General features: G+C 70.4%; 109 protein-coding genes, 4 tRNA genes, 1 other RNA gene and 5 pseudogenes (2 of these 119 running past the window's edge). 55 read left to right on the forward strand and 64 right to left on the reverse strand.

Translation table 11 applies throughout. From position 1 onward, the window contains the following. The 6 genes from topA to bldG all read right to left on the reverse strand — a co-directional run. On the reverse strand, window positions 1-305 hold the start of the coding sequence (gene topA, locus IE096_RS26485) for a type I DNA topoisomerase (RefSeq protein ID WP_189455890.1). The gene continues 2557 nt to the left of window position 1, outside the view; the window shows 305 of its 2862 coding nt (coding positions 1-305); it begins with the start codon at window positions 303-305; the stop codon falls past the left edge of the window. 374 nt (window positions 306-679) lie between these two features. After that, window positions 680-2206 (reverse strand): DUF7059 domain-containing protein, encoded by a 1527-nt coding sequence (locus tag IE096_RS26490; RefSeq protein ID WP_189455891.1) that lies wholly within the window; start codon window positions 2204-2206, stop codon window positions 680-682. Window positions 2207-2297: 91 nt separating this feature from the next. Then, window positions 2298-2879, reverse strand: a complete 582-nt coding sequence (locus tag IE096_RS26495) for a small secreted protein (RefSeq protein ID WP_189455892.1) — start codon at window positions 2877-2879, stop codon at window positions 2298-2300. Between the two features lie 184 nt (window positions 2880-3063). Then, window positions 3064-5454, reverse strand: coding sequence for a sodium-translocating pyrophosphatase (locus IE096_RS26500; RefSeq protein ID WP_189455893.1), 2391 nt, complete (start codon window positions 5452-5454; stop codon window positions 3064-3066). 465 nt (window positions 5455-5919) lie between these two features. Further along, window positions 5920-6405 (reverse strand): ATP-binding protein, encoded by a 486-nt coding sequence (locus IE096_RS26505; RefSeq protein ID WP_189455894.1) that lies wholly within the window; start codon window positions 6403-6405, stop codon window positions 5920-5922. Between the two features lie 202 nt (window positions 6406-6607). Next, window positions 6608-6949, reverse strand: a complete 342-nt coding sequence (gene bldG, locus IE096_RS26510) for an anti-sigma factor antagonist BldG (protein WP_030367299.1) — start codon at window positions 6947-6949, stop codon at window positions 6608-6610. A 54-nt stretch (window positions 6950-7003) separates the two neighbouring features. Between bldG and sftH the strand changes: the two genes are divergently transcribed. Then, on the forward strand, window positions 7004-9559 hold the full coding sequence (gene sftH / locus IE096_RS26515) for a DEAD/DEAH box helicase (protein WP_189455897.1): 2556 nt from the start codon (window positions 7004-7006) through the stop codon (window positions 9557-9559). A 74-nt stretch (window positions 9560-9633) separates the two neighbouring features. Here the strand turns inward: sftH and IE096_RS26520 are convergent, their stop codons facing one another. From IE096_RS26520 to IE096_RS26545, 6 genes and pseudogenes are all read right to left on the reverse strand, one after another. Then, window positions 9634-9990, reverse strand: coding sequence for an Rv3654c family TadE-like protein (locus IE096_RS26520; protein WP_189455899.1), 357 nt, complete (start codon window positions 9988-9990; stop codon window positions 9634-9636). After that, complete coding sequence (locus IE096_RS26525; RefSeq protein ID WP_189455901.1) at window positions 9968-10336, reverse strand: TadE family type IV pilus minor pilin; 369 nt, start codon at window positions 10334-10336, stop codon at window positions 9968-9970. Before IE096_RS26525 ends, IE096_RS26520 begins: the two co-directional genes overlap by 23 nt. Beyond that, the gene (locus IE096_RS26530) at window positions 10323-10538 is read right to left on the reverse strand and encodes a DUF4244 domain-containing protein (protein WP_373298207.1); all 216 of its coding nucleotides are present in this window, start codon (window positions 10536-10538) and stop codon (window positions 10323-10325) included. The genes IE096_RS26525 and IE096_RS26530 overlap by 14 nt, the downstream gene beginning before the upstream one ends. Before the next feature lie 132 nt (window positions 10539-10670). Next, window positions 10671-11255 (reverse strand): type II secretion system F family protein, encoded by a 585-nt coding sequence (locus tag IE096_RS26535; RefSeq protein WP_308430380.1) that lies wholly within the window; start codon window positions 11253-11255, stop codon window positions 10671-10673. Between the two features lie 239 nt (window positions 11256-11494). Further along, window positions 11495-12448, reverse strand: coding sequence for a type II secretion system F family protein (locus tag IE096_RS26540; RefSeq protein ID WP_189455903.1), 954 nt, complete (start codon window positions 12446-12448; stop codon window positions 11495-11497). Further along, window positions 12445-12882 (reverse strand): annotated as a pseudogene (locus IE096_RS26545) (ATPase, T2SS/T4P/T4SS family); the annotation flags it as partial. The gene IE096_RS26540 and the pseudogene IE096_RS26545, both read right to left, overlap by 4 nt. A gap of 387 nt (window positions 12883-13269) precedes the next feature. On the opposite strand from IE096_RS26545, the pseudogene IE096_RS32190 reads away from it, so the two are divergent. Further along, window positions 13270-13956 (forward strand): annotated as a pseudogene (locus IE096_RS32190) (serine/threonine-protein kinase); the annotation flags it as partial. Between the two features lie 12 nt (window positions 13957-13968). Here IE096_RS32190 and IE096_RS31640 read toward each other — a convergent pair. Further along, on the reverse strand, window positions 13969-14268 hold the full coding sequence (locus tag IE096_RS31640) for a hypothetical protein (protein WP_229820631.1): 300 nt from the start codon (window positions 14266-14268) through the stop codon (window positions 13969-13971). Between IE096_RS31640 and IE096_RS32195 the strand changes: the two genes are divergently transcribed. After that, on the forward strand, window positions 14161-15453 hold the full coding sequence (locus IE096_RS32195; protein WP_373298211.1) for a tetratricopeptide repeat protein: 1293 nt from the start codon (window positions 14161-14163) through the stop codon (window positions 15451-15453). The genes IE096_RS31640 and IE096_RS32195 overlap by 108 nt on opposite strands. On the opposite strand, the gene IE096_RS26555 is transcribed toward IE096_RS32195, so the two are convergent. From IE096_RS26555 to IE096_RS26565, 3 genes are all read right to left on the reverse strand, one after another. After that, window positions 15409-15690, reverse strand: a complete 282-nt coding sequence (locus tag IE096_RS26555) for a hypothetical protein (RefSeq protein WP_189455907.1) — start codon at window positions 15688-15690, stop codon at window positions 15409-15411. The two genes, IE096_RS32195 and IE096_RS26555, sit on opposite strands and share 45 nt — an antisense overlap. Window positions 15691-15960: 270 nt before the next feature. Then, the gene (locus IE096_RS26560) at window positions 15961-16179 is read right to left on the reverse strand and encodes a DUF397 domain-containing protein (protein WP_189455909.1); all 219 of its coding nucleotides are present in this window, start codon (window positions 16177-16179) and stop codon (window positions 15961-15963) included. After that, window positions 16176-17051: a helix-turn-helix domain-containing protein gene (locus IE096_RS26565; RefSeq protein WP_189455910.1), complete on the reverse strand. Its 876-nt coding sequence runs from the start codon at window positions 17049-17051 to the stop codon at window positions 16176-16178. The genes IE096_RS26560 and IE096_RS26565 overlap by 4 nt, the downstream gene beginning before the upstream one ends. A gap of 200 nt (window positions 17052-17251) precedes the next feature. Here IE096_RS26565 and IE096_RS26570 point away from each other — a divergent pair, with 200 nt between their 5' ends. From IE096_RS26570 to IE096_RS26600, 7 genes are all read left to right on the forward strand, one after another. Further along, entirely contained in the window at window positions 17252-17725 is a 474-nt protein-coding gene (locus IE096_RS26570) for an ATP-binding protein (RefSeq protein WP_189455911.1), read from the forward strand. Beyond that, window positions 17718-18047 (forward strand): hypothetical protein, encoded by a 330-nt coding sequence (locus tag IE096_RS26575; RefSeq protein ID WP_189455913.1) that lies wholly within the window; start codon window positions 17718-17720, stop codon window positions 18045-18047. The genes IE096_RS26570 and IE096_RS26575 overlap by 8 nt, the downstream gene beginning before the upstream one ends. A gap of 145 nt (window positions 18048-18192) precedes the next feature. Further along, window positions 18193-18372, forward strand: coding sequence for a lasso RiPP family leader peptide-containing protein (locus IE096_RS26580; protein ID WP_189455915.1), 180 nt, complete (start codon window positions 18193-18195; stop codon window positions 18370-18372). Then, a complete protein-coding gene (locus IE096_RS26585; protein ID WP_189455916.1) occupies window positions 18369-20189 on the forward strand; it encodes an asparagine synthase-related protein in 1821 nt (606 codons plus the stop codon). Before IE096_RS26580 ends, IE096_RS26585 begins: the two co-directional genes overlap by 4 nt. 21 nt (window positions 20190-20210) lie before the next feature. Continuing rightward, entirely contained in the window at window positions 20211-20468 is a 258-nt protein-coding gene (locus IE096_RS26590; RefSeq protein ID WP_189455918.1) for a PqqD family peptide modification chaperone, read from the forward strand. After that, window positions 20465-20902, forward strand: a complete 438-nt coding sequence (locus IE096_RS26595; protein WP_189455920.1) for a lasso peptide biosynthesis B2 protein — start codon at window positions 20465-20467, stop codon at window positions 20900-20902. Before IE096_RS26590 ends, IE096_RS26595 begins: the two co-directional genes overlap by 4 nt. Then, complete coding sequence (locus IE096_RS26600) at window positions 20899-22050, forward strand: protein-L-isoaspartate O-methyltransferase family protein (RefSeq protein ID WP_189455922.1); 1152 nt, start codon at window positions 20899-20901, stop codon at window positions 22048-22050. Before IE096_RS26595 ends, IE096_RS26600 begins: the two co-directional genes overlap by 4 nt. Window positions 22051-22241: 191 nt before the next feature. On the opposite strand, the gene IE096_RS26605 is transcribed toward IE096_RS26600, so the two are convergent. From IE096_RS26605 to ssd, 6 genes and pseudogenes are all read right to left on the reverse strand, one after another. Continuing rightward, complete coding sequence (locus IE096_RS26605) at window positions 22242-22640, reverse strand: hypothetical protein (RefSeq protein ID WP_189455924.1); 399 nt, start codon at window positions 22638-22640, stop codon at window positions 22242-22244. Beyond that, window positions 22640-25012 carry a hypothetical protein gene (locus IE096_RS26610; protein WP_189455926.1) on the reverse strand — a complete coding sequence of 791 codons (2373 nt, stop codon included), beginning with the start codon at window positions 25010-25012 and terminating at the stop codon, window positions 22640-22642. The genes IE096_RS26605 and IE096_RS26610 overlap by 1 nt, the downstream gene beginning before the upstream one ends. After that, window positions 25009-26985, reverse strand: coding sequence for a hypothetical protein (locus tag IE096_RS26615; RefSeq protein WP_189455927.1), 1977 nt, complete (start codon window positions 26983-26985; stop codon window positions 25009-25011). Before IE096_RS26615 ends, IE096_RS26610 begins: the two co-directional genes overlap by 4 nt. Further along, window positions 26985-28442 carry a site-specific integrase gene (locus IE096_RS26620; protein WP_229820632.1) on the reverse strand — a complete coding sequence of 486 codons (1458 nt, stop codon included), beginning with the start codon at window positions 28440-28442 and terminating at the stop codon, window positions 26985-26987. The genes IE096_RS26615 and IE096_RS26620 overlap by 1 nt, the downstream gene beginning before the upstream one ends. A gap of 98 nt (window positions 28443-28540) precedes the next feature. After that, window positions 28541-29263: pseudogene (locus IE096_RS26625) on the reverse strand (TadA family conjugal transfer-associated ATPase); the annotation flags it as partial. Next, window positions 29260-30369 (reverse strand): septum site-determining protein Ssd, encoded by a 1110-nt coding sequence (gene ssd, locus IE096_RS26630; protein ID WP_189455932.1) that lies wholly within the window; start codon window positions 30367-30369, stop codon window positions 29260-29262. The gene ssd and the pseudogene IE096_RS26625, both read right to left, overlap by 4 nt. A 450-nt stretch (window positions 30370-30819) precedes the next feature. Here ssd and IE096_RS26635 point away from each other — a divergent pair, with 450 nt between their 5' ends. Further along, window positions 30820-31662, forward strand: a complete 843-nt coding sequence (locus IE096_RS26635; RefSeq protein WP_189455934.1) for an HAD family hydrolase — start codon at window positions 30820-30822, stop codon at window positions 31660-31662. A 359-nt stretch (window positions 31663-32021) separates the two neighbouring features. Here IE096_RS26635 and IE096_RS26640 read toward each other — a convergent pair whose 3' ends face one another. Beyond that, the gene (locus IE096_RS26640) at window positions 32022-32843 is read right to left on the reverse strand and encodes a Fic family protein (RefSeq protein WP_189455936.1); all 822 of its coding nucleotides are present in this window, start codon (window positions 32841-32843) and stop codon (window positions 32022-32024) included. A gap of 101 nt (window positions 32844-32944) precedes the next feature. Here IE096_RS26640 and IE096_RS26645 point away from each other — a divergent pair, with 101 nt between their 5' ends. After that, window positions 32945-33937, forward strand: a complete 993-nt coding sequence (locus tag IE096_RS26645; RefSeq protein WP_189455939.1) for an ATP-binding protein — start codon at window positions 32945-32947, stop codon at window positions 33935-33937. Here the strand turns inward: IE096_RS26645 and IE096_RS26650 are convergent. Further along, window positions 33918-35138 (reverse strand): polysaccharide deacetylase family protein, encoded by a 1221-nt coding sequence (locus IE096_RS26650; protein ID WP_189455941.1) that lies wholly within the window; start codon window positions 35136-35138, stop codon window positions 33918-33920. The two genes, IE096_RS26645 and IE096_RS26650, sit on opposite strands and share 20 nt — an antisense overlap. Before the next feature lie 296 nt (window positions 35139-35434). Here IE096_RS26650 and IE096_RS26655 point away from each other — a divergent pair, with 296 nt between their 5' ends. The 6 genes from IE096_RS26655 to IE096_RS26680 all read left to right on the forward strand — a co-directional run bounded on the left by IE096_RS26655 (window position 35435) and on the right by IE096_RS26680 (window position 43133). Then, the gene (locus tag IE096_RS26655; RefSeq protein ID WP_189455943.1) at window positions 35435-37417 is read left to right on the forward strand and encodes a carbonic anhydrase; all 1983 of its coding nucleotides are present in this window, start codon (window positions 35435-35437) and stop codon (window positions 37415-37417) included. Window positions 37418-37679: 262 nt separating this feature from the next. Then, a complete protein-coding gene (gene acs / locus IE096_RS26660) occupies window positions 37680-39647 on the forward strand; it encodes an acetate--CoA ligase (protein WP_189455945.1) in 1968 nt (655 codons plus the stop codon). Between the two features lie 220 nt (window positions 39648-39867). Then, window positions 39868-41265, forward strand: coding sequence for a Na+/H+ antiporter NhaA (nhaA, locus tag IE096_RS26665; RefSeq protein ID WP_229820633.1), 1398 nt, complete (start codon window positions 39868-39870; stop codon window positions 41263-41265). Window positions 41266-41366: 101 nt separating this feature from the next. Next, entirely contained in the window at window positions 41367-41825 is a 459-nt protein-coding gene (locus IE096_RS26670; protein ID WP_189455949.1) for a phage holin family protein, read from the forward strand. After that, window positions 41822-42817 carry an alpha/beta fold hydrolase gene (locus tag IE096_RS26675; protein ID WP_189455951.1) on the forward strand — a complete coding sequence of 332 codons (996 nt, stop codon included), beginning with the start codon at window positions 41822-41824 and terminating at the stop codon, window positions 42815-42817. Before IE096_RS26670 ends, IE096_RS26675 begins: the two co-directional genes overlap by 4 nt. Before the next feature lie 97 nt (window positions 42818-42914). Then, a complete protein-coding gene (locus IE096_RS26680) occupies window positions 42915-43133 on the forward strand; it encodes a hypothetical protein (RefSeq protein ID WP_189455953.1) in 219 nt (72 codons plus the stop codon). A 165-nt stretch (window positions 43134-43298) separates the two neighbouring features. On the opposite strand, the gene IE096_RS26685 is transcribed toward IE096_RS26680, so the two are convergent. From IE096_RS26685 to nth, 3 genes are all read right to left on the reverse strand, one after another. Further along, complete coding sequence (locus IE096_RS26685; protein ID WP_189455955.1) at window positions 43299-44498, reverse strand: MarP family serine protease; 1200 nt, start codon at window positions 44496-44498, stop codon at window positions 43299-43301. 93 nt (window positions 44499-44591) lie between these two features. Continuing rightward, window positions 44592-45308 (reverse strand): NUDIX hydrolase, encoded by a 717-nt coding sequence (locus tag IE096_RS26690; RefSeq protein ID WP_229820652.1) that lies wholly within the window; start codon window positions 45306-45308, stop codon window positions 44592-44594. Between the two features lie 83 nt (window positions 45309-45391). Next, window positions 45392-46273 carry an endonuclease III gene (gene nth, locus IE096_RS26695; RefSeq protein WP_373298208.1) on the reverse strand — a complete coding sequence of 294 codons (882 nt, stop codon included), beginning with the start codon at window positions 46271-46273 and terminating at the stop codon, window positions 45392-45394. 250 nt (window positions 46274-46523) lie between these two features. Here nth and IE096_RS26700 point away from each other — a divergent pair, with 250 nt between their 5' ends. After that, window positions 46524-47198 (forward strand): Crp/Fnr family transcriptional regulator, encoded by a 675-nt coding sequence (locus IE096_RS26700; RefSeq protein ID WP_004939715.1) that lies wholly within the window; start codon window positions 46524-46526, stop codon window positions 47196-47198. A 98-nt stretch (window positions 47199-47296) separates the two neighbouring features. Here IE096_RS26700 and IE096_RS26705 read toward each other — a convergent pair whose 3' ends face one another. The 4 genes from IE096_RS26705 to sp36 form a co-directional block, all read right to left on the reverse strand. After that, the gene (locus IE096_RS26705; RefSeq protein ID WP_189455960.1) at window positions 47297-48127 is read right to left on the reverse strand and encodes an MBL fold metallo-hydrolase; all 831 of its coding nucleotides are present in this window, start codon (window positions 48125-48127) and stop codon (window positions 47297-47299) included. Next, window positions 48124-49029, reverse strand: a complete 906-nt coding sequence (locus IE096_RS26710) for an NUDIX hydrolase (protein ID WP_189455962.1) — start codon at window positions 49027-49029, stop codon at window positions 48124-48126. Before IE096_RS26710 ends, IE096_RS26705 begins: the two co-directional genes overlap by 4 nt. A 98-nt stretch (window positions 49030-49127) precedes the next feature. Further along, the gene (locus IE096_RS26715) at window positions 49128-49592 is read right to left on the reverse strand and encodes a RidA family protein (RefSeq protein WP_126915247.1); all 465 of its coding nucleotides are present in this window, start codon (window positions 49590-49592) and stop codon (window positions 49128-49130) included. Then, the gene (gene sp36, locus IE096_RS26720; protein WP_126915246.1) at window positions 49589-49750 is read right to left on the reverse strand and encodes a Sp36 family protein; all 162 of its coding nucleotides are present in this window, start codon (window positions 49748-49750) and stop codon (window positions 49589-49591) included. The genes IE096_RS26715 and sp36 overlap by 4 nt, the downstream gene beginning before the upstream one ends. Window positions 49751-49847: 97 nt before the next feature. On the opposite strand from sp36, the gene bagA reads away from it, so the two are divergent. Together bagA and bagB are read left to right on the forward strand one after the other, a co-directional pair. After that, window positions 49848-50870 (forward strand): ATPase BagA, encoded by a 1023-nt coding sequence (gene bagA / locus IE096_RS26725; RefSeq protein WP_189455964.1) that lies wholly within the window; start codon window positions 49848-49850, stop codon window positions 50868-50870. Then, window positions 50867-52582, forward strand: coding sequence for an ATPase BagB (gene bagB, locus IE096_RS26730; RefSeq protein ID WP_229820634.1), 1716 nt, complete (start codon window positions 50867-50869; stop codon window positions 52580-52582). Before bagA ends, bagB begins: the two co-directional genes overlap by 4 nt. Window positions 52583-52795: 213 nt before the next feature. Here the strand turns inward: bagB and IE096_RS26735 are convergent, their stop codons facing one another. Then, a complete protein-coding gene (locus tag IE096_RS26735) occupies window positions 52796-53131 on the reverse strand; it encodes a WhiB family transcriptional regulator (protein WP_189455966.1) in 336 nt (111 codons plus the stop codon). Between the two features lie 385 nt (window positions 53132-53516). Between IE096_RS26735 and IE096_RS26740 the strand changes: the two genes are divergently transcribed. Next, complete coding sequence (locus IE096_RS26740; RefSeq protein WP_189455968.1) at window positions 53517-55856, forward strand: transglycosylase domain-containing protein; 2340 nt, start codon at window positions 53517-53519, stop codon at window positions 55854-55856. Between the two features lie 104 nt (window positions 55857-55960). Here IE096_RS26740 and IE096_RS26745 read toward each other — a convergent pair whose 3' ends face one another. After that, window positions 55961-56425, reverse strand: coding sequence for a GatB/YqeY domain-containing protein (locus tag IE096_RS26745; RefSeq protein WP_189455970.1), 465 nt, complete (start codon window positions 56423-56425; stop codon window positions 55961-55963). 310 nt (window positions 56426-56735) lie between these two features. Between IE096_RS26745 and IE096_RS26750 the strand changes: the two genes are divergently transcribed. From IE096_RS26750 to IE096_RS26760, 3 genes are all read left to right on the forward strand, one after another. Then, window positions 56736-57662: a metallophosphoesterase gene (locus IE096_RS26750; RefSeq protein WP_189455972.1), complete on the forward strand. Its 927-nt coding sequence runs from the start codon at window positions 56736-56738 to the stop codon at window positions 57660-57662. Window positions 57663-57699: 37 nt separating this feature from the next. Next, window positions 57700-58485, forward strand: coding sequence for a Pr6Pr family membrane protein (locus IE096_RS26755; RefSeq protein WP_189455974.1), 786 nt, complete (start codon window positions 57700-57702; stop codon window positions 58483-58485). A gap of 46 nt (window positions 58486-58531) precedes the next feature. Continuing rightward, window positions 58532-58605: transfer RNA gene (locus IE096_RS26760), tRNA-Pro, on the forward strand. A gap of 274 nt (window positions 58606-58879) precedes the next feature. On the opposite strand, the pseudogene IE096_RS26765 reads toward IE096_RS26760, so the two are convergent. The 8 genes and pseudogenes from IE096_RS26765 to IE096_RS26800 all read right to left on the reverse strand — a co-directional run bounded on the left by IE096_RS26765 (window position 58880) and on the right by IE096_RS26800 (window position 64740). Then, a pseudogene (locus IE096_RS26765) lies at window positions 58880-60381 on the reverse strand (LacI family DNA-binding transcriptional regulator). A gap of 12 nt (window positions 60382-60393) precedes the next feature. Beyond that, window positions 60394-60897 (reverse strand): helix-turn-helix domain-containing protein, encoded by a 504-nt coding sequence (locus tag IE096_RS26770; protein WP_308430382.1) that lies wholly within the window; start codon window positions 60895-60897, stop codon window positions 60394-60396. Continuing rightward, on the reverse strand, window positions 60873-61238 hold the full coding sequence (locus IE096_RS26775; protein ID WP_189455978.1) for a hypothetical protein: 366 nt from the start codon (window positions 61236-61238) through the stop codon (window positions 60873-60875). The genes IE096_RS26770 and IE096_RS26775 overlap by 25 nt, the downstream gene beginning before the upstream one ends. 54 nt (window positions 61239-61292) lie before the next feature. After that, the gene (locus IE096_RS26780) at window positions 61293-61538 is read right to left on the reverse strand and encodes a hypothetical protein (protein WP_189455980.1); all 246 of its coding nucleotides are present in this window, start codon (window positions 61536-61538) and stop codon (window positions 61293-61295) included. Between the two features lie 74 nt (window positions 61539-61612). Then, complete coding sequence (locus IE096_RS26785) at window positions 61613-61807, reverse strand: hypothetical protein (protein WP_189455982.1); 195 nt, start codon at window positions 61805-61807, stop codon at window positions 61613-61615. A gap of 22 nt (window positions 61808-61829) precedes the next feature. After that, a complete protein-coding gene (locus IE096_RS26790) occupies window positions 61830-62060 on the reverse strand; it encodes a hypothetical protein (RefSeq protein ID WP_189455984.1) in 231 nt (76 codons plus the stop codon). A 162-nt stretch (window positions 62061-62222) separates the two neighbouring features. Further along, entirely contained in the window at window positions 62223-64328 is a 2106-nt protein-coding gene (locus IE096_RS26795; RefSeq protein ID WP_189456169.1) for an FtsK/SpoIIIE domain-containing protein, read from the reverse strand. A gap of 37 nt (window positions 64329-64365) precedes the next feature. Further along, on the reverse strand, window positions 64366-64740 hold the full coding sequence (locus IE096_RS26800) for a hypothetical protein (RefSeq protein WP_189455986.1): 375 nt from the start codon (window positions 64738-64740) through the stop codon (window positions 64366-64368). A gap of 358 nt (window positions 64741-65098) precedes the next feature. Between IE096_RS26800 and IE096_RS26805 the strand changes: the two genes are divergently transcribed. Both IE096_RS26805 and IE096_RS26810 read left to right on the forward strand, forming a co-directional pair. After that, complete coding sequence (locus IE096_RS26805; RefSeq protein ID WP_189455989.1) at window positions 65099-65887, forward strand: GntR family transcriptional regulator; 789 nt, start codon at window positions 65099-65101, stop codon at window positions 65885-65887. A 5-nt stretch (window positions 65888-65892) separates the two neighbouring features. After that, complete coding sequence (locus IE096_RS26810; RefSeq protein WP_189455991.1) at window positions 65893-66657, forward strand: glycosyltransferase family 2 protein; 765 nt, start codon at window positions 65893-65895, stop codon at window positions 66655-66657. On the opposite strand, the gene IE096_RS26815 is transcribed toward IE096_RS26810, so the two are convergent. After that, window positions 66647-67405, reverse strand: a complete 759-nt coding sequence (locus tag IE096_RS26815; RefSeq protein WP_189455993.1) for a GntR family transcriptional regulator — start codon at window positions 67403-67405, stop codon at window positions 66647-66649. The two genes, IE096_RS26810 and IE096_RS26815, sit on opposite strands and share 11 nt — an antisense overlap. 514 nt (window positions 67406-67919) lie before the next feature. Here IE096_RS26815 and IE096_RS26820 point away from each other — a divergent pair. Next, window positions 67920-68090 (forward strand): hypothetical protein, encoded by a 171-nt coding sequence (locus IE096_RS26820; RefSeq protein ID WP_189455996.1) that lies wholly within the window; start codon window positions 67920-67922, stop codon window positions 68088-68090. Beyond that, on the forward strand, window positions 68090-69163 hold the full coding sequence (locus IE096_RS26825; RefSeq protein WP_189455998.1) for a GntR family transcriptional regulator: 1074 nt from the start codon (window positions 68090-68092) through the stop codon (window positions 69161-69163). The genes IE096_RS26820 and IE096_RS26825 overlap by 1 nt, the downstream gene beginning before the upstream one ends. Window positions 69164-69424: 261 nt before the next feature. Here IE096_RS26825 and IE096_RS26830 read toward each other — a convergent pair whose 3' ends face one another. Beyond that, on the reverse strand, window positions 69425-70348 hold the full coding sequence (locus tag IE096_RS26830; protein WP_189456000.1) for an FkbM family methyltransferase: 924 nt from the start codon (window positions 70346-70348) through the stop codon (window positions 69425-69427). A 1670-nt stretch (window positions 70349-72018) separates the two neighbouring features. Between IE096_RS26830 and IE096_RS26840 the strand changes: the two genes are divergently transcribed. From IE096_RS26840 to IE096_RS26850, 3 genes are all read left to right on the forward strand, one after another. Further along, window positions 72019-72774 (forward strand): DUF6551 family protein, encoded by a 756-nt coding sequence (locus IE096_RS26840; RefSeq protein WP_308430383.1) that lies wholly within the window; start codon window positions 72019-72021, stop codon window positions 72772-72774. A gap of 196 nt (window positions 72775-72970) precedes the next feature. After that, a tRNA-Leu gene (locus tag IE096_RS26845) sits at window positions 72971-73053 on the forward strand. 488 nt (window positions 73054-73541) lie between these two features. Next, entirely contained in the window at window positions 73542-75452 is a 1911-nt protein-coding gene (locus IE096_RS26850; RefSeq protein WP_373298212.1) for a S9 family peptidase, read from the forward strand. On the opposite strand, the pseudogene IE096_RS26855 reads toward IE096_RS26850, so the two are convergent. The 10 genes and pseudogenes from IE096_RS26855 to IE096_RS26900 form a co-directional block, all read right to left on the reverse strand. After that, window positions 75442-76218 (reverse strand): annotated as a pseudogene (locus IE096_RS26855) (SURF1 family protein); the annotation flags it as partial. The gene IE096_RS26850 and the pseudogene IE096_RS26855 overlap by 11 nt on opposite strands. A gap of 57 nt (window positions 76219-76275) precedes the next feature. Next, entirely contained in the window at window positions 76276-77487 is a 1212-nt protein-coding gene (locus IE096_RS26860; RefSeq protein ID WP_189456006.1) for a hypothetical protein, read from the reverse strand. Next, window positions 77484-78200 carry a SigE family RNA polymerase sigma factor gene (locus IE096_RS26865; protein WP_229820636.1) on the reverse strand — a complete coding sequence of 239 codons (717 nt, stop codon included), beginning with the start codon at window positions 78198-78200 and terminating at the stop codon, window positions 77484-77486. The genes IE096_RS26860 and IE096_RS26865 overlap by 4 nt, the downstream gene beginning before the upstream one ends. A 405-nt stretch (window positions 78201-78605) precedes the next feature. Continuing rightward, window positions 78606-79754 carry an aspartate-semialdehyde dehydrogenase gene (locus tag IE096_RS26870; RefSeq protein ID WP_189456011.1) on the reverse strand — a complete coding sequence of 383 codons (1149 nt, stop codon included), beginning with the start codon at window positions 79752-79754 and terminating at the stop codon, window positions 78606-78608. After that, window positions 79751-81022 (reverse strand): aspartate kinase, encoded by a 1272-nt coding sequence (locus IE096_RS26875; RefSeq protein ID WP_189456013.1) that lies wholly within the window; start codon window positions 81020-81022, stop codon window positions 79751-79753. Before IE096_RS26875 ends, IE096_RS26870 begins: the two co-directional genes overlap by 4 nt. A 126-nt stretch (window positions 81023-81148) precedes the next feature. Beyond that, window positions 81149-81526, reverse strand: a complete 378-nt coding sequence (locus IE096_RS26880; protein WP_229820637.1) for a hypothetical protein — start codon at window positions 81524-81526, stop codon at window positions 81149-81151. Further along, window positions 81523-81726 carry a plasmid partition protein ParG gene (locus tag IE096_RS26885; RefSeq protein WP_189456014.1) on the reverse strand — a complete coding sequence of 68 codons (204 nt, stop codon included), beginning with the start codon at window positions 81724-81726 and terminating at the stop codon, window positions 81523-81525. Before IE096_RS26885 ends, IE096_RS26880 begins: the two co-directional genes overlap by 4 nt. A 44-nt stretch (window positions 81727-81770) precedes the next feature. Further along, on the reverse strand, window positions 81771-82592 hold the full coding sequence (locus tag IE096_RS26890; protein WP_189456016.1) for a hypothetical protein: 822 nt from the start codon (window positions 82590-82592) through the stop codon (window positions 81771-81773). A 238-nt stretch (window positions 82593-82830) separates the two neighbouring features. Then, window positions 82831-83100, reverse strand: coding sequence for a DUF397 domain-containing protein (locus tag IE096_RS26895; RefSeq protein ID WP_229820638.1), 270 nt, complete (start codon window positions 83098-83100; stop codon window positions 82831-82833). Continuing rightward, entirely contained in the window at window positions 83097-83918 is an 822-nt protein-coding gene (locus tag IE096_RS26900; RefSeq protein WP_189456018.1) for a helix-turn-helix domain-containing protein, read from the reverse strand. Before IE096_RS26900 ends, IE096_RS26895 begins: the two co-directional genes overlap by 4 nt. An 89-nt stretch (window positions 83919-84007) precedes the next feature. On the opposite strand from IE096_RS26900, the gene IE096_RS26905 reads away from it, so the two are divergent. The 3 genes from IE096_RS26905 to IE096_RS26915 all read left to right on the forward strand — a co-directional run bounded on the left by IE096_RS26905 (window position 84008) and on the right by IE096_RS26915 (window position 86525). Then, window positions 84008-84451, forward strand: a complete 444-nt coding sequence (locus IE096_RS26905) for a hypothetical protein (RefSeq protein WP_229820639.1) — start codon at window positions 84008-84010, stop codon at window positions 84449-84451. A 194-nt stretch (window positions 84452-84645) separates the two neighbouring features. Then, window positions 84646-85518, forward strand: a complete 873-nt coding sequence (locus IE096_RS26910) for a calcium-binding protein (protein ID WP_189456021.1) — start codon at window positions 84646-84648, stop codon at window positions 85516-85518. A gap of 5 nt (window positions 85519-85523) precedes the next feature. Next, window positions 85524-86525 (forward strand): calcium-binding protein, encoded by a 1002-nt coding sequence (locus IE096_RS26915; protein ID WP_189456022.1) that lies wholly within the window; start codon window positions 85524-85526, stop codon window positions 86523-86525. 64 nt (window positions 86526-86589) lie between these two features. Here the strand turns inward: IE096_RS26915 and IE096_RS26920 are convergent, their stop codons facing one another. The 5 genes from IE096_RS26920 to ffs all read right to left on the reverse strand — a co-directional run bounded on the left by IE096_RS26920 (window position 86590) and on the right by ffs (window position 91209). Further along, window positions 86590-87264 carry a DUF5063 domain-containing protein gene (locus IE096_RS26920; protein WP_189456024.1) on the reverse strand — a complete coding sequence of 225 codons (675 nt, stop codon included), beginning with the start codon at window positions 87262-87264 and terminating at the stop codon, window positions 86590-86592. Then, a complete protein-coding gene (gene recR / locus IE096_RS26925) occupies window positions 87257-87856 on the reverse strand; it encodes a recombination mediator RecR (protein WP_126915205.1) in 600 nt (199 codons plus the stop codon). Before recR ends, IE096_RS26920 begins: the two co-directional genes overlap by 8 nt. 76 nt (window positions 87857-87932) lie before the next feature. Next, window positions 87933-88247, reverse strand: coding sequence for a YbaB/EbfC family nucleoid-associated protein (locus IE096_RS26930; RefSeq protein ID WP_373298213.1), 315 nt, complete (start codon window positions 88245-88247; stop codon window positions 87933-87935). A 275-nt stretch (window positions 88248-88522) separates the two neighbouring features. Then, entirely contained in the window at window positions 88523-91006 is a 2484-nt protein-coding gene (locus IE096_RS26935; protein WP_189456026.1) for a DNA polymerase III subunit gamma and tau, read from the reverse strand. A 108-nt stretch (window positions 91007-91114) separates the two neighbouring features. Beyond that, window positions 91115-91209, reverse strand: an RNA gene (gene ffs, locus IE096_RS26940) — signal recognition particle sRNA small type. 122 nt (window positions 91210-91331) lie between these two features. On the opposite strand from ffs, the gene IE096_RS26945 reads away from it, so the two are divergent. From IE096_RS26945 to IE096_RS26980, 8 genes are all read left to right on the forward strand, one after another. Next, window positions 91332-91419: transfer RNA gene (locus IE096_RS26945), tRNA-Ser, on the forward strand. A gap of 497 nt (window positions 91420-91916) precedes the next feature. Then, complete coding sequence (locus IE096_RS26950; RefSeq protein ID WP_229820640.1) at window positions 91917-93371, forward strand: MFS transporter; 1455 nt, start codon at window positions 91917-91919, stop codon at window positions 93369-93371. A gap of 76 nt (window positions 93372-93447) precedes the next feature. Then, complete coding sequence (locus tag IE096_RS26955; protein WP_189456029.1) at window positions 93448-94053, forward strand: response regulator transcription factor; 606 nt, start codon at window positions 93448-93450, stop codon at window positions 94051-94053. 185 nt (window positions 94054-94238) lie between these two features. Next, window positions 94239-94487 (forward strand): 50S ribosomal protein L28, encoded by a 249-nt coding sequence (rpmB, locus tag IE096_RS26960; protein WP_373298214.1) that lies wholly within the window; start codon window positions 94239-94241, stop codon window positions 94485-94487. 59 nt (window positions 94488-94546) lie between these two features. Next, window positions 94547-95011 carry a hypothetical protein gene (locus tag IE096_RS26965; RefSeq protein WP_189456031.1) on the forward strand — a complete coding sequence of 155 codons (465 nt, stop codon included), beginning with the start codon at window positions 94547-94549 and terminating at the stop codon, window positions 95009-95011. A 149-nt stretch (window positions 95012-95160) separates the two neighbouring features. Continuing rightward, window positions 95161-96606 carry an MFS transporter gene (locus IE096_RS26970; protein ID WP_229820641.1) on the forward strand — a complete coding sequence of 482 codons (1446 nt, stop codon included), beginning with the start codon at window positions 95161-95163 and terminating at the stop codon, window positions 96604-96606. A gap of 381 nt (window positions 96607-96987) precedes the next feature. Then, window positions 96988-97158 (forward strand): 50S ribosomal protein L32, encoded by a 171-nt coding sequence (gene rpmF, locus IE096_RS26975; protein WP_189456035.1) that lies wholly within the window; start codon window positions 96988-96990, stop codon window positions 97156-97158. A 5-nt stretch (window positions 97159-97163) separates the two neighbouring features. After that, window positions 97164-98306 (forward strand): GTP-binding protein, encoded by a 1143-nt coding sequence (locus tag IE096_RS26980; RefSeq protein WP_189456037.1) that lies wholly within the window; start codon window positions 97164-97166, stop codon window positions 98304-98306. Between the two features lie 153 nt (window positions 98307-98459). Here the strand turns inward: IE096_RS26980 and IE096_RS32020 are convergent, their stop codons facing one another. Then, window positions 98460-99137, reverse strand: coding sequence for a transcriptional repressor (locus IE096_RS32020; protein WP_308430384.1), 678 nt, complete (start codon window positions 99135-99137; stop codon window positions 98460-98462). A gap of 38 nt (window positions 99138-99175) precedes the next feature. Between IE096_RS32020 and IE096_RS26990 the strand changes: the two genes are divergently transcribed. The 3 genes from IE096_RS26990 (at window position 99176) to IE096_RS27000 (ending at window position 102629) form a co-directional block, all read left to right on the forward strand. Beyond that, window positions 99176-99415, forward strand: a complete 240-nt coding sequence (locus tag IE096_RS26990; RefSeq protein WP_189456039.1) for a heavy-metal-associated domain-containing protein — start codon at window positions 99176-99178, stop codon at window positions 99413-99415. A gap of 101 nt (window positions 99416-99516) precedes the next feature. Next, complete coding sequence (locus tag IE096_RS26995; RefSeq protein WP_189456040.1) at window positions 99517-101787, forward strand: heavy metal translocating P-type ATPase; 2271 nt, start codon at window positions 99517-99519, stop codon at window positions 101785-101787. Between the two features lie 158 nt (window positions 101788-101945). Then, a complete protein-coding gene (locus IE096_RS27000; protein ID WP_189456043.1) occupies window positions 101946-102629 on the forward strand; it encodes a DUF899 family protein in 684 nt (227 codons plus the stop codon). Here the strand turns inward: IE096_RS27000 and IE096_RS27005 are convergent. The 3 genes from IE096_RS27005 to IE096_RS27015 all read right to left on the reverse strand — a co-directional run bounded on the left by IE096_RS27005 (window position 102556) and on the right by IE096_RS27015 (window position 104588). Then, window positions 102556-103059, reverse strand: a complete 504-nt coding sequence (locus IE096_RS27005; protein WP_189456045.1) for a hypothetical protein — start codon at window positions 103057-103059, stop codon at window positions 102556-102558. The two genes, IE096_RS27000 and IE096_RS27005, sit on opposite strands and share 74 nt — an antisense overlap. Before the next feature lie 150 nt (window positions 103060-103209). Continuing rightward, on the reverse strand, window positions 103210-104142 hold the full coding sequence (locus tag IE096_RS27010) for a M48 family metalloprotease (RefSeq protein ID WP_189456047.1): 933 nt from the start codon (window positions 104140-104142) through the stop codon (window positions 103210-103212). Beyond that, complete coding sequence (locus tag IE096_RS27015; RefSeq protein WP_189456049.1) at window positions 104139-104588, reverse strand: BlaI/MecI/CopY family transcriptional regulator; 450 nt, start codon at window positions 104586-104588, stop codon at window positions 104139-104141. The genes IE096_RS27010 and IE096_RS27015 overlap by 4 nt, the downstream gene beginning before the upstream one ends. Before the next feature lie 226 nt (window positions 104589-104814). Here IE096_RS27015 and IE096_RS27020 point away from each other — a divergent pair, with 226 nt between their 5' ends. The 5 genes from IE096_RS27020 (at window position 104815) to IE096_RS27040 (ending at window position 108215) form a co-directional block, all read left to right on the forward strand. Beyond that, entirely contained in the window at window positions 104815-105903 is a 1089-nt protein-coding gene (locus IE096_RS27020) for a PP2C family protein-serine/threonine phosphatase (protein WP_189456051.1), read from the forward strand. Between the two features lie 91 nt (window positions 105904-105994). Continuing rightward, a complete protein-coding gene (locus IE096_RS27025) occupies window positions 105995-106600 on the forward strand; it encodes an HhH-GPD-type base excision DNA repair protein (protein WP_189456052.1) in 606 nt (201 codons plus the stop codon). 68 nt (window positions 106601-106668) lie between these two features. Next, window positions 106669-106872 carry a DUF5988 family protein gene (locus tag IE096_RS27030; protein ID WP_189456054.1) on the forward strand — a complete coding sequence of 68 codons (204 nt, stop codon included), beginning with the start codon at window positions 106669-106671 and terminating at the stop codon, window positions 106870-106872. Between the two features lie 200 nt (window positions 106873-107072). Continuing rightward, on the forward strand, window positions 107073-107369 hold the full coding sequence (locus tag IE096_RS27035; protein WP_004929488.1) for a type II toxin-antitoxin system VapB family antitoxin: 297 nt from the start codon (window positions 107073-107075) through the stop codon (window positions 107367-107369). Window positions 107370-107492: 123 nt separating this feature from the next. Beyond that, window positions 107493-108215 carry a LytR C-terminal domain-containing protein gene (locus IE096_RS27040; protein ID WP_189456056.1) on the forward strand — a complete coding sequence of 241 codons (723 nt, stop codon included), beginning with the start codon at window positions 107493-107495 and terminating at the stop codon, window positions 108213-108215. A 136-nt stretch (window positions 108216-108351) separates the two neighbouring features. On the opposite strand, the gene upp is transcribed toward IE096_RS27040, so the two are convergent. Continuing rightward, window positions 108352-108987, reverse strand: a complete 636-nt coding sequence (gene upp / locus IE096_RS27045; protein WP_189456058.1) for a uracil phosphoribosyltransferase — start codon at window positions 108985-108987, stop codon at window positions 108352-108354. Window positions 108988-109134: 147 nt separating this feature from the next. Here upp and IE096_RS27050 point away from each other — a divergent pair, with 147 nt between their 5' ends. The 4 genes from IE096_RS27050 (at window position 109135) to IE096_RS27065 (ending at window position 110869) form a co-directional block, all read left to right on the forward strand. Next, on the forward strand, window positions 109135-109401 hold the full coding sequence (locus IE096_RS27050; RefSeq protein ID WP_189456060.1) for a hypothetical protein: 267 nt from the start codon (window positions 109135-109137) through the stop codon (window positions 109399-109401). A gap of 234 nt (window positions 109402-109635) precedes the next feature. Beyond that, window positions 109636-110169 (forward strand): tRNA adenosine deaminase-associated protein, encoded by a 534-nt coding sequence (locus tag IE096_RS27055; RefSeq protein WP_189456062.1) that lies wholly within the window; start codon window positions 109636-109638, stop codon window positions 110167-110169. Between the two features lie 34 nt (window positions 110170-110203). Continuing rightward, the gene (gene tadA, locus IE096_RS27060) at window positions 110204-110701 is read left to right on the forward strand and encodes a tRNA adenosine(34) deaminase TadA (RefSeq protein ID WP_189456064.1); all 498 of its coding nucleotides are present in this window, start codon (window positions 110204-110206) and stop codon (window positions 110699-110701) included. 81 nt (window positions 110702-110782) lie between these two features. Further along, a tRNA-Ser gene (locus tag IE096_RS27065) sits at window positions 110783-110869 on the forward strand. Window positions 110870-110927: 58 nt separating this feature from the next. Here IE096_RS27065 and IE096_RS27070 read toward each other — a convergent pair. Continuing rightward, a protein-coding gene (locus tag IE096_RS27070; RefSeq protein ID WP_189456066.1) for an ABC transporter permease crosses the window boundary here: on the reverse strand, window positions 110928-113247 show its 3' portion. The gene runs 200 nt beyond the window's last position; only the last 2320 of its 2520 coding nucleotides appear in the window; the start codon falls outside the window, past its right edge; its stop codon occupies window positions 110928-110930.

Here is a 113247-nt window from a genome sequence, read left to right on the forward strand (position 1 = left end):
AGGAAGAGCTCGTCGGACTCGGCCAGCAGGCCCTTGAGCTTCTTGACCTGATCCTTCTTGTCGGCGTTGACGACGTAGATCGGCTGGAAGTCCTTGTCCACGTTGACGCCGAGCCGGGCCCAGGGCTCACCCTTGTACTTCGCCGGGACCTCGGCGGCCCCGTTCGGGAGGTCACGGATGTGCCCGACGCTCGCCTCGACGACGTATCCGGGGCCGAGGTAGCCCTTGATCGTCTTCGCCTTGGCAGGCGACTCGACGATGACGAGTCGGCGGCCGCCCTGTGCGGTCTCGCTGGTCGGGGACAACTTCGCTCTTCTTCCGGTCGACACTCGGTGTGGGCGTTTCGGTGTGGGCGTTGCGTGACGCTGCGGAGTGTGACGGTACATCCCGCCCCCGTGTCAAACGGAAAAAGCCCGCAACGCCACTCGAACGGTAACCCGACAAGCGTCCTGTCTGCCGCCCGGACCGTCACACCACTGCCGGGAAGGCCCCATCCGCCCCACGACCGCCGCCCGCCGCACCGGCCGGGCCCGGTGGCCGGGACGGGTGGCAAAAACATGACGCGAACACGACCCCTCCGTCCGGCCTTCCCATGAGTCGGACGATGGCTTCCGCCGCCCCGGGCGACGGCCTCGGCGAGGCCGTCGCCCGGGGTGCGGCGAGGAGTCGGCGGAGCCCGTCAGTCGCCCGCCGGCGAGAGAAAGCCCTGCTCGACGAGGGTGCGGATGGCCTCCGGGGTCCGGTCGCGGAGCAGTACCGGGTCCTCCCCGACGAGCTGGGCGATGGCGTCGAGGATCCGGCCCGCCGGGAGCGTGCCGTCGCACACGCCCGCGAAGCCGGCCCCGACCGTGTCCACCTTGGTGGCCCGGCGCATCCCCCGGTTCTGCCGCAGCACGACGTGCTCGGGGTCCTCCGCGCCCGGCAGCCCGACCTGTTCCTGGACGACCTCCTCGGCCAGCGTGAAGCGGGCGGCGAGCAGCGCCGCGTCGTCATGCGTCCGGAGGAAGTCCTGTCGCTCGAAATGAGCCGTTACGGCCGGGCCGAGCGGCTGCTCGACCGGGTGGGACCACTCCTCCGCGATCACCGACGGGCGGTCGCTGCCCGTTTTGCGCAACGTGATCCAGCCAAATCCGACGCCCTTGGTCTTCCGGGCCTCGAACTCCGCCAGCCACGCGTCGTAGCGAGCCGCGTACTCCTCCGGCGTGGTGCGGTGGTCACCGGCGTCCCGCAGCCACAGCTCGGCGTACTGGGCGACGTCCTGGACGTCGCGCTGGACGATCCACGCGTCGCAGCCGCGCGGCACCCAGGAGGACAGCCGCTCGCGCCAGTCCTCGCCCTCGACGTGCTGCCAGTTGGCCAGCAACTGGCAGTAACCCCCGTCGTTGAGCCGGTCGGCCGACCGCTGGACGAGCGTGCGGCACAGGTCGTCGCCGCTCATGCCGCCGTCGCGGTAGGTCAGCCGGGCGCCGGGCGAGATCACGAACGGCGGGTTGGAGACGATCAGGTCGAAGGTCTCCCGCTCGACCGGCTCGAAGAGCGAACCCCGGCGCAGATCGGCCTCCGGCGCGCCGGAGAGCGCGAGGGTGAGCCGCGTGATGTGGAGCGCGCGCGGGTTGAGGTCCGTGGCCGTGACCCTGGTCGCGTGCTGGGCGGCGTGCAGCGCCTGGATGCCGGAGCCGGTGCCGAGGTCGAGGGCGCTCTCCACGGGCGTCCGGACGGTGATCCCGGCGAGCGTGGTGGAGGCGCCGCCGACGCCGAGGACGAGCTCCGAGCGGTCCACCCCGGCCGGGCCGCCGCCTCCGGCGATCCCGCCGGCGCCGCCGACGGCGCAGCCGAGGTCGGAGACGATCCACCAGTCCTGGCCGTCGGGCCCGCCGTACGGGCGGACGTCGACGGTGGCCCGTACCTCGTCGCCGTCCCGGACGAGCCAGCCGTCGGCGAGGCAGTCGGCCACGGGCAGCGCGGCGGCGGCGCGGTCGTGGGCGACGGGGCGCTGGAGCAGGAACAGCCGGATCAGCGTCTCGAGCGGGCCGTCGCCGCGCGTGGCGCGCAGGGCGGGAACGGTCTCGCTGCGGGCGAGGGCGGCGTAGGCGGGGGCACCGAGCAGGTCGAGGAGGCCGTCGGCGGTGAAGGCGGCGGCCAGCAGGGATTCGCGCAGGCGTGCGGTGCGCGTCGGGTCGGCGTCGGGAAGGCGGGGCGTACTCACGGGACCATTGTCGGGGGCGGCACCGGGGAACGACGAAGGCCCGGCGCGCCGTACGGGCGCACCGGGGCCGACCGCGCTCCGCGGAGCCGGGTTATGCCTTCTTGGTCTGCGTGGGGGAGCCCACCGGCTTCTGGCAGCCCGGGGTCTTCGTCATCGACTTGCCGACGTCGCCGGACTGGAGCTTCTTGAGCGCGTCGTCGCTGCGGCCGCTGAGCTTGGCGATGTCCCCGGCGATGCTCTTGAGGCCGTCGCTGAACTTGGACTTGTCGCCCGTGTCCAGCCCGTCCACCCGCTTCTTCAGCTCGGCGTACGCGGTGGAGAGGTCGTTGAGCGCCTTGACGGCGTTCTTCTCGCTGCTCTCGCCGTCCTTGACGGGCGGTGCGCCCGCGTTCTGGACGGACGTCGCGAGCGCCTTGTACGCGTCCGCGTTGGCCTGGAAGGCGGCGGAGTCGATCTGCTGGATCTTCTTCGAGTCCTCCTCGTTCAGGACGGACGCGATGGAGGCGTTGGCGTCGGTGATCTTCTTCACCTGAGGCTGCATCTGGTCGCAGACCCTCTTGGCCCAGTCGTCCAGCTTCTTCTTGTTGCCGCTGTCGTCGCCACCACCGCAGCCCGTCAGCGCCAGGACGAGTGCCGCCCCACCGGACAGTGCAGCCACAAGCTTCTTGTTCACCGGAATGGTCCCTTCGATGGCTCTCGGCCCGGGAACTTACACGTCCGCGCGGAAGGGACCGGGAGCCGAGCACACCGTATGTACCCTTTTAAAGCCGTTTGCACCAAGCTTGGCGTGGCGTTCGCCGCACCTCGGCGAGGGTACGGACGGTGTGCTCCGCTCATTTCCGTCCGGAGGAACTACGTCAGGACACCACCGCCGGGTCCGCCGGCGACACCGTCCGCTCCGCGCCGTCGCCCCCGTCCACGGCGACACCCCGCCGCTTGGAGAGGTAGACCGCGCCCACGATGACGACAACGGCCAGCACCGCCACGGCGATTCTCAGCCCCCTGTTGGCGTCGGCGCCGTAACTGAACTTCACCACCGCCGGCGCGATGAGCAGCGCCACCAGATTCATCACCTTCAGCAGCGGGTTGATCGCGGGACCGGCGGTGTCCTTGAAGGGATCGCCCACCGTGTCGCCGATGACCGTCGCCGCGTGCGCCTCGCTGCCCTTGCCGCCGTGGTGCCCGTCCTCGACGAGCTTCTTGGCGTTGTCCCAGGCGCCACCGGAGTTGGCGAGGAAGACGGCCATCAGGGTCCCGGTGCCGATGGCCCCGGCCAGGTACGAGCCGAGCGCCCCGACGCCCAGCGAGAAGCCGACGGCGATGGGGGCCAGCACCGCGAGCAGACCGGGGGTGGCCAGCTCGCGCAGCGCGTCCTTGGTGCAGATGTCCACCACGCGCCCGTACTCGGGCTTCTCGCTGTAGTCCATGATCCCGGGGTGCTCGCGGAACTGCCGCCGCACCTCGTAGACCACCGCGCCCGCCGACCGCGACACCGCGTTGATCGCGAGCCCCGAGAAGAGGAAGACGACGGCCGCGCCGAGGACCAGCCCGACCAGGTTGTTGGGCTGCGAGATGTCCAGGCTCAGGCCCAGCTCACCCGCCTTGGCGTGGACGTCCGACACGGCCGTCGCGATCGCGTCGCGGTACGAGCCGAACAGCGCGGACGCGGCGAGGACGGCCGTCGCGATCGCGATGCCCTTGGTGATCGCCTTGGTGGTGTTGCCCACGGCGTCGAGGTCGGTGAGCACCCGCGCGCCCGCGCCCTCGACGTCACCGGACATCTCGGCGATGCCCTGGGCGTTGTCGGAGACCGGCCCGAAGGTGTCCATCGCCACGATGACGCCGACGGTCGTGAGCAGCCCGGTGCCCGCGAGGGCCACCGCGAACAGCGCCAGCATGATCGAGGTGCCGCCGAGCAGGAACGCCCCGTACACCCCGAGCGCGATCAGCACGGCCGAGTAGACGGCCGACTCCAGGCCGACCGAGATCCCCGCGAGGACGACGGTCGCCGGGCCGGTCAGGGACGTCTTTCCGATGTCCCGCACGGGACGCCGGCCGGTCTCGGTGAAGTAGCCCGTGAGCTGCTGGATCAGGGCCGCGAGGACGATGCCGATGGCCACGGCCACCAGGGCGAGGACGCGCGGGTCGCCGCCGTGGCCCCGGATGGCGGCGTCGCCGACGCCCTTCAAGTCCGCGTAGCTGGACGGCAGATAGGCGAACACGGCCACCGCCACCAGCACCAGCGAGATGACGGCCGAGATGAAGAACCCCCGGTTGATAGCGGTCATCCCGCTCCGGTCGCTGCGGCGCGGCGCCACCGCGAAGATGCCGATCATCGCGGTGACCACACCGATGGCGGGCACGAGCAGTGGGAAGGCCAGTCCCGAGTCGCCGAAGGCGGCCTTGCCGAGGATCAGCGCGGCGACGAGCGTCACGGCGTACGACTCGAAGAGGTCGGCCGCCATGCCCGCGCAGTCGCCGACGTTGTCGCCCACGTTGTCGGCGATGGTGGCCGCGTTGCGGGGATCGTCCTCGGGGATGCCCTGCTCGACCTTGCCGACCAGGTCGGCGCCCACGTCGGCGGCCTTGGTGAAGATGCCGCCGCCGACCCTCATGAACATGGCCAGCAGCGCCGCGCCGAAGCCGAAGCCCTCCAGCACCTTGGGCGCGTCGGCCGCGTAGACCAGCACCACACAGGACGCGCCCAGCAGGCCGAGCCCGACCGTGCACATGCCGACGACGCCGCCCGTGCGGAAAGCGATCTTCATCGCCTTGTGGGCGACGGCCGTCAGGTCCTTCTCCGGCTCGCCCTCCGCGGGGGTCGCCTCCCGCGCCGCGGCCGCCACCCGCACATTGCTGCGCACCGCGAGCCACATGCCGATGTAGCCGGTGGCCGCCGAGAACCCGGCACCGACCAGGAAGAACAGCGAACGGCCCATGCGCTGCGACCAGTTGTCGGCCGGCAGCAGCATCAGCAGGAAGAACACGATCACGGCGAAGACGCCGAGGGTGCGCAACTGCCGGGCGAGATACGCGTTCGCGCCCTCCTGCACCGCCGCGGCGATTCTCTTCATGCTGTCGGTACCCTCACCGGCCGCCAGCACCTGACGCACCAGCACCACGGCCACCACGAGCGCCGCGGCCGCCACCACCGCGATCACCGTGACGAGGTTGCGATCGCCGTCGGTGAGCTCGACCGCGAGTCGTTGAGTGAAGTCCACCTGTTCAGGGGTGAAATGCCCCGCCATTCGTCCTCCTTAGACGTTTGGCACATGGGCGCGCGGCCGGTCCGTGGCACGAGGAATGGGAACAGCCGCCACGCTCAGGCGTCCTGAGCTCAAGATGGACGGATTGTAGGGAGCATGGCGAGATCAAAACAGAGCGCGGCAAACGGAATGAGACTTCTCGCGAAAGCCGTCCGCGCGGCGGAATGGTGAAGATCGCGAATTGATCGTCCGGCCTTCGGGGGATCTCCCGGAGAATCGATCATTCACGAGGAGAAACGATCATTCATTGATCGACCGGTGACGACACGACAGCGCGCGAGGGCACCGAAAGGGCCATGGACCGGGAAACCACGAGGCCACGGGCGAGGAGCCATGGGGCCATGAGCGGAGCACCATGACGTCATGGACGGGGCTCCCGGCCCTGTCGGCGACGCACGGTTACGACAGGCGCCAGGCCCCGCACTACAGCGGAAGGCGGCCGCCCGGCTACGGCGTGACGGCCGACGGTGTCGTCGGCCAGCTCATCCGGATCAGGCCGCCCGTCTCGCTCGCCGTCACCTCGACGTCGTCGACCAGGCCGCTGATCACGGCGAGCCCCATGTCGTCCTCGCTCTCCTCCGGCGTCGCGGGGACGGAAGCGGAGGGCGCCGGGGAACCGGCGGGGGCCACATGGGCGGCGGAACCGGACGCGGCGGCGGCCGTCGCGGCCATGACACCGGGGTGAGGAGCGTCGTCGGCGACCTCGATGGAGAACTTCTTCTCGTCCTCCGTCAGCATCACCTTCACCGGGCCGGCGATCTCATGGCTGCGGTGGAGGCTCACGGCACGCGAGCACGCCTCACCGACGGCCAGCCGGACCTCGTCCAGCACGGCCTCGTCGACCCCCGCCCGGCGCGCCACCGCGGCCGCCACGAGCCTGGCCGTGCGGACGTGCTCGGGAAGGGCGCTGAAGAGCAGTTCGACGGTGGCCATGCCATCCCCCTCGGTGGTACGTGCCCTCGTCCCCACTGCCGGAACACAGGGCGAACTCGCGGAGGGGCCGGACCCGTGAGCCCGTCACCCCCGGCGCGGCTATGTGGCTGTGCGGCCGTACGCGTGCGGCGCCGCAGCCGTGCGTCGGGCGGGCGGCAGCCATCCGGCGCCGGCCGACCGCCACCCGGCCGTCGGGCGACCGTCAGTCGGTCGCCTGTACCGCGTCCTCGACCGAGGTGTGGATCGGGAACACCTTGGTCAGGCCGGTGATACGGAAAATCTTCAGGATGCGCTCCTGGTTGCAGACGAGCCGCAGCGAACCCTCATGGGCGCGCACGCGCTTCAGCCCGCCGACCAGGACGCCGAGCCCGGTGGAGTCGAGGAAGTCGACGCCCTCCATGTCGACGACGAGGTGATAGCTGCCGTCGTTGACAAGCTCGACCAGCTGCTCACGCAGCTTGGGCGCGGTGTACACATCAATCTCGCCACCGACCCGGACAACCGTACGGTCGCCTACGGTCTCGGTCGACAGGGACAGGTCCACGGATCCTCCAGCACCTTGCATCGAGCGGTCGCCCCCCATGGATCGGCAGCCGCGATGGCATTCAATCACTTACCGGCAGGCGCGCACGACGCCTTGGCGCCATTGTCCGTCAAGCCGGTGACACACTCGGTGTCGATGGCCAACGATCAACTCCCGCCGGAGGCGGGCGTGCACCCCGCTCCCCGGACAGTCCTCGACCGACTCGCCGCCGGGCCGGGCCGGGCCGCACGCATCACTCATACGGAGCACTTGCCCCCTCGTCCCGGACGTCATGCCCCCTGGCCGGAGAAGATCCGGCCGGAAGTGATCGACGCCATCCGGGCCGCCGGAATCGAACGCCCCTGGGCCCATCAGGCGCGCGTCGCCGAGCACGCGCTGCGCGGCGAGTCGGCCGTGGTGGCCACCGGCACCGCCTCGGGCAAGTCCCTCGCCTACCTCGCCCCCGTCCTCAGCGCCCTGCTGGACGGCTCCGAGGCCCCCAACGGGCGAGGCGCGACCGCCCTCTACCTCGCCCCCACCAAGGCCCTCGCCGCCGACCAGCGCCGCGCCGTACGCGCCCTCGCCGAACCCCTGGGCAAGGGCGTCCGGCCCGCCGTATACGACGGCGACACCCCCTTCGAGGAACGCGAGTGGGTGCGCCAGTACGCCAATTACGCGCTGACCAACCCGGACATGCTCCACCGCTCGATCCTGCCCGCCCACCCCCGATGGGCCTCCTTCCTGCGCGCCCTGCGCTATGTCGTCATCGACGAGTGCCACGCCTACCGGGGCGTCTTCGGCTCCCACGTCGCCCAGGTGCTCCGCCGGCTGCGCCGCCTGTGCGCCCGCTACGGCTCCGACCCCGTCTTCCTCCTCGCCTCCGCCACGGCCTCCGAGCCCGGCACCGCCGCGAGCCGACTCACCGGCCTGCCCGTCGCGGAGGTCACCGAGGACGGCTCCCCGCGCGGCGAACTGGTCTTCGCCCTCTGGGAGCCCCCGCTCACCGAGCTCCACGGCGAGCGCGGCGCCCCCGTCCGCCGCACCGCCACCGCCGAGACCGCCGACCTCCTCACCGACCTCACCGTCCAGGGCGTGCGCACCGTCGCCTTCGTCCGCTCCCGGCGCGGCGCCGAACTGGTCGCCCTCATCGCCCAGGAGCGGCTGGCCGCCGTCGACCGTTCCCTCCCTTCCCGCGTCGCCGCCTACCGCGGCGGCTACCTCCCCGAGGAGCGCCGCGCCCTCGAGCACTCCCTCCACACCGGCGAACTGCTCGGCCTCGCCGCCACCTCCGCCCTGGAACTGGGCGTCGACGTCGCCGGCCTCGACGCCGTCCTCCTCTCCGGCTACCCCGGCACCCGCGCCTCCCTCTGGCAGCAGGCCGGCCGCGCCGGCCGCACCCGGCGGGGCGCGCTCGCCGTCCTGATCGCCCGCGACGACCCGCTGGACACCTATCTCGTCCACCACCCCGAGGCCCTCTTCCAGCAGCCCGTGGAATCCACCGTCCTCGACCCGGACAACCCCTACGTCCTCGCGCCCCACCTGTGCGCGGCCGCCGAGGAGCTGCCCCTCACCGAGCCCGACCTGTCGCTCTTCGGGCCTGAGGCCATGGTCGTGATCTCCCAGCTGGAGGCCCGCAAGCTGCTCCGCCGCCGGGGCACCGCCTGGCACTGGACCCGCCGCGAGCGCGCCGCCGACCTCACCGACATCCGGGGCGGGGGCGGCCGCCCCGTCCAGATCGTCGAGGAGGGCACGGGACGGCTGCTGGGCACCGTCGACCGGTCCGCCGCCTACACCACCGTCCACGAAGGCGCCGTCCACCTCCACCAGGGCCGCAGCTACCTCGTGCGCCACCTCGACATGGAGGACTCCGTCGCCCTGGTCGAACAGGCCGACCCGCCCTACTCCACGACGGCCCGCGACACCACGACCGTCTCCATCCTGGAGACCACCACCGAGGTCCCCTGGGGGGACGCGCGGCTGTGCTTCGGCTCCGTCGAGGTCACCAACCAGGTCGTCTCCTTCCTCCGTCGCAGACTCATCACCGGCGAGGTCATGGGCGAGACCAAACTCGACCTGCCGCCCCGCACCCTGCGCACCCGCGCCGTGTGGTGGACCGTCACCGAGGACCAGCTCGACGACGCCCGGGTCTCCCCCGAGGCCCTCGGCGGCGCCCTCCACGCCGCCGAACACGCTTCCATCGGCATGCTCCCTCTCTTCGCCACGTGCGACCGCTGGGACATCGGGGGCGTCTCCGTCCCCCTCCACCCCGACACCCTCCTGCCGACCGTCTTCGTCTACGACGGCCACCCCGGCGGCGCCGGCTTCGCCGAGCGCGCCTTCCACACCGCCGCCCGCTGGCTCGGCGCCACCCGCGAGGCGATCGCCGCCTGCGAGTGCGCCACCGGCTGCCCGTCCTGCATCCAGTCCCCCAAATGCGGCAACGGCAACGACCCCCTGGACAAGAAAGCCGCCATCCGCCTCCTCACCCGCCTCCTCTCCGCCGCCCCGACCGACCCGGACGGCCAGGACGACCCGGATGGCCCAGACGGTCGGGACAGCCAGGACGGCCTGCAGGACCCGCGCGATCCGACCGGCCCGCACGGCCCGAGCGATCCGGCGGACACGGGCTGAGCCGCGGAGCGGACTGAGCGGCGGAGCGGGTCGTTCGCCGCGTCCGGGCTGCGGGCGTCACGGCCGGCGATGCCTCACGGGGCGTACGCCGCCTCCGGCGGCCCCGCGCGGGCCCGTACCCTCAGCGCGTACGGGCCGGCCCGTGCCTCCGCCGCCACCTCCGCGAACTCGCCCTCCACCCCGCAGCGCACCACCCTCGCGCCCTGGGCCGAGGCGACCTTCCGGGCGAGGCCGCACGCCACGGCCTCCCCCTGGAGGGCGTGGTCGGCGGCGGCGAGCGCCGCCAGATCCGCCGCGCCGCCCGCTCGATGACGGGCCATCACCACCTGCCCCATGGCCAGCAGCGCCGCGAAGATGACGCAGGACGCCATCGCGACGGCCGCCACCCACACCGAGGCCAGACCCGCGTCATCCCACCGTCTCCTCCGCAAGGGCCACCGCCTCCCCACTCAGCCGTACCGCCAGCGGCCCCGGCCCGGCGGCCCTGGCCTCGACCCGCACCCGGACCAGATCGCCCTCCCGTGTCAGCCCGATGCGGGCCCCGGGCGGAGCAGCGGACCGGGCCGCGGCGACGGCCGCCGGAGGCGGATCCTGCCGGGCCGCCGCCCGCGCCCCCGCCCGGGCCGCGTCCACGCACTGGATCTGCGCGGACGCGGCCATCAACCCCCAGAGCAGGGCCAGGGCGAAGAGCATGAGCACCGGCAGCGCGACCGCGGCCTCGGCCGTCACATAGCCGCCATCGGAGCGTGCTCCGGACGTCCCGTCAGAACGTCGCATGGAGCGCCTTCACGATCAGTTGCTGAAGGGCCGCGCTGACGGGCCCGCTGGTGACCACCTTGTACAGAACAGCCGCCAGCGCACACGCCGCGAGCGTGCCCACCGCGTACTCCGCCGTCGTCATCCCGGCCTCACCGGCACCCGTCACCCGGGCCCGGCGCGCCGCCCACCACGACGTGACCTTCATCGCCGCCACTGCCATGACCGATTCCCCCATCTCCTGTAATGCTGATGTGTGATGCGCGTGTGATGTGTGATGTGTGTGATGCATGCGGTGCACGGCCTCATCCGTCGCACCGTCACTTTCGTTTTCCACTCCTGCGACGGGCCTCGTTCAGCTCCCGCGCATGAGCCCCTCGGCCAGCCCGACCACGACCGGCACCACCCCGACCGTCAGGAACGCGGGCAGGAAGCAGAGCCCCAGCGGTGCCGTCGCCTGGACCCCCGCGCGTCGGGCCCTCATCGCCGCCGTGCGCCCCTGGGCCGCGCGCAGCCGTGCCGCCAGCCGTGCCATGGGCTCCACCGCCGGAACTCCGGTGGCCTGGGCCCGTTCCAGGCAGCCTGCCAGCGGGGCGGCCCCGGGCAGGCCGCCCAGCCGCCCCCAGGCGGTGCCCGGATCACCGCCGAGCCGTACTTCCGCCGCCGCTTGGGCCAGCCGGGCCCCGACCGGGCCGCCCAGCGAGCCCCCGACCGCCTCGGCGGCCTCCCTGGGCCCGGCACCGGCGGCCAGACACGCGGCCAGCAGATCGGCCGCCAAGGGCAACTGCCGTCCCACTTCCTCGGCCCGCACCTCTCCCTCGGCGCCCTCGGCCTTCCGCCGCCATCGCCAGACGCCCCAGGCCGCGGCGGCTCCCGCCACGCACCCGGTGACGCCCGCGACCAGCCAGACGAGAACAAGCCCGGCGATCCCCACCGCCACGGCCGCTCGCCCATCCAGGCCACGCACCGCGCGCCGCGCCCGTCTTGGCGGCCTTCCCTCGCTTCCTGCCGTCTCACCTCCCGCCATCTCGACTCCCGCGCGGCCATGGCTCCCGAGCAGGGAGACCAGCCGGCCGCGCGTTGAGCGTCTTCCACGCGCACCGCTCCCCAGCGCCGCCACGCACACCGTCGCGATCGCGGCCAGCGCCACCGCCCACAGGCTGTGGACAACACCCCCGTTCACCTCTCCCGCTCCCTCCCGTTCGTCCCGTTCGTCTTCCCCGGCCCTTCCGCGACCCGGACGATCCGCCGGGTCCACGCGATCCCCGCGCCCTCCAGCAGTCCGCCGAGGACCAGGCACCCGAGCCCGGTCGGGGTGTGCAGCAACACCCGCAGCGGCTCGGCCCCCAGCGCGGCCCCCATCAGCAACGCGAGGACGGGAAGCAGCGCCAGCATCACGGCGGTGGACCGGGTGCCCGCCAACTGCGCGCGCAGGTCCTCCCGCTGGTCCCGCTCGGCGCCCAGAGCCGCCGCGACCCGTTCCAGGCCCGCGGCCAGACCGGCACCGCCGTCGACCGCGACCCGCCAGCAGGCGGCCACCCCCTGGAGCCCCTCGGCGCCCGGCCGGCGCCCCGCCTTGCGCAGCGCGTCCGGTACGTCCCCGCCGAACCTGGCCGCCGCCGGCACGGCGGGCCATCCCGGGCCCAGCCCCACGTCCCTCAGCCCGGACACCGCCGCACCGGGCTGACGCCCCGCCCTGAGCTCGCCCGCGACGGTGCCGCACATGTCGATCACGGCGGACTCCCGGAGCTCCCGCTCACGCTGCCGCTCCCGTGCCGCCAGCCACCGCCGTACAAGCGGCACGGCCAGCGCGCCCGCGATCAACGGCAGCACCGACTTGCCCAGCGCCGCCACCGCGCCGCCGACCGGCAGGCAGAGCAACTCGCGTCTCCCCCGCGCCGCCCGCCGCAAGCGCCCGGCCCACTCGCCGATCCGGCCGGGCACGGCGGAGCCCTGCCCACGACCGGCCGGCCCACCTCCGGCCGTCCCGCCTCCGGCCAGCAGCAGCCGGGCCCGCCGCACACCCGGCCCAGGCCGGGCCCGCAGCGCGGCGACGGCGCAGAGCGACAGGACGAAGAGCACCAGCGCGGCGCATCCGGAGGAAACCTGCGCCCCGGACGGCCACCCGCTCATGGCGCACTCCCGGCGCGCCCGCACAGCCCGGCCAGCCGGTCCCAGCCCCGCGCCCGCTCGAAGCCGTCCTCGCCCCACACCGCCGCCGGTACGGTCGTCACCAGACCGGCGGAATCCCGTTCGAGCACATGGACTTCCGCGACCCTTCTGCGGCCGCCGTGGTCGCGGACCATATGGATCACCACCGACAGGGCGGCCGCGAGCTGGCTGTGCAGCGCCGCCCGGTCCAGCCCGGCTGTCGAGCCCAACGCCTCCAACCGGGCGGGTACATCGCTGGCGGCGTTGGCGTGGACCGTGCCACAGCCTCCTTCGTGTCCCGTATTGAGAGCGGCCAGAAGGTCGGTGACCTCGGGGCCGCGCACCTCGCCGACGACCAGCCGGTCCGGGCGCATCCGTAGCGCCTGGCGCACCAGATCCCGCAAGGTGACGAGGCCGGTGTTAGGAACAGTTCGGCTGTCTCAGTGGCTGCACTGTCTCAGCTGGACACCACCACAGAGCGCATGCACGTCTCCTGATCCAGCAGCCAACCGTCTCAGCTGGTTTGTCAGTTCTTTACGAACTGGCCGGAGAATCCTCGCCGACCTCGACCACTGAGCATCCCCGTCAAGTGACAGGCTTCCGAGCTCTCGTGGGGTCAGCTTGGAGCTCTGACTTCTGGCGGTGGAGCCCTGGGAAGACCACTCGACACTCAGTATCATTGAGTAATCACGATGCCACTGCGAGTGATCATGGCGTCGGCGCGTCACGAACAGGGGGGAAGCATGCGGGGGACCATGCTCGCGGAACGCTATCGGCTGGAGGGACCGCTGGGGTCCGGAGGCATGGGCGAGGTATGGCAAGCACACGACTGCCTGTTGAGCAGGTCCGTTGCGGTAAAACTCCTGCGTCATTCTGTTAGCAGCGATCAGTTGATGTCTCGGTTTGAACGAGAGGCGCGCCTCGCCGCACAACTATCGAGTCACGCACACATCGTTTCTGTCTATGACTACGGGTACTACCACGGCCCCGATTACAACCGTCTGCCATTCATTGTTATGGAGCTGGTCAACGGAGACCCGCTATGTCGGTACGTAATCCAAGCGCCAAGGTTGCCCATACTTGAGGTCGCAGACTGGTGCGCTCAAGTTTCGGATGCCCTCTCAGCTGCCCATGCTGCTGGAATTATCCACAGGGACATCAAGCCCGGAAATATAGTTGCGACACGTACGCATTCCGGGGAAACCGTTATCAAAGTACTCGACTTTGGAATTGCCACCTATGCCCACCCTGACCGGACCCGCATTACGGACCCTGGCCATATAATCGGCTCACCTGCTTACATGGCACCCGAGCAGGCCAAGGGAAATGGAGTCCCCGACGAAAGGACGGACTTGTATGCTCTAGGTTGCGTACTTTACGCATTGCTCACAGGACGGCCTCCCTTTGATCACCGCGATCCAACGGCACTGCTTTGGGCTCATCGCCATGAAATCCCCACCGCACCCAGCCATTACCGAGAGGACGTTCCCCCACTCTTGGAGTCATTCACGCTCCGTTTGCTCGCCAAGGATCCCGACAAACGACCACAGCAAGCGATTGAAGTCCGAGACTTCTTTCAAGGAATGCGGACGTCGCAACTCGGAGCGCTCTCTGGTAACGCTGCGGCACTGGCCAGGCGTGCGGAACAGGCGGCCGCTTGCGCCAGCGAAGGGGATCATCTCGAGGCTGCACGCTTGTACGGTGAGGTTGCCGAGAGCCGTGCCCGGGTTTTGGGGGCAGATCACCCCGACACTTTGACAAGTCGCTTCTTTCAGGCCGACTCCCTTGATGACGCCGGCCAACACGCCGAGGCAGCGCGCCTATTCGCTGCGGTAGCCAAGGATGCGGCCTGGGTTTTCGGAACTGACCACCCTGACACTCTTCGCAGTCGGCTATCCCACGCCTACTCGCTGGGTGCGACCGGGGAATACGCTGAGGCGGCGCGCTTGGCTAAACACCTTATCACCGACTACCGCCGAGTATTGGGTCCTGAGCACCCTGACACCCTGAATTGCCGAGTCGTGCACTTTGCCTGCCTTGACGACGCCGGGCATCACGCAGAGGCTGCGAGTCTAGGTGCTGAGACGGTTGCCGATTTCACCAGGACACTGGGAGAGGACCATCCCTTGACCCTGAGCTGCCGCAATGCTCATGCGTGCTGCGTGGCCCAAGCGGGTGAGCATCTTGAGGCTGCGCGCTTGTATGGTGAGATTGCTGAGAGCCGTGCGCGGGTTTTGGGGGCAGACCATCCCGATACTTTGAGCAGTCGCTTTTCTCAGGCTGACTCCCTGGATGATGCTGGTGAACACGCTGCGGCGGCAGTCCTAATTTGCGATGTAGTCGATGCCCGATCTCGGATACTTGGCGTAGACCATCCCGATACCCTTGAGGCTAAATTCCTGCACGCCTACTGCCTTGGGCAGTCAGGTGACTGGGATAAGGCTGCGAATACAACAGCCGAGGTGGCCAAAGATCGTATTCGCCTCCTGGGTGCGGACCACCCGCTCACCCTCATTACTCGAAGCCACCATGCACTGTGCCTGAACCATGCAGGTGAACACGTGAAAGCTGCGAAGATATACGCAGAGGTGGCAAAGGCTTACCGCCTGATGCAGGGGGGCGACGCCCCGGACACCTTCGAGGCGCGCATAAATCAAGTGGACTGCCTTATTGATGCCGAAAAAGGCACTGAAGCCTCCCGCTTGTGCTGCAGTCTCGAAGATGACTGCCGCCGAACTTTTGGCCCCGATCACCCCACGACATTGAAGGTGCGGTTTCTTCAAGGAATTTGCCTGGGGATCTCTCTCGAGCTCACAAAGGCGAAACGACATCTGACAGAGGTGGCTGACGACTACACCCGAGCACTTGGGCCTGACCACCCCGACAGCATAACTGCACGGGAAGCTGCCGAATATGCTAGTTCACATACCATGCTTGACGTTTCACTTGTCGCTTTTAGTAAGCTCTTCGGGCGGCCAGGAACTTAGCCAGGCGGCACAACTTTTTGGGGTGTCGCTAGCAATGTCGTCATAGTCGATGTACAGAGGGATGTCCGACCATGATTCGCAGCATTTATCTGCGTGGTCGAGTTCGCGCTGCACTCGGTCGAGGTGGCTTTGCAGGTGCTTGCGGATGTCGAGCGCGAGCTGGCCTTCCATGACCCTACGGAGGGTCTCATCAGCAAATCTGGGTGGGGCGACGGCGGCGTTTGGGTCGATGATCACCGCCGGAAGGTACACAGTGCCACTGACAGCCTGGTGTCACCCCTGCATAGTCCCCGGGATCAAAAGGTCCCCCCGCATACTTCCGCTCCGCAAGGCAAGCCGAGGTGAGGCCAAGGAAGGCGAGGCGGGTGGTTTTCCTGAAACGTACCGGGACTCTTATTAAGGGAAAACGCCCAGCCACGGCGTTTCCTTAGAGATGACGCGCAGTCAGGCAGCAGCACCCCGCTCCTTTCCGTGAGGCCGGGAACGGGGCTGATTCTGAGGATGAAGCTACAGCTCTCCGCTCACCGTTCCGGAACGGAATGCATTCCACTCTTCGGCAGTGAAGCGGAGAGGCTCGAGGCGGGTGTTCTTGGAGTCGCGGACAGCGATTCCGCCGGGGAGGTCGGTGACTTCTACACAGTTGCCTTCGCCTGCGCTGGCGGAGGACTTGCGCCAGATAGCGGCGGAGAGGTCGTGCGCGTACAGCTCCGCCTTGGGTCCGTTCACTTTGGGCTGCCTTCTTCGATGCGTTTGATCAGTGCCAACGAGTCGTCCACCGGCAGGGCGGCGGCGACGATCCGTTCGAAGGCGCCGGCGAAGACGCGGACGTCCTCGCTGCCCTCGACGTAGGAGTTGCCCCGGAGGTTCTCCACGAGGACGACGTCCGGCATGGGGCCGGGGAAGTTGACCACGGTGAAGCCTCCGGCGACGCCTGGGTGCGGGGTGGCGCCCAGGGGCATGATCTGGAGGGTGACGTTGGGCAGCTCGGCCACGTCGAGCAGGCGGCGGAGTTGTTCGCGCATGGTGGCCGGGCGGACGGCGAACCGCTGGTGCAGGACCGCTTCGGAGATCACGGCCCACACGTTCAGGGGCCCGGTGCCGTCAGGGCGGGAGAGGACGGCTTGGCGGGCCATGCGGACCTCGGCGAGGGCGGCGACTTCTTCCGGGGTGCGGGTGACGGCGGAGGCCGCGATCATCTCGCGGGCGTACGCGGCGCTTTGCAGCAGGCCGGGCACGAGGGTCGGCGACCACTCGCAGACGCGCTCGGCGTCGGACTCGAGCGAGAGGTAGTCCGCGTAGGCGGGGGCGACTACACCGCTGTAGGTCTGCCACCAGCCCTTCTTGCTGGCGTCGCGGGCCAGGTTCTCCAGCGCGGTGAACACCTCGGGGTTCGTCACACCGTACGCCTTGAGCAGGTCGGTGACCTCGGCCGGGCGGATGCCGGCGGCCGCGTTCTCGACCTTCGACATCTTCGGCGCCTTCCAGCCCACGGCCGCGGCCGCACCATCCAAGGTCAGCCCGGCGTCGTTGCGGAGCTTGCGCAGGGCTGAGCCGAGTCGGCGGCGCCGGATCGTCGGTACCACGGGGCTGTTGGGCATATTCGCAGTGTTTCACCACCGCCGGGAGAGCGGGAGCCCCTTCTTCAGATCATCCGAACGAGTTAGGTGGAAAGCTTGCGACCTGTGGGCGGTTGGGTCCATCCTCTTCGGAAAGGCCGCCCGGGTCTGTCAACTAGCTTTCACCGGCGGGCACTTGCGTCGATCTTGCGTGGGCGGAAGCCTGTGCGGATGGAGGGGCCATGGTCACCATGGCGGACGAGAGGGCACCGGCGATCCCGGGCTTTTACCTCACCGAGAGGCCCGGCGGATTCGCGGTCCACATGCACTCCTCCGCCGAGCACTTACGCCGCGTCCGGCGCATGACGGGCCAGGTGCTGTGCAAGGCCGGAGTCACCGACGAGGTCACCGAGAACGCTCAGCTGGTGACCAGCGAGCTGATCGGCAACGCCGTGGCCTGCTGCGGGCCCTTCGTGCCCCTGGTCGTCGAAGTCCTCGCGGAGGTGGTCGCGGTCTCGGTGAAGGTCCACGACCCCGACGGCGAGCACCTGCCCGACCGGGCTGCGGCCGCCCCGCTGGACGACCCGACGGCGGAGTCCGGCCGGGGGCTGCCCCTGCTCGACCTGCTCGCCCCGGGCTGGCACACCGTCATCACGCCGGTCGGCAAGCAGATCCGCTGCCGCGTGCCCTATAGAAGAGGTGGAGTCCGTGCCTGAGCAGGACGCCGACGAGCTACCGTTCGACGTGCGCTTCGACGCCGACTCGGGCGAGGTCGTAGTGATGATCACCTACGGGAACCCGCCCCGGCAGACGATGCGCCGCAAGACGTACGCCTCGCAGGAGGCCCTGGCCGTCGCGATCGCCGAGCACAACCACGAAGCGTTCCTCCAGGCCCGGCTAGCCAACGTGCTGGCCTCCGCCGCGATCAATCACCTCGGAACGGACCCCGGGCGGCTCCAGAGGGCCGTCCGCGCACTGTCCGACCCGACGAACACGGTGCCGGTCGGCTCGATCCTGCGAGGCGAGCGGCAGCCGTGACCCCAAGCTCCTGCCCCGCCGGTGACATCCCTCTGGGGGCCCGGCCGGGCAGGTCGCACCACCCTGCACCATCCGCCAGGCCAGCCGGCCGGGCGGTCACCGCGGCCGGACAACGACGTCCGGCACCGGCAGAAGGGAAGTGCCCATGAGCAAGGTGACCAGCGGCGAGACGGAGACGGGCTCGCCCGCATACGAGGCGCCGAAGGTGATGGCGGTGGGCTCGTTCGCCGCCGACACCCTCGGGGACGTCAGCGTCGGCCAGAGCGACGACTCCGACGCGGGCCAGTACTACGCGCCCCTGTTCGCCCCGACCAGCCGCTCGTGACCGAGGCGGCCGGTACGTTCAGGCCGCCGTGGTTCTGTGTTCTGCCCGATGACGACGCCGCCGGGCCTCTGGCCCGGCGGCTCGCCCGGCAGGACGCGGCCCGCACCCTCCAGCACAGCTCGGGACGCCCGTGGCTGATCGCGTTCGGGTGGGGGAAGAGGCTGCGAACGGTCGCGGCCGGTCCGCTGAAGGCGGTGCTGATCGGGTCCTGCCCAGTCAGCACCGCCCGGCTGCGGGTCCTGGCCGACAGGGCGGCCCAGACCGGCGATGAGGAGGAGCTGGCCGCGCTGCCGGGCAGCTACTACCTGGTCACCTCCCGCAGGGGCGTCCGTAGCGCACGTGGGGACGTTGCGGGCCTGAACCGGCTGTACTACGCGAGCGTGGACGGCGTGCGGATGATCTCCAGCAGCCCCCGGCATCTGGCCCACGAGGTGGGCAAGGGAGTGGACGAACGCTGGGTGGCCTTGCGGCTGTTCGCCCCGCACGCGCCCGCCCCGCTGCTGTTCAGCCGCAGCCCGTACGAGGGCGTCACGCCGGTGCCTCCGGGCCACCAAGCAACCCTGACCACGACCGGCGGACTGGCCGTCACCCGCTACTGGACTCCGCCCACGGCCGCCCTCCCGCTGGAGATGGCGACGGAACGGCTGCGGGACGTACTGGCCAAGGCCGTCGCCAGCCGGACGGCATCGCCACCGGTGGCCAGCGTGCAGTTGTCCGGCGGACTGGACTCGGCGGCGCTGGCGGCCCTGGCCGCGCGGGCCCGCCCGGCGTCCACCACGGTTCTCATCACGGTGGGCTCGCGGGCGGCGGACAACCCCGACGAGCGGTGGGCCCGCCGCACGGCAGCCCTGCTGGACGGCGTGGACCACCTGGTCCTCGACCCCGGCACCTACCCACGGATCTTCCAGGGCTTGGAAACCTCGCAGTTCGCGCTGGACGAGCCCGCCTCGTTCGCCGCCTCGGCGGCCCGCTTCCGCCACACCCTGCGGGTGCTGGCCGAGCACGGCAGCGGGGCCCACCTCAACGGCCAGGGCGGCGACGAGACCCTCCTCGCCCCCTTGTCCTACCTGCCCCAGGCCGCCGGCCGCAGCCCGTACCGCGCGTGGTGGCACCTGCGCGGCCACGCAGCCCTCAACCGCACCAGCAGCCTGAGCCTCGCGCGGGCCGCCGCCACAGCCGGTACCTACCGGCAGTGGCTTATCCGGGCCGCCGACCGGCTCACCCTCCCGGCCAGCCCGGCCGCCGCCCTGGCCGGGTGGGAGGCCCCTCCCCGCCTCCCACCCTGGACCGTGCCCGAGGTCGTCCGCGACCTGCGGCACGAGCTGCTGGCCGTCGCGGAGACGGCCGAGCCGGTCTCGGACGACATCGCGACGCACGGGACGGTGATGCGGATCCGCTCGGTCGCCCGCCGCGCGAGCCTGTACCGGGACGCGATGGAAGCGGCCGGAGTCCCCGGCCACTTCCCCTACCTGGACCGGGCGGTCATCGAGACGGCCCTGGTGACGTTGCCGGAGGAGCGGACCGACCCGTGGGCGCCCAAGCCCCTGCTGACAGCGGCCGTCGCCCCGCTGGCCCCACCGGGCCTACTCGAGAGGCGGGACAAGGGCCACTACAACCACGAGATCCACACCGGCCTCGCCGCCCACCACCGTGAGCTCACCGAGCTCTTCACCGGCTCGGCCCTGGGCAAGGCCGGGCTGATCGACGAAGGGGCCCTCCGCCAGGCCCTGGCCGAGGCCGCCACCCGCCGCATCCCGCCCGCGTTCATCACCGAGACGGTCGCCGTGGAGCTGTGGCTTCGCAGTGCCCGCCCCTGACCCGCCAGGAGGCCGATCGCCATGCCCTTCCGCCTCGCCCGTGGCGTCGAGCGAATCGACGCCGACGGCTCGCCGATGCTCTTCAACACCCGCACCGGCGGCTACTTCGCCCTCAACGACTCCGCAGCCACCGCCTTGGACGCGCTCGTCGGACACGGCGAACAGGAGGCCGCCACCGCCCTCGTCGACACCTACGGCATCACCACGGACCGGGCGGCGGCCGACATCCGCGACCTGACCGCCACCCTGACCGGCCACCGGCTGCTGGAGTCGCGATGAGCACGGTCATCGCCCTGCCCGAACGCGTCCACCTCACCCGCACAGAGCAGGCCGCCGGACACCTCGCCGTCACCGCCGCCCATCTGATCGCCGCCGCCCTCGGCTCCCGCCCAGCCCGGCTCAAGCATCTGCTGGCCGTGATCGCCCGCCGGGCCGCCCCCGCCACCGCCGAGCAGGCCGCGCGGGCGAGGGACGTGGTGACGACGGTCAGCCCCCGCTGCGGCAGCGGCTACGGCTGCCTGCCCCGCTCCATAGCCACCGCCCTGCTCTGCCGCCTCGCCGGCACCTGGCCCACCTGGAAGAGCGGCGTGCGCTTCCCGCCCCTGACCTCCCACGCCTGGGTCGAAGCCGACGGCGAGCCCGTCGGCGAAGACCCGCACTTCATCGCCACGTTCACCACGACCCTGACCGTCGAACCCGAAGGAGCCTCGTGACCGACCAAACCACCAGCCCGTCCCTGACCGCCCGCATGGCCACCTACGCCGCCGCCCTGCGCGAGCGCGGAGCGATCCGCACCAGCACGGTCGAGCGGGCCTTCGCCACCGTCCCCCGGCACCTGTTCCTGCCCGGCGGCTACTACACCAGCGGCCGCTTCGTCCCCGTCCCCGCCGACCCCGGCGACGACCTGCTCGACCGCATCTACTCCGACACTGCCCTGATGACCCACGTCCCCACGAGCGACGACGCGGCCGGACGCTACAGCTCCACCTCACAGCCCCGCGTCATCGCCGCCATGCTCGAAGCACTCCAACTGGCCCCTGGGATGAAGATCTTGGAGATCGGCGCCGGCACGGGCTACAACGCGTCCCTGATCGCCGCCATCACCGGTGCCGAGGTCGTCACCATTGACGTCTCCGAGGTCATCGTCACCGAGGTGGCCAAGGCCACCGAGCGGGCCGGGGAGAAGAACGTCACCGCCCTGACCGCTGACGGCTACCTCGGCCACCCCGCCAAGGGCCCCTACGACCGGATCGTGGTCACCTGCGGCGTCACCGGCATCTCCCCGCACTGGCTCGACCAGCTCGCCGACGACGGGCAGATCGTCGTCCCCGTCGCCCACGGCGGCTTCCACCCCACCCTCGCCGTCACCCGCGACGGCACCCGCCTGATCGGCCGTGGGGTGGTGTCGAGCGACTTCATGTCCGCTGCGGGACCCCTCTACGCGTGGCCCGACGGGCAGACCTCGGCCCTGACCGAACCGCTTCCGCCGCAGCCGCTGATCACGTGGGAGAACGTCGGCCCCGTCCTGGACGGCGACGCCTACTACGACCTGTGGTTCCACCTCGGCACCCGCACCGGCCGCACCACCCGCGCCTACATCGACGGCCTTGACCCCGCCCAGGGCATGGCCTGCCTCCACGAGCCAGGCCGCGGGACCGCCTGGATCCAGCGGACCGGCCACCTGCACCACGTCGGCGACCAGGCCGTTGCCGACGACCTGAAGGCCCTGGTGCACAGCTGGGTGGAACAGGGCCAGCCGGGCATCGCTGACCACTACGCGATCCTCGAACGCGCCAGCGACAACGAGACGGTCTTCTACCCGGTCGAGTGGCATCTGCGCGAGGACTACCAGCAGCACTAACCGACACGGCGAGAGGGGGTACCGGCCTGGGCCGGTGCCCCCTCTCGCACGCCTGGAGCCAGTCTCCCGTTACGAGGTGCCTGGCTCGCCTCAATGATCACACCCCGGCAACCGCACAGACAGCACGGCCCGTTGCCATACCCCGCCGCCATGATGAGCACAAGGACGACTGCGGCAGCGTTCGGTCACGGTCACTGACTGTCGGGCAGTACGGCCAGCCGTCGGCTGTTGCCCAGCTTCTTCTTGAGCGCGATGTTCTCGTGGTAGAGGTTCGCGGTCACGGTGGCGAGGGCGTCGAGCTTGCCCTGGACTTCAGTGACCTGGGCCTTCGCCTCCCGTAGCTGCTTGCGGAGGTCGGCGATGGTCTCGTCCCGGGTGACCTCGCCGGGGGTGCGGAGGACGGGCCGGGCGACCTTGCCGTCCCACTCGGCCAGGATGTCCTCGGCTCGGTGGACGGTCGCGTGGCTGACCTTCGCTTCGCGGGCGAGGTTCTCCTTGGTCAGGGCCCCGTCGGTGTGGAGGGGCTCGCCGGCCAGGAGCCGGGCCATGGCCTCGCGTAGTTTCGACGCGGTCGCGGCGGATACCGGCATCAGTGGTCAGCCTCCAGGGTGGCGAACTGTGCGGTGATCGACCGCACCTCGGCGAGCCGCAGCTCGAGGGACTCCCGCCGTGGCGGGGAGAGCCGTTCCCGGCTCAGGGTGTCCTGAAGGTCTCCCTCCTCGGCAATCCAGTAGGGGGCGTTCTTCAAGGTCAGGACCGAGTTGCGGCACTTGCCGGGCTGGCAGGCACCGAGCAACGGCTGCTGGCCGCGTTGCTCTGGAGGCAGCTGGTTTTGGCACTCGGCGGTGGATGCCTGCCACAGACAATGGTTGATCGTTCCGAAGTGCAGTTGGGCGAACTCGTCTCGCAGCAGGCTGACCTGCATCCGTTCGTCCGCGACCTGGGCTTGCAGGACCGGGTCGTTGTCCATCGTCGTGATGACCTTGTCCAAGCCGGCATGCAGCCGGGCGGCGCCGGGACCGACAGCGACCGGCTCGCCCTGTCGGCGAGCCTTGAGGAGCTCGACGAGCTTGCGGGCGGCGGCCAGCTCGAGCTGGTTGTCGAACTCCTTGGCCCAGTGCGCGTCCATCTTGCCGTAGCCAGCGGTGACCCGGTTGGCCAGAGCCCGGCGGGCGGCATGCTTGAGCTGGATCCCCAGCGCGATCTCCCCATCGGGCTGCTGGCCAGTGATGATCGCCATGGTCTTGCGGAACATGTGCGGCCTCACCAGCCCTGCGGGGATCGACTCCAGCCCGGTCCGGTCCACGGTGTTGTTGATGTTCTCGATGAAGAAGTCGATATCCCGGAACGCGTCGAAACCTGCCCTGCCGCGTGTCCCTTCCGGCAGGAACCCGCTGGGCGGGGCCAGGGTGGCGAAGATGTGGCTGTCGTGCCAGGAAAGCCGCTCGGCCACCGCCACGGCCTGAGCGACCGGCTCAATGATCCACCACTTCAGGCGGGGCCGGGACTCGTCGTGCTTGACCTTCCGCGAGGCGATCGCGGGGGAGCCGAAAAACTCGACCACGGAGTCCCGTTCGATCTCCTGCAGTTCACTGTCGCGCATCAGTGTCAGTGCCGCGATGAAGATGTAGCAGGCCGCTCTGACCATCCGCAGAGCCTGCTCGAGATCTCCGTCCTCGATGTAGTCGGTGCGGTCCTCGGTGATCGCCTCACGCACCCACTGCTGGCGCCGCCGGCTGCGGGCGGTGCCGCTGGTGAAGATGTTCGCCCTGGCCACCGAACCGAACATGCGGCTTTCCAGAGTCAGCCAGACCGGTTCACCGGCCGGCCCGTGGGTGCTGGTCTCCCGGCGGACCGGGATGCGGTTAGCCGGGTCGGCCAGCCATTGCTGCACCTGTTCGTCGAGGTCGTCGGGCCGCCGGTTGCGGCGGCGTGCGGGCCGGGCGATCTCGCCCAGTGCAGCCCGGCCCTCCATGGCTGTGATGGGACGCACCCGGCCGGCGTCGACCAGCCGCTGCACCATCGTTCGACGCATCTCGTGGCGGTCAGAGACCCGGCCGGCCTTGAACATGCCGCTGCTGGCCCCATCGGTCAGCCACAGGCTCAGTGTCGACCACATCACGGTGCCCGCCTGGTAGCCGCGGTAGTCCCTGGCATGGACGGGCACGAGCGAAGCGGGGTCCTGCACCCAGGCCGCGAGTTTCGCGTCCAGGTCCCGCGTGCGGTTGTTCTGGCGCCGCGACCCGGCCGCGGCCGTGACAGCTGCGGCATGCTGATCCCGGCGTTCGAGGATCTGCGGGGCCATCTCATCGATGTAGAACCAGGCAGCCCGTAGCAGCGGCCACCAGATGGCCGGGGGGATAGAAGGAGTCGACAGGTCCCTTGTGGAGGTCTTCTCGGCGACCTCCGTCGCGGATCTGCCCGGCCAGGGATCCTCGAGCAGGCCGCCGCCAGTCAGAAGCGGAGCGAAATCCAGAAGACGGCGGATGATGACGATGTCGTTGGCCAGGGTCGACGGTCCGGACGTCAGCGCGTGATAGTCGAGGTAGTCCTGCCAGTCCTCTGCTGCCCAGGCGGCCAGATCGTGCGGCATCTGGTGCCTGACCGCCCATTTAGCGATGAGGCGCATCTTGTCGCAGGTCTCCTTGACCGAGGACAGGCCCCAGTTCTCGGCCTGGAAGAACAAACCGGCGTCCCGGAGAATCTTGTGGCTGGAGTTGAGCATCCCGAAGGCGACCTCACGTGTCCGCAGGTTCCAGATCGGATCCGTGGGGAACGACGCCTGCCAGGCGCTCTTCACCCGGTTCGCCGGCCGGCGTAAGCAGTCGCCGGGCCAGTTCCGGGTCTGGCCGAAGAGCGGGATCACGACCCCGGGGATGAGGTTCCGGCGCCCGCCGAAGACGGGTGTGTTGTCGGGGATGGCCTGTGAGGCCAGGGCCTGGACGGCGGCAGCGGTCGTCATCGGTCGTACTCCGTTCGCATTCCCAGCGGCAGGTCGAGGCGGAACTTGCCTTCCTCGATCTGCCGGCGGGCTTCGGGAAGCTGTTCCGCGCACTCGGCGAATACTTCTTTCAGGGCGGCTGCCTGAACGCCCCAGGTGGCCTTCCAGACCGGCGGAGGCAGCACCTTGCGCATGTGTGCGATGTGATCGTCGAGCATCAGCAGCCGGGGCAGCTGGGAAGTGAACACCACCGCGTTGGGGCAGATCATGCACATCGCCGGCGCGACATGGCAGAGCTTGCCCTTGGGGGTGTGCGGGGAATTACGGGGATCGCGGCAGTTGACGACTCCCATGTCGAGTTCGCCCTGTTGCAGGGCCGCCCCCTGATCGACAGAGATCCCCATCTCGGCCGCCGCCTCCGGCTCCGTCAGCAGGGCCTCGGCGTCCTCGGTGACCAGCACGGGCTTGCCCGGCTTGATCTTGTTGAAGACCACGCGCTGGGCCCGGTTGACGGCCCGGCCCGCCAGAACGTGCGCGGTCGTTCCGTGCGCGTAGTGGCCCCGGAAGACCTCGATGTGGTGATCGTCGCCGGCAAGGTCGCTCAGGCTGCCGCCCAGTGCGGCGACCCGGGTGGTCTTCGAAGTCTTCCGCAGCCGCCGGATGTCGTGCGGCAGGGAAATCTTCATCGGCTCGCCCTCCAGGTCCGGATGGGTGGAGATCCAGTCGGTGAAGCGGCGCCCGGACATCCTGAACATGGCCCGCCCCGCCTGCATGCGGCGTCGGTAGTCGGTGGATTCGACTGCCGTGAACAGCCACGGTTCGGTCTCGAACGCCTCCCGGGTCATGGTGTTCACCGCGATCAGGCGCCGCAGCAGTCCCGGGACGTCCCAGTTGCCGGTGCCCGGGTAGGCGGACTCACCGGGCATCTCGCCCTCGGCCAGTGGCCGGTCACTCTCCCGCGGCCCGTCGTTGTGGTGCAGGTGCGGGCGGACCCGCTGGGCTCGCAGTTTGGTCTGCAGCACCCGCACCCCCTCGTCGCTGAACTCCAGGTCGCCCAGGGCAAGGTCGTGGACTTCTTCGGAGGTGGCGTCGCCCATGGCCAGCAGGAGCAGGACGCGAAAGGGCTGCAAGTCGAGCTCGTGGGGGAAGAGCAGTCCGCCGACCGTGGTCATCACGCCGTACTTGCCAGGGAAGCGGGCCATGTAGAGCGGATCGGACAACAGTGCCTTCAGCGGGGCGGGCCACCACTTGATGTGCGCCGGAAAATGCTCCTGCAGGGCAGGCATATCCAGGGCCCCGTGCCGGGCAGCCCAGACCAGGTTGGGCAGCGACCGCCAGCCCCCGATCCGCGGGTCCTGGCCCTCCTCCAGCAGAGCCCTGCCGACGGAGAGCCGCTTCTCCAGGGCCCGGATATCGGCTTGGGCCGCGTCCCGCAGGGCCAGACGCTCGTGATTGGCGAACTCGTCCAACGGCTCGGTCGAGCCGCCCTTGAACGTCGGCGGCCCCTCCGCTCGCCGCCGTAGCCGCTCGGGCACCTTCGCGTCCCGGACAGCCCGGTGGTGCACAAGGATCAGCAATGCCCCAGCCAGCACGTTCGGCCGGTTCGACGTCGGCTTGAAGCGGGGCAGGAGGTCTTCCTCCCACTGGTAGATGACCTCGGTGAGGTCGATGGGCCCGCCGTCGAGGCGGGCCTCGCCCGGGTCGAGGCCGACTGCTGGCAGATGCGTGTCGACAAACTGAAGAAAGCTGCGGATCGCGGACACATACGCACTGCTCGAGGTCAGGCCCGCCTTGTGGTGATAGTCCAGCCAGGCATCGGCCAGCTGTCCCGCCAGCAGCGAGCACCGGAAATCCGCCGGGTCGATCCGGTGGACCCTCCGCTGGTGCCGGTAGACGTAGACGAGTTCACGGACCGCGATCCGTCCGAGCGGGGTCGGCGGCTTGGCAGCGGCAGTGGGGCGGGGCCGGCTCTTACGTTCTCCTCGGCGCGGCATCAGGCAGCCCTCCCCGGCGCCAGGCGGGCCGCGTAGTCGGCGTAGGTGGTGTCCTGGGCATTCCAGTCGGCGATCGCCTTGGCGACCAGCAGGTTCGTCTTGCGGATGTAGCGCAGGTAACGCATGGTCGACGCCGGCTGGCGATGGCCGAGCAAACGCTGCACCGTCAGCTGCGGCGACTTGCTGATGTGGTCGGCAAGGTAGGCGGTGTGCCCGCCCAGGCGCCGAAGTTCCGCCTCTTGTTCGGCGACCAGCTCGGTCAGCAGCTGGAGCATGAAGATCGCGAACGTGTGGCGTAGATCGTGGATCTTGAATACAGGTGGCACTACGTCCTTGACCTGGCACTCCTCGCTGATCCGCAGGGCCCGCTGGTGAGCGTCCTCGAAGATTTGCTCCCAGCGCTGGTGGGAGAGCATGAGCCCGCCGCGGCCGACGAACAGGGCCATCGGCTCCAGCCCCCGGTCCCCTTCGATCACGGCGATCCGACGTGTGGCCGCATCCATGTGCTTGATCACGAAAGTCCGGCGGCGGCCGTGCAGGACCCCACTGAGCTTGCCCTGACGGGAGTTGATGTCGTCGACGACGAATAACTCGCCCCGGCGACGGTGGAGCGTGCGGGACGCAGCGTGCACGACCTTCGCCCGTTCCGTGCGGCGATAGAAGTCGATTTCCCTCAAAGTGGCGTGCTGGATCTCCACCGTGCGGGGCAGCTTGTATTTGGCGGTCTTCTCCAGGTCCACCAGTCCCGCCGAGCCGTCCCGGCGCGGCGGACCAACCTCGACGTCGAGGAGCGTGCTGAACTCCCGCAGCCGCATCCCGGTCGTCACCGCCAGCTCCGCCGCAGCGCTGTTGCGCAACGGCGCCGCACCCCGGAACGACCGATCCACTCGCTCGTCCGGCAGCAGGCCACGCAGGCCGACCTGCTTCAAGAACCGCCACTGCGAGTAGGTCAGATGCCGGACATCGAGATCGTTGACCACGGACACGGACAGCACGTCCTTGCCGTTCTTGCGCCGGTTATATGGGCGCCGGTCCAGCAGTCTCACGTCGTCGACTGCCCAGTCGTAGAAGTTGTGGATCGCGGCCCGCCGGCGCATCCACGTCGCCGCCGACACCGGCTCGTCCCTGTGCTCCATGAGCCAGTCCCGGTAGGCGACGAGCTCATCCTCCGTTGCGGACAGCAGATCCGTCGGGGGATCAAGCGCCCCGAGGAAGTCGACCAAGTCCATCAGGTCGTACGCGTAATCCTGGAGCGAACCCGCATCCAGGCGCTTAGCTAACTCGAAGAAGCAAGAGGTCAACGGCTCCAGCGGCCGCATGTCCGACCCCAGGAAGAACGGCGTGCCCTCCTTGAGCGCCCCCGGACGGGTCACGTACTCGACCCAGTCCAGATCCACACCCTCCAGAGCCACCGCGTGCCGCCGCACCTTGGCGTGCGACACGAAGAAGTACTCCACGAAGCCCCCAACCCCTGAGACAACAACGATCACTTGAACCTAACAGCGGTCTCCGGCACGTCGCTGAGACATCGAGACATCCATGAACTCTTGTCCTAACCGGTGCCCTCCTGGTTGGCGGGGCGGGTCTCCAGCCGCACCACATGCGGATGGTCCGGGCGCAGTTCGGCGGAGTCCTCGGCGAGGACGATCCGCTCGTCGGGCGCGACCAGCCCCAGCAGGGTGGACAGCAGAGTGGTCTTGCCCGAGCCCGTGCCGCCGCTGATGACGAAGGAGAGCCGGGCGTCGAGGACGGCGCGCAACAGCCGCTCCCCGCCGGGCGGCAGCGCCCGCGCCGCCACGAGCTCCGCCAGGGCGAAGGCACGCGGCCGGACGACGCGCAGCGAGAGACACGTGGAGCCGACGGCCACAGGCGGCAGGACGGCGTGCAGGCGTGTGCCGTCCGGGAGGCGGGCGTCCACCCAGGGCCGGGCGTCGTCGAGCCGGCGTCCGGCGATGGCGGCGAGGCGCTGGGCGAGGCCGCGGACCGCCGCCGCGTCGGGGAAGGTCACATCGGTGCGCTCCAGGCCCGCGCCCCGGTCGACCCAGACCCGGTCGGGGGCGGTGACCAGGACGTCGGTGACGTCGGGCGCCGCCAGCAGGGGCTCCAGAGGGCCCGTGCCCACCAGCTCGGAGCGCAATCGGGCCGCCACGCCGAGGACTTCGGCGTCGCCCAGGAGCCGTCCCTCCCGTCGCAGCGCCTCGGCGACCCGGGCGGGGGTCGGCTCCGCCCCGCTCTCCGCCAGCCGTAGCCGTACGGCGTCCAGCAACGCGAGGCTCATGCCGGCACCCCCTCGGCCTCGGGGAGCGCCCTGGCCCAGAATTCCGCGCTGAAGCGGGCCAGCGGCCCCCGCTCGACGCCGCCCGGCGGACGGCCGGCGTCGAGCGCGTCCGACAGACCGGGCTCCAGGGGAAGTTCACCCGCGAGGGGGATCCCCAGGAGGCGGGCGATCTCGTCCGCCTCCAAGCCGGAACCGAACGGACCGCGCACGACGGCCCGCAGATCCCTCAGCAGCATGCCCAGTGTCGAGGCCACCCGGTGGGCGGCGGCGACGGCCCGCAGTTCGGCGGGGACCACCAGCAGCCCCAGGTCGAGCTGTTCCAGGGCTTCGACGGCGGGCTCGTCCAGCCTGCGCGGCAGATCCACGACCACGACTCCGCCGCGCCGCCGGGCGGCGGCGAGGACGGCGCGCATCGCCTCGGGCGGGACGGCCGTGCAGTCGCCCCGGTCCCAGCTCAGGACGCGCAGGGAGTGCAGTTCGGGCAGGGCTTCCTCCAGCGCCTGTCCGGCCACTCGCCCCCGTGAGTCCGCGAAGGCGGGCCAGCGCAGCCCCTCGGCCCTCTCCCCGCCCAGCAGGACGTCGAGGCCGCCGCCCAGGGGATCGCCGTCGATGAGCATGGTGCGCCGCCCGGCGCGGGCCGCGCCCACGGCCAGGGCGCAGGCCAAGGTGCTGGCCCCCGCGCCGCCGCGGCCGCCGACGACGCCCACTGTCAGCGCCGGACGGCCCACTCCCTCGACGGCGTCGGCGATCCGGTCGACGAGCCAGCCTTCCCCTTCGGGCAGCAGGGCCACCTGTCTGGCGCCGATCGCGACGGCCCTGCGCCAGACACCGGGGTCGTCGGGATCGCGGCCGACGAGCACCACGCCCTCGCCGCGGGCGGCGGCGCCGAGTCCGGCTGCGCTGTCGTCGCCCACCAGGACCAGGGGCGCGGCGTCCCAGCCGGCTCCCCGGGCGGCCGGGCCGTGGACGACCTCGGGCACGGCGCCCGCTGCGGCGCACAGCCTCAGCAGATCGTCGAGCAGCGCCTCGTCCTCCGTGACGATCAGCGGGCGCCGCTGCTTGCCGTCCCCGGAAGCGGGCCGATCGGACGTGCTGGATCCGCTCACGGTCTCTCCCCTCTCACTCCACGCTCTCGTCTCCGCGAACGTCGCGGAACTCGCGGGGAATCACCGTGCAGCGAACCGGGAAATCGTGTGGATCTTGGTCGAAAACTGTGGACAACTCAACGGTTGTGAATATCCCGCTCACCTATACCGGTGACTTCCGGAGAGCAGCATGGCGATTACGCTGCGTAACAGGTATGAAGGGGGGAGGTCACGCGCCCGACGGGGCGGACGAGGAGGAGGGAGGCCCGATGGCGACGAGCGAAACGCATCCGGACATGCGACGACCCCCGCCGGGGGGGAGAGCGGGGGTCGTCCCCACGGCCGACTCGGGGGGGGAGGAGTCGGGCCGGGTTAGACACGGTCGCGAACGATCCGTGACTTCCATGGTGTACCCGAGAGCCTTCTCAGGCAAACCCACACGCCTCAGCTTACGCCGAATGGAGGGCCCCTATGCTCGGCGGCGTGGAAAACCACTCCTTGCCTCGGACAGCCGCGTTCTTTGATCTGGACAAGACGGTCATTGCGAAGTCGAGCACGCTCACCTTCAGCAAGTCCTTCTACCAAGGCGGCTTGATCAACAGGCGCGCCGTGTTGCGTACCGCCTATGCGCAGTTCGTCTTCCTGGCCGGCGGAGCCGACCATGACCAGATGGAGCGGATGCGTCAGTATCTCTCCGCCCTCTGCAGGGGCTGGAATGTCCAGCAGGTCCGCGAGCTCGTGGCCGAGACCCTCCACGAGCTCATCGACCCGATCATTTACGACGAGGCCGCCTCGCTCATCGAGGAACACCACACCGCCGGACGGGATGTGGTGATCGTGAGCACCTCGGGCGCCGAGGTCGTCGAGCCGATCGGCGCCCTGCTGGGCGCGGACCGGGTCGTCGCCACCCGGATGGTCGTCGAGGACGGCGCCTTCACGGGGGAAATCGAGTACTACGCCTACGGCCCCACCAAAGCCGAGGCCGTGCGCGAGCTGGCCGCCTCGGAGGGATACGACCTCAGCCGCTGCTACGCATACAGCGATTCGATCACCGACATTCCGATGCTGGAGGCGGTCGGCCACCCTCATGCCGTCAATCCCGACCGGGCGTTGCGCCGCGAAGCGGTGTCCCGCGACTGGCCGATCCTCTCCTTCAACCGGCCCGTGCGCCTGAAGCAGCGCATTTCCGCACTGTCCATGCCCTCGCGTCCGGCACTGTTCATGGCCGCAGCGATCGGCGCGGCGGCGGCCACGGCGGGGTTGATGTGGTTCGCCAATCGCCGCCGTGACCATGTCCGCCTTGCCCGCTTTTGAAGCTAAAAGCAAAAGAACAGTGGCTTACGCTTCCGCTTCTGCGGCGACAGGAGTAGAAAGGACTTAACGGCCCGCGAGACCAGGGACATCCGGGAGGACGCCCCTCACGCACCAAGGCCCCACGGACCGAGCATGAAAGCCGGGCACCCACGCGACGCCGACCCGTCGATTACGGGCCAGCCGCACCAGGTAGCGGGCGAAGTCCCCGGCCTGATGGGCGAATTTCGTGCACGCATGGTAACCCGGCGGACGTGCCAGCGGCGGTACCGGAGCAGTACGGGTACCGCCGCAACCCATGTTCGCCACAAGGGTGATGAGGCGAACCGGAGGCCGGCCACGGCCGGCCCGGAGGCCGCCGGTCAGGCGGCGCCGCGCTGAAGCGCCTCGCACACCGCCGTGCTCTCCCGCACCCCCAGCTCGACGGCACGGCCGCAGTGCGCGATCCAGGCCGCCAGGCCCTCCGGCGTCCCCGAGACATAGCCCTCGAGCGCGGCCGCATAGGCATCCCGGCCCTGCTCGGCATGGCCCACCTCGGCCGGGCAGATCGCCTTGGGGTCCAGCCCGCTGCCCACCAGCACGATGCGCTCGGCCGCCCGCGCGACCAGGCCGTTGTGCGAGCCGAACGGCCGCAGGGCGAGCAGTTCGCCATGGACCACGGCCGCCGTTACCAGCGCCGGGGCCGCACTGCCCGCGATGAGCAGGCCCGCCAGCCCCTCCAGCCGCCCCGCGACCTCGTCCGCGCCCGGCAGCGGCAGCTCGACCAGCGGCTCCACCACCGGCTCACCGGCCAGCCGGGGCCGTCCGACCGAGGCGTCGGGCCGGTCGCCACCGGCGGCCACCAGGTGCAGCCGGGCCAGGACCCGCAGCGGGGACTGGCGCCAGACGCTCAGCAGTTGGCCCGCCTCTGCGGTCAGCCGCAGCGCCGCGCCCACCGTGCGCGGCTCCCCCTCACCGCCGAAGTCGGACCGGCGGCGCACCTCTTCGAGGGCCCAGTCCGCGCCGGACAGCGCGGCCGAGCCCCGAGCGGCGCGCAGCGCCGCCTCGGCGGTGATCTCAGTGCTCCGGCGGCGCATCACCCGGTGCCCGTACACCCGGTCCACCGCCTTGCGTACGGAGTCCACGGAGTCGGCAACGCCCGGGAGCGAGCCCAGGGCGGCAAGCGGATCGGCTGTCGTACTCATGGGTAAGACACTACGCACTTCGGGTCTACACCCCCCGAAAGAGTGGTCCTCTTCACTCACGACTCTCACTTAGCGCACCCCTGCACCTACTCTTGGTGAACATGAAGATCGCTTTCGTGGGGAAGGGCGGCAGCGGCAAGACCACGCTCTCCTCCCTGTTCATCCGCCACCTCGCAGCCGACCGCGCCCCCCTCATCGCCGTGGACGCGGACATCAACCAGCACCTGGGCGCGGCGCTCGGGCTCGACGAGGTGGATACCGCCACGCTGCCCGCGATGGGGGCACGGCTTCCCTTGATCAAGGACTATCTGCGCGGCGACAACCCGCGCATCGCCTCGGCGGAGACCATGATCAAGACGACCCCGCCGGGCAACGGCTCACGGCTGCTGCGCGTCACCGAGGACAATCCGGTCTACGAGGCGTGCGCCCGTAGGGTGACGCTGGACGACGACGCGTCCGTCCGGCTGATGGTCACCGGCCCCTTCACCGATTCCGACCTGGGCGTCGCCTGCTACCACTCGAAGGTCGGCGCGGTGGAGCTGTGCCTGAACCACCTCGCGGACGGGCCGGGCGAGTACGTGGTCGTCGACATGACGGCGGGCAGCGACTCCTTCGCCTCCGGGATGTTCACCCGTTTCGACATGACCTTCCTCGTCGCCGAGCCCACTCGCAAGGGCGTGTCCGTCTACCGCCAGTACAAGGAGTACGCGCGGGACTTCGGCGTCGCGCTGAAGGTCGTGGGCAACAAGGTGCAGGGGCAGGACGACCTCGACTTCCTGCGTGCCGAGGTGGGTGAGGACCTGCTCACGACGATCGGTCACTCCGACTGGGTGCGGGCCATGGAGAAGGGCCGACCGCCCCGCTTCGAGCTGCTGGAAGAGGCCAACCGCCAGGCGCTGCGCGTCCTGCGCGAGACCGCGGACGCCTCCTACGAGCGACGCGACTGGCGGCGCTACACCCGCCAGATGGTCCACTTCCACCTCAAGAACGCGGAGAGCTGGGGCAACGCCAAGACGGGCGCCGATCTCGCCGCGCAGGTCGATCCCGCGTTCGTGCTGGACGAGGCGCTGCTGGCTACCGCGCAGCCCGTCTGACGGCGGCGCCGGGGAACCGCGCCCAGCCGTTCTTCGGCGCCTTGCCGATCTCCAGCTCGCGCAGGTCCGCGAGCAGCCGGGGGTCCTGGGCGTCCAGCCAGTCCGCCAGCTGCTTGAAGGAGACACAGCGCACGCCCTCTTTCGGGCAGACCTTTTTGATGACGCTCTCGACGGCGCGCATGTACGTGCCGCCGTTCCAGGACTCGAAGTGGTCGCCGACGAACAACGGGGCACGGTTGCCCCGGTACGCCCGCTGGAAGCCGGCCATCAGGCCGTCGCGCATCTGCCTGCCCCACACCTCCCGCCGGTCGGGGTCGCCCGCGGTCGTACCGGACTGGTTGGCGAGGAAGTTGTAGTCCATCGACAGCGTCTCGAATCCGCGGCCCGGAACGGGGATGTCCTGCAGGGGGAAGTCCCAGATGCCGCGGATCTTCCGGGGCCAGACCTGCCGTCCGCCGATGGAGCTCGCGTCGTAGCGGAAGCCCATGGCCTTGGCCGCCGGGATGAGGTTGCGCTGGCCCTCCAGGCAGGGCGCCCGCCCGCCGACCAACTCCTTGCCGTAGTCGAACGGAAGGGGTGGCTCCGACCTGAGCCCGGCGTTGGTCCGCCAGTGCCTGACGAACGACTCCGCCTGCCGGATCTCGCTCATCCACTCCTTGCTGCTCCAGGTGCCGACGCCATCGTGGGCGCCGCAGAAGTGGCCGTTGAAGTGGGTGCCGATCTCATTGCCCTCGAGCCAGGCGGCGCGCATCTGCGCCACGGTGTGCCGCACGCCTTCGACGTCGTTGAAACCGATGTCGGAGGCGCCGGCGGGGTGCCGGGGCGGATCGTAGAGCTTCCTCTTGGCGGTGGGGAGCATGTAGACGCCGCTGAGGAAGTAGGTCATGGTCGCGTGGTACTTCCTGCCGACGGCGCGGAAGTGGGAGAACAGCTTCTGCTCGTCCTCGCCCGCGCCGTCCCACGAGAAGACGACGAACTGCGGCGGCCGCTCACCGGGGTGGAGGCGGCGCGGGACGGGCTGGCCGGGCTGAGGGCCGGTCTCGGCGGTGGAGCCGTCGCCGATCAGCCGGACCGGCCGCCCGGCCGGGTGCGGGCGGGCCGGCGCCCGCCGCCCGCCGGCGGGGGCGTCGGGTGTCGCGGCCCCCGAGGCCAGCGCCAGGGCCGTCAGGCCGCCGAGCGCGATTCTCCATGCAGCAGCCATGAGCCACCTCGCCGTTCGATTCGCCTGTCCGGCGGGGCGGGCAGGCGTTCAAGCGACGCCACCATCGCATGGGGTCAAAACTGAACAAAGGAGGCAGGCATTTAAAAATACTTATTCGCTCGTTCAGGGGAAGGGTCCGGGCATTCCCTCGCCGGTCCTTTACTCTGCATTACGATCCGTTTACCGAGAGTTGATGGACGCCTGTCCGTCGCAGCCGCTCCCGCCGCTGCCCGCCGTGACCACGGCCGCGCATCCAGCGCGACCGCGCCGCCCCGACGATGAAGACGGGACCGACGATGCCCCCTCAGCAGATCCAGCAGACCCCGCCCTCCCCGGCGCTCCGCCAGGACGGTCACCGCGAGCCCAGCGGGCGGAGCCGGTCCGCCTGGTCCCGGGATCTCCCCACCTCTGCCGCCGTCACCCTGACCGCCGTTCCCCTCTCCCTGGGGATCGCCCTGGCGGCGAGCGTCCCCCTCCACGCCTGCCTGATCGCGGCGGCCGTCGCCGGAATCGCCGGAGCGGTGTTCGGCGCCGCCCCGGCCCGGGCCGGGGGCACGGCCGCCTGTCTGGTGCTGGTGACCGCCGAGCTGGTCCAGCGCCAGGGCTGGCAGGTCACCTGCGGGGTCATCGCGCTCGTCGGGCTGGCGCAACTCGCCCTCGGCGCCCCAAGAGTGGCCCGTATGGCGTCGGGGTTCAGCCCAGCGGTCGCGCGCGGGATGCTCGCCGGAGTGGGAGCGACGATCGTCCTCGGCGAGGCGCCCGTCGTCCTGGGCGCCGGTCCTCAGCCCTCCGCCCTGGCCGGGCTCCGGGCCCTGGTCGCGGAGTTGACGCGTCCACAGCCCGCCGCGCTCTGGGCCGCTGCCGTCACAGCGGTGGTGCTGGCGGCCTGGCCCCGGCTGCCCGGCGGGGCGGGGCGGCTGCTGCGGCTCGTCCCCGCTCCGTTCGCCGCGCTCGCCCTGGCCATGGGCGCGAGCCTCTCCCTGGACACCCCCCGGATCTCCTTCGCTCCCTGGGAGTCACGAGTGCTGCCCGGCCTGCCGGACGGCCCGGTGCTCGGCATCTTCGCGGCCGTCCTGACGCTCACGCTCGCCGCGAGCGCGCAGTCGCTGCGCTCCCTGCTGCCGGTGCCCGTCCAGGAGTGGCTGCGCCCTCGGGGCGCGGAGCCCTCCGGCTCCGCATGGCTCGGGTCCCACGCGGGCGCGGCGGTGTGCGCCGTCTGTGTGTTGCTGTGTGCGGGGCTGCCGACGGCGGTGCCGGAGCTGGTCCCCCTGTCCGCGGTGGCCACCCTCGCCGTCGCGGCCGGGCTGAGGGCGGCGGATCTCGCCCAGGTCAAGCAGTTGTCGCGACACAGGGAGTTCCCCATGTACGTGGCCACGCTCGGGTCGGTGCTGCTGCTGGGAGTACTTCAGGGCGCCGTGGTGGGCATGGTGATCGCCGCGCTGCTCTCCCTGCCCGGGGTCGTACGCACCCTCCGGGGCGGCAGGCCCGTCGCGGATCCCACCGGTTCCACCGCCCACCGCCCCTGGACTCCTTGGCGCCATCGCGCCCCCGCGCCCCACGCCGGCGAGGAGGCCGAGCCCTGCGAGACCGGGCGACTCCTCGGCGGGGTGAGCACCTTCCAGCGCGACACCGCCCCACTGGTCCGCGACGAGCTGGCCAGGCTCGCCCGTGAAGGACAGCGCCCCAGCCAGCTCTTCCTCACCTGCGCCGACTCCCGGCTGGTGACCAGCATGATCACCTCAAGCGGCCCCGGCGATCTGTTCACCGTGCGCAATGTCGGCAATCTGCTGCCCCCGCCCGGCGACGACGGAAGCTGCGACTCGGTCGGTGCCGCCGTGGAGTACGCCGTGGAGGTGCTCAAGGTCGGCAGCATCACCGTCTGCGGGCACTCGGGATGCGGTGCGATGCAGGCCCTGCTGGATCTGTCCGCCTCCCCCGCCGGCCTCGGCATCGTCTCCGGCCAGACGCCGCTCACCCGCTGGCTGCGGCACGGCCGGCCCAGCCTCGCCCGTATGCAGCGGATCGGCCGGCTGGGGCGCGGGGAGGTGGCGCTGGCCGACCGGCCCGTCGCGGATGACGTCGAGCGGCTGGCGCTCGTCAACATCCTGCAGCAGCTCGACCATCTGATGGCTCACGCCTGTGTCGCCCGCCGGGTGGCCGAAGGATCGCTGCAACTCCAGGGCATGTACTTCCATGTGGGCGAGGCCCAGGCCTATGTCCTGGACCGGCGTTCGCGCACCTTCACCGCCGTACGGCCCGCCGTCCTGGACGCCGTATGACCGCCCCCGCCCCTTGCGTCCACCCCGGCGCCGTCCCGCCCGGTTCAGAACCTCCGCTCAAAGCCTCGCCCGGCGCCGCCTCGCAGCGCTCCGGTCCACCGCCCCCGGCGCGCCCCGGAGGCCGCACCACCCCCTCTGACCTCGGCACATCAACTTTCCATAAGGTCTAAACCACTTTTTGTCCACACCCCTTGTCAGGGTGCGTCCCGGCCTGATGAGCTATGGCCGGGACGTAACGAGCCCCCTGGGAAAGGGAGATGTCGTGAGCAACGAAAGCCTGGCCAACCTTCTGAAGGAGGAGCGCCGCTTCGCACCGCCCGCCGGTCTGGCCGCCGAGGCCAATGTGACCGCCGAGGCGTACGAGCGGGCGAAGGCTGACCGGCTGGGCTTCTGGGCCGAGCAGGCCCGCCGCCTGAGCTGGGCGACCGAGCCGACCGAGACCCTCGACTGGTCGAATCCGCCCTTCGCCAAGTGGTTCGCCGACGGCAAGCTCAACGTGGCGTACAACTGCGTCGACCGCCATGTGGAGAACGGCCTGGGCGACCGTGTCGCGCTGCACTTCGAGGGAGAGCCCGGCGACAGCCGCTCGATCACCTACGCCGAGCTGCAGCGCGAGGTCTCCCGCGCCGCCAACGCCCTGCTGGAGCTGGGCGTCCAGGCGGGTGACCGCGTCGCCATCTACCTGCCGATGATCCCCGAAGCGGTCGTCTCGATGCTGGCCTGCGCCCGCATCGGCGCCCCGCACTCGCTGGTGTTCGGCGGCTTCTCCGCCGACGCCCTCGCCACCCGGATCAACGACGCCGACGCCCGCGTCGTCATCACCGCCGACGGCGGCTACCGGCGCGGCAAGCCCTCCGCGCTCAAGCCCGCGGTGGACGAGGCCCTCACCCGCCCCGGCACCGAGAACGTCCGCAGCGTTCTCGTCGTCCGCCGCACCGGCCAGGAGGGCATCGGCTGGACCGAGGGCCGCGACGTGTGGTGGCACGAGCTGGTCGAGCGCCAGTCCGACCAGCACACCCCCGAGGCGTTCGACGCGGAGCACCCGCTCTTCATCCTCTACACCTCCGGCACCACGGGTAAGCCCAAGGGCATCCTCCACACCACCGGTGGCTACCTCACCCAGGCGTCCTACACCCACCACGCCGTCTTCGACCTCAAGCCGGAGACCGATGTCTTCTGGTGCACCGCCGACGTCGGCTGGGTCACCGGCCACTCGTACATCGTCTACGGCCCGCTGAGCAACGGCGCCACCGAGGTGCTCTACGAGGGCACCCCCGACAGCCCGCACCAGGGCCGCTGGTGGGAGATCGTCCAGAAGTACGGCGTCACGATCCTCTACACCGCCCCCACCGCCATTCGCGCCGCCATGAAGTGGGGCGACGACATCCCCGCCAAGTTCGACCTCTCCAGCCTGCGGATCCTGGGCTCGGTCGGCGAGCCCATCAACCCCGAGGCGTGGGTCTGGTACCGCAAGCACATCGGCGCCGACACCACCCCCGTCGTCGACACCTGGTGGCAGACCGAGACCGGCACCATGATGATCAGCCCGCTGCCCGGGGTGACCGAGACCAAGCCGGGCTCGGCCCAGGTCCCGCTCCCCGGCATCTCCGCCACCGTCGTCGACGACGACGGCAACGAGGTGCCCAACGGCCACGGCGGCTACCTCGTCCTCACCGAGCCGTGGCCGTCCATGCTCCGCACCATCTGGGGCGACGACCAGCGCTACCTCGACACCTACTGGTCCCGCTTCGAGGGCCGCTACTTCGCGGGCGACGGCGCCAAGAAGGACGAGGACGGCGACATCTGGCTCCTCGGCCGCGTCGACGACGTCATGCTCGTCTCCGGCCACAACATCTCCACCACCGAGGTGGAATCCGCCCTCGTCTCCCACCCCAAGGTCGCCGAGGCCGCCGTCGTCGGCGCCACCGACCCGCAGACCACCCAGGCCATCTGCGCCTTCGTCATCCTGCGCAGCGGCGTGGACGCCGAGGCCGAGGGCCTCACCGAGGAACTGCGCGCCCACGTGGCCAAACAGCTCGGCCCGATCGCCAAGCCCAAGCGGATCCTGCCCGTGGCCGAACTGCCCAAGACCCGCTCCGGCAAGATCATGCGCCGCCTGCTCCGCGACGTGGCCGAGAACCGCACTCTCGGCGATGTGACCACCCTGACCGACTCCTCGGTCATGGACCTCATCCAGGCCAAGCTCCCCGCCACGCCCAGCGAGGACTGAGCGCGAAAAACCTCCGCGTAACCGCAGGTCAAAGCCCTGCGGGGGAAGGGCATCCGACAGCACACCGGGTGCCCTTCACTCTTTCCGGCTAAGGTAAGTACTTGTCGCGTCAATATTGCGACAAGAATCTAGGGCGCGCCGGGAAGTCTGGTCGGCAACACAGCACACGTGTATGCGGGTGTTTTCAGACCGTCAGACCGACCCCAGGAGGTCCACCACCGTGGCCGCGTCCAAGAACCAGCGTTCCGTCTTCCTCGGCAGGCTCTCGCTGCCCGAACGGAACTATCTCGCGGACGCGCTGCGCACCGAGACCGTGGGCGGCGTCCTGCTGCTCGTCGCCGCCGTCGCCGCGCTGATCTGGGCAAACACCCCGGTGCGGGAGAGCTACGAGACCGTCCGCTCCTTCCACCTCGGCCCCGGCAGCCTCGGGCTGAACCTGTCCGTCCAGCACTGGGCGGCCGACGGACTGCTCGCGGTCTTCTTCTTCGTCGCCGGCATCGAGCTCAAGCGCGAGCTCGTCGCGGGCGAACTGCGCGACCCCAAGGCGGCGATCCTGCCCGTCGTCGCGGCGCTGTGCGGCATGGCCATGCCCGCGATCGTCTACGCCCTGACCGCCTCGGCCGGGGGTGGCTCCCTGGGCGGCTGGGCCGTGCCCACCGCCACCGACATCGCCTTCGCCCTGGCCGTGCTCGCGGTCATCGGCACCGCGCTGCCGTCCGCCCTGCGCGCCTTCCTGCTCACCCTCGCCGTCGTCGACGACCTCTTCGCGATCCTCATCATCGCGGTCTTCTTCACGTCGAAGCTGAACTTCGCCGCCCTCGGCTTCGCCGTCGTGGGCCTGGCCGTCTTCTGGCTGCTGCTGCGCAAGGGCGTACGCGGCTGGTACGTCTACGTCCCGCTCGCGGTCGTCAACTGGGCGCTGATGTACAACAGCGGCGTCCACGCGACCATCGCCGGCGTCGCCATGGGCCTGATGCTCCGCTGCACCCGCCGCGACGGCGAGGAGCACTCCCCCGGCGAGCACATCGAGCACCTGGTGCGCCCGCTGTCGGCGGGGCTGGCCGTGCCGCTGTTCGCGCTGTTCTCGGCGGGCGTCGCGGTCTCCGGCGGAGCGCTGTCCGACGTCTTCTCCCGGCCCGAGACGCTGGGCGTGGTCCTCGGCCTGGTCGTCGGCAAGGCCGTCGGCGTCTTCGGCGGCACCTGGGCGGCGGCGCGTTTCACCAGGGCCGAGCTCAATCCGGACCTCAAGTGGCCCGACGTGCTGGCCGTGGCCTCCCTGGCCGGGATCGGCTTCACGGTGTCCCTGCTGATCGGCGAGCTCGCCTTCAGCGGCGACGCGGTCCTCACCGGTGAGGTCAAGGCGGCCGTGCTCGTCGGTTCGCTGATAGCCGCCGTCCTCTCCGGCACTCTCCTCAAACTGCGCGACAACAAGTACAAGAGGCTCTGCGAGGAAGAGGACCGCGACGAGGACGAGGACGGTATCCCGGACATCTACGAGCAGGACAATCCCGACTACCACCTGCGCATGGCCGCGAAGTACGAGGCCAAGGCGGCCGCGCACCGCAAGCTGGCGGAAGTGGCGGCAGGGCGCACCACCAGCGACGACGGTCCGGCATGATCTGAGAGTCTTTACATCCGCGGTGCGCTCCCCGTATGGCCCGGACCAGCCGGACCGGAGCCCCGCGGCGGACGAAGCCGATGACGATGAGGGAGCAGGCGATGAGCGCAGCCGACGACGGCGCGAACCGCAGCCTCGGACAGCTGGTGGCACAGGCCACCACCGAGCTGTCCGCGCTGGTGCACGACGAGATCGCACTGGCCAAGGCCGAACTGCGGCAGGACGCCCGGCGGCTCGGCATCGGCGGCGGCGCCATCGCCGCGGCCGGTGTCCTGGCGCTCTTCTCGCTGCCGGTCCTCAGCTTCGCGGCGGCCTACGGCATCCACAACCTCGGGCTCGGGCTCGCCTGGTCGTTCCTGATCACCGGTGGCGCGTACCTGGTGATCGCGGCGGTGCTCGGGCTGCTGGCCGTGGCCAAGTTCAAGAAGATCAAGAAGCCGGAGAAGACCATCGCCTCGGCGAAGGAGACCGCGGCCGTGCTGGGCACTGTCAAGCCGCACCCGCGTCCTCTGGCCGACACGAGCCAGACGGACGCATCTGTGACACGCTCGACCGTATGACGGTGCCCGATACCTCCGCAGCGCCCGCGTCCCCCGAACCCGGCCGGCCCGCGACGCCCGCGGCCCCGGCAGCGGCGGCCTCGCCCGCCGCGGTCGTCCGGGCGGAGGGCCCGTGGACCCACCGGGACGTCGCGGCGAACGGGGCCCGGTTCCATATCGCCGAGATGGGCGAGGGACCGCTGGTGCTGCTGTTGCACGGCTTTCCGCAGTTCTGGTGGACGTGGCGGCATCAGCTGCCGGCCCTCGCGGAGGCCGGGTTCCGTGCGGTGGCGATGGACCTGCGCGGCGTCGGCGGCAGCGACCGCACGCCCCGGGGTTACGACCCCGCGAACCTCGCCCTCGACATCACGGGGGTGGTCCGCTCCCTCGGCGAGCCGGACGCCGCCCTCGTCGGCCACGACCTGGGCGGGTATCTGGCCTGGACCGCGGCCGTGATGCGGCCCAAGCTGGTGCGCCGGCTCGTGGTCTCCTCGATGCCGCACCCGCGCCGCTGGCGGTCGGCGATGCTCGCCGATCCCCGGCAGACCGCGGCGAGCTCCCACATCTGGGGCTTCCAGCGGCCCTGGCTGCCCGAGCGGAGACTGCTCGCGGACGACGCGGCGCTGGTGGGGCGGCTGATCCGGGAGTGGTCGGGGCCCCGGCTGCCGGACGACGAGGCCGTCGAGACCTACCGCCGGGCGATGTCGATCCCCTCCACGGCGCACTGCTCGATCGAGCCGTACCGGTGGATGGTGCGGTCCATGGCCCGCCCCGACGGCATGCAGTTCAACCGCCGGATGAAGCGGCCCGTCCGGGTGCCGACGCTGCATCTGCACGGGTCCCTCGATCCGGTGATGCGGACGCGCAGCGCGGCGGGCTCCGGCGAATATGTGGAGGCCCCCTACCGCTGGCGGCTCTTCGACGGGCTGGGCCACTTCCCGCACGAGGAGGATCCGGCGGCGTTCTCGGCCGAGCTGATCGGCTGGCTGAAGGACTCCGAACCGGATCGCTGAAACACCCGTCCACCGAACGGCCACTTGCCTCCCGCATAGGCCAATTGCCGGACCCAAGGGCGATTACCGACCTTTGGGCCCGGGCAGAGCTTCCGGTATGGGCTGGACGCACGACTACCGTGACGTGACGGACGTGACCGATGTGACGCAGGAGCGCGGCGCCGACGGCGATGCCGCGCTCGTGGTCACGGAGGCACTCGAGCCGGGCAGGCACGGGCCACAGGCCGGGCCCGACCCGAGGATGGGCATTCCACGCATCATCCGCCGGCGTGCGCGCTGGATGTCGGCGAGGCTGCGGCACCCCCGCAGCCGCTAGCGGCCCCGTCACCCGAGCACCCACACGTACACAGAGAACCACCCCGGGGACCACCCGAAGCGCTGCCGGAGCGCCCCCGCGCCCTGACAACGCGCCCGACGCGCCCTCGCACGCCCCAGCACGCCCTTGCGCGCCCGTGTACCGCGCTGTGACGGCCCGGGTGGGTCAGAGGGCGCAGGACTGGGTGTTGACCCTGCCTGCCGCCGTACGGCCGTCCACGACGTCCTGGTGGACCTCGTCCGCGGTGAGCGCGTAGCCGGTGTCGGCGTCGTCGAGGGACTTGGCGAAGACCACTCCGTAGACCTCGCCGTCCGGCGTGAGCAGCGGGCCGCCGGAGTTGCCCTGCCGGACGGTGGCGTAGAGGGAGTAGACGTCGCGGCGGACGCTGCCGCGGTGGTAGATGTCGGGCCCGTTGGCCTGGACCCGGCTACGGACGCGGGCGGCGCGCACGTCGTACGAGCCGTTCTCCGGGAAGCCCGCGACGATCGCGCTCTTGCCCGTCTCCGCGTCGCCCTGGGCGAAGGACAGCTCGGGGGCCTCCAGCGAGGGCACGTCGAGGACGGCGATGTCGCGCTTCCAGTCGTAGAGGACCACGCGCGCGTCGTGGAGGCGGCCCTTGCCGCCGACCTGCACGGTGGGCTCGTCGACCCCGCCCACCACATGGGCGTTGGTCATGACCCGGTGCGGCGCGAAGACGAAGCCGGTGCCCTCCAGGACCTTGCCGCAGCTGGGCGCGTTGCCCACGACCTTGACGATGCTGCGCTGGGCCTCGGCGGCGACGGGGCCGCCCGCGAGCCCGGGGTCGGGGGCGGGCACGGAGGTGATGGGCTCGGCGGAGAACGGCGCGAAGACCTGCGGGAAGCCGTTCTGCGCGAGGACCGTGCTGAAGTCCGCGAACCAGGTGTTGGTCTGCGGGGGCACCACCCGGGCGACGCCCAGCAGCACCTTGGAGCCGCGGACCTCCCGGCCCAGCGTGGGCAGCGTCGTACCGGCGAGGGCGGAGCCGATCAGCCAGGCGACCAGCAGCATGGCGGCGACGTTGACGACGGCGCCGCCGGTGGCGTCCAGCGCGCGGGCCGGGGACCAGGTGATGTGGCGGCGCAGCTTGTTGCCGAGGTGGGTGGTGGCGGCCTGGCCCACGGAGGCGCAGAGGATGACGAGGGCGACGGCCGCGACGGCCGCGATCGTGCCCGGCTCGGCGTCGTCGGTGGCGCTGTCCCAGATCACGGGCAGCGCGTAGACGGCGGCCAGACCGCCGCCGAGGAAGCCGATCACCGAGAGCACGCCGACGACGAACCCCTGGCGGTAGCCGATGACCGCGAACCACACGGCGGCCACCAGCAGCACGATGTCCAGCACGTTCACCGAAGGATGCCTCGCATTGATGCCTCGTATGGATGTCGTCGTGGCCGACTTGATGTCGTCGTGGCCGACGGAGGGGCCACCGTCTCATGCCCGTCAGGAATGACGGTCCAGCGGGACCTCCCGATCGCGGTCCCAGGGCCGCTCCCAGCCCGCGTAGTGGAGGATCCGGTCGATCACTCCGGCCGTGAAGCCCCACACCAGGGCGGTGCCCACCTTGAAGGCGGGGCCCCGGTGACCGCTGGGGTGGACGGCCATGGCGCGGTGCGCGGGGTCGGTGAGGTGGGAGACGGGGACGGTGAAGACGTGAGCGGTCTCCAGCGGGGAGACCGGCGCGACGGGGCTGGGCTCGCGCCACCAGCCCAGGACGGGCGTGACGACGAAGCCGCTCACCGGGATGTAGAGCCGGGGCAGCACGCCGAAGACCTGCACCCCGGACGGGTCGAGCCCGGTCTCCTCCTCGGCCTCGCGCAGCGCGGCCCGCACCGGACCGTCACCGTCCGGATCGCCGTCCTCGGGGTCGAGGGCGCCGCCGGGGAACGACAGCTGCCCGGCGTGCGAGCGCAAACCACCGGCCCGCTCCAGGAGCAGCAGCTCGGGGCCCCGCGCGCCCTCGCCGAAGAGGATGAGCACGGCGGACTGCCGCCCGCCCGTCTCCGGCGGGAGGAACCGGCTGAGCTGCCGCGGCTCCACCGTGCGCGCGGCGCGCTCCACCGGCTCCAGCCACTCGGGCAGCCCCCGCGCGGTGACGGTGACCGCCGGGGCCCCCGCGATCCCGGTCTCCCCCGTGCCCGCGCCGTACGTGCTCGCCATCCGTCTCCCCCGGTGTTCGTCGGCCGCGCCCCGGTCCTGCGGGGCGCGGTCCCGTGCCATGCGGTTCTGCGGCGTGCGCTCGGTCACTCGGCTCCCAGGGGGCTCGCGGGCAGGCCCGGATAGTCCGCCGGGGGCTTGAGGCGCTGGCCCGGCCGCCCGCCCATCTCGTACTTGAGCAGCTTCTTCGCCTTCTCCGGGTCCGTCTCGCCCTCTCCGTACGACGGGCAGAGCGGGGCGATCGGACAGGCGCCGCAGGCGGGCTTGCGGGAGTGGCAGACACGGCGGCCGTGGAAGATCACGCGATGCGACAGCATCGTCCACTCGCTCTTCGGGAAGAGCGCGCAGACATCCGCCTCGACCTTCTCCGGATCCTCCGCGTCCGTCCACTTCCAGCGGCGGACGAGGCGGCCGAAGTGGGTGTCGACGGTGACGCCGGGCACTCCGAAGGCGTTGCCCAGGACGACGTTGGCGGTCTTGCGGCCGACGCCGGGCAGCGTGACCAGATCCTCCAGCCGGCCGGGCACCTCGCCGCCGAAGCGGTCGCGGAGGGCGGCGGAGAGGCCTATCAGGGACTTGGCCTTGGCCCGGAAGAAGCCGGTCGGCCGGATCAGCTGCTCCAGCGTCTCGGGGTCGGCGGCCGCCATGTCCTCCGGTGTGGGGTAGGCGGCGAAGAGCGCGGGCGTGGTCTGGTTGACCCTCAGGTCGGTGGTCTGGGCGGAGAGGACCGTGGCGACCAGGAGCTGGAACGGATTCTCGAAGTCCAGCTCGGGATGGGCGTACGAATAGACCTCGGCGAGCTCACGGTTGATCCGGCGGGCGCGGCGCACCAGCGCCGTCCGCGACTCGGCCTTCGCGGCCGCCGGTTTCTCCGCCGGCTTTCCCATCGACTTCTCCACCGACTTCTCCACCGGAGATTTGTTCGTTTTTGTGGATTTCGTCTTCTTCGCGGCGGGGCGTTCGCCCACAGCGGAATCACGGGCCGCGCTCACCCTTCCGGCCCCCCTGCCCTGTGCTCTCACCGGCGTATTGGACACCCGGCCAGACTAAAGCCCAGCACTGACATCCGCCCCGACCGCAGGAAAACCACAGCCCAATCGGACCCCTGCCGTAGGGCTCCGGGCGACGATGCGCCACACTTGTGTTTGATCACACAGTTTTACCGACGGGCATCATGGGGACCACGGTCCTCTGTGCATGTCGACAAGGAGAGAACTCGTGGACGACGTTCTGCGGCGCGCCCCGCTGTTCGCGGCGCTCGATGACGAGCAGGCCGCTGAGCTGCGCGCCTCTATGGGCGAGGTCACCCTCGCGAGGGGCGACGCCCTGTTCCACGAAGGGGACCCCGGCGACCGCCTCTACGTGGTGACCGAGGGCAAGGTGAAGCTCCACCGCACCTCGCCCGACGGCCGCGAGAACATGCTGGCGGTCCTCGGCCCCGGCGAGCTGATCGGCGAACTGTCCCTCTTCGACCCGGGCCCGCGCACCGCCACCGCGACCGCGCTCACCGAGGTCAAGCTGCTCGGTCTCGGCCACGGCGACCTCCAGCCCTGGCTCAACGCCCGGCCCGAGGTCGCCACCGCCCTGCTGCGCGCCGTCGCCCGCCGGCTGCGCCGCACCAACGACTCGATGTCGGACCTCGTCTTCTCCGACGTCCCCGGCCGTGTCGCCAAGGCCCTGCTCGACCTGTCGCGCCGCTTCGGCGTCCAGTCCGAAGAGGGCATCCACGTCGTGCACGACCTCACCCAGGAGGAGCTCGCCCAGCTGGTCGGCGCCTCCCGTGAGACCGTCAACAAGGCCCTCGCGGACTTCGCGGGCCGCGGCTGGCTCCGCCTGGAGGCCCGCGCCGTGATCCTGCTGGACGTGGAGCGCCTCGCCAAGCGCTCCCGCTGACGCGGAGCCCACGACAGACGGGCCGGGCCGTGTGGGGTGCGATGCGCACCCCACACGGCCCGGCCCAGTCGTTTCCAGGCACCTACGGGCGGGCCCCGTCAGATCAGCCCGTGCTCGTCCAGGTAGTCCAGCTGCGCCCGCACCGAGAGCTCGGCCGCCGGCCACAGCGCGCGGTCGACGTCCGCGTAGACCGCCGCGACGACCTCCTCCGCCGTGCGGTGGCCGTTCTCGACGGCCGTCTCCACCTGGGCCAGCCGCTTGGCCCGGTGCGCGAGGTAGTACTCGACCACGCCCTGGGCGTCGTCCAGGACAGGGCCGTGCCCCGGCAGCACCGTCCGCACGCCCTCGTCCACGGCGAGCGCGCGCAGCCGCCGCAGCGAGTCGAGGTAGTCGCCGAGACGGCCGTCCGGATGCGCGACGATCGTCGTGCCCCGGCCCAGCACCGTGTCGCCCGTGAGGACCGCGTCGTCCGCCGGCAGGTGGAAGCAGAGGGAGTCGGCCGTGTGGCCGGGTGCGGAGATCACGTGCAGCTCCAGCCCGCCCGTCGTGACGACGTCGCCCACACCGAGCCCCTCGCCGCCCAGCCGCAGCGCCGGGTCCAGGGCCCGCACCTTGGTGCCCGTCAGCTCCGCGAACCGGGCCGCGCCGCCGGAGTGGTCGGCGTGGCCGTGCGTCAGCAGCGTCAGCGCGACGCGCAGCCCCGCGGCCTCGGCTGTGTCGACGACCCTCCGCAGATGGGCCTCGTCCGCCGGCCCCGGGTCGACCACGACGGCCAGCTCCGAACCGGGCTCCGCGAGGATCCAGGTGTTGGTGCCGTCCAGCGTCATCGCGGACGGGTTGGGCGCGAGCACACAGGTCGCCCGGGCGGTCGCGGGGCCGCCGATGGCGCCGGGGCGCGGGTGTCCGGGCAGATCGGTCGTGTGCGTCATGCGTCGGCTCCCGAAGGTCCAGGGGCGATGTGCTCGGTGTCATGTTTGGCGGCGACGTGTTTGGTGAACTCGTCGTGGCCGGGCCAGCTCAGCACGATCTCTTCCCCGACGAGCCGCGCCCGCGCCAGTACGGGCGTGAGATCCCGGGCACCCGAGGCGGCCAGCACCTCGTCGACGGTGCCATAGGGGCTCAGCGAACGCAGCGTGGAGATGGTCGGCGGCATCATCATCAGCTCGCCCCTGTCGTAGCCGGCCGCAGCCTCGGCGGGTGCCGTCCAGACGGTGCGGTCGGCCTCCGTGGAGGCGTTGCGGGTGCGCTGCCCCTCGGGCAGCGCGGCGACGAAGAACCACGTGTCGTAGCGACGCGGTTCGAACTCCGGGGTGATCCAGTGCGCCCACGCCCCCAGCAGATCGCTGCGCAGGACCAGGCCGCGCCGTTCCAGGAGCGCGGCGAACGACAGCTCACGGGTGACCAGCGCCGCCCGGTCGGCCTCCCAGTCGTCCCCCGTGGTGTCCGCGACGACCGTGTCCGGGGTGGGGCCCGCCAGCAGCACGCCCGCTTCCTCGAAGGTCTCGCGGACGGCGGCGCAGACGATGGCCTGCGCCCCGGCGGCGTCGGTCCCCAGTCGCCGGGCCCACTCCTCGCGGGCCGGACCGGCCCACGGCACGTCGCGCTCGTCGCGCGGGTCGACGGAGCCCCCCGGATACGCGTACGCGCCTCCGGCGAATGCCATGGAGGCGCGTCGGCGCAGCATGTGAACGGCGAGGCCGCCCTCCCCGGCACGCAGCAACAGGACGGTGGCGGCACGGCGCGGCGCCACGGGCCGGAGCTCGCCCCGGGTGAGCGCTCTGATCCGGTCCGGCCACTCCGGCGGGTACCACTGGCCGTTCGAAGTCGACATGGCCGGATGCTATGCGCTCACGCCCGGATGTTCGAGAGGGACGATCAGCCCCGAACCCCGGCTCAGACCCGGACCTCGCCCCAGTCCCGGACCTCGGCTCAGTCCCGGACCTCGACGAGGAACTCGACCTCGACGGGGGCGTCCAGCGGCAGCACCGCCACGCCCACGGCCGAACGGGCGTGCACGCCCTTCTCGCCCAGGATCTCGCCCAGCAGCTCGCTGGCGCCGTTGAGGACGCCCGGCTGCCCGGTGAAGTCCGGCGCGGAGGCCACGAAGCCGACCACCTTGACCACGCGGACGATCTTGTCCAGGTCACCGATGACGGACTTCACGGCGGCCAGGCCGTTGAGCGCGCAGCGCGCCGCCAGCTCCTTGGCCTGCTCGGGGCTGACCTCGGCACCGACCTTGCCGGTCACGGGGATCGCCCCGTCGACCATCGGCAGCTGACCGGCGGTGTGGACGTACGAGCCGCTGCGCACGGCCGGCTGGTACGTGGCCAGCGGCGGCACGACGTCGGGCAGGGTCAGCCCGAGCTCGGCGATCCGGTCCTCGACCGCGGTCACGACTTCTCCCGCTTGAGGTAGGCCACGAGCTGCTCGGGGTTGTTCGGCCCCGGCACGACCTGGACCAGCTCCCAGCCGTCCTCGCCCCAGGTGTCCAGAATCTGCTTGGTCGCGTGCACGAGCAGCGGCACGGTGGCGTATTCCCACTTCTTGGTCATGGGCCCGACTGTAATGCCTGATACCGGCGACCTCTGTAACGCCTGATACCGACGGCCTCGTGCGTAGCCCGCGCGGCGACTGGTTAGGCTCCGCATCATGAGCAGGCTCCATGTCGTCAGCGGCAAGGGCGGTACCGGCAAGACCACGGTGGCCGCGGCCCTCGCACTCGCCCTCGCGGCCGAGGGGAAGCGGGCGCTGCTGGTCGAGGTCGAAGGCAGACAGGGCATCGCGCAGCTCTTCGAGGCGGAGGCGCTGCCCTACGAGGAACGGAAGATCGCCGTCGCGCCGGGCGGGGGCGAGGTGTACGCGCTCGCCATCGACGCCGAACGGGCGCTCCTCGACTACCTCCAGATGTTCTACAAGCTCGGCAGCGCCGGCCGGGCACTGAAGAAGATCGGCGCGATCGACTTCGCGACGACCATCGCGCCGGGCCTGCGGGATGTCCTGCTCACCGGCAAGGCGTGCGAGGCGGTGCGCCGCAAGGACCGCACGGGCCGCTTCGTCTACGACTACGTGGTCATGGACGCGCCGCCCACCGGGCGGGTCACGCGCTTCCTCAACGTCAACGACGAGGTCGCCGGGCTGGCCCGGATCGGGCCGATCCACAATCAGGCGCAGGCCGTGATGCGGGTCCTCAAGTCACCGGAGACAGCGGTGCACTTCGTGACGCTGCTGGAGGAGATGCCGGTCCAGGAGACCGCGGACGGCATCGCGGAACTGCGGGCCGCGGGGCTGCCGGTCGGCGGCGTGGTGATCAACATGGTGCGGCCCGAGATCCTCGACGAGACGGCCGTGGAGGCCGCCGCCAACGGCAGGCGCCCGGAGGTCGCGCGCGCCCTCGCGTACGCCTTGGAGCGCACGGGCTCCGGTGGCGCACGGCGCGCGGGGCTCGCCGAACCGCTCGTCGACCCCCTGCTGCGGCAGGCGCGCGAGCACACCGAGCGGCTGGCCCTGGAGCACCGGGGGCGTGCGGACGTGGCACGGCTGGGCCTGCCCACGTACGAACTCGAGCTGCTCGGCGACGGGGTGGACCTGGCGGGGCTGTACCGCATGGCGCGCGAGCTGAGGAAGCAGTTCGCGCGGGGAGAGGCGAGCGAGCGACAGGGAGTGAGCGGGTGAGCGTGGAACCGGCGGCGGAGCCGCTCGGCATAGACCCGATCCTGGACGACCCGCGCACCCGCATCGTGGTGTGCTGCGGCTCCGGCGGCGTCGGCAAGACCACGACCGCGGCGGCCCTGGGCCTGCGCGCGGCCGAGCGCGGCCGGAGGGTCGTCGTCCTCACCATCGACCCGGCCCGCCGGCTGGCGCAGTCGATGGGGATCGACGAGCTCGACAACGTCCCCCGCCGGGTGCCCGGGATCGACGGCTCCGCCGGCGGCGAACTGCACGCCATGATGCTCGACATGAAGCGGACCTTCGACGAGATAGTCGAGGCGCACGCCGACGAGGACCGCGCGCGGGCGATCCTGGAGAACCCCTTCTACCAGTCCCTGTCGGCCGGCTTCGCGGGCACGCAGGAGTACATGGCCATGGAGAAGCTCGGCCAGCTCCGCGCCCGGGACGAGTGGGACCTCATCGTCGTCGACACCCCGCCGAGCCGTTCGGCGCTGGACTTCCTGGACGCTCCGGGCCGGCTGGGCTCGTTCCTGGACGGCAAGTTCATCAAGGTGCTGATGGCGCCCGCGAAGATCGGCGGCCGGGCCGGGATGAAGTTCCTGGGCGTGGGCATGTCGGTGATGAGCGGCCCCCTGAACAAACTGATGGGCGCCCAACTCCTGCGGGACGTACAGACCTTCGTCGCCGCGATGGACACCATGTTCGGCGGATTCCGTACCCGTGCCGATGCCACGTACCGGCTGCTGCAAGCGCCGGGTACGGCCTTCCTGGTCGTCGCCGCGCCGGAGCGGGACGCGCTGCGGGAAGCCGCCTACTTCGTCGAGCGGCTGGCGGCGGAGCGGATGCCGCTGGCCGGGCTGGTGCTCAACCGCGTGCACGGCAGCGGGGCGGCGGGGCTCTCCGCGGAGCGCGCCCTCGCCGCGGCGGAGGCGCTCGCGGACGGATCGGCGGACGGATCGGCGGACGGCTCGACGGACGGCTCGACGGACGTCGGCGGCGGCCCGGCGGGAGGGCCCTCGGGAGGGGCTCCGGAATACGCAGAAAATCTTGACGGCGACGGCATTGTGGATCGTGGCAGCGGGCAGGCTGGCTCACGTACCGCCGGCGACCCTGGCACCCTCACTCCCACGGACACGTCCTCTCCCGAGAGCGGCTTCCCCCAGCCCGCCGCGTCCGCAGGAACGAGCGCCTCGGTGGCCTCCGCGCCGGTGACCTCCGCATCGGCGGCCTCGGCATCGGTGCCGCGACCCGCAGGGGAAACCGACCCCGTCGCGGATTCGGGTTCCCCTACGGATTCCGCCATGTCCGCGGCGTCGTCGTCCGCGGCGTCGTCCTCGGCGTCCCCGGCACGGATCGCCGCCGGGCTGCTGCGGCTGCACGCCGAGCGCATGCAGGTGCTCGCCCGCGAGCGGCGCACGCGCGACCGCTTCACCGCGCTGCATCCCGAGGTCCCGGTTGCCGAGGTCGCCGCGCTGCCCGGCGACGTCCACGACCTGGCGGGGCTGCGGGCGATCGGCGACCGCCTCGCGGACCAGACGGGCGGGCAGACAGACGGCCAGGCGGACGATCAGACGAGCAGTCAGGCGGATGGCCGGCCGGACGGCCAGGTGGACAGCGGCGCGGAAAGTACCGATGAGGGTACCGACGCAGGTACCGGCGATGCCGCCGTGGAGGGTGCCGGGGGCGCCGACGAGGGCACGTCCGCATCGCGCTGAGGGGGCGCGGCGCCGGAGCCGTGCAGCGCCGCGTCGAAGGCCGTCCGCACGCGGGCGGTCGTACCGTCACCGTCGGGCCGTCACCGTCGTACGGCCACCACCGCTCCGCGGCGGACCGCTCCGCGTGTGGGGGGGCGTAGGGGCACCCCGCCGGACGTCCAGGCCGACCTCTGGGCTGCCGGCCCCGTCGGCCTACGGCGGTGCGTGCGCCCGCTAGCCGACGGCCGCGTACTCGTCGTACTCGGGCTCGCCCAGCGGCAGGATGCCGGCGCCGCGCTCGTACTCCGTTCGAGCGGTCTCCAGGAGCCTGCGCCACGACGTGACCGTGGGGCGGCGCCGCAGCAGGGCGCGCCGCTCGCGCTCGGTCATGCCTCCCCAGACACCGAACTCGACGCGGTTGTCCAGCGCGTCGGCCAGGCACTCGGTGCGCACCGGACAGCCGGTGCAGACCGCCTTCGCCCTGTTCTGCGCTGCGCCCTGAACGAATAGTTCATCCGGATCGGTCGTGCGGCAGGCGGCCTGCGCACTCCAGTCGGTTACCCAGCCCATGCTGGCGCCGTCCTCTCCCGAATCGAGGCTCCCCCACGGCGGCAGCGGCATATTCACCGTTGCCAGTTGAGGACGTTACGGAAGGCGGACAGGGGGCAACACCCCCTTCGGGCCCAATCTTGAATGGCCCGAACGGACTATGCGTATGCGGCAGATCACCCAACGGAGTGAGCCGACGACATCACGGACCATTCCCTCCATAGAGGGGTGATCCACCCACCCCTCGACGGACAACGAGGGACGTAAGAGGCAATACGGACACCTCTCATCACTCACAAGAGTGAGAGTGCAGGTGATGCGGGGGAGCATCGCCGTGACTGGCGTGAAACAGCGTAGGCGAACACACCTGCGTCTGTCCGCCGAATGAGAACGTAGGCTTCCCCCCATGGCTATGAAGCGCTCGGACGAGGGCCCCTCCAGGGCCCGACAGGCCGCGAAGTTCCTCAGTGTCAGCGTGCTTTCGGGCGTGGTGCTGGCAGGTCTGGCCCTACCGGGCATCGGCGCTTTCGGCCTGGTGGCCAAGGGCACGGTCGAGGGGTTCGACGAGATCCCCGCCAACCTCAAGACGCCGCCGCTGAGCCAGCGCACCACCATCCTCGACGCCGAGGGCGGCGAGATAGCGAAGGTCTACTCCCGCGACCGCACCGTGGTGCCGCTGAACGACATCTCGCCCTACATGCGTCAGGCGATCGTCGACATCGAGGACGCGCGCTACTACCAGCACGGCGCGATCGACCTCAAGGGCGTGCTCCGCGCGGCCAACAAGAACGCCCAGTCCGGCGGCGTCTCCGAGGGTGCCTCGACCCTCACCCAGCAGTACGTCAAGAACGTCTTCGTCGAGGAGGCGGGCGACGACCCCGAGAAGGTCGCCGTGGCCACCCAGCAGACGATCGGCCGCAAGGTCAAGGAGCTGAAGTTCGCCATCCAGGTCGAGAAGGAGCTCGGCAAGGACCGCATCCTCAACAACTATCTGAACATCACCTTCTTCGGGCAGCAGGCCTACGGGGTCGAGGCCGCCTCCCAGCGCTACTTCAGCAAGCACGCCAAGGACCTCACCCTGGGCGAGTCCGCGCTGCTGGCCGGCACCGTCCAGTCGCCCAGCCGCTACGACCCGGTCTACGCGCCCAAGGAGGCGACCAAGCGGCGGAACACCGTCCTCCAGCGCATGGCCGAGCTGAAGCACATCACCCCGGCGCAGGCGGCCGCCGAGCAGGCCAAGCCGTTGGAGCTGAAGGTCAGCCGCCCCAAGAGCGGCTGCATCACCGCCGTCAACGGCGCGGGCTTCTTCTGCGACTACGTCCGTGAGACGTTCCTCAACGACCCGGTCTTCGGCAAGACGAAGGAGGCCCGGGCCAAGCGCTGGAACGAGGGCGGCCTGGTCATCCGCACCACGCTCGACCCGCAGACGCAGAAGTCCGTGCAGAAGTCGATCACCGATCACGTCTACCAGAGCGACTCGGTGGCCACCGCCGTCTCGATCGTCCAGCCCGGCACGGGCAAGATCCTCGGCATGGGCCAGTCGCGCCCGTACGGCTTCGGCGACCACATGACGCAGATCAACCTCTCCGCCGACAAGGCCATGGGCGGCTCGAACTACGGCTTCCAGGTGGGCTCGACCTTCAAGCCGATCCTCGCGGCCGCCGCGCTCGAGCAGGGCATCTCGCCGTACAAGACGTACTCCTCGCCGTTCCGGATGCCGTATCCGGACGAGGTCGAGACGTGCGGCAAGGCGTGGAAGAACAGCGGCGGCGAGATGGTCCAGAACGAGAACCGCAGCGAGGTCGGCCCGTACGGGATGAAGGAGGCGACCGCCAAGTCGGTCAACACCTACTTCATCCAGATGATCGAGGACACCGGTGTCTGCCCGGTGATCAAGATGGCGGACAAGATGGGCATCAAGCCCGCCGCCGGCGGCAAGTTCGAGCAGGTCCCGTCGATCGCGCTCGGCACCGAGGGCCTCTCCCCCCTCACCATGGCCTCCGCCTACGCGACCTTCGCCAACCACGGCACGTACTGCACCCCCGTCATCGTCGAGTCGGCCACCGGCCCCGACGGCAAGAACCTGCGGGTGCCCAAGACGAAGTGCTCGCGCGCGATGTCCGAGCAGACCGCCGACACCGTCAACACCCTCCTTCAGGGAGTGGTCGAGGACGGCACCGGTAAGGAAGCCGGCCTCAGCGGCCGGGACAGCGCGGGCAAGACGGGTACGACGGACGAGCGCCGGGCCGCCTGGTTCGTCGGCTACACCCCGAACATGGCCGGCGCCGTCTGGGTCGGCGGCCCCGGCGCCAAGGGCGTCGAGATGGAGAACATCACCATCGGTGGCGTCTACCACGACAAGGTCTACGGTGCCGACACTCCCGGCCCCATCTGGCGTGACGCCATGACCGGCGCGCTCGAGGGCAAGGACGCGCCGACCTTCGGCACCGTCCCGATGCCGGGCACCGACAAGGGCTCCGGTGGTGGCTCCACTGCCGGCACCGGTGGCTCCGGCGGTGACGACAAGCGCGGCAACGGCCGCGGCGGCCGCAAGCCGGGCAAGCCCGGCGGCGGCAAGCCCGGTGCGGGGGGCAAGCCCGGCACCGAGCCGGGTGCCCAGACGGGCGGGCAGCCGGGCGGCCAGCCCGGTGACACCACCGGCGACGGCAAGCCGGACACGCCGACGACGCCCGGCGGGGCGGCCCAGGGCGTGATCGCCGGCCCGGCCGGCGGGCAGCAGCAGTAGCCGGCGGTAAGCAGCGAAAAGGGGGCGCCCCGACCGAGACGGTCGGGGCGCCCCCTTTTACGTACGCGTTTACGTAAGCGGGCTATGCGCGCACGCAGGCTGGATCAGCCGACGAGCAGGCTCTTCACCGCGGCGGCGACGCGGCCGCCCTCGGCGCGGTCCCCCACCTTCGGCTTCACGATCTTCATCACGGCGCCCATGGCCTTCGGCCCCTCGGCGCCGGCCGCCTTCACCTCGGCCACGGCGTCCGCGACGATCGCGGTGAGCTCCTCGTCCGACAGCTGCTGCGGCAGGTAGCGGGCGAGCACCTCGCCCTCGGCGCGCTCACGCTCGGCGGAGTCGGCGCGGCCACCCTTGTCGAAGGCCTCGGCGGCCTCACGGCGCTTCTTCGCCTCGCGCACGATGACCTTCAGCACCTCGTCGTCGGAGAGCTCACGGGCCGTCTTGCCGGCGGTCTCCTCGTAGGCGACGGCGGACAGGGTGAGACGGAGGGTGGAGGAGGTCAGCTCGTCGCGCGCCTTGATGGCGGCCGTGAGGTCGTCGTGGAGCTTGGACTTCAGCGTGGTCATGCCGCAATCTTCGCATCCCGCCCGCTCACGCGCCCCGTATTAACCGCCGGGCGCGGACGGGGGCGGCCACCAGGCGCGACGGGGGCCCGCCACAGGGCCGACCGGCCGACACCAGCCGCCCCCCCGTCCGCGCGCCCGACCGACCGCCCGTCGACCCGACCGACCGCCCGACCGCCCGCGCGGCGTTAACTCCCTTTTGACCTCTTGGCGTCTTGACGTCTCCCATGAACTCCCATGAACTCCCATGAACTCCCTTGGCCGCCCGGGACCATGGCCGACGCACCCCCGGCCGTCTGCGACGATGGACGACATGCGTGCGCGATACGGAGTACCCCTGGGAATCACGGCGGTCGGCGCGGCGGGCCTCGCCTACGCCGCCGGCTTCGAAGTCCGTTCCTTCCGGCTGCGACGGGTCACCGTGCCCGTCCTCCCACAGGGCATGCGACCGCTGCGGGTGCTCCAGGTGTCCGACATCCACATGGTCGGCGGCCAGCGCAAGAAGCAGCGCTGGCTCCAGTCGCTCGCCGGGCTGCGCCCCGACTTCGTGATCAACACCGGGGACAACCTCTCCGACCCGCAGGGCGTGCCCGAGACCCTCGACGCGCTCGGCCCGCTGATGAACTTCCCCGGCGCGTACGTCTTCGGCTCCAACGACTACTACGGCCCGAAGCTGCGCAACCCCGCCCGCTACCTCTTCGAGCGGGCCAGCGGGCGGCACGGCCTCAACGGCAACGCCCCGATCGTCGGCGCGATCCACAACCCGTGGGAGGAGCTGCGCGACGCCTTCGACACGGCGGGCTGGGTCAACCTCACCAACACCCGGGGCTCCCTCAAGATCGACGGGATGGAGATCGCCCTCACGGGCCTCGACGACCCGCACATCAAGCGGGACCGCTACGACCGGGTGGCCGGTGGCCCGCAGGAGGACGCCGACTTCTCCATGGGCGTCGTCCACGCCCCCTACCTGCGCGTCCTGGACGCCTTCACGGCCGACCGCTACCCGCTGATCCTCGCCGGGCACACCCACGGCGGCCAGCTGTGCATCCCCTTCTACGGCGCGCTGGTCACCAACTGCGACATCGACCCCGGCCGGGTGAAGGGCCTGTCCACCCACCGCGCGGGCGGCCACCAGTCGTACCTCCACGTCTCCGCCGGCTGCGGCACCAACCGCTACACCCCGGTCCGCTTCGCCTGCCCGCCCGAGGCCACGCTGCTCACCCTCGTCCCCCGCGACTGACCGGGGGCCTTCCGGAGGCCGCACGTACGGTGGGGGGATGACCGACCCGATTTCCCCCACCACCGCGCGGACCGGCCTGCCCGACACGGAGGCCGATACGGGGCCCGGCACGGAGGCCGTCCCGGCGTCCGCGGCGGCCCCGGCGGGCCGCCGCCCCGTCGCGGCGGCCTTCCGCGCGCTCATCGCCCTGGCGGCACTCACCGGCGTCGCCCTGGACACGATCGACTCCGGCGACCTGGGCCGGCTCTTCAGCTACTTCACGATCCAGTCCAACATCCTGCTGGCGATCGCCTGCGCCTGGTCCGCCCACCGCGCCTGGACGGGCCGCCCGGCCCTCTCCCCGCGGATCACGGGCGGCGCGCTGCTCTACATCTCCATCACGGGTCTGGTCTTCCACTTCGTGCTGTCGAACGACGCCAGCGGCTTCGCCATGACCAGCCAGCGCACGCCCCTGGAATCGATCGCCAACCAGCTCCTCCACACCGCGACCCCCCTCGCGGCCGCCCTCGACTGGCTCGTCCTCACGGCGCCCGGCGGCTTCCTCCTCCGCCACGCCGGCCAGTGGCTGGCCTACCCCTTCCTCTACCTCCCCTTCGCCCTGATCCGCGGCGCCCTCCTCGACCCGGGCACCGAGGGCCGCTACCCGTACCCCTTCCTGGACGTCGATCTCCACGGCTACATCGGCATCCTCGGCAACGCCGTCGTCTTCGGTCTCGCCTTCTACGGCCTGGCCCTCGCCCTCGTCCTCCTCGACCGCGTACGCCCCCACCAGCGCGGCCTCGGGAACCGGATTTCACCTACGGGCTCCAGTCGGCTAAAGTAGTCCTCGTTGCTCCGGAGCCCGCAAAAAACGGGAGCCGGTCGCACATCGGGGTGTAGCGCAGCTTGGCAGCGCGCTTCGTTCGGGACGAAGAGGTCGTGGGTTCAAATCCCGCCACCCCGACAGGTGAAACACCAGGTCAGGGCCCTGATCCTTTCGAGGATCGGGGCCCTGACTCGTTCTCCGGTGATCGTTTGGGAGAAACCTGGGAGAAGATCTTGGACCTTCTCCCACGCCGCGCGACCGACGTCCGCGAAGCCTCATCACCTCGGCCGCCTCATCCTGCCGGACACGAACGTGATCTGTGTCGCAGAGACGCAACGGGGAAGCCGACCAAGGGACAAAGACGAAGGGCCCGATCCTCTCCAGGACCGGGCCCTTCGTCACCTAGCGGCCGTTACCGGCCCTCCCGGAGCAACCGGTCCAGGACGGCGACCGGAGACCGGGGCACATCGCCCTCCGGGCCTCCAGGGCCGCTTCCCACAGTTCCGTGAGCCCGGCGAGCAGCCGCCTGCGCATGCTGCTGGTCACATGGGAGTACCTCGCCGACACTGATCCGTCGCGGTGCCCCATGCGTTCGTCCATAAGCACTTTCTCCGTCCCGAGTTCCTCCATGAGCGTCTTATCGGTGTGGCGAAGCCCGTGCGGGCTCATTCCCTTCGCGATCGGTACCCAGCAGGCCTCCGCTCTTCCCTGCGAGTTCCGTCCGCGGGCCGGCACCCCGGGCCAGGGATCAGCGAGCAGAGGCACAGGCCGGGCTTCCTGCGGAGCTTTCGGCGGGTACCAACCGGAGACGGCCGGCGTGAAGAGCCAGGTCGCGAATCCATTCCGGCGCCAGTGCGCCGCCGGTTCGCCACCCTGTCCTCCCCTCATGTAGCCGAGCTCGCTCATGGCCAGCTCGACCCGTATCCGGGTGTCCTCGGCGACCCGTTCCGGATGGTTGAGGACGTTGGAGGCTGTGCCGAGAGAGACGTCCGCCCGACGAGCCACGTCGGTGAGCTTCACCCCGGGATTACCGGAGCGGGCAGCGCCTTGGCCGCGGAAGACGTACGTCCTCCCATGGCACGGGCATGGCCGAGGGCGGTTCTGGGCGACAAGGCCAAGCACGAGGTTCGACAGCCAGCCGGGGACGTCGACGTCTCGGTAGCTGTCGTCCTTCGGAGGGCAGCGGACCAGCTCGCCAGTGTCGAGCTCGTACAACTGCCATTCGACTCGGATGACCTCCGGGCGAACGAACTCGGTTTCTAGACCGACCATCTCCCCCCAGCGCACCCCCGTGTACGTCTTCGTGATGCAGCCGACGAACTCGTCGTCACGCCCCGACAGCAGCGACGCCCGCTCGGCGATGAGCAGAGCACCCAGCGCATCGGTGATGACCTTCTCCGGACCCCGGCTGCGGGACCGCCCCGCACGCTTGCCACGTCCTCGCCTCTTGGTCGCTGGGTTCGAAGCGATGAGTCCCTCGTCCACCGCGTCTTCGAGGATGAGATGCAACGTCGCCCGCCACGTCCTGACGCTTTCGAACGTGTAGGCGGCGTTCTCCTTCTTCTCCCACGCTTCTACGTCCTGGCGTCGGACGCTCGCGAGCGTCTTCTCCTCGAACTCGGGAAGGAGATGCTCCTCGATGTGGTGCCGGTAGTTCTGCATGGTCGACACGGCGAGATCCTGCTCCGAGTACCACCGTCTCGCGTACTCGCCGAAGGTGACCTGCCCCAGAGCGGGGTCTCGCCACTCGCCACGCTCCACCTTGCGCTCTTCTGCGTCAGCAGCCTTTTTCGCTTCTCGTTTGGTGGCGAACTTGACCACGGCGCCGTTGGCATCTTGGAGCGTCGGATATTTGCCGGGCGCGCTTTTGTACCTGGCGCGCCAGTAGTTTCCACGCTTCTCCGCGTAACCCATCTGTCCCCCGCCTCAGCGGCTCAAGGCCGACTGCTCTGCCTTGAGGGCCCGGCGCGGCGGCCGGGCCCTCAAGGAGCTGCTGGGTTCAGCGCTACGTCGTTCCCTGCGCGAGCGCACCGGGACAGGTGCGACGCCGCGGCACACCGGCTGAAGAGGCGGCTCCTCGAAGGATCGGATGATCTCTCCGAAGTGCTCGGCGGTGAAACGGTAGGCCCCGCCCACGCGCGTGAACGGGATGCGGCGACGCCGGGCCTGCTCCTTGACCCACCACTCCGAGCAGCCGAGGGCTTCGGCGACCTCCGAGGGGCGGTAGAGGTGGGGCAACGCCACAGCCTCAGTGCTCCGAGCGCCTTCAACCGCGCTCAGGGCACCCCGGGGCAGCGGGCGTTGGGGGTTGTGGTGCATCCTGGTGGGACCTCCTGCTTCCTGGAAGGGATGGGGAGGCCGGGGCAGCGGGCATCTTTGACCGGAGGACCGCTGCCCCGGACACTTCAAACGCGCTGGGAGCGCCGCCATTTGCGGTACTCCTGGCGGACGTACTCGCGGCAGTCGTCGCCGGTGATGAGCTCCGATCCCCGGAGGCTCAGGCCGTTGTATTCCACGTCGAAGGACACGAGCTGCCGCGCGGTGACGACGGCGACCTCGACCACGTCAGCGGCGACCTCGGGCACGTACATCGCTGCCTCCTTGATCGCGATGCGGTCGAAGAGGGCGGCCTTACGGATCCAGAAGGCACGGCTTCGCATGACCTTGGCGCGACATTCAGCGCCCTGCTTCGCCACCCAGCAGATCTCCTGGATGATGCTCGGGGCGTCGACGTACGCGGTCGCGGCGGCGCTGCGGGCGTGGTTCGTCATTGCTTCTCCTCGGTGCTTTGGCGGTGGCGGGGCTCGAACGGAGAGAGGGAAGCGTCAGTCGACGAAAGCGGCCTGCCGGTCGCACTCGCTGGCCGTCTTCAGGAGCAGCGAGCGGAGGTCGCTGCCCACGAGGACGGCGAGGCGCTCCTCGATCGCCTGCCACGAGACGGGGTCGATGGCCATCAGCGCGGCGACGGCCGCAGGGCCCTTGCCTTCTTCGATGGCGGTGAGCGCGTCCCTGAGCTCACCGGAGGCCATCAGGGAGATGCGCCGACGCGTGGACGTGGTCTGCCCGAACATGGACGGGTCCTTTCGAGGGGCGGGAGTCGGAGAAGACGTGCGCTGGTGCTCGTGATCCGGAGTAGGAAGCCGGATCACTTGTTGAGGCTGGGAATGGCCCCACCGATCGCGGACATCACCGCGTCGATGGGCTGGGACGCTCCGGTCTTGCTGAGGTAGTAGCCGAAGAGCACGGCGACGAGCGCGGCCCCGATGCCGACCGACTTCGAGCGGATCAGCATGGCCAGCAGGAGCCCGAAGAGGACCAGCGCGGAGATCGAGAAGGACATGGGGAGCTCTCCTTCGGAGGGGTCAGCGGTTGCCGTCGCGGTGGAGGTGGACGACCGCGTTGTAGAGGCGGCGGCCGAGGCGCAGACGCATCCCGTGTCCCTCGCAGCGGCGGCACTCACGGCCGCGAACGATCCGGCCCTTGCGGCCCTGCCAGACCGCGAAGCCCCAGCCGTCGCACTTGCGGCAGGCCCCGAACGGGCTGACGGCGCAGAGAACGGCGTAGCAGAGGGTGACGACTATGAGTCCGGGCATAGCGGTGAGCAGGGAATGCACAAGAACCCCTCTCAGGGCAGTGTCAGGGAGATGCCGACAGAGCGGCGCTAGGCGCTAGCGGCCAGGTCAGATGGGCTTTGAACTGCTAGCAGGGGTGCTAGGTCTAGCGGGGCGTCCCGCTAGACCTAGCCGCGGTGAGAGCTACGCGGCGGCGGGAGGTTCGTCACGTTCCGCCATCGCTCTGAGGACGTCGTCGCGTTTGATGCCGCGCCGGTTGGCGCCCTTGCCGTCTTCGGTGGTGCCCCACATCTGGGTGGTGCGGATGCCGTACGGCTTTAGTGCGGACGTCAGTTGTTCAGGTGCCCAGCCGGCGTACGCGTCCGGCCGGAGCTCCGCCAGCCGGGCGACAACGGTCTCGCTCCAGGCTTTCGGCTCGGCGGCCGGGATGACGGAGGCGACGTCCCGCAGAAGGTCGAACGACGGCGTCTCGGTCTCCGGCTCCTCCCCCAGGGCGTGTCCCGAGAGGGTGCCGACCGCCTTCCGCACCTTGTAGGCGCGGAGCGAGATCACGTCGGCCGTGGGGGCGTCGATGTACGTGGCGACGACGATACGGGCGTCGGCGCCTTCGCCGACGAAGTAGTGGATGCCCTTGTCGCCCCAGGCGAACATGGTCGCCCGCACCCCACGTTTGTACGCGGACGTGCCCAGGACCATGTCGTTCTCCGTCTGTCCCATCACCTTGAGGCACCACCGGTTGGACGCGTTCGCGCTGATACCGGTCGGCAGGGACTTCGCGTCCGGACGCTGTGTGGCGAGCAGCAGCGTGATTCCGAGGGCAGGGCCGCGCTTCGTCAGGTCGGTGCAGATCTCTTCGAACTCCTTGCCGTGCTCGGGGTGCTCGAACCAGACCTGGCACTCGTCCGCGCCGACGACGATCGGATGCAGGCCGAGGCTCTTCTTGTCGGCGAGTTCGCTGGTGACCTTGGACTCCGGGCAGATGTCCCGGGGCAGGTTGCGGACGACCTTGGCCCGGCGGCGCAGCTCTGCCCGCAGGGCTCGGAGGTCGCGCAGGGCGTACTGGATGTCCTCCTCGTCGTCGCCGGCCCGGTAGCTGTGTGCCACCCGTTCGAGCGGGCCGAGGTCGCCGGTGCCCTTGAGGTCGTAGACGTGCAGTTCTGCGCGCGCGTCCAGGGCCGCGGTCAGCAGGAGCAGGCGGAGTAGGAACGTCTTGCCCATGCGCGGAATGGCGCCGATGATCCCCGAGATGTACATCAGGGTCACGGGCACCCAGCGGCCGCGCTGATCGGTGCCGTACGGTGCCGGCTTGAACAGGTCGACGGACCCGTCCTTGAGCAGCGGCCAAGCAGGCTTCTTGGACTTCGACATGTCGTGATCCCCGACCCACAGCACCAACCGTCCGGTGTGCTCGTCCGGCACCGCCTCCGGCCAGACGCACCCCAGCGGCCGCCGAAGTCCGGAGGCGAGCTTGTCCCGCTTGTCGATCACATCCGTGACGGTCACGCCGTACGGAAGGTCCCCTTCGGCCCGCCAGCCAGCACCATCTCGCGTGATGGGCGCCGTGAACGTGAAACCCGGCCCACCTTTGCTCTGCGCCTGGCTGATGGCGGCGATGCCCAGTGCACCGAGGGCGCGCAGGACGATGTCACTGGTGAGCCGCTGCGCCTTCGGGATCTCGACAGCCCGGTGAATGATCGGAGCGTCGGTCGGCTGGCCCAGCCATCCCAGGCCCAGGGCGACCGTGAACCCGGCCAACGTGAGGAACCACGTCGACGCGAGGACGTACAAGCTCAGAGCCGAAGCAAGCCCTCCGACCAGAGCCACGACACCGACAGCCGAACGCCACCGGACACGACGATCTCTCTGACGGGACAGCTTCAGGTACTCGCCCACGTCCTCATGCGCCGCGGCGACCCGCCGGAAAGGCTCGCCTTCGGCATCGACAGCCCACCGCAGTGTTCCGCCGACGACGCGCGCGGCGCCCTGCGGCGCTTGGAGTGTGAGGCGGAGGGCGTACCAGGGTGTTCGAACAGCGTGATACGCGGCAACATGCCACGCGTAGACAGCAACGCCCTTGCCGGCAGCCTGCAGTTCCTGACGGGACTTCGCCCACGCCGGGAGTACCGGTCGGCGCTTCGCTCTCTGCGCCCGGTCTCTCAGACCGGGTTCCGGCGGTCCGCCGTGTTGGTCAACCAAGGTGATTTCGTCCGCGGGTTCCGCCGGACTCAACGACACCTCCTTCGGATTAGCGGGTGTTCGAGGCCGTCCCGCCGCACGCGGCGGCGTCAGGCCCGCGAGAGCCGTCTTCTGCTGACCGAAGGCCGGCTCAGACGCGGAAGCGTCGCGGCCCGGTGAGGCGGAACCACCACTGGTACGCGGTCATCACCGCTCCGTACCCGCCGAACCCGGCCAGAAAGCTGAGCAGCCAACTGGCCCCGAGGTCACGGGCCGAGCGGCAACCGATGTACGCGGCGAGCAGGGCGAGCCCGAGGGCGATGAGGGCCACGGCCTGGCGCCCCGTCGTCATCGGCGCGGTGTGCCGAGCGACGAGCTCAAGCCCGCCGGGCTCGGTGAAGCGGCGCATGCCGCCGTATCCGTGAATCATGACGAGCTTCTCGCGGCCGCGGCCGACGACCCCGGCCACGGTTCCAAGGGCCTTGTCGTCACAGGCTCGGACGACGTCGCCGATGGCGAGTTTCATGTTCCCCCCTCTGGGATCGAGGCATGAGCGGCAGCGGGCACCCGCTGCCGAGTGAGGTTCGGCAAGACCTCTCGTTCGTGGACGAGTGGTCGTCACCTCCGGCGTCGCCCGCCCGGTGGGCAGCGACGTCGGAGATCAAAAGCACTCGTTCTCAAGGCGCTCTCTGCAGTTCTCAAGGAACCGACGCTTCCTTCGTGCTCCTCGCGGAGCCCCTCCGGGCGTCAGAACTCCTAAAGAGGTCTTGTCTTCAAGTCCTCTTTAGGAGTTGCGAAGACTATGGCGGGCGCCACACCAACTCGTCAAGTCCTCTTTAGGAGTCGTATGCTGAGGGCCGTCGGGCAACAGGACGGTGAGCACCATGGCTAAGGCGTACGAGCGGATCGCCGACGACATCCGGGAACAGATCCGCGCAGGTCAGCTTCCCCCTGGCGAACGGCTCCCCGCAGAGACGTCCCTCGCCGACCAGTACGGCCGCAGCGTCCCGACCATTCGAGAAGCCCTACGCCTCCTGCGGGATGAGGGGCTCATCGAGAAGCAGCACGGCCGCGGGACGTTCGTCCGCCAGGCCCGTACCGCGGTACTGCGCACGAACCTGCGGCACCAGTGGGAGAAGGACCGCGCGCGCGAGACGGAGCAGCGGCGCGCCGAGACCGGGGCCACCGAGCACGACACCGGTCTGACGGTGAACGACCTCGTCTTCCACGCCGCGTACCACGAGGTCAAAGCGCCCAAGGACATCGCGGAAGCCTTCGGGGTGCCGGAAGGCACCGTGCTGGTCGAGCGCACCTACCGGACGCGATATGCCGCCGAGCGTGCCCCGTTCGCCCTGGTGACCTCCTACCTCGTCCGCGACATGGTCGCGGAGAACCCGGCGCTCCTGGACGCTGCCAATGAGCCGTGGCCAGGAGGCACGCAGAACCAGCTCTTCACCCTCGGGATCGAGCTGGACCGGATCGAGGAGCGGGTCACGGCCCGCCCGCCGACGCCGGAGGAAGCGGAGGAGCTGGAGTTGCCGCACGGCACTGCGTTGATCCTCTTGCGGAAGACCTCGTACGACACCAATGGCCGCGTTGTGGAGCTCTCCGACATCGCCCTGCCCGGCGATCGCACGGAAATGACCTTCACCACTTCCCTGGAAAGGTGGTGAGTGCCGTGCAGCGGCGCATCATCATCGTCACCGCAGTGCACGGACCGTCCGCTCACCACCTGCCCGACGCCTATCGGTCGCTCTGCGCGCAGAAGCTCCCGGATGGCTGGGAGTGGCACTGGGTGATCCAGGAGGACGGGAAGACCGAGCACGTGGCGCCGCACGTTCCCGACGACGAGCGGGTGACGTTCCTGCAGGGTCGGCCCGGCGGACCCGGCGTCGCCAGGACCATGGCGCTCGCCCACGCGGACGGCCAGTACGTGAAGATCCTGGACGCCGACGACCAGCTCCCCGAAGGCGCGCTGGCCCGCGACCTCGCGGTTCTGGAGCAGGACAGCAGCCTCGGATGGACCACGTCCCGGGTGCTCGACCTGATGCCGGACGGCTCGCTCGTCGGCTTCGACCAGGACCCGGAGGACGGCCCCATCGAGCGCGGCGCCGTCCTCGACCACTGGCGGGCGCACAGCTACCGCGCTCAGGTCCACCCGGCGACCCTGTTCGTCCGCCGCGATCTGCTGCTCGCCCTGGGCGGCTGGATGGCGCTCCCCGCGTCGGAGGACACCGGTCTCCTGCTCGCCCTCGACGCGGTCAGCCGCGGCTACTTCACCCGCGAGGTGGGTCTCCTCTACCGCAAGTGGCCCGGCCAGGCGACCGGGCAGGCGGCGCACACGGACTCGGCCGAGCGCGACGCGCGCATGGCCGTCGTCGAAGCACGGGCCCAGGCCCTGGCCGGCTCCGGCTGGCGGTACCCGGCCCCGGCTACGAGCTGACGGGCACCTCGTAGACGATCGCGCAGCGAGCGGCGGACACGACGATGTCCGCCGTCTCGACCGGACGCCCGTCGTCGCTGTAGTACGTCCGTTCAATGCGCGTGACCAGCGCACCCCGCTGTACGCCGAGGAGGTTCGCCTCCTCGGCGTTCGCATGTCCGGGCTCCGGCTGTTCCACCGCGTGAGTCACCGTGATGCCGATCTCGGCCATGCGGCCCACGACGCCCTTGCCGGCGTGGGGGCCGCCTTCAGGGAGTACCACCAGCGTGCCGCTGGTGAGGGCGTAGGGCTCCCAACTGGTCGAGATCTGGACTGGCTTGCCATCGGCCAGGAACTCATAAGCGGTCCGTACGCAGAGATCCCCTTCTGAGATGCCGAGACGCGCGGCGATCGGGCCCGGCGCGGGGACCTTCGCCTCGGTGCTGCTCTCCCACGTCCCACGCTTGCCGAGCGCGGACATGTCCGCGCGGAACGGCGGCTCTCCTTGGTCCTCGCGCGCCTGGGAGCGGACCACGCGCAGTCGTTCGCGCGGCTCCGCCACGTACGTCCCGGAGCCGGCGCGGCCCTCCAAGATGCCCTGGGAGATCAAGAGTTCCTGCGCCCGGCGAATCACGTTCTCGCCCACGCCACCACTCTCCCGAGCGAGTTGCGTACGCGATGGCAGCCGATCACCCGGCTTCCATTCCTGGCTGGCGATGCGCTGTCGCAGCAGGTCAGCGACGCGGAGGTAGGGCGGCTGCTCAGGCATATGGAAAATCTAGTCCACTAGCCCCTATGCTAGTTAACTAGCTTTACGCGCTGTGATCCCGTGGCGACGGAGGACGCCTTGTGCCCGCACGCAACGCCCGAACCGAGCACATGGCGGCTCGCCTCTCAGCCGCAGGCTTCACCCCGCGCGTGACGTACCGGAACGACCACGCCCACATCGAGACAGAGGTCCCGAGCCCGGTCTCCGCCGAGTCGTGGCGGGAGCTCCTCGCGGTGATGGAGACAGCTGACTGGTTCGGGCTGGTCGTGAAGGAGAGCGGCAGCACCGCTTGGGCCGCGATCAACAGAGAAACCCCCGCGACAGAGCACTGTCCGGGGGCATGGCCATCAGCTTTAGGGAGCTGACAAGCATGGTCGAGACTATCCGCCGCATCGCGGCTTGGGCCAGACGGCAATTCGTTCCCCCGCTTGGGCGCCATCGGAGGATCGCGCCGGCGCAGTCCCCCACCGAGAAGCCGCCGACGCCCAGGGCGGCCGCCTCCGCAGCATCTACTTTGCGTCTGCCCCGCCAGGCGCCCCACAACCCCGACGTGCTCCGCGCCGAGGAGAACGCCCTCGTCCGTCCGTACGTATTGACGAACGAGGAGCGGGTCGTGCAGTGGCAGCAGCTCACCAAGCGGCGAGAGGCCTCCTGCCCGCACCTGACCGTGATGGAGGCCTACTGATGGCCAACGCGTATACGTACGAGATCGTCGCTGATGCTCTGCGACACCAGATCGAGACAGGAAAACTCAAGGAGGGCGCCCGGCTGCCATCGGAGGCGGCTCTGGCCGACGAGCACAGCGTCAGCGTGCCCACGCTGCGGGAAGCGCTCCGCCTGCTTGAGGCTGACGGGCTGGTGGAGAAGCAACAGGGTAAGGGTAACTACGTCAGCCAAACACGGCCTCGGATCACATACGTCCGAGGCCGGCAGAGCCGTTCGCCATCAACCGAGAAAGCTCTCAAAGTCCACGTCCGAGCGGGGGAAGTGGACGCAACCCGCCCCATTGCGGAACTTCTGGGAGTAAGCGAAGGCACAGCCCTTGCCCAGTACGTCTACCTGAGCTTTCAGGACGCAAAGCCCCAGGTGCTGACCCGCGTCTATGTCCCCCAAGCTGTGGCACGGCACATGTCCCCTGAGACCGACCCATCGCCGTGGGGCGACCACATCCAGGCCGGGCTTTCTGCGGCCGGAGTCCAAGTCGCGGCCACCGCTGAGCGCTTGGTGGCCCGACTACCGCGCTCAGAGGAAGCAGAGCTCCTTCGGATCGCGCGAAAGGCGCCCGTCACCGCTATCGAGCGGACCCTACTCGACGGGATGAACCGCGTCGTCGCAGTGGCTCTGCTGACTCTGCGAGGTGACAGCACCGAAGCCGTCTTCATCGACGAATCACCGGTAGAAGTCCCCTCCGACTCCCCGCTCCGCCGCCTGCCCTGGAACACACCCGACGGGAGTCCGTGCTTCCTCAGCCCGGCTGATGCCGTCAACGGTCCGGTGGCCCGAATCGCCGACGCCCTCGAAGCGAACCAGGTCAAAACGGCAATCGAGGTGCTGGCAGGCATTCGGGCGATACTGGACAACCCGCGCTCGGACTTCCCCACGTTCACGTTCGCGCTGAGGCGCGCGGCCGAATCGCTCGAAGAGATGCTGAGAATCGCCGAGGGGCGGGGAGCCCCGATGCCTCCGACGGACAGCGACGAGCCGAGCGGCGGAACCGACAGGGCCGATGGCGAGGAAACCGACAAGGCCCACCAATGACTGCCCCGGCCAAGAATCGGATACCGCCCTCGGTGAAGCCCACCTGGTACTGCGGATACTGCGCAGGACACACCACGATCTGGTGCCCGGACTGCTGCGGATTCGAGGGGTGCAAGACGTGCCGCAAGACGTACAAAGTCCCGTGCCCCGTGTGTTCTGGCGGGAAGCTGGAGAAGATCCGCTGGTGACGACGCTCTGAAGGAGGAGAACCTCCTCGCGCGCTTCGGCCGGCTCCCCATGAGGGAGCCGGCCGAAGCGCGTTCACGGAAGGGTCTCAGCGTCGACCCTGGAGAAGATCAGGTCGGACTCTGCTTCAACGCGGCCGCGCAAACGGACTGGGATACCGACCGGCCCGCGCCGTCTCGCAACGTAGCTCTCCGGCGCGTAATCGTTGGCAAGCCGGTAGGCGTGGAATCCATGCTTGGCCATGATGGCGAGCAACTCCTCTGAGGAATCACCCAGCTTCGCCATACGGTCGGGAGTGACCTCGACGGTGATCTCCACATCGTCCCGGAGCCTATCGAGCATGGGCTCCATGCCCCGAACGACCTTCCCCTCGGCACCTTCGACATCGACTTTGATCACGCGAGCGTTGGTGATCTCCGAAGGGAGCAACACCTCCGGAAGTGGCCGCGCCTCGATAGCGAACGTCGACGCAACCGGCCCGTCGTACGGCACGATGCTGTTCGCCCCCATGTTGCGATCACTGGCCAGAGCGAAGACGAGCTCCTCCCGCCGATCGGAGATGGCGGCGTTGACCACGCGCACCGCGTTGGCACGGTTGAGCCGCACCTGGCCCAGGAGGACCTCACTGAACGCCCGGGATGCCTCAATGGCCACCACACGGCCCTGATCCCCGACCAACCCCGCAGCCACGAGGGCGAAGTATCCGACGTTGGCGCCAACATCGACGAACGTGTCCCCAGACCGAAGCCGGCGCTGAAGCCAGCACGTCATGTGGGGCTCCCACACACCGAACATGTAGACGTATCGCTGGATGAGGTCCTGAGTATCGACCGCGAATCTAGCGCCAACTCGCGAGCGTGTGACGAGCTGACGAGGCTGGTCACGCAGCCGCTTATTCAGCCAACGCGTCGAGAGCGCTGAGGCACCTGGCGCCCCGGCAACGTAACGGGTGTACCAGCGACAGAGGCTGACTAAGTGCTCCACGGCATCCATCCCCATGGGGCCACACTTCCCACCGGGAGGCAGATGTCACCGTCCTGGTCGCCATCCGCGCGTGCCCCGTGTCACGCGAGGCCATCAGGCCTGGGTGGCCAACCTGACCCTCGACGTGGGGACAAGGGCCAGTCTGGTAGCGCGCCCCCACGAGACCGCTGATGGCTGACGCAGCACGACGGCGAGGTGCCTGGTCAGGCATGAGACTGGTCTGGCGGGTCATGGCTATCCTCCTCGCCTCTCGATGGTTCGCCGTAACGGCGTTACCTACTCACCATTCACATGGCTTCACCACTTCAAACGGCTTGCTCCCTGCCGAGAAGACGAGCCAACGAAGCCCTCCTCCCTTTTCGCCCGCCGCTCCCTCTCTGAGAAAGATCGGCCGGTCATGTTCGGTACCGCATGCCGCCTGCCCGACGGAAGTACACCCAGCCCTGCGGCAGGTCACTGCGGGCAATTCGAACAGTGCCATCCCAGGAAATAGGCGCCTTTCGAAGTTAAGCGACAGCCCGTAAATACCATAAGTCAGCCCTACCCTGTAAGGCCGATTGAGCTAATATTCGCACTCCTGAATCCGCATATCCGATGCGGACATTTGCGCTTCGTCATGCGGATTGTGTAGAAGAGACTCGCCAGCCAACCGGGCCTCCAGGGCGTCATGAAGGAAAATAACAAGGTGAAAAATGCGAAGATCGAATTGAGTGACATCCGACTACCCGGTTGCGCTCCTCGGGAGGCGGGAGATACCAGGCCGCTGGAACGGGCGATCGAGCTTCGCGGACTTTGCCAACCGATCATTATGCGAGAGGATGGAGTGACGCTTCTTAGCGGCCACAGACGCCTCACCGCTTGCCGTAATCTAGGCATGCAATTTGCCGCCGCTCTGGTTCCCTCTGATGTAATCGAAGCAGCTACTGCGCTCCAAAAAGAGTCAAGGGAATCCGACCCAGCCACTACCCTCTCGATGTCGGCCAGGGAGCGAATGAACTTGGCTCATCAGCTTCATGCGATGCCCACCCCGTCCGCCAGAGTAGCGCATCACGTATATGCGGCTGAAGTTGCAGGCATCCCCGCACGTTCCTATTGGAGGATTCGGGCGGTAATAAACAGAGCCAGGTACGACGACACGCAGCCTCCCTTCAGCGCAGTCAGAGCTCGAAGGCTGGCGGATTTGATGCTTGAAGCCGTGGACTTCCCGCCCGAAGGATGGGCTCCGACTCGCATCATTGAGTACCTTCATAGCCTGCGCGCCGTAGGCGATATCCCGGAATCTCTAGATTCCATCGAATCGCCGAGTAGGTTCTCCAGAACACTGGCGAGCGAGGATGCGCCCAGCGAGGTAAGGGATCAGCCTGCGGCGTGTGATCCTCCGTCAAGAAATCCTGCTCCTGCAGCCATACTCGCGCCGCTTCTACGGCCGGCTCCGGAGATCGCCCGCGCCGTAGCCTCCCTCGCGGGAGTGTGCGTAGGGATTTCCGCTATCACGGAAGTTTCCTGCTCGTCTGCGGCAGATCTCGCTCACTGGAGTAGTGAAGTCCGGAACTGCCGAAGGATCATCAACAGTTTCCACGCCCTACTGAAAGAGGCTGCAAGTGCTTAGGACGTCACACACGACAACAATTGAAGAGCTCGCGCCATCAGCGATCACCACAGACCCAGTAGTGAACACACGCCCTGTGGACAGGTCCTGGGTGTCCCGTAAGCTTCGAGAGGGGTTCGATGTAAAGCGTCTCGGAGTTCCGACCGTATCTGCCAGAGTGGACGGATCCCATATTTGGGTGGACGGCCAGAACCGAGGCGCCCTATGCCTAGCAGCCGATCGAGCCGACATCAAAATCAGCATGAAAGTGTTCCACGGGCTAACCGTAGAAGAGGAGGCGGAACTATTCCTAGGACTGAACGACAATCGTAGGGTACAGCCGATTTACAAGTTCATGGCAGAGGTGACGGCTGGGCGCCCGGAAGCTCTCGCGATTACGAAAATCGCGACATCAAATGGCTGGGCAGTGTCCGACAGTAGCGCCAGCAACGCAATCCATGCCGTAGCCGCTCTCACTCATTTGTATAAGTCAAGCCCAGAATCTCCCGGCAAGACGCTCAAGGATACGTTGGCGATCGTGGCCACCGCTTGGGGTATCGTCCCCGAGGCGGTCAGCGCCGGCGTCATTCTCGGCCTCGGGGCTTTCCTCGCTGACTGCCCAGAAATCGACCATCAAATTTTGACGAAAAAGCTCTCTAGCTACCCTGGCGGGCCCGCTAGTCTCCTTGGAAAAGGGAGAGGCCTTCGAGAGGCAACGGCGTGCACCGTTTCTCAGGGTGTCGATCAGGTGATCCGTACCGTTTATAATTCAGGGCGCCGTAATGGGCGGGTGTCCACGTGGGCCGTTCCAGTCAGCCAGCCCGGACCAGTCCAAGAGGCCATCCTGGCCTAAGCCTCACCTTATGCGGCGATGGGACCAACCCATTAACCGTCGCAAGCGGTGCGTCGCGCCACCTCTAACCCCGAGACCAAGCAACCGGGGAACAGTACGTCGTCGCTCTCATTGGGAGAAATTGGGGAGACGATCTTCTCCCGCACCCCGTGCAGAACCGACTTAGACCTGCGCAGGCCGCCCGCGTGACCTGCACGGGGGCGAGACGGGCAGGTCACGATCGCCCGCCGAACTTCGTTCGGGACGAAGAGGTCGTGGGTTCAAATCCCGCCACCCCGACAGGTGAATAACCAGCTCAGGCCCGGTCTTCTCTGCGAGAAGACCGGGCCTGAGTCGTTTGCTGGAGCGCCGCGAGGGCTGCGGGGAGCAAACGAGGAGTGGATCTTGGAAAGCGGAATCTCCGGGATCCCGCTACCGGTCCCGCCGCAGCAGCACACCCAGGACTCGGACCGGTGATGTAGGTCACATCACCGGTCGCATCTCCGGCGCCGCTTCCCAGACGTCCTTCGCTCACCGGCGACCCATGCGGGTCGCGCAGGTGAAGGGCTCTCGTCGCGCTCGCGTCAGTCGTGGCAGCGGTGCTCGTGTTGGATCCGGGCGTGGCGTGCCCAATTGCGCTGTGACCAGGGGCCGCAGAGCGGGCGTCAGCAGCGCGGCGGTCAAGTTATCCACAGGCTCGGGCGCTCGCCGACGCGTTGTCGGCTCGGCGGCGCAGAATGGGGGGCATGACTGAGAGCAACGGGTCCCTGCGAGGCGGCGCGGACGAGATGCCCATCGCCTCCATCGCCACCATGCCGGACTGGGAGAAGCGCTTCCGTGCGCCGCGCACCGGGCTGCCCCGGTGGGCCGAGGACGCCCCGGAGCGGTCGCTGTTCACCTCCAGCGCCACGGGGACCTTCGAGCTGTACGCCTGGGACCGGGCCACGGGCACGCAGCGCCAGGTCACGGACCGGCCCAATGGGACGACGGGCGGGGTGCTGTCCCCGGACGGGGAGTGGATCTGGTGGTTCTCCGACACCGACGGGGACGAGTTCGGCGTCTGGGTCCGCCAGCCGTTCCACGGCGGGCCCGACGAGCCCGCCGCGCCCGGCCTGGAGCCGTCGTACCCGGACGGGCTGGCGCTCGGCCGGGACGGGACGGCCGTCATCGGCCGTTCCACGGACAAGACGGGCTCGTCCGTCCACGTCATAAGGCCAGGCCACGACGCCGTGGAGATCTACCGGCACCAGCAGTCCGCGAGCGTCGGTGATCTGTCCCACGACGGCACGCTCATCGCCATAGAACACACCGAGCACGGTGACGCCATGCACTCCGCCGTCCGCGTCGTGCGCGTCGACGGCACGGCCGTCGGCGAGCTCGACGACACCCATGGCGGCACCGAGGAACTGGGCCTGTCCGTGATGGGCTTCGCGCCCGTCGACGGGGATTCGCGGCTGCTCGTCGGCCACCAGCGGCGCGGCCGCTGGGAGCCCATGCTGTGGGACGCGGTCACGGGTGAGGAGACCCCGCTCGACATCGACCTGCCCGGCGACCTCGAGGCCGGCTGGTACCCCGACGGGTCCGCGCTGCTCATCGTCCACGGCTACCAGGCGCGCAGCGAGCTGTGGCGGTACGAGCTGGGCAGTGGCGAGCTGACCCGGCTCGACACCCCGCCGGGCACTGTGTCCGGGGCGCTGCCGCGCCCGGACGGGACGGTCGAGTTCCTGTGGTCCTCGGCCGCCAAGCCGCCGGTCGTCCGGTCCACGGCCGGGCATGTGGTGCTGGAGCCGCCGGCGGCGACGCACGGCGTCACCCACGCCCCGGACTCGGTGCCGGTCACCGACGCCTGGGTCGAGGGGCCCGGCGGCATGGTCCACGCGCTGGTGCAGCAGCCTGCGGGCGAGGGGCCGTTCCCGACGGTCTTCGACATCCACGGCGGCCCCACCTGGCACGACAGCGACGCCTTCGCGGCCGCGACCGCCGCCTGGGTGGACCACGGGTTCGCGGTCGTCCGGGTCAACTACCGGGGTTCCACCGGCTACGGGCGGGCCTGGACGGACGCCCTCAAGCACCGCGTCGGGCTGATCGAGCTGGAGGACATCGCCGCCGTCCGCGAGTGGGCCGTGGCCTCGGGGCTCGCCGACCCCGAGCGGCTGGTGCTGGCCGGCGGGTCCTGGGGCGGCTATCTGACGCTGCTGGGCCTGGGCACCCAGCCCGATTCCTGGGCGCTGGGCCTGGCCGCCGTGCCGGTCGCGGATTACGTGACGGCCTACCACGACGAGATGGAGGCCCTGAAGGCCCTGGACCGTACCCTGCTCGGCGGCACGCCCGAGGAGGTGCCGGAGCGCTACGCCGCGTCGTCACCGCTGACGTACGTCGACGACGTGCGCGCCCCTGTCTACATCTCCGCCGGGGTGAACGATCCCCGCTGCCCGATACGTCAGGTGGAGAACTACGTCGAGCGGCTGAAGCTGCGCGGCCACCCGCACGAGGTCTACCGCTATGACGCGGGGCACGGCTCGCTGGTGACGGAGGAGCGGATCAAGCAGCTTCGGCTGGAGATCGCTTTTGCCGAGCGTCATCTGGGCCGTCCGGGTTCGGAGCGTCTGCCTTCGGACCGTTCGGCTTCGGACCGTTCGGCTTCGGACCAGCCGGGTTCGGACCGTTCGGGTTCGGGCCGTCCTGGTCCTCGGGGGTGATGCCCAGCGCCAGGTCCCGGGCGGCCTCGGCCTCGCGGCGGAAGAGCCGGAACCACATGAAGGCGACGAAGCCGGCGAAGACGAACCACTCACCGGTGTAGCCGAGGTTCTGGAAGGCCTTGAGGTCCAGGCCGCTGTTCGGGGGGGCGGCCGGGGGCACGGCGGTCAGCGGGGCGGGCGCCTCGCGCAGGGTGATCCACGCGTCGTACACCTCGTACGGCACCAGGTTCACCAGCGAGGCGGCGCTGATCACGCCGACCTGGCCCTGGGGCAGCCCTCCGGAGGAGTGGACGCCCTTGGACGTCGGGCTCTCCGAGGACTGGAGCGCGCCGGTCACGGTGACCTCGCCGGACGGCGGGGCGGGCACCTTGGCGGCATCGGCGGACACGTCGGCCGCGCCGGGCAGCCAGCCCCGGACGACCGGCAGGGCCTTCCCGCCGTCGGTGCGCAGCAGGGTCAGGACGTAGAAGCCCTTGCGCTCGTCGAGGTCCCGGTCGGGTACGAGCAGCTGGTGCCCGGTGTCGTAGCGGCCGGTGGCGGTGGCTTGTCGTCCGGAGGTCTCGGTGCTCACGGGCAGCAGTTCGCGCAGGGGCGCGGAGGCGGCCGCCCGGGCGTCGTCGGCCTGGGTCTGCTGCTCGCGGTGCGAGTCGACACGCGTCTCGAAGCGGCTGAGCTGCCAGCTCCCCATGAACAGGCAGAAGGGGATGGCCAGCACGGCGAAGACGTTGATCCCCCACCAGCGGGGAGTCAGCAGGAACCGATACACACCACCACGGTACGGGCACCGCCCCGGCACCGATCGGCCGGGGTTAATCGGCCAGGGTCAAGCCGATGGCGGGGTCTGTGCCGCCAGCGGTCCCGTGCGGTAGATCGTGCCCGCGCAGGCGTCGGGGAGGGTGGCGTCGGCGGCCTTGGGTTCGCCCACGTCCGGGGTGTGGCTGAGGACGACCGTGGCGGGGGGCTTGGGCTGGTCCGGGTCCTGGGGCTGGACCTTCTCCTCCGTCTTGGTCGCACTGGGGGCCGCGGTGGCGGCGGTGGTCTGCGGGGTGGCCGTGGGGGCCGTCGGCCGGGCGCAGCCGCTGGGGCCGCCGTCGGCCGCCGGGACCCACGCGAACTTGATCTCGTACGCCTGCCCCGGCTGGAGGATCACCTGGCTGGGCTGGACGGAGGGGTCGGGCAGCGCGGGCGCGGCGTCGCCCGACGTGTGGTCGACGACGGTGACCCGAGTGCTGTCCGCGCTGCCCTGGGCGTGCGCGGCGACGACGCCGGAGCCGGCGACGGAGCAGACGGTGCGGGAGACGTTGACGACGCGGAACGTGCCGTAGATCTTGCCGTTCTTGTCGGCGGCGCCGACGGTGCTGGTGCCCTTGCCGAGCTGGTCGCGGTCGCAGGTGGGCGAGGCGGCGATGAGGGTGGGCCCGGGGGCGGGGGCGGTGCCGGCGATGGAGCCGGTCGGGCCGGTGGCGCTGCCGCCGTCCTTCTTCCGCTCCTCCTCCCGCTTCTTCTCCTCGTCCTTCTTCCGCTCGTCCGGCCGGGTGGAGCCGTGGCTGTGCTCCGGCTCCACCTCGTCGCCGTCGGCGCCGCGCTGTCCGCCCGTGAGTTCGTGGGTGCGCTGGCGGCTGCTGGCGGCGTTGGCGGCGTGGTCGTCCGCGGTGCCCGCGGTCGTGGCGACGTGGATGAGGGCGGGCAGGGCCGTCGCGCCGAGGATCACCGCCGCGGCGGCGCCGACGACGGCCTGGCGGCGTCGGGTGCGCCGGGCGGGTACGGCACGGCGGAGGTGCTCCAGCGCGTCGGGCGAGGGCTCGAGGTCCTCGACAGCGCCGTGCAGCAGTCGGCGCAGCGCCTGCTCGTCGAGAGAGTCGAGCGAGCCGAGGGAGCCGAGAGAGTCGGGCGAGCCGAGGGAGCCGAGGGAGTCGTTCCCCTGGGGCCGGTCGCCGGAGTGGTTCTTGTCGTGTGTCATGTCGTGCGCGCGCGGGCCGGAGGATTCCGGCTTATCACGCCCTTCCGGGGAGTGCGGGAAGTGCTGGTGGCTCATACCGGTGCCTCCATGGCGATCCGGAGTGCCGCGATGCCCCGCGAGCCGTACGCCTTGACCGAGCCCAGGGAGAGCCCGAGGGTCTCGGCGACCTGGGCCTCAGTCATGTCGGCGAAGTAGCGCAGGACAAGGACCTCGCGCTGGCGGCGCTGCAGTCCTCGCATCGCTTTGATCAATTGATCCCGCTCCAGTTGTTCGTACGCGCCTTCCTCGGCGCTCGCCATGTCGGGCATCGGCTTGGACAGCAGCTTCAGCCCGAGGATGCGGCGCCGGAGCGCCGAGCGGGAGAGATTGACGACAGTCTGCCGCAGGTAGGCGAGGGTCTTCTCCGGGTCGCGGACGCGGTTGCGCGCCGAGTGGACCCGGATGAACGCTTCCTGCACCACGTCCTCGCAGGAGGCCGTGTCGTCGAGGAGCAGGGCGGCGAGGCCGAGCAGCGACCGGTAGTGGGCCCGGTAGGTCTCGGTGAGATGGTCGACTGTGGTGCCCTCAGCCATCGCCTCGTCAGCGTCCCCCGGGCGCGGCGTCGGCCGTGTGGACGGCTGCGGTGACGCCTGCGGGGAGAGCGCCGAGGAGATCGGCGTGATGGGTGCGAGCTGCGCGACCGAGGCGGAGCCGGGGGCGGGCTGCGCGGACGTCGTCGAGGACTGTGCGGGGACCTGCGGCGGAAGCTGCCCGGGGCGGGCGGCCGACCAGGGAGCGATCACCGGCATACCGCCCGGCGCTCCGGAACGCGGACGCACCGCGGCGCTGCCGCGCCTCGGTACCGTTGCGATGCTGATGACCTCTGCCACGCCTGTTGGACACGCTTCCCCCCGTCAGGGTTGTACGCGCCAGGCATGGCGATCGACGACGCGCCACGGGACGCGTCGGACGACGCGCCGCATGACGAAGCGCCATGTGCCCTCATGCGTACCAGCTCTTCCTCAATGCCCCGGTTCATACCCCGTGCCTTGGCGCCGTCGCTAAGGACGGCGACAAAGACGACCCCCGCCCAGGGCGCGGTTGCGGCGGGCGGGGAGCGAAATCCTCGAACACAGCATCTGCCCAGTTCAAGAGGTCTGGACCAACGAGTTGATCACAGGACCTTCACACATTCCCCAGCCGTCCACCAAGTATTACGGAGCAGTAAGCTCGGCCGCCACGCATTCCGCGATCTGCGCGGTGTTCAGAGCGGCCCCCTTGCGCAGATTGTCCGCGCAGACGAAGAACTCGAGCGCCCTCGGGTCGTCCAGTGACCGCCGTACCCTCCCGACCCACGCCGGATCCGTGCCGACGGCGTCTGCCGGAGTGGGGTATTCCCCTTCCGCGGGGCTGTCGCACAGCACCACGCCCGGAGCGTTGGCCAGCACCTCGTGCGCCCGCTCCACGGTCACCTCGTTCTCGAAGCGCGCGTGGACGCTCAGCGAGTGGGTCGTGATCACGGGTACGCGGACGCAGGTCGCGCTCACCCGCAGCCCCGGCAGTCCCAGGATCTTGCGGCTCTGGTCGCGTAGCGCCAGTTCGGCGGAGGACCAGCCGGCCCGGTCATCGGCCCCGCCGGCCCGGTCATCGGCAGAGGCAGCGACATCCGTCCCCACCCACGGCACCACGTTCAGCGCCACCGGCGCCGGGAACGGGCCCGTGCCCTCCCCCACCGCGCGGCGCAGATCGCCGGGGTGCGTCCCCAGCTCCGTACCGGCCACGGCCGCGAGCTGCGCCCGGAGCGCCTCCGCCCCGGCCCGGCCCGCGCCGGAGGCCGCCTCGTACGTGGAGACGATCAGCTCGTCCAGCCCGAACGCGGAGTGCAGCGCGCCCACCGCGACGATCATCGCCAGCGTGGCGCAGCCGGGGCTGGCGACGATGCCGCGCGGCCGCATCCGGGCGGCGTGGGCGTTGACCTCGGGTACGACCAGGGGTACGTCCGGGTCCATCCGGAAAGCGGCGGAGTTGTCCACCACGACCGCGCCCTTGGCCACCGCGATCGGCGCCCAGCGTGCCGAGATCTCGTCCGGAACGTCGAACATCGCGACGGCGACGCCCTCGAACACCTCCTCGCTCAGCGCGACGACCTCGGTCTCCTCGCCCCGGACGAGCAGCTTCCGGCCGGCCGAGCGCGGGGACGCGATCAGCCGGATCTCGCCCCATATGTCCGCGTGCCGCGAAAGGATCTCCAGCATCACGCCGCCGACGGCGCCCGTGGCACCGACGACGGCGAGCGTGGGCCGACCGGCCCGGCCGGCCCCGGCGCCGCGCACGGCGGCACCGGGAACGGCGGCGGCCGTCATCGGCCGGTGCCTCCGTAGACGACGGCCTCGTCGCTCTCGCTGTCCAGGCCGAACGCCGTGTGCACGGCGCGCACGGCGTCCTGCACGTCGTCGGCGCGCGTGACGACCGAGATGCGGATCTCCGACGTCGAGATCAGCTCGATGTTCACCCCGGCGTTGGACAGGGCCTCGAAGAACGTCGCCGTGACCCCCGGGTTCGTCTTCATCCCCGCGCCGACCAGCGAGATCTTCGCGATCTGGTCGTCGTAGCGCAGCGAGTCGAAGCCCACGCCCGCCTTCGTCTTCTCCAGCGCCTCGACGGCCTTGCGGCCCTCGGTCTTCGGGAGGGTGAAGGAGATGTCCGTCAGACCCGTCGTCGCGGCGGAGACGTTCTGCACGACCATGTCGATGTTGATGTCCGCGTCCGCGATCGCACGGAAGATCGTCGCGGCCTCGCCCGGCTTGTCCGGCACCCCGACGACCGTGACCTTCGCCTCGGAGGTGTCGTGTGCGACGCCCGAGATGATCGCCTGCTCCATCGGCTGGTCCCCTTGCGGTTCGTTGCTGACCCAGGTGCCGGGCAGCCCCGAGAAGGACGACCGGACGTGGATCGGGATGTTGTAACGACGTGCGTACTCGACGCAGCGGTGCAGCAGCACCTTGGAACCGGAGCTCGCCAGCTCCAGCATGTCCTCGAACGAGATCCAGTCGATCTTGCGGGCCTTCTTCACCACCCGCGGGTCGGCGGTGAACACGCCGTCGACATCCGTGTAGATCTCGCACACCTCGGCGTCCAGCGCGGCCGCCAGCGCGACGGCCGTCGTGTCACTGCCGCCACGACCCAGGGTCGTGATGTCCTTCTTGTCCGCGGACACACCCTGGAAACCCGCCACGATCGCGATGTTGCCCGCGTCGACGGACTGCTGGATCCGGCCCGGCGTGACATCGATGATGCGCGCCTTGTTGTGGGCCCCGTCCGTGATCACACCGGCCTGGCTGCCCGTGAAGGACTGCGCCTCATGGCCGAGGTTTTTGATCGCCATCGCCAGCAGCGCCATGGAGATCCGCTCTCCGGCCGTCAGCAGCATGTCGAACTCACGCCCGGCAGGCATCGGCGACACCTGCTCAGCGAGATCGATCAACTCGTCCGTCGTGTCGCCCATCGCGGAAACCACGACGACCACCTGGTGGCCGTTCTTCTTGGCTTCCACGATTCGCTTGGCGACCCGCTTGATGCCCTCGGCATCGGCAACGGAGGAGCCTCCGTACTTCTGCACGACAAGGCCCACGTGCGCTCCTCGCAGCTATACGTAATGCGGTCGGGTCCGAGTCTAACGAGAGGTCGGAATCGGCCACGGGGGTCCCACATGGTGAGATTTCCGGCCGCGCGACAGGTCGGCCGCAACTTGTCCGCCCTATCCGTCCAGCACGGACCGCAGCTGCTCCGCAACGGCGAATATGTCCGCTCGCCCCTGCTTCGCCGCGTCCACCAGATCGGCCAGGAGCATCGGCGACGGCAACGCCTTCGCCCCCGCCACCCCGAGATAGGAGCGGGTCGCGGCGGCCGCGTAGAACTCGTTCATCGGCGAATCCAGGGGCGGGCACACCGCGAGGGTGTGCAGGAACGCGGCGGCCCGCAGAGCGAGGTCCGGTTCCGGCTGCCCCGCCACCAGCACCAGGTCGCTCTGATGACGAGCCACAGCGGCGACCACCCCGGAGGGGTCCCACACCGTGGGGTCGGAGGGCAAATGGTGCGCCAAGGCGCTCCACGCCCATTCCATCGTGATCTTCACTTGCCGAATCGCTCCTGGAAGTAGTCCCAGTGTTCCGCGAATTCCTCGACTCCCGCGAGGAATCGCTCCCGGTCCTCATCCAGCTCCCGGGTCGTCACTTCGGTGATCAGCGCGGTGACCGTGGTGCCCTGCGCCGCCGCACGCGCCTTGAGCCGGTCGTGGAATTCCTCGTCCAAGCGGATGGTGACGTGTCTCGACATGGCTCCAACGTACAGCGCCACCGCTGTACACGCCTCGTTTTCGCTCAACCGTCACAGCCCCTTCCGCCCCTACGAGCGATGCCGGCGGCGGCGCGGAGTCTGTCGGCGTGGCGGGCGACTTCGTCGGGGGGCAGGGCCTCGCCGGTGCGGTCGGGGGAAAGGGGACGGGTGAATCTCGCGGGCACGGGGGGCATTTTTCGCTCCAGGCGTTCGCGCATGAGTCCGGCGGGTCTGTTGATCGGATGCGGCAGGCCGGCCGTCAGGGCCGCCGTCATCTGTTCGGGGGTCGTGTCGAGCGCCAGCCACCGCGCGGCGAGGGGTTCGAGTTCCGCGCACTCGGCAGCGGAAAGCGTCAGTCTGGGGTCGACACGACCGAGAGAAGCGAGGGCGCGGTACGCGCGCGAGCGGCGGGGTTCCGGCTGCGGAGCCGGGTGCGGTTGCGGAGCCGGTTCCGGCTCCGGTCGGTCCGCGGACGGTACGTCGCCTCGCAGCAGCCGCTCCCACCACGAGGTGGGGCGCGCGGTGCGCGAGAAGAACGTACGCGTCACCCAGCGCTTTCCCGCCTCCGTGGCCTCGACGACGGGACGAACGAGCAGGTGACCCGCCTCGCGCAGGTACCGCAGCGCCGAGCGGCACGCCTGCTGGCCGTAGTCCGGGAGGACCTTCGCCAGCGTCTTCGCGTCCATCGCCGCCCCCTCGGGCAGCTGGTCGATGAACGCGGCGATCGACGCCTCGCGCCTGGGCAGATGTACGAAGTCGTTCGCCGTGCGCGGCGCCTGGTCGGGCGCGACGCGCTTTCCGTAGCCCGGATTGGCCATGGGGTGTGTGGGAGTGGGCAGGGCAGTACTAGAGTTGGCAACAGCCATGGATCGAATCCTCGGTGTTTATTCGATCTAGCAGGTCAGGCCCCGGATCGGTGTTCGAGCACCGGCCGGGGTCGTCTGTTGTTAGGGACGTTAGGGCGTCCGCACTCCGCGTCGCAACCGGATCACGTCAAGTCATCACAGTTGTGGTATAGGCGACTTGGGAGGGTGGGTGGGAGATATCCCCCACCACCCATTCCTCTAAAGCAGCGCTCGGGTCTCGGCCCTCGGAGCTCGGGTCTCAAGCCCGGGCGACGAAACCCGTGAATTCCGCCCACGCGGCGGGGGTGACATCGAGTCTCGGAGCTCGGAGCTCAAGCTTCGAGTCCCGGACGTGGACGGTGTCGGGGCAGGTCGCCACCTCGACGCATGCGTCGCCTTGGTCGCTGCTGTAGCTGGACTTCCGCCAGGCATAGGCGACTTCGACGCACGCGCCGCCATCACTGCCGCTGTAGCTGGACTTGAACCAGTCCAGACCTTCACTGCCCGATATTCGGGGGTCGTAGTTCACAGCTCTCCCAGAATCTCCTCAATCACGCTCACCGAGTCCTCGGGGGTGAGCGCCTGCGATCGCAGGATCGCATAGCGCATGTTCAGGACGGATACCTCCTTGGGGCCGGTGTGCAGCACGCTGCCCATCTGCCCCTCGAAGTAGACCAGCCGCTGCTGATCCTGCGTCTCCAGCAGGTACATCGAGCCCGCAAGCCCGGCGTGGGTCTCGCGCTTCGTCGGCATGACCTGGAGGTCGACGTTGCGCCGTTCAGCGACCTGCAACAGATGTTGCAGTTGCCCGCGCATGACTTCCTTGCCGCCGATCGGCCGTTCCAGAACGACCTGCTCGATCACGGCGCTGATCACCGGGATCGGGCTCCGGTCCAAAAGCCGCTGGCGCTCCATACGAGCGGCCACCCATTCCTCGATCTGCTCCTCATCGACGATCGGTCGGCTGCTCTGAAACACCGCTCGCGCATAGTCCTCCGTCTGGAACAGGCCGGGAATCACACGGCTCTCGTAGATCCCGAGCTGGGCGCACTCCTCCTCGTACTTCGCATACTCCTCGAACCAGTCCGGGAACTTGCTCTGCACGATGTGCTTCGCCGCCTCCCGTAGCAGTCCTCCCCCATCGCACAGCTCCTCCGCCGCGTCGATGAGCTGGATCGACGGCTTTCGTCGTCCCTGTTCGACCGAACAGATCATGTCCACCGAGTACTTCGCCGCCTCGGCGAGCCGTTCCCTGCTCACGCCCGCGCGCCTGCGCACCGCTTGCAGCACCGCTCCGAACATCCGCATCGTCGCCGACTTGGACCGGGCTTGCCTGCCGTCCGACATGCTTCTCCCTCCCGGCATTCCCCCGCAGTCGCGTACCGAACCGGGGGTCCACCTCCAGTCACTGGTCAGGCTAGGCACGATCACCCATCGTGTTCGCCGTGAAAGACGAAACTCACCCACCAACCTCAACAATTGCCTTCCGTCCAGAGTGGGTTCCGCTGGCAGGACACCACCTGTGGCGCTGCGGCGTGCACTTCGACGCCGTACGCGCCCAGGGCGTGCGGGGTGAAGAGTTCGCCCTGCAGCTCATCGAACGCGCCGCGCCCGACCCGGGGCCGGTGGTGTGCGAGGCGAAGGGGTTCCGCTGGACGTACTTCCTGCTGCCGCCGGGCACCGCGAAGAACTACCCGTGGCCCATGGGCGTCCAGTGGTTCAGCGGGACGCGCACGATCGCGTACATCGGGGTACCCGCGTTGACGGGGAACACGTGGCCGTTGCTCTGGTACTCGCGTCCGACGCGGGCGGCGCCGTTCGTGGACCCGAAGACGCTGCACAACGTGATGGATCCGGCAGGTCCGATTCCCCGCTTGTGAGGTCCGTGAAGCACGGCAAGCCTGGCGCAATGCCTTCCAGACATGTACGTCATGTACGTAGAGCCGTCGGTTCGCTCGCCGTGGGCCTCGCGTTCGTGGCTTGGGCGGCCCCGGCCCCGGCCGCGGTCGCCGAAGCCCCCGCCGACCCGCCCGGCTGCACCCGGAGCGCCTTACCGGGCGGCGGAGTTCACATTGTGTGCGTTCAGGGCGTCCCCGTCGGCACGACCCTCAACGGCACCGACAAGGCGGACCTCATCGAGGTCAGCGGCGGCGACGCGCATCTGAACGGCGCTGTCAACGGCCTCGGTGGGGACGACGTCATCACCGTCGACAGGATCCGCGCGAGCGGCGGCAGCTTCGAGATCCGTGGCTCCATCGACGGCGGTGACGGCGACGACCGGATCACCGTGACCGACCAGGACAGGTTCAGCGTCGAGGGCCCCATCCACGGCGGCGCGGGCGACGACACCATCACCACTGGAGGCGTGTCGTTCCGGGGGCTCATCGACGGTGGCGCCGGGGACGACAGGATCACCACCGGCGGCGTGCACAGCGCCATGATCGACGGCGGCGAAGGAAACGACACCCTCCAGCTCGCCGCCTACGTCGTACCCGCGTACGACAAGTCGAGCCGCCTCGACGGCGGGCCGGGCAACGACACCATCACGGTCGGGTCGCTCAGCGGCCCGCTCCACGGCGGCCCGGGTGCGGACGAGATCATCGTCAACGGGATCGGCCGCCTGACGGGCCGCCTCATCAGAACCGTCACCGTCGACGGCGACGAGGGCGCCGACGTCATCCGCCTCGGGGCGATCGGTGTCGACGACGGGGAACTCCCCGGTCTCGTCCGTGGGGGTGCCGGGGCCGACCTCATCGAGGTGCCGTCCGTCGGGCAGGGCAGGAGTGCCACGGTCTCCGGGGGCGACGACGATGACGTCATCCAGGGGCCGGGCGGCACCTCGGTCGTCGTCGGCCAGTACGGGACCGTCGACGGCGGGCGTGGCGACAACCTCTGCCGCACCGACAACCGCGCGGGCGGCACCGTCACCAACTGCGGGGCGGTGTGAGAACCGTGAACCTCAGAAGGCTCTCAGCCACCCTCGCCCTCGCCGTGACCGCCGCCCTGTCGGCGTCACCCGCGCACGCGGCCACCGCCGACCCTGCCGATCCGCCCGGTTGCGTCCGCCATCCGCTCTCCGGCGGCGGCGAACGCATCGTCTGCGCGCAGGGGATCCCCGCCGGCACGACTCTCAACGGCACCGACAAGGCGGACATCATCGAGATCCCCCTCAGCGGCGCCGGGACCGGCATCGTCCGCGGCACGGTCAACGGCCTGGGCGGCGACGACATCATCACCGTCCACCAGGTCCTGTCCGGCAGCGTGAACGGCGGTGACGGCGACGACGAGATCACCGTCACCGGCAAGGGCGACCAGTACGGCGACGAGAACGTCAGGGGCACGGTCGACGGAGGGGCGGGCGACGACACGATTGCCACCGGCGGCGTCGTCCTGGGAACGGTCAGCGGCGGTGACGGCAACGACGTCATCGAGACCGGCTCTGTCGCCGTCAACAGCACGATCAGCGGCGACGCGGGCCACGACACGATACATGTCACGGAACTCGACAAGAGCGGGCGGTTCGACCGCTCCGCCGTCAAGGGAGGTGACGGCAACGACACCATCGTCATCGAAAGCGCGGACGGCAACGTGGACGGCGGCAAGGGCAACGACTCGATCACCGTCGACAGGGTGGAGGGCCGCGGGTACGGCCACCAGCTCCAGATCTGGGGCGGCGAGGGCGACGACACCATTCGCACCGGCGCCTTCGGTGGAACCGAGACGAACGCCGGAAGCATCGACGGGGGTCCGGGCGCCGATGTCATCGAGGTGCCGGAGATCGGGCAGGTCAACCCCGCCTCCGTCGTGGGCGGTGACGGCGACGACATCATCCGGGGGCCGGGCGGCACAGCCCTGGTCGTCGGCCCGCGCGGCACCGTCGACGGCGGCGCGGGCCTGAACACCTGCCGCACCGACAACCGCTTCGGCGGGACGGTGGCCAACTGCCGGGCATAGCCAACTGCCGGGCGTAGGGCCCTCCCCGGGGGCGTAGGGCCCTACGCGGGCGCCCAGGGACGTCTCAGACGTCCCTGGGGACGTTCCGGGCCCGCATGACCATCGGGCCGCCGATCTCGGCGGCCATGACGCGGCCGGCTTCCTCGGCGAGCTGCTCCTCGGGGTCGATGGCGTCCGTGTCGAGGCCGTCGAGCTCGGCCAGCGGCTGGTCGAGGCGGACGTGGGCGACGAGCGACTGGAGGGCGCGCAGGCAGGCGGAGGCGGTGGGGCCCCAGTTGGAGAGGTAGGAGAACTGCCACCACCACAGGGCCTCGCTGACGCGGCCGTCACGGTAGTGGGCCATGCCGTGGCGGAGGTCGGTGATGATGTCGGCGAGGTCGTCGGAGATCCGGGAGGCGACGGGCGCGCTGCGCGGGACGTAGGGGTCGAAGACCTCGGAGTAGACGTCGACGGGGTCGAGCATGGTGGCGAACCGCTCGCGGAGCTCGTCGACGTCCGGCTCGGGGCCGACGTCGGGCTCGTAGCGCTCGTCGGGGACGAAGTCCTCGTGGGCGCCGAGGCGGCCGCCGGTGAGGAGGAGCTGGGAGATCTCCAGGAGGAGGAAGGGCACGGCGCTGTCGGGCTCGTCGCCTCGGGAGACCTCGGTGACGGCCACGATGAAACTCTCGATCGAGTCCGAGATCGAGACGGCGAAGTCTCCGGGATCGCGCTTGGCGTCGTGCAGCGTTGCGTCAGACATCGAGAAGTCTTCTCCCTTCGAAGGCACGGCCGAGCGTGACCTCGTCGGCATATTCAAGATCCCCACCCACGGGAAGACCGCTGGCCAGCCGGGTGACCTTCAGCCCCATGGGCTTCACCATGCGCGCGAGGTACGTGGCGGTGGCCTCGCCCTCGAGGTTGGGGTCGGTGGCCAGGATCAGCTCGGTGACCGTGCCGTCCGCGAGCCGCGCCAGCAGCTCGCGGATCCGCAGGTCGTCCGGGCCGACGCCCTCGATGGGGCTGATGGCCCCGCCGAGCACGTGGTAGCGGCCGCGGAACTCGCGCGTCCGCTCGATGGCGACGACGTCCTTGGGCTCTTCCACGACGCAGATGACCGCGAGGTCGCGGCGCGGGTCCTGACAGACCCGGCAGCGCTCCTCCTGCGCGACGTTGCCGCAGACCGCGCAGAAGCGGACCTTGGCCTTCACCTCGGTCAGGGCGTGGGCGAGCCGGCGGACGTCGGCGGGCTCGGCCTGAAGGATGTGGAAGGCGATCCGCTGCGCGCTCTTGGGACCGACGCCGGGCAGCCTGCCCAGCTCGTCGATGAGGTCCTGGACCACGCCTTCATACACGGATCGGGTTCTCCTTCGTCTTCAGTTTCTTCGGTTCGAGCGGTTTAAGCGGTTCGAGCGGTTTAAGCGGTGGGGGTCAGAACGGGAGACCCGGGATGCCGCCGCCGCCCAGGCCCTGGGCGAGGGGGCCGAGCTTCTGCTGCTGCATCTTCTGGGCGGTCTCGTTGGCGTCGCGCACGGCGGCCACGACGAGGTCCGCGAGGGTCTCGGTGTCCTCCGGGTCGACGGCCTTGGGGTCGATGACCAGGTTCTGGAGCTCGCCGGCACCGGTGACGGTGGCCTTCACCAGGCCGCCGCCGGCCGTGCCGTCGACGAGGGTGCGCGCCAGCTCCTCCTGAGCCTTGGCGAGGTCCTGCTGCATCTTCTGGGCCTGCTGGAGCAGCTGCTGCATGTTGGGCTGACCACCGGGGAACAAGGTTTCGCTCCTGGCTCTCGACGACTCAATGCGTTCCGAGGCATTCCGAAGCGTTCCGAACGCTTCATGCTTCGGTAGCCCGAGCCTACGTGCTCACCGGGCGGTGCGCCCTACGCCGCAGGAAGGAGAAGGGGCGCGCGCGGGCGCTTTGCGCTGCGCGCGCTCCTGACCTGCGGTTTCGTGCCCGCCTGCTGGCTATTTCGTCGGCTGTTCGTTGGCTGTCGGTTGGCGCTTCGCCGGCTGTCGGCCGGCTATTCGTTGGCGATTTCCTCGATGACGGTCGCTCCGAGCTCGCGCACGATCAGGTCGTGGCCGGTCAGGGCGGTGTCGTCGAGATCCGGGTCGTCCTCGGCGGGGATGTCGTCCTCGGGGGCGACGGGCGGGGCCTCGGGCTCGGCGGCGGCGCCGTACCGCTGTGCGGGGCCGGAGGGGGATGCCGGGGCGGCGGCCGAGTGTGCCGGGGTGGCCTGGGTGGGGGATGCGGCCTGCTGCGGGGGCGCGGCCGGGGCGGGGGCCTGGGCCGCGGGGGCCGCCTGGGGGCGGGCGTAGGCGGGGGTCGGGGGGGCGGCGGGGGCGCCGCCGTAGCCGCCACCACCGCTGTAGCCGGTGGAGCCGCCGCCGAAGCCGCCGGAGCCGCCGCCGGGCGGGTTGGCGCCGCCGGAGGGGTCGACGATGAGCTCGGTCTTCCACTGGAGACCGAGATCGCCGAGGGCCTGCCGCAGGACGTCCTCACTGCCGCTGTTGGCGAAGCTGTCGCGCGCGCCGGCGTTGGAGAAGCCGACCTGGAGCGTGATGCCGTCACAGCCGGCGACCTGGGCGTTCTGGCTGAGCAGGATCCAGGTGAAGCGGCGGCGGTTCTTGACCGCCTCCAGGATGTTGGGCCAGAGCTGACGCGCCTGGGAGGCATCGCCCTGCGGGGCGCCCACGGGCCCGCCCGTGGGCGCGGCGGGGGCGGCGGGCGCGGCGGGGCTGCCGCCCGTGGGCCAGGCGCCGGCCTGGGGGGCGGAGGGTGCGCCGGGCGCGGCGCTCGTCGGCCACGCACCGGCTTGCGGGGCGCTCGCGGCCTGCGGGGCGTTCGCGGCCTGGGCGGTGCCGGGCTGCGGAGCGGGAGCCGAGCCGGGTGCGGCGGCGGTCGGCCAGGCGCCGGGCTGCGAGCCGGGGGCGGCAGGGGCCTGACCCTGGGGCGCGGGAGCGGCAGTCGCCGCGCCGGTACCGGCCGGCCACGCGCCGGCCTGGCCGCCGGAGGCGGCGGGGGCGCCCGCACCTCCCTGGGCCGGGCCAGCCGCCGGAGCGGCGCCCGTCGGCCAAGCACCAGCACCCGCCTGCGGGCCGCCCGCCGTCGGGCCCTGGCCCTGGGCGGGCCCCTGCGCCGCCGGAGCGGCGCCCGCCGGGGCGGCGCCGCCACCACCGGCACCGGCGCCCGTCACGGCCGCGCGTGCCGCCGCCGGGCCGGACAGGCCGGCGGCCGGAGCGGGGGCATGGGCGGGAGCGGGGGCGGGGACGTGGGCGTCCGGCCCCGGGACGTAGCCGACGGCCGTGCCGGGCGGGGCGGGGGTGAAGGCCGCGGCGGCCGTCGCCGCGCCGCGCTCCAGGCGGTCGAGGCGGGCGCGGACGGACCGTTCGTCGTCGAAGGCGGCGGGCAGCAGGACGCGGGCGCAGATGAGCTCGAGCTGGAGGCGCGGGGAGGTGGCGCCGCGCATCTCGGTCAGGCCCTCGTTGACCAGGTCGGCGGCGCGGCTGAGCTCGCCGCCGCCGAAGACGGACGCCTGGGCCTGCATCCGCTCGACCACATCCGCCGGGGCGTCGATGAGGCCCTTCTCGGCGGCGTCCGGGACGGCGGCGAGGATCACCAGGTCGCGCAGCCGCTCCAGCAGGTCGGCGACGAAGCGGCGGGGGTCGTTGCCGCCCTCGATGACGCGGTCGACGACCTCGAAGGCCGCGGCGCCGTCACCGGCGGCGAAGGCGTCCACGACGGCGTCGAGCAGGGAGCCGTCGGTGTAGCCGAGGAGGGACGTGGCCATGGCGTACGTCACACCGTCCTCGGCGGCACCGGCGAGGAGCTGGTCCATGACGGACATCGAGTCACGCACGGAGCCGGCGCCGGCGCGGACGACCAGCGGGAGGACGCCGTCCTCGACGGGGATCTTCTCCTGCTCGCAGACCTCGCCCAGGTACTCACGGAGGGTGCCGGGCGGGACGAGCCGGAACGGGTAGTGGTGGGTACGCGAACGGATCGTGCCGATGACCTTCTCGGGCTCGGTCGTCGCGAAGATGAACTTCAGATGCTCCGGGGGCTCCTCGACGACCTTCAGCAGGGCGTTGAAGCCCGCCGAGGTGACCATGTGGGCCTCGTCGATGATGTAGATCTTGTAGCGGCTGCTGGCGGGGCCGAAGAATGCCTTTTCGCGCAGCTCACGGGCGTCGTCCACGCCACCGTGCGAGGCGGCGTCGATCTCGATCACGTCGATCGAGCCGCGCCCGTTCCGCGCCAGGTCCTGGCAGGACTGGCACTCCCCGCACGGGGTGGGCGTCGGGCCCTGCTCGCAGTTCAGGCAGCGGGCGAGGATGCGCGCGCTGGTCGTCTTGCCGCAGCCGCGCGGGCCGCTGAACAGGTACGCGTGGTTGACCCTGTTGTTCCGCAGGGCCTGCTGCAACGGGGCGGTGACATGCTCTTGCCCGATGACCTCTGCGAAGGACTCGGGGCGGTAGCGGCGGTAGAGCGCGAGGGACGACACACCTACGACGATATCGGGCCCCACTGACAAGTGGCCTCCGTCACAGATCCCCCGGCCCGCACCCAGGGGCGCACCCGGGCCGTGCCGGCCCGCAGGAGCCCGGAAAACACAAGGGCCCCTCACGCACCCGCCAGAGCCCACTTACCCTTGCTGCCTTCCGGCCCTGGGGGAGTTGGGTGAGATAGCGCCACGTGAGGGGCTTGCCCCCAGCGTAGCGGATCGCCGGGGGTGCTCGGCCACTCCTCGCCCCCTCCCCACGCGCCCGGACCCCCTCCCGGGAGCACGTGTTCGCGAGCACCCCTCAGAGTCTTGTATTGTTTGCGGCGGAGGATTCGCCTAGAGGCCTAGGGCGCACGCTTGGAAAGCGTGTTGGGGGCAACCCCTCACGAGTTCGAATCTCGTATCCTCCGCCAGTGCCTCACCGGGCACTACCGAAGGCCCCGACCGGGAAACCGGCCGGGGCCTTCGGCGTTCTGGTCGCAGTTCTGGTTGCAGTTCCGCCCTCGGACCTGGACCTGGGGGGCGGAGATCCTGCGCCGGCCGCATGGGCAGCGGGGACCCGAGGGCGAGCACCAGGCAGGGAGAGCCGTGCCGGTCCTCCACTCCGGCCGGTGGCCAGATAAATGGATTGCGACTTCTGCTGCCACGTGAGTAGCGTGATCAGCGTCACGGAGCCATGTGCTCCAGTCGCACATGTCACGAGGTGATGACTTATCTCCCAGGCCTGACAGCCGCTTGTCCTGAGGCTTGACCCCCCTGCCCTTCCCTGGCAGCGCGCGGTCGCCTCAGCAGCGGCGTACCCATCGGCCTGGGCGTCGTCGTACCCATTTCTTCCTGTCACCGCAGTGAGCGGGACGGGCACGCCTGGCCTGCCCTTTTCCCATTCTGCCCCCAGAACAGGAACTGCTCCGTGTCCGCCGACACCGACCATTCCCCGCTCCTCTCCGCCTCCCCCGAGAGCCGCACATCCCGCGGCCGCACCATCACGCTCGTCGTCGTCCTGGTCGCCGAGCTGATGAACGCCCTCGACGGCTCCGTCGTCTACACGGCCTTGCCTTCCATCCAGAGCGACACCGGTGCCTCCACCGCTGCCGTGCAGTGGATCCACGCCGCCTACGCCCTGACCTTCGCCCTCGGGCTGATCACCGGCGGCCGTCTCGGTGATCTCTACGGCCGCAAGCGGGTCTTCCTGCTCGGAACCGGTGTCTTCACCGCGGCGTCGCTGCTCTGCGGCCTCGCCGGCACCCCGGGCCTGCTGATCACCGCCCGCGTCGTCCAAGGCGGTGCAGCGGCGGTCATGATCCCGCAGGTCCTGGCGACCCTGCACGTCACCTTCGACGAGGGATCCCGGGCCAAGGCATTCAGCCTGTACGGCACCATCATGTCGCTGGGCAGCGTCGCCGGACCGGTCCTCGGAGGCGTCGTCACCGGCGCTGACCTCTTCGGCCTCGGATGGCGCCCGATCTTCCTGATCAACCTGCCCATCGGCCTGGCGGCCGTGCTCCTCGGCCTGCGTCATCTCCCCGAGTCCCGGGACCGTGACGGCCGGCGTCTGGACGTCGTGGGCGTGGCTCTGTCCGGCCTGGGCCTGCTGCTGATCGCCTGGCCCCTCACTGTCGGCGGCGAACACCACTGGCCCGTCTGGAGTTTGGTCATGCCGGTGGCGGGCCTGGTGATCCTGGTCGTCTTCGTGCTCCAGCAGCGGGCCAGGACCGTACGGGGCGGCGCCCCGCTGGTCGTCATCGCACTGTTCAAGGACAGGGCCTTCAACGCCGGCCTGGCCGCGCAGTTCGTCTTCGGGTTGCTGTCCGGGGTGTTCTTCCTGACCTGGACCTTGTTCCTGCAGGACGGCCTCGCCCTGACCCCTGGGCAGGCGGCCCTGGGCTTCGTGGCGGCCTCCGTCGGTGAAATAGGCGGTGCCTGGCTGGTGATGAGCCTGGCCGCTCGCCTGGGCCGCCGGGCCCCGCAGGCCGGGGCCCTGCTGGCCGCTGCCTCGCTGGGTGGCTATGCGTGGCTGATCGCGGACCAGGGCACCGGTCTGTCCTTGGCGCCGGCCGTGGCGCCGATGCTCCTGGTAGGGCTCGGCCTCGGCATGGTCGGTGCCGCACTGGCCGACATGACGCTCAGTCGGGTGGACGGCGACCACGCCGGTTCCGCGTCAGGGGTCTTCAACACCTCGACCCAGCTCGGCATCGCTCTGGGCACGGCACTGACCACCGTGGTGTTCTTCGCCCACTCCCCGGCGGGCAGCCGGGGAACCGCGGTCACCACAGCGTTCACCGGAACGATCTGGTACGTCATCGGCGCCATGCTGGCGCTGTGGGCCCTCATGCTCCTGCTGCCCAAGCGCCGCCCCGCAAGCTGAACTCCGGGCTGGACCGGGCTGGTCGGCCGCCACGCCCTACCGGCCGACACGTCTTTCGAAGAGGAACACCACCGCCATGATCCGAGTGCTGATCGCCGACGGCCTGCGACTGCCGCGCGAAGCACTGTCCGCCGTGCTTTCGTCCGAGCCCGGCATGCACGTGGTCTCGCAGGTACCGCGCGGCGACGCGGTGGTGCCGAGCGCGCTGCGTACCCTTCCGGACGTGGCTCTGCTGGACGCCGGCCTCCCGGGACTGGACGGGGTCACGGCCGCGGCACAGCTCAAAGCTGCCCTGCCCTCCTGCCGCGTCGTCATCGTGACCCCTCCGGAGCGGCCCGGCTCCCTCAGGACTGCCCTCGGCACCGGGGTGGACGGGGTCCTGGGCAAAGGCTTGTCGGTCAAAGAGCTGGCGGAGACGGTCCGCAAGGTGGCCCGCGGCGAGCGGATCCTGGATCCGCAGCTCGTCACCGACGCCCTGCACGCCCCCGGCAACCCGCTCAGCCGGCGCGACATCGACATCCTCCGCCTGGCCGCGCAGGGGCACACCCCCGCAGAAATCGCCGAGGTCCTGCACCTCTCGCCAGGCACGGTCCGCAACAACCTGGCCGCGATCAACCGCAAGGTCGGAACCCGCAACCGCATCGAGACGATACGTACGGCTTCCGCCCGGGGCTGGATCTGACGCCCACGGCGGGTCTGCGGGTCGGGGCGCCGTGCAACGCCGTACGGCGCCCCGACGGAAGTGCAATCTGCACGGAAAGCAATGCAGTTCGCCCTCGATTCGGGGATTTCCGCGGTAACCACGGACACGCCTGACACCCTCGTTCAGCGAAGCACGTGACCAGCAAAGGAACGAGCGGTGATCAAATGCGCCGCAGACCGGGAGATGCAGTGTCCAGTCGATGTGATGTATGCGGAAAGCAGCCGGGCTTCGGAAAGCGTGTGGCACGCGCCGGGCTCCGTGCCCAGGTTCGGCACGTGAAGGGGCGGTCGACTCGCCGATTCAATCCGAACATCCAGCCGGTGCGGGCCGTCAAGGACGGCACGCCTGTCCGCATGAAGGTGTGCACTTCTTGCATAAAAAAGGGAAAGGTGGAGCGCCGCGTCTCGGTGTAGGTCTCCCGAGGCAGCGGTCCGGCGGCCTCAAGAAGATGGCCCGTATTCACCATGCGGGTATGGGCATGCGGCGCCAACGTCGCCCCGAGCGGGACGAGTTCCCTTGCCTGGACTGCGGCTTCCTGACCGCACCTCTTGACGGTCCGGACGAGTGGTACATGGTGCATGACAGCGTATGGCAATGCGCCGGTATCGCGGAGGACAGCGTCCTTTGCGTCGGTTGCCTTGAGGCCCGGCTCGATCGCCGACTGCTGCACACGGATTTCACACCCGTCGCTCTCAACGACCCGGATTACGGTCACCACAGCGAACGATTGCTCAGCCGCTTGCGACCCAGGGCTGCGGCAGGGCGGGCGAGGACAGAGCGGTCGGAAAATGAGTTTGCACAGACTGGCGCCGACCGTACTCTGGACGACTGCGAAGCGCGTCCGCGCTTCGTCCGTGTTGTGTTTCACGAGGTGATGACTTATCTCCCAGGCCCTGTAGCCGCTCGTCTTGAGGCGCTCTTTCCGGCTGTCCGCTGAAGCGGGCTTCCGACGCATGCCTCGACGGTGGTGCACCCGATGGCCTGGGCTTCGTCATACCCTTTTCCGCTCCTGCTCGCAGCGGGCGTACGGGCATGCCCGGGCTTGCCCCTCAACCCCTCCCCATGCGAACAGGAATTGTTGTTTCCGTGTCCACCGACACCCATACCTCCGGCCGGCCGCGCTCCGGCGCCGGGCCGGGCCGCGCCCGCACCGTCACCTTGGTCGTGGTGCTGATCGCGGAGCTGATGAACGCGCTGGACGGCTCGATCGTCTACACCGCGCTGCCGTCGATCCAGGCCGACACCGGTGCCTCCAGCGCCGCGACGCAGTGGATCCCGGCCGCGTACACCCTCACCTTCGCCCTTGCTCTGATCACCGGCGGCCGCCTGGGTGACTTCTACGGCCGTAAGCGGATCTTCCTCGTCGGCACAGGTGTGTTCACCCTGGCATCGCTGCTGTGCGGCATCGCCACCGGCCCGGAATTGCTGATCGCCGCCCGGGCCCTTCAGGGCGCGGCCGCCGCGGCGATGGTGCCGCAGGTCCTAGCCACGATCCACGTCACCTTCGACGGGGAATCGCGGGCCAAGGCGTTCGGCCTCTACGGGATGATCATGTCGCTCGGCGGTGTCCTCGGCCCCGTCCTGGGAGCCGTCCTGACCGGTGCCGATCTCTTCGGCCTCGGCTGGCGGCCGATCTTCCTGATCAATCTGCCGGTCGGCCTGGCCACCGTCCTGCTCGGCCTCCGGTGCATACCGGAGACCCGTGACCAGCAGGCCCGCCGCCTGGACCCCCTGGGCATGGCCCTCTCCAGCCTGGGGCTGCTGCTGATCGCCTACCCGCTCACCGTCGGCGGCGAGCAGCACTGGCCGGCCTGGAGCTTCGCCATGCTGGCCGCAGGGGCCGTCGTGCTGGGCGTTTTCGTGGCCCAGCAGCGGGCGAAGGCCGCCAAGGACGGCTCGGCGCTGGTCGCGCTGTCCCTGTTCCGGGGCAAGGCGTTCGCCGGCGGGCTGGCCGCCCAGCTGGTCTTCGGACTGGTCTCCGGCGTGTTCCTCCTGACCTGGACCCTGTTCATGCAGGAGGGACTGGGCTTTTCTCCGGCGCAGTTCGCTCCGGGGTCGATCGCCGTCTCGATCGGCGGTATGACCGGTGCCATGCTCGCCTCGAAGATGGCGGCGCGTCAGGCCCGGCGCGTCCCGCAGGCGGGTGCCGTGCTCGTCGCGGTCACCCTGGTCGGCTACCACCTGCTGATCACCGCCCAGGGCACGGGTCTGCCGTTCGCGGCCGCCGTTGCCCCGATGATCCTCTTCGGGGCCGGCTTCGGCATGGTCGGCGCCGGGCTCGCCGGCCTGGCGCTCGGCCAGGTGGGACACGAGGACGCGGGGTCCGCGTCCGGGCTGTTCAACACCGCGATGCAGCTCGGCACCGCCCTGGGCATCGCCGCGGCCTCCGTGGTGTTCTTCACCCACGCCCCGGCCGGCAGCCACGGCACCACCGTGACCAGCGCCTTCGCGGGCACCATCTGGTACGTCACCGGAGCCCTGGCAGTGATGTGGGCCCTGATGTTCCTGCTGCCCCGCCGGACACGCGCCTGACCACCCGGTGCCCCCTCTGCCATCCGCAGATGGGGCACCGGGACACAAGCGCGCCTCCGGGGTCTGGGACCAGCCGCCGGAACCTGCGCGCTGAGCCCGTCGGACGTGCCCTGGTTGCGGTTTTGGTTGCGGTTGCACCGAGTCCCTGCCATGAGGAGCGGCCGCCCCGGTCAGCCCGCGAGGGAGGGCGACAGCCCCGGCATGCCGTGCCGGCAGTCCAGCGAGGCGCGCCGGCATGCCACCCGACGCCGGCGCCCGCGGTACGGAGTCGCAGCACAGGGGCGCAGGCGCCGCCAGGGCCGCCCAGGACACACTGTTGGTAACGGTTTCCGTTTTCATATAGCGTGGCGGCACGCACCCGACGACGGAGGTCCCGTTCCCATGGCCGTGCCCAAGCGGAAGATGTCCCGCTCCAACACCCGCCACCGCCGCGCCCAGTGGAAGGCGAGCACGCCCCACCTGGTGCCGGTCACCGTCGAGGGCGCCGTGCACATGGTTCCGCAGCGCCTGGTGAAGGCGTACGAGCGCGGGCTGCTGCGCCCGGAGGGCTGACGGCGATGGCTGATCACCGGCTGCCGGTGACCGTCCTCTCCGGCTTCCTCGGCGCGGGCAAGACGACCCTCCTCAACCACGTCCTCGCCAACCGCGACGGGCTGCGCGTCGCCGTGATCGTCAACGACATGAGCGAGATCAACATCGATGCCGCGCTGGTGCGGGGCGGAGAAGGCGCGCTGTCGCGGACCGAGGAACGCCTGGTCGAGATGACCAACGGCTGCATCTGCTGCACCCTGCGGGACGATCTCCTCGAGGAGGTGGACCGGCTGGCCCGCGAAGGACGCTTCGACCACCTGCTCATCGAGTCGAGCGGGATCTCCGAACCGATGCCCGTCGCCGCCACCTTCGCCTTCCCCCGGGACGACGGCGCGACCCTCGGCGACCTCGCCCGGCTCGACACCATGGTCACCGTCGTGGACGCCGCGAACTTCCTCCCCGAGCTCGAGAGCGGCGACGGCCTCGCGGAACGCGGCCTCGACCAGTACGAGGACGACGAGCGGACGGTGAGCGATCTCCTCATGGACCAGATCGAGTTCGCCGACGTCATCGTGGTCAACAAGCTCGACCTGGTCGGGGCGGCGGATACCGACCGGCTCCGGGCGGCGCTCGCCCGGCTCAATCCGGCCGCCCGCGTCGTGCCGGCCGAGCACGGCCGGGTGGACCCGTCGGCGATCCTCGGCACCGGTCTCTTCGACCTGGAGCGCGCCCAGCAGGCGCCCGGGTGGGTCAGGGAGCTCAACGGCGACCACATCCCCGAGACCGAGGAGCACGGCATCTCCTCGACGGTCTTCCGTGCCGGGAGGGCCTTCCATCCCGAACGGCTGTGGACGTTCGTCACCGAGGAACTCGACTCCGGGGCCTACGGCCAAGTGCTGCGTTCCAAGGGGTTCTTCTGGCTGGCCGGGCGTGACCGGGTGACCGGGCTGTGGTCGCAGGCCGGGGCCGTGGCCCGGTTCGAACCCGCCGGCGCCCGCGAGCCCGGCGGACAGGGGCAGGAAATCGTCTTCATCGGCACGGAGTTGCGCCCCGAGGCACTGCGGCAGGCGCTGTCCGCCTGCCTCGTACGGCCGGACGATTCGGGGACGTCATGGTTCGACCCCTTCCCCGCCTGGGACGTCCACGGGCTGGAGGCAGCCCGCGCGTGAGGCCAGGGCCCCGGGCCCGGCTGTCAGCCGTCCCGCCAGGGGTCGCCCCGGCGGGACGGCACTCGGTCGGCGACGGCCCGCAGCTGACACGCCACCCCGGGGTCCGGGCGATCTGCGGGCACGTCGTGGCTTGTCGCGCAGTTCCCCGCGCCCCTACGGGGCACCGTGGCCCGGACCGCAGGGGCAGCCGGAGCCGCACGTCGGGTACGGCGTGTGAACGATCACGGTCAGCGCTCCTGCGTCTGTGCCCGCTCCTCCTTCCGGCAGCGGTCCGGACAGCGGCCGGAGAGTTCGACGGCGTGCCGGACGTCGGCGAACCCGGAGGTCCGGGCATCCGGTCCGCCCAGTTCTCCACGGGGCCGGATTCGACGGCCAGGCTGAGGCCGCACTCGGCGCAGTCAGGTAGTGGCGGTGGTCGGGGCCGGGGCGGTGGCGGAAGAGCCGCTCGCCGTTGGTGTCGCGGAAGATGTCCGCACGGCCGGCCTCGGCCAGCGCGGGCAGGGTGCGACAGACGGTGGAGAGGCCGACGGACGAGCCGTCGGCCACGAGCCGCTTGTGCAGGGCCTGGGCGCTGACGAAACCCTCCGCCACGACAAGGGCCCCAGGACCACCGCACGCCGCTGTGTGGCGCGGCCGGTCAGCGCCCGGTGGCCTTGGCCAGGGCCTCTGCGATGCCCTGGAGCCGGGTGGTCTGCCACTGCTGGAAGCCACGGGCGAGCCGCCTCGGCGCGAGCCGCGCCGCAGCCGTGGCTCCGCCGCCCTTCCGGAATACCCCAGGGGGGTATATCGTTCATGTCGTCGGAAGGAACGCCGGGCAGCGCCCGGCACCACTTCCCTGTCCCGTTTCCCGTATCCCGAAGGAAGCAGCCATGACCTCCCAGACGAACTCCGGCACCGGCATCACCACCGTCTACAAGGTGACCGGCATGACGTGCGGCCACTGCGAGGGTTCGGTCTCGCAGGAGGTCTCCGCGATGGCGGGCGTGACGTCCGTCAAGGCCGTGGCCGCCACCGGCCTGGTCACCGTCGTCTCCGCCGGCCCGCTGGACGACGAGGCCGTGCGCGCCGCCGTGGACGAGGCGGGCTACGAGCTCGCCGGCCGCGCCTGACCAGCCAGGTACCCCTCCCCGGTATTCCTCACCGCCGGCCCGTACCGCTCCGCTCATACGGACGCCGTACGGTCCGGCCCTCCTCCAGGAGATCCGCAGCAATGACCAGCATCGCTCCCGAGCAGACAACGGCCGTGCCGGCCGCCGGCGTCGAACTCTCCATCGGCGGGATGACCTGCGCCTCGTGTGCCGCGCGCATCGAGAAGAAGCTCAACCGGATGGACGGCGTCACGGCGACGGTCAACTTCGCCACGGAGAAGGCCAAGGTCTCCTACGGCCCGGGCGTCGAGGTCGCCGACCTGATCGCGACGGTGGAGAAGACCGGCTACACCGCCCAGGAGCCCCCGAAGCCGGCGGCCCGTGCGGAGGCGGCGCCGGCCGAGGCCGAGGAGGACGCGAGCGGCGGTGAGCTCGGTGCCCTGCGGCAGCGGCTGCTGGTGTCGCTGGTCCTGTCGGTGCCGGTGGTGCTGATGGCGATGGTGCCCGCGCTGCAGTTCGACAACTGGCAGTGGCTCTCGCTCACCCTGGCCGCCCCCGTCGTCGTGTGGGGCGCGCTGCCCTTCCACAAGGCAGCGTGGACCAACGCCCGGCACGGGGCCGCGACGATGGACACGCTGGTGTCGATCGGCACCCTCGCCGCGCTCGGCTGGTCGCTGTGGGCCCTGTTCTTCGGCCACGCGGGGATGCCGGGCATGCGGCACGGCTTCGACTTCTCGGTCTCGCGGGCCGACGGCTCCTCCTCCATCTACCTGGAGGCCGCCGCCGGAGTGACCGCCTTCATCCTCGCCGGGCGCTACCTGGAGGCGAAGTCCAAGCGCAAGGCCGGTGCCGCGCTGCGGGCGCTGCTGGAGCTGGGCGCCAAGGACGTGACCGTCCTGCGCGACGGGCGCGAGACCCGCATACCCGTAGCGGAACTGGCCGTCGGCGACCGGTTCGTCGTACGGCCCGGGGAGAAGATCGCCACCGACGGCACCGTCGTCGAAGGCGGTTCCGCGATCGACGCCTCCATGCTCACCGGTGAGTCCGTGCCCGTCGACGTGACCACCGGCGACACCGTCACCGGCGCGACCGTCAACGTCTCCGGCCGCCTCGTCGTCGAGGCCACCCGCGTCGGCGCCGACACCCAGCTCTCCCGCATGGCCAAGCTGGTGGAGGACGCGCAGAACGGCAAGGCCGCCGTCCAGCGCCTGGCCGACCGCATCTCCGGCGTCTTCGTCCCCGTCGTCCTGCTGATCGCCCTGGGCACGCTGCTGACGTGGCTGTTCGTGACCGGCGACGCCACCGCCGCGTTCACCGCCGCCGTCGCCGTCCTCATCATCGCCTGCCCCTGCGCCCTGGGCCTGGCCACGCCGACCGCGCTGATGGTCGGCACCGGACGCGGCGCCCAGCTCGGCATCCTCATCAAGGGCCCCGAGGTCCTGGAGTCCACCCGCCGCGTCGACACCGTCGTCCTGGACAAGACCGGCACCGTCACCACCGGCCGCATGACCCTCCAGGACGTCGTCACCGCCCCCGGCGTCACCGAGCACGACCTGCTGCGGCTGGCCGGCGCGCTGGAGCACGCCTCCGAGCACCCCATCGCCCGCGCCATCGCCGACGGCGCCGCCGCCCGCACCGGCACGCTGCCCGTACCGGAGAGCTTCGAGAACGTCGCCGGGCTGGGCGTGCAGGGCGTCGTGGAGGGCCACGCGGTTCTCGTGGGGCGCGAGACGCTCCTCGCCGAGTGGGTGATCGAGCTGCCCGCCGAGCTCGCCGCCGCCAAGGCCGCCGCCGAAGCGGAGGGCCGCACCGCCGTGGCCGTCGCCTGGGACGGCGAGGCGCGAGGCGTCCTGACCGTCGCCGACGCCGTCAAGGACACCAGCGCCCGGGCGATAGCCGAACTGCGCCGCCTCGGCCTCACCCCCGTCCTCCTGACCGGCGACAACAAGGCCGTCGCCGAGGCCGTGGCCCGCGAGGTGGGCATCGACGAGGTCATCGCCGAGGTCCTGCCGCAGGACAAGGTCGCCGTCGTCAAGCGGCTGCAGGGCGAGGGCCGTTCGGTCGCCATGGTCGGCGACGGCGTCAACGACGCCGCCGCCCTGGCCACCGCCGACCTGGGCCTGGCCATGGGCACCGGCACCGACGCCGCCATCGAGGCCGGCGACCTCACCCTCGTCCGGGGCGACCTGCTCGTGGCCGCCGACGCGATCCGCCTCTCCCGCCGCACCCTCGGCACCATCAAGGGCAACCTCTTCTGGGCCTTCGGCTACAACATCGCGGCCCTCCCCCTCGCGGCGGCCGGCATGCTCAACCCGATGATCGCGGGCGCGGCGATGGCCTTCTCCTCCGTCTTCGTCGTCACCAACAGCCTCCGCCTCCGCCGCTTCCGCTGAGGCCTGGCATCGAGGCCTGAACCCTGGCAGGGAGGCCCGGACCGCACCACGCGGTCCGGGCCTTGCCGCAGGTGTGGCTCGCGTCATATGCCGGTAGTTTGGGGTTTCGGGCGCCCGTCCAGGGGGCCTGGGAGATCCAGGGGGTCCAGGAGGTCGCGATGTTGCGGCAGACCCGACTGCCCGGCGAGTCGGCGGAGTACCTCGCCGCCCGGGAGGAGCTCCGTCTCGCCGAGATCGAGCTCATGCGTCAGCGCGAGACCGTCGCGGCCCGGCGGCGGGCGCTCCCCCGGGGGACGCCGGTCGACGACTACGTCTTCGCCGAGGGCCCCGCCGATCTGGACGCGGGCGACGCGCCCGTGCGCGAGGTCGCGCTGAGCGGGCTGTTCACCGCCCCGGACCGGCCGTTGATCGTCTACCACTTCATGTACGGCAAGCGGCAGACCGAGCCGTGCCCGATGTGCACCATGTGGATCGACGGCTACAACGGCGTCGCCCACCACATCGCCCGGAACGCCGACTTCGTCATCGCCGCGGCCGCCGACCCGCCCACCCTGCGGGAGCACGCCCGGCGGCGCGGCTGGTCGCGGCTGCGGCTGCTGAGCTGCGGGGACAGCCGCTTCAAGTACGACCTGGGCAGTGAGGACGAGGCCGGCGAGCAGGACTCCACCCTCTCCGTCTTCACCCGGGACGCCGACGGCACGGTCCGCCACACCTACTCCGCCCACCCGCGCCTGGCCGAGGACATCCAGGAGCGCGGCATCGACCTCCTCAGCCCCGTCTGGCACCTCCTCGATCTGACACCGGGCGGGCGGGGCGACTGGTATCCGGGGCTGGACTACTAGGCGGGGTCGCCGGTGGGGTCGAGCGCGTGTTGCGGGTGCGTTCCAGGGAGCAGATCTGCATGCCGAAGGAGCGGAGCCGCCACATCTTTCCCGAGTTGCCCTTGATCTCGTCGACGCTCGGGTAGCCCTTCTCGTCGTGGGCGACGTTGTTGAGGGCGTAGATCTTGCCGTCGGGCGCCTGGAAGGTGATGGCGAAGCCGCTGTACGGCGTCGTGTCGCAGGCGACCTTTCCCTTGTCGGGCTTGAGCGGCCACGCGGCGCCGAACTGGTCGGCCGTGACCGCCTGCGGGTTGCTCTCGGCGCCCGGCCACTTCAGGGCGGCGTCGCGCTCCTCGGAGCAGCCCGTGACGAGGACGGCGCCGGCCAGCACCCCGGCCGCCAGGACCAGCGCGCGGACTCGGTGTTCGCGACGGGTTCGGGTCTCGATCACCGGTGTGCCCCCGGTCCCGGGTGGCATCTCCGGATTCGTCGCCGAGTACATGGCCTCCCCCTTCTGCTACATCGTGTAGCACTTGTGGGTGTGGGGATGCCCCGCCACCCACGCCGTTTCTTTACGTCACAGCGTCACAGCGTCAAAACGTCACAGCAGAATGCTCACGGCACTCACCAGCGCCCCCGTCGCGATCCGCACCGGCCACGCCTGCCACGCCGGCATCACTCGTGGCGGCGCCGCCAACGCCCGTGCGCGGTGGGCCAGTTCTGTGCCGGGGTCGAGGAATCCGGCGCTGACGGCACTGACGGCGCCGACCGTGCCGACCGCGTCGGCGGCGTCCAGCCGCGCGCACAGTGCCTTCGCCACCGCCGCCGCGCCGTCGGACTCACGGGCGTTCTGGTCGGCCCACAGCTCGGCGGTGAGCCGGACTTCGGCGAGGACCGCCTTCCGGCCGGGAATCCACCACCACGACCGCAGGGCGCAGGTGGCCAGGAAGATCCACAGGGGGTGACGCGCCCGCGCGTGGGCGCGCTCGTGCGCGATGATCGCGGAGGCGTCCGAGGATTCCGCCACCGCCGAGCCGAGGACGATACGGGGCCGTACCAGGCCGACCGTGCTCGCCAGGCTCCGCTCGGCCCGACCCTCGCCCCGCACGATCCACACGTCCCCGCACCGCCGCGGCGCGAGCAGCGCGACCGTACGCCCCGTGCGGGCCACCTGGATCGCCCCGGCGGCGAACGACACGGCGATCGAGGCCAGCGGCACGACCGACACCGCGAGCATCAGCTGCGCCCCCAGGGCCTGCAGCACATGCCGCCCGTCGATGTCCGTGACGCCGTTGCTGATGCCCCAGGCCATCGGCGCCCGCCACGGCAGCGCGTCGCGCAGCGGGCTGTGCGGCACATAGGGAACGGCCGTCGCCAGCAGGGGCGTCACCGCGAGGCCCACCGCGAGGACGAACCGTTCCCGGGCCGGTAACCGCGCCGACGACCTGCGCAGCGCGTGCCACAGGCCGACGGCGACCAGGGGGCACCACCAGGCGAGCAGCACCTGTGGATAGCCCAGCCAGCTCACGCTCACGCGGATGCCCCCGCAGCGCCGCCGGGTTCGTCCTCACCGGCCTCGTCCGACGGGTCGGCGATGCCGGCCAGTAGCGCGCGTACCTGCGCGAGCTGGTCGGCATCGCCGCTCACCGTCCGGACGAAGTTCGCCACGGCGAGGTCACCGAAGCCGTCGACCACTTGGCGCACCTGCTCGGCCGCCACGCGCTGTTCGACCTCGCGCCGGGAGGACCGCGCCCAGTACACGTACTGGCGCCCCTCCTTGCGGCGGGCCAGCAGCTCCTTGATCACCAGGCGCTCCATCACCGTCTTGACGGTGGTGTACGCCTGGCCGCCGTCGAGCCGCCGGGCACAGGCGCTCACGTCCAGCTCGGCCGACGACCACATGACCTCCAGGATCGCCAGCTCAAGCGGCCCGAAGTGCCCTGCCAGGCCCCGGCCCCGACCACCCCTCCACGACGACATGCTACGCACCATAGCAGTTCGCGACATGCGGGAGCGATCAGTATTCGCCGGCCGAACCCGCCTCTCTGGAGCGGGACATGGCCGCCGAGGGCGTGAGGCGCCATCCGCACCGGGTCCACCTCTCCCAGCGGCGAGGGTCGACCGTCGCCCGACTGGCGGAGGGCCGAACGGGCGAGCCCGGCTTCACCCAGCCCTATGTCCGTATTGTGCGGATATTCTATGGACTATGACCCAGCCAGGTCGGCCGCTGTTCCGTCGTTCCCCGCACGGCGGCTGGTCCCCTGTTCAGCTCTCCCCGGTGATCCTCACCGTGGTCATCGCCGCCCTGGCGTACAACACCCCCAGGCGCATGGCGTTCAGTCGCCTCCTGCCCGCCGCGCCCGCGCTCGCCGCCGCCATGTGGCCCGTGCTCCCCACCGTCCTGCTGGGCACGGTCTGCCTTTTCCTCATGATCGGCCTCAGCATCGTGTTCCCCGGGCTGGGGACGTGGTGGACGGCGGGCGGGATCGTCGCGGTCACCGTGGCCGCCGCGTACGGCAGCCACGTCCGGCTCCAGCGGGAACGGACCCTCTTTCAAGTGCGGCTCGTCGCCGACGCGGCGCAGACGGTGGTCCTGGGGGCCATGCCGCGCTGCTTCGGGGGCATCGAGATCGACTCGCTGTACGTCGCGGCCGCGGCGGAGGCCCGCATCGGCGGCGACTTCTACGAGGCGGCCGATACTCCGTACGGGGTCCGGCTGCTCATCGGCGACGTACGGGGCAAGGGCCTGCCGGCGGTGGGGGCGGCCGCGGCGGTGGTCAACTCCTTCCGGGAAGCCGCCCACGACGAGCCGGACCTGGGCGGCGTCGCGCGGCGCCTGGAGGCCAGCAGCAACCGCTACAGCGCCGCGTTTCCCCCCGAGGACCTGGTGGAGCGGTTCACCACCGCCCTGCTCGTCGAGATCCCGCGCGAGAGGGACAGCGTCAGGGTCCTCAATTGCGGCCATCCCCCGCCGCTCCTCCGCACCCGCGGAACACTTCGCACCCTCCACCCGAGCGCCCCCTCACCGCTGCTCAACCTCGCGGAGCTCATCGGCGACCAGTACACCGTCGACGCCTTCGCCATCACCCCCGGCGACCAGCTGCTCCTCTACACCGACGGCGTCACCGAGGCCCGAGACCACGACGGCGCCTTCTTCCCCCTGGAGGACTGGATGCGGCAGCAGAACACCGCCCACCCCCGCGAGCTCCTCGACAGCCTCCACCGCGATCTCCTCGAATACAGCGACGGGGGCCTCAACGACGACATCGCCGCACTCGCGGTACGTGTCGGCTGACGGCCGGGTCGGATGACGGCCCGGTCGGCCGACGCGCCCGGCGGCTCCCTTATGGCGTGCGTCCCGCGCCGCGCGGAGGGACCATCGCCCCATGGACCGTGACCCCGGCCGGCCCCTGCGGCTCGCGCAGCAGGAGGACGCCGACGCGCTGCTCTCGCGCAGCCCGCTCGCCGCCCTCGTCGGGATGCTGCTGGACCAGCAGATCCCCATGGAATGGGCCTTCACCGGCCCGTACACCATCGCCCGGCGGCTCGGGCACGACGATCTGGACGCGCACGAGATCGCGGCGTACGACCCCGAGGCGTTCGCGGCGCTGTGCGCCGAGAAACCGGCCGTCCACCGGTACCCGGGATCGATGGCGGGACGGGTGCAGCAGCTGTGCCGGTATCTGGTCGAGCACTACGACGGGGACGCGAGCGCCGTGTGGGCCGGGGCGGGGTCGGGGCGGGAGCTGCTGGAGCGGCTCCAGGCGCTGCCGGGGTTCGGGAAGCAGAAGGCGCAGATCTTCCTCGCGCTGCTGGGCAAGCGGCTGGGGGTGACGCCGGAGGGCTGGCGGGAGGCGGCCGGGAGCTACGGGGAGGCGGGCTCGTACCGCTCGGTGGCCGACATCACCGGGCCCGAGACCCTGGCGAAGGTCCGGGCCTACAAACAGGAAATGAAACGAGCCGCCAAGAAGGCAGCGGTCAAGAAGGCGTGAGACCGCCCCCTCGGGCCTGCGGCGCGTCGCGACGCGCGCCGGGCGACCCGCCCCGGAAGACTGTCCCCATGAGCAGCGCCAAAGCATTCCTCGAAGGCGGCCCGGACGATCTGCCGGAGCGGGTCGTCCCGATCACCCCTCCCGGGAACGAGCTGAAGGTCCAGTTCAAGGGTGGTTACGAGCACTTCAAGGCCACCGGGCGCCACCAGGACACCGCCGAGGGCCGGCTGCGCGTCTTCGAGTGGTGGGAGCGGACCGAGATCGCCGAGTGAGCCGGTGATCTCCGTGGTCCCGGTGGTACGGAACGGCGGGGCGAGCGGATTCCGGGGCCACGTGTCCGTAATGCGGACCCCCGGCGAAAGAATTCTCGTTCAGGAGTTCCATGCATCACTCCCGGTATGCGGCTGATTGTCGCCATCGCACTGCCGCGCCATGGCTGCGCCGGGAGCCGCTCGCCCGGTAGGCTTTCCGTGTGATCTTCAAGCGCATCGGAAACGGGCGGCCGTACCCCGACCACGGCCGGGAAAGCACCCGCCAGTGGGCGGATGTCGCCCCTCGCCCGGTACGCCTGGACCAGTTGGTGACCACCAAGCAGCAGCTCGACCTCGAGACGCTGCTCGCGGAGGACTCGACGTTCTACGGCGACCTCTTCGCGCACGTCGTGAAGTGGCGTGGCGATCTCTACCTGGAGGACGGGCTGCACCGGGCCGTACGGGCCGCGCTGCAGCAGCGCCAGGTGCTGCACGCACGCGTGCTCGAGCTCGACTGACCCGCCACCGGCCGGCCCGGGGCCTCAGTCACATGGCCGGTTATTGACCCTTTTGGGTAGGGGTCCGCGCAACCCATTGATCATCTAGTAGGCAGCGGGTCCGCCCGGCACTACGCTGCGTTCATGAGCATGCTCACCCCTCCTGGCATGGGTGGTAAGTACCGCATCACGGGCCATCGTTTCCCGCACATGCGCCGCGCCCGCAATCGCCGCAGGATCGTGCTCGTCGGCACTGCCACGGCCGTCGTGCTGGGGCTGGCCGGGTGGGGAACGGTCCAGCTCGTCGACGTCTTCTCGGGCACGCCCGCCACTGCGCGGGCGGCGGCCCCGGCCGCCAAGCGGAACGGCGACTGCAAGAGCGGCTCCGAAGCGGCCGGCGCGGCCGGACGGCGGCTGCCCCGGGACCTGCCCCGGCCCGGCGACATCACCGTCAACGTCTACAACGCCACGCCGCGCGGCGGGCTCGCCAAGATCACGGCGGACGAGCTGGAACGGCGCGGCTTCAGGATCGGCAAGGTGGGCAACGCCCAGGCCGACTACGACAAAAAGGTGAACGGCACCGGAGTGCTGATCGGCTCCCAGGAATCCTTGGAGACCGCGCTGCGGGTGCTGGGCACCCAGCTCGCCGGGGCGGAGGCGCGGAGCGACCAGCGCGAGGGGCAGGACGTCGACCTCGTGCTGGGCGCGGCCTATCAGGGGCTGACGCCGCCGGAGGAGTCCGAGAAGGCGCTCGGGGCGCTGGAGCGGGGGGAGGTGCCGCCTTCGCCCTCCCAGGCGCCGTCTCCGGCGCCTTCCCAGGCGCCGTCCTCGGCGGCGCCCAAGGGGAGCCCGCCCGGCAAGTGCTGACGCACGTCGCGCCGCGCGGGGTCCGGTTCGCTGGCCCGTGCGGGCCGGTGGTGGGTTTGTGCCCACCCTCCCCCAGCTACCGCTGGGAGGTGCCCCCAGCCCCGCGGAACGACTGCCCACAAACCCACCGGCCGATTCAGCCTGCCGTGCCGTACATGCGGTCGCCCGCGTCGCCGAGGCCCGGGACGATGTAGCCGTGCTCGTTGAGGCGCTCGTCCACCGAGGCGGTGACGACCGTCACCGGGGCGCCCTCGAGCTCGCGCTCCATGACCTCGACGCCCTCCGGCGCGGCCAGCAGGCAGATCGCCGTGACGTCGTCCGCGCCACGGGCGATCAGCTCGTTGATCGCGGCGACGAGCGTGCCGCCGGTGGCCAGCATCGGGTCCAGGACGTAGACCTGGCGGCCCGAGAGGTCCTCCGGCATGCGCGTCGCGTACGTCTCCGCCTTGAGGGTCTCCTCATTGCGGATCATGCCGAGGAAGCCGACCTCGGCCGTCGGCAGCAGCCGGACCATGCCGTCGAGCATGCCCAGGCCGGCCCGGAGGATCGGCACCACCAGCGGGCGCGGGTGGGAGAGCCGGACGCCGATGGTGGCCGTCACGGGGGACTCGATGTTGACCTGCTCGGTGCGCACGTCGCGCGTGGCCTCGTACGCGAGCAGGGTGACCAGCTCGTCGCAGAGGCGCCGGAAGGTGGGGGAATCGGTGCGCTTGTCGCGCAGGGTGGTGAGCTTGTGAGCCACCAGGGGGTGGTCGACGACGTGGATCCGCATGACATCGACATTAACCGAGCTTTAGGGCACGAGACGCCTTGGACGGTCTGTCGCAGCCCTGGCATCAAACCACCACTAAGGGGGAAAGTGGGCACGTACGCCCGGTCTGTCGCCGGGCGAGGACCTCGGCACGAGGTGGTGCTGCCCATGGCTGGCCGTGACAGGCGGGGATCCGGGTCGGCTGCCCGGACGCCCCGGGAGACGACGGAAGCGGACCCCCCGAAACCGGGCTCTTCCATAGACCCGCCGGGCCCCGACGACGGGCCGGAGAGCGCCGACGACCGCAGACGACGCCGGGCCCAGTTCCTCCGTGAGCTGAACGAGGCCAAGGAGCTGCGCGACCGCGTCCAGCCGCGCCGGGCCCGGGCGGCCCGGATGCGCCAGCAGATGCGCATGCGCACCTTCCGCTGGTGACGCCGGTGGCACCGATGACGCCGGCGACTCCGGTGCCGCCGGTGACCGGCGGACCCGCCCCCCGTCACGTCCGTACGGCGCCCTCACGGGCCCCACGTGAGCGACATCTCTCGGACTGCTGCACGACGCAGCGCGGAAGACCTCTCGCAACGCCCAGGTTTCTGCCACGATTCCGAGTGGGCGGGGTGGTCCCCGTCCGACCCGGCACCGCCTATGACCAGTGGGAGAGTCACGGTGTACTTCGCCGCAATGCTCGCGCGCACCGAAGACGGGTGGGAAGCGAGCGACACAGAACTCGACAACGTGGAGACCCTGTCCGACATCGCCGACCTCGCCCGGGAGAGCGCGATCAACGAGGACACGGTCCTGGTGCTCATCGAGCAGGAGGACGCCTGGTTCGGCGTCGTCCGGGTGGACGGCGAGGACGACCCCCGGGTCTACCTCTCGAACGCCGCCGTCGCCAACCGCAGCTCGTACGGGGCGATGCTCGTCGAAGAGCTCGTCGGCCGTGAGGACGACGAGGACGTCGAGCTGGACGCCCTCGACCTCGACGGCACCGAGGACGGCGAACCCGACATCGAGGAGGAGGAGGACGAGAGCGACGACGGGGCGGCCGCCTCCGTCGCGCCCAACGGCCCGCTGGGCGACACCAGGCTGCTGGAGGACCTCGGGGTGGACGAGAAGGTGCTCCTGGCACTGGACGGGGACGCCCTCACCTCGATCGCCGACGTCCTCGGCTGCACCGAGATCCTGGAGGCCGTCCGCTGACATCCGCCCGGGCGGGTGCGCTCACACTGGTGCCATGAACGAAGCCGTCCACGACTCAGCCGTCCCCGTCCACGACCCGGTGCGCGAGCCCTGGCTCGCCGCCATGCGGGCCGCCCTGGCGGAGGCCGCGGCGGCCCCCGCCACGGGCGACGTGCCGGTGGGCGCCGTCGTGCTGGACCGGGACGGCTCCGTCATCGGCCGCGGCCGCAACGAGCGCGAGGCCACCGGCGACCCCACCGGGCACGCGGAGGTCCTCGCGATCCGCGAGGCCGCGCGGGCCGCCGGCGAGTGGCGGCTGTCGGGCTGCACGCTCGTCGTCACCCTGGAGCCCTGCACGATGTGCGCGGGCGCGATCGTCCTCTCCCGGGTGGACCGTGTCGTCTACGGCGCCGCCGACGAGAAGGCCGGCGCGGCCGGCTCCCTCTGGGACGTCGTCCGCGACCGCCGCCTCAACCACCGCCCCGAGGTGATCTCCGGGGTCCTCGGCGACGAGTGCGCCGAGCTGCTCACCCGCTTCTTCCGCGACCGGTGACGCGACCGGTGACCAGGACCACACCGCCGCGGCCCGGAACGGATTTCAGAGCACGGCCCACCGTCCGCTAAGCTCTCTCTCGGTAGCGTGTCCGAGCGGCCTAAGGAGCACGCCTCGAAAGCGTGTGTGGGGGCAACTCCACCGTGGGTTCAAATCCCACCGCTACCGCTTGATGAACCGCCCCGATCCGGATCTCCGGACCGGGGCGGTTCCTTTTGTGTCCGGCTCAGTCGGCCTTGATGGCGACGAGCATGTTCATCCGGGCCGCCCGGCGGGCGGGCCAGAGCGCGGCGAGCACACCGACCAGACCGGACAGCAGCAGGAAGACGGCCAGGCTGCCCCAGGGCAGGACCAGTTCGTAGGTGGCCATGCTCGCGCCGATCTGCTCACCGGCCGCCCAGCCGAAGAAGACGCCCAGGCCGACGCCCAGCACTCCGCCGAAGAGCGAGATGACCAGCGACTCCAGTCGCACCATCCGCTTGATCTCACCGCGGTCCAGACCGATGGCCCGCAGCATGCCGATCTCCCGGCGGCGCTCGGCGACCGACATGGCGAGGGTGTTGACGACGCCGAGCACCGCGACGAGCACGGCCATGGCGAGCAGGCCGTAGAGGATGTTCAGCATCAGGCTGACGACCTTGGCGATCTCGCGGGAGATGTCGTCCTTGCTCTGCACCTGGATGGCGGGGTTGTCGCCGAGGGCCTCGCGCAGCGACTCCTTGTTCGCGGAGCTCGCGCCGCCCTTGACCTTCACCATGACCTGGCGGTCGTCGACCTGGGGCATGTGCGGGGTGACCGTGGCGTTGTCGACCATGATCCCCTGGAACATCTGGTTGCCCTTGTAGACGCCGGCGACGGTGAGCCTGCCGTTCGTGCCGTCCGGGTAGGCGACGGCGAACGAGGAGCCGTTCTTCCAGCCGTGGCTCTTGGCGGTCTTCTCGTCGACCACGGCCTTGTCGCCCGTGAGGCCGGCGAAGGAACCGGCGCTGAAACCGACCTTGACGAGCCCGCCGATGGTCCGGCCGTCGACGCCGGTCAGGGAGTCGTCCTCGCCGTCGACGCGGACCGGGGCCTCGCGCAGCGGGCTGCTGGACGTCACCTTGGGGTGGGCGGCGAGCTTGCCGGCGACGTCGGGCGAGAGGGCGTTCATATTGGCCATGACGACCACGTAGTCGGCCTTGATGGCGTCCGCGGCCATCTTGTCGATGGCCTTCTGCACGCTGCCGGCGATCACGGTGATGGCGGTGATCAGGGTGAGGCCGACCATCAGCGCGGAGGCGGTGGCGGCGGTGCGGCGCGGGTTGCGGACCGCGTTCTGCTGGGCCAGCCGGCCCGGCATGCCGAAGGCGCGCAGCACGGGGCCCACGGCGGCGATCAGCGGCCGGGAGAGCAGCGGGGTGAGCACGAACACGCCGACGACCAGCAGGAAGGCGCCCAGGCCCAGCGCTGACTCGCTGGAGGCGCCCGCGGCCACGGCGGCGCCGCCGGCCGCCAGGAGGCCGCCGATCACATTGCGCACGACGAGGGACTTGGCGGTGGCCGTGGCGTGGACGCTGTTCATCGCGGCGACCGGGGGGATCTTCGCGGCGCGGCGGCCGGGCAGCCAGGCGGCCAGCGTGGTCACGACGGTGCCGACGACCAGCGCGGTGATCACCGTGCTGCCGGAGACGACGAGCGGGCCGTCGGGGATGACGCTGCCGAAGCTCTCCATCAGCGGCCGCATCGCGGCGCCGATGCCGATGCCCGCCAGCAGGCCGATCACGCTCGCGACGGAGCCGACGAGGAGGGCCTCGATGAGGACCGAGCGGGTGACCTGGCGCCGGGTGGCCCCGACGGCGCGCAGCAGGGCCAGCTCCTTGGTGCGCTGGGCGATCAGCATGGTGAAGGTGTTGGCGATGATGAACGTGCCGACGAACAGGGCGATGCCCGCGAAGACGAGCATGCCGGTGCGCATGCCGTCCATGGTCTTGGCGGTGGCGTCGGCCTGCTCCTTCGCCAGCTGCTTGCCGGTGGTGGCCTCGGTGTCCTTGGGGAGGACCTTCTCGACGGCGGCCTTGAGGGCGGCCTGGGAGGTGCCCGCGGCGGCCTTCAGCTCGATCTCGTCGAAGGCGCCGGGCTTGCCGTAGAGCTTCTGCGCGGTGGCGGTGTCGAACAGGGCGAGGGTCCCGCCGGCGGAGACGTTGCCGTCGTCGGTGGTGAAGACGCCGGTCAGCTTCTGCCGGAGCACGGGGCCGTCGACGGACATCCGGACGGTGTCGCCGACCTTGTAGCCGCCGCGCTCGGCGATCTTCGCGTCGAGCGCGACCTCGTCGGCGGCCCGGGGCGCGCGGCCGGACTTCAGCGGGTAGCGGGCGTCCTTGCCGTCGGCGCCGGGGTAGTAGTTGGCGCCGGTGGAGGAGGCGCCCCGGGTGGAGAAGGTGCCGTCCTTGTGGGGCACGGCCGCGAAGCCGCTGACGGAGCCGGTGGCGGAGGCGACGCCGGGGGCCGTGCCGACCCGGTCGAGCAGGCTCTGCGGAAGCCGGGGGGCCTCGCCCGGGGCGGCCTGG

The sequence above is a fragment of the Streptomyces abikoensis genome (assembly GCF_014648775.1).
Lineage (GTDB): Bacteria > Actinomycetota > Actinomycetes > Streptomycetales > Streptomycetaceae > Streptomyces > Streptomyces abikoensis.

Coding starts and splice junctions, on each gene's coding strand:
- IE096_RS26955 (WP_189456029.1), top strand. CDS start 93,448: ATGATCCGAGTGCTGATCGCCGACGGCCTGCGACTGCCGCGCGAAGCA.
- IE096_RS27015 (WP_189456049.1), bottom strand. CDS start 104,588: ATGTCGTCGTGGAGGGGTGGTCGGGGCCGGGGCCTGGCAGGGCACTTC.
- rpmB (WP_373298214.1), top strand. CDS start 94,239: ATGCGCCGCAGACCGGGAGATGCAGTGTCCAGTCGATGTGATGTATGC.
- IE096_RS26710 (WP_189455962.1), bottom strand. CDS start 49,029: ATGTCGACTTCGAACGGCCAGTGGTACCCGCCGGAGTGGCCGGACCGG.
- IE096_RS26750 (WP_189455972.1), top strand. CDS start 56,736: ATGCGTGCGCGATACGGAGTACCCCTGGGAATCACGGCGGTCGGCGCG.
- IE096_RS26675 (WP_189455951.1), top strand. CDS start 41,822: ATGACGGTGCCCGATACCTCCGCAGCGCCCGCGTCCCCCGAACCCGGC.
- IE096_RS26890 (WP_189456016.1), bottom strand. CDS start 82,592: ATGGCTGTTGCCAACTCTAGTACTGCCCTGCCCACTCCCACACACCCC.
- IE096_RS26920 (WP_189456024.1), bottom strand. CDS start 87,264: ATGTCTGACGCAACGCTGCACGACGCCAAGCGCGATCCCGGAGACTTC.
- bagA (WP_189455964.1), top strand. CDS start 49,848: ATGAGCAGGCTCCATGTCGTCAGCGGCAAGGGCGGTACCGGCAAGACC.
- IE096_RS26885 (WP_189456014.1), bottom strand. CDS start 81,726: ATGTCGAGACACGTCACCATCCGCTTGGACGAGGAATTCCACGACCGG.
- IE096_RS26570 (WP_189455911.1), top strand. CDS start 17,252: ATGGTCACCATGGCGGACGAGAGGGCACCGGCGATCCCGGGCTTTTAC.
- IE096_RS26870 (WP_189456011.1), bottom strand. CDS start 79,754: ATGACGGCCGCCGCCGTTCCCGGTGCCGCCGTGCGCGGCGCCGGGGCC.
- IE096_RS26745 (WP_189455970.1), bottom strand. CDS start 56,425: ATGACCACGCTGAAGTCCAAGCTCCACGACGACCTCACGGCCGCCATC.
- IE096_RS26780 (WP_189455980.1), bottom strand. CDS start 61,538: ATGTTCGGGCAGACCACGTCCACGCGTCGGCGCATCTCCCTGATGGCC.
- IE096_RS26655 (WP_189455943.1), top strand. CDS start 35,435: ATGCCCCCTCAGCAGATCCAGCAGACCCCGCCCTCCCCGGCGCTCCGC.
- IE096_RS26530 (WP_373298207.1), bottom strand. CDS start 10,538: ATGGCAGTGGCGGCGATGAAGGTCACGTCGTGGTGGGCGGCGCGCCGG.
- IE096_RS26670 (WP_189455949.1), top strand. CDS start 41,367: ATGAGCGCAGCCGACGACGGCGCGAACCGCAGCCTCGGACAGCTGGTG.
- IE096_RS26865 (WP_229820636.1), bottom strand. CDS start 78,200: ATGCCGGTGATCGCTCCCTGGTCGGCCGCCCGCCCCGGGCAGCTTCCG.
- IE096_RS26590 (WP_189455918.1), top strand. CDS start 20,211: ATGCCCTTCCGCCTCGCCCGTGGCGTCGAGCGAATCGACGCCGACGGC.
- IE096_RS26650 (WP_189455941.1), bottom strand. CDS start 35,138: ATGGCTGCTGCATGGAGAATCGCGCTCGGCGGCCTGACGGCCCTGGCG.
- IE096_RS26605 (WP_189455924.1), bottom strand. CDS start 22,640: ATGCCGGTATCCGCCGCGACCGCGTCGAAACTACGCGAGGCCATGGCC.
- IE096_RS26500 (WP_189455893.1), bottom strand. CDS start 5,454: ATGGCGGGGCATTTCACCCCTGAACAGGTGGACTTCACTCAACGACTC.
- upp (WP_189456058.1), bottom strand. CDS start 108,987: ATGCGGATCCACGTCGTCGACCACCCCCTGGTGGCTCACAAGCTCACC.
- IE096_RS26990 (WP_189456039.1), top strand. CDS start 99,176: ATGACCTCCCAGACGAACTCCGGCACCGGCATCACCACCGTCTACAAG.
- IE096_RS26775 (WP_189455978.1), bottom strand. CDS start 61,238: ATGACGAACCACGCCCGCAGCGCCGCCGCGACCGCGTACGTCGACGCC.
- IE096_RS27000 (WP_189456043.1), top strand. CDS start 101,946: ATGTTGCGGCAGACCCGACTGCCCGGCGAGTCGGCGGAGTACCTCGCC.
- IE096_RS26830 (WP_189456000.1), bottom strand. CDS start 70,348: ATGGGGATGGATGCCGTGGAGCACTTAGTCAGCCTCTGTCGCTGGTAC.
- IE096_RS26965 (WP_189456031.1), top strand. CDS start 94,547: ATGGGCATGCGGCGCCAACGTCGCCCCGAGCGGGACGAGTTCCCTTGC.
- IE096_RS26690 (WP_229820652.1), bottom strand. CDS start 45,308: ATGGCGAGCACGTACGGCGCGGGCACGGGGGAGACCGGGATCGCGGGG.
- IE096_RS26770 (WP_308430382.1), bottom strand. CDS start 60,897: ATGGCGGCGCTCCCAGCGCGTTTGAAGTGTCCGGGGCAGCGGTCCTCC.
- IE096_RS26565 (WP_189455910.1), bottom strand. CDS start 17,051: ATGCCCAACAGCCCCGTGGTACCGACGATCCGGCGCCGCCGACTCGGC.
- IE096_RS26980 (WP_189456037.1), top strand. CDS start 97,164: ATGGCTGATCACCGGCTGCCGGTGACCGTCCTCTCCGGCTTCCTCGGC.
- IE096_RS27020 (WP_189456051.1), top strand. CDS start 104,815: ATGACCCAGCCAGGTCGGCCGCTGTTCCGTCGTTCCCCGCACGGCGGC.
- sp36 (WP_126915246.1), bottom strand. CDS start 49,750: ATGACCAAGAAGTGGGAATACGCCACCGTGCCGCTGCTCGTGCACGCG.
- IE096_RS26680 (WP_189455953.1), top strand. CDS start 42,915: ATGGGCTGGACGCACGACTACCGTGACGTGACGGACGTGACCGATGTG.
- IE096_RS27030 (WP_189456054.1), top strand. CDS start 106,669: ATGAGCAGCGCCAAAGCATTCCTCGAAGGCGGCCCGGACGATCTGCCG.
- IE096_RS27040 (WP_189456056.1), top strand. CDS start 107,493: ATGAGCATGCTCACCCCTCCTGGCATGGGTGGTAAGTACCGCATCACG.
- IE096_RS26800 (WP_189455986.1), bottom strand. CDS start 64,740: ATGAAACTCGCCATCGGCGACGTCGTCCGAGCCTGTGACGACAAGGCC.
- IE096_RS26525 (WP_189455901.1), bottom strand. CDS start 10,336: ATGCGACGTTCTGACGGGACGTCCGGAGCACGCTCCGATGGCGGCTAT.
- IE096_RS26805 (WP_189455989.1), top strand. CDS start 65,099: ATGGCTAAGGCGTACGAGCGGATCGCCGACGACATCCGGGAACAGATC.
- sftH (WP_189455897.1), top strand. CDS start 7,004: ATGGCATTCAATCACTTACCGGCAGGCGCGCACGACGCCTTGGCGCCA.
- IE096_RS26540 (WP_189455903.1), bottom strand. CDS start 12,448: ATGAGCGGGTGGCCGTCCGGGGCGCAGGTTTCCTCCGGATGCGCCGCG.
- IE096_RS26580 (WP_189455915.1), top strand. CDS start 18,193: ATGAGCAAGGTGACCAGCGGCGAGACGGAGACGGGCTCGCCCGCATAC.
- IE096_RS26595 (WP_189455920.1), top strand. CDS start 20,465: ATGAGCACGGTCATCGCCCTGCCCGAACGCGTCCACCTCACCCGCACA.
- IE096_RS27025 (WP_189456052.1), top strand. CDS start 105,995: ATGGACCGTGACCCCGGCCGGCCCCTGCGGCTCGCGCAGCAGGAGGAC.
- IE096_RS26635 (WP_189455934.1), top strand. CDS start 30,820: ATGCTCGGCGGCGTGGAAAACCACTCCTTGCCTCGGACAGCCGCGTTC.
- IE096_RS26645 (WP_189455939.1), top strand. CDS start 32,945: ATGAAGATCGCTTTCGTGGGGAAGGGCGGCAGCGGCAAGACCACGCTC.
- IE096_RS26755 (WP_189455974.1), top strand. CDS start 57,700: ATGACCGACCCGATTTCCCCCACCACCGCGCGGACCGGCCTGCCCGAC.
- IE096_RS26930 (WP_373298213.1), bottom strand. CDS start 88,247: ATGCAGCAGCTGCTCCAGCAGGCCCAGAAGATGCAGCAGGACCTCGCC.
- tadA (WP_189456064.1), top strand. CDS start 110,204: ATGAACGAAGCCGTCCACGACTCAGCCGTCCCCGTCCACGACCCGGTG.
- IE096_RS26790 (WP_189455984.1), bottom strand. CDS start 62,060: ATGCCCGGACTCATAGTCGTCACCCTCTGCTACGCCGTTCTCTGCGCC.
- IE096_RS26860 (WP_189456006.1), bottom strand. CDS start 77,487: ATGAGCCACCAGCACTTCCCGCACTCCCCGGAAGGGCGTGATAAGCCG.
- IE096_RS27050 (WP_189456060.1), top strand. CDS start 109,135: ATGGCTGGCCGTGACAGGCGGGGATCCGGGTCGGCTGCCCGGACGCCC.
- IE096_RS26785 (WP_189455982.1), bottom strand. CDS start 61,807: ATGTCCTTCTCGATCTCCGCGCTGGTCCTCTTCGGGCTCCTGCTGGCC.
- IE096_RS26995 (WP_189456040.1), top strand. CDS start 99,517: ATGACCAGCATCGCTCCCGAGCAGACAACGGCCGTGCCGGCCGCCGGC.
- IE096_RS26735 (WP_189455966.1), bottom strand. CDS start 53,131: ATGGGCTGGGTAACCGACTGGAGTGCGCAGGCCGCCTGCCGCACGACC.
- IE096_RS26825 (WP_189455998.1), top strand. CDS start 68,090: ATGGCCAACGCGTATACGTACGAGATCGTCGCTGATGCTCTGCGACAC.
- rpmF (WP_189456035.1), top strand. CDS start 96,988: ATGGCCGTGCCCAAGCGGAAGATGTCCCGCTCCAACACCCGCCACCGC.
- IE096_RS26740 (WP_189455968.1), top strand. CDS start 53,517: ATGGCTATGAAGCGCTCGGACGAGGGCCCCTCCAGGGCCCGACAGGCC.
- IE096_RS26615 (WP_189455927.1), bottom strand. CDS start 26,985: ATGCCGCGCCGAGGAGAACGTAAGAGCCGGCCCCGCCCCACTGCCGCT.
- IE096_RS26900 (WP_189456018.1), bottom strand. CDS start 83,918: ATGTCGGACGGCAGGCAAGCCCGGTCCAAGTCGGCGACGATGCGGATG.
- IE096_RS26610 (WP_189455926.1), bottom strand. CDS start 25,012: ATGACGACCGCTGCCGCCGTCCAGGCCCTGGCCTCACAGGCCATCCCC.
- IE096_RS26850 (WP_373298212.1), top strand. CDS start 73,542: ATGCCCATCGCCTCCATCGCCACCATGCCGGACTGGGAGAAGCGCTTC.
- IE096_RS26705 (WP_189455960.1), bottom strand. CDS start 48,127: ATGACGCACACGACCGATCTGCCCGGACACCCGCGCCCCGGCGCCATC.
- IE096_RS26815 (WP_189455993.1), bottom strand. CDS start 67,405: ATGCCTGAGCAGCCGCCCTACCTCCGCGTCGCTGACCTGCTGCGACAG.
- IE096_RS26640 (WP_189455936.1), bottom strand. CDS start 32,843: ATGAGTACGACAGCCGATCCGCTTGCCGCCCTGGGCTCGCTCCCGGGC.
- IE096_RS26505 (WP_189455894.1), bottom strand. CDS start 6,405: ATGGCCACCGTCGAACTGCTCTTCAGCGCCCTTCCCGAGCACGTCCGC.